Raw genomic sequence first — 115,343 nt, 5'->3', positions numbered from 1 at the left:
TGAAGGGCGTGATCGGAGATACGAAGCGTTTCGATTACGAACGTCCCCAGCTGACTTTCTACCGGGCCGAGCGGATCAATGCCGATAACATAAAAGACAGAATGGAGATCGCCGTCCGCGCCCGTGAATCCGTGCCGGATGCCCGTTTCCTGCAAGATTTCAAGAATGCGATGAGCCGGGAACTGCGTATCGGCAATTTCTACTTGAAAGGGGTGAAATCTTATAACCGGATCAATAAAGATACGGAGTTCAGTTTCGGAATGACGAGCAGTGTCCGCATCCGAACCGCCATGACGCTCTTTTTCCTGATAAATATCATGCTTTGCGTGATGGGGACGTTCTGGTATCGTATCCGGGTGAGGCGCGAAGAGATCGGCCTGCGCATGGCGATGGGGTCGACGCGTGCCGATATACGCAAGATGCTGTTGTGGGAAGGTATCTGCCTCCTGACGGTGATGATGATCCCGGCTGTGCTGGTCGAGATGCAGTTCGTGTATCTCGGGCTGATCGATACGTTAGGAGGCGGCAATAGTTCGTCGGTGACCTATCTTCCGGACCGGACAGTCCTGCGTTTTATCCTGACCAACTGTTTAACCTGGGTTGTGCTGGCTGTGGCCATTGTGGCTGCAATCTGGCTTCCGGCCGATAAGGCTGCGAAGATGGCGCCGGCAGAAGCCCTGCACTATGAATAGCTTTTTAATAAACACTATTTGTTTTTGTTTAAAAGCCCGGCGCTGCAGTGATTGCAGGACCGGGCTTGTTTCTTTTAGAAAGTCATGGAAGCATATATTCCGAAATGTTTATCGCTTGCTATCGGGCTGATAGATAAATTGTGCTTTTCAGCAAACGGGCGGGTGAAGATATAGGCGCTTCCTGCTCCGAGAGCGGCTCCTGCTACCACATCCCACCAATCATGCTTTTTAGCATACGTCCTGCTCCAGCCTACATACGAAGCGACCGCATAAGCGGGAATACCCCATTTCCAGCCATAACGCCGCTGGATAAACGCTGCCCCCGTAAACGATACCGAAGTGTGCATCGAAGGAAACGAATGGTTGTCGCTGCCGTCCGGGCGCTCTTTCTTGATCAGATATTTCAGGGCATACGTCATACCTATAGTAGAAACTCCTGCCAAAGCGCCTTGCTTCAATCCTTGCCAATCCTGCAACACCAATACGGTGGCCAAGCTTGCCGCCGGCGTTACGAATGCCAGCACATCACCGGATGTACGGACAGCCTTGCGACTTCCGCTTATTTCAACCTCTTGCGCTCTCCCCGATAAACAAACGAATAACACGAAAACCAGGGTGATAATTCGTCTCATTTATAGATATGTTCTTGTTCTTTTTTATTTGCTTTTTTCAAGAATGATGCGGCTGATACGAGCCTGTACCTGCATCAATGTTACAACGTCAACATTTTCAAAGTCGATATCGATGAGTTTGATTTTGTCTTTTCTCATCATTCTCGAGCGTGAGGAATGTCCCATTTCATTTACTAAATCATCGATCATTTCTTTGATTTTTTCTGCCCTTTTCGGATAATTTACTGTGCGTGCCATAATCTCCTGTTTTAATATTTTGTTAATAATGGCACAAATATAAACAAAGAGAATTGTAAAACAATGAAATAACGGATTATTATTTTAAATAGCCGGTAAAATACCGAGTTTAGGGAGAAAAATAATAAATCCGACTATTGCGGCAGCTATCGCTATAATTAAAACAGCTCCGGCTGCGAGGTCTTTGGTGTTTTTTATGGCCTCGTTGTATTCGGGCGAGACCAAATCGGCAAGCGATTCTATGGCGGAATTGGCTGCTTCTGCCGACAATACGGCTCCAATAACGATGATAACAGCTATCCATTCAGCTTCGGATAAACCGAAGAAAAAGCCTGCTATAACTACACAAATAGCAGCAAAACAGTGTATCCATGCGTTCTGTTCTTTTTGTATCAATAAACGGATACCATTAAAAGCGTACCGGAAACTGGCCAGTCGTTTACGAAAAGTGAAGCCGCTGTTTTTCATCTTATTTATTGTTTTTGAGAGATTGTTGCAAAGATATGAATAATACTTCAAAAACGGACACAGTGTTCATTTTCGGACACTGATATTTATTATACAATACAGATAATCAGTTGTATATCTTTTTGGCATAGCTTTTGCCAGAAGAATGGCAAAACATTTATTACGATGAAAAAGATCTATATAGCCATTCTTTATTTCCTGTTGCCGGGCATCGGGTTGCAGGCGCAGGAACAAGATACGATCAGGCTGACCCTGAAAGAGGCGATCAACCTGGCGCAGCTGCAGTCGGTCGATGCGGCGGTTGCCCTCAACGAACTGAAGACGGCCTATTGGGAATACCGTACGCACGTCGCCGACCAGTTGCCGGAAATTAACTTCAAGGGGACATTGCCTTCTTACAGTAAGCAATATTCCAAATACCAGCAGTCCGACGGTTCGTACACCTTTGTCCAGAACAACGCGCTCGGGCTGAACGGCGAGATTTCGATCGACCAGAATATCGCATTGACCGGCGGTAAGATATCGCTCAACTCTTCTCTCGATTTCAACCGCCAGTTAGGCCATGGTGCCTTCAATGAATATATGAGCGTGCCCGTCGGGCTGACCCTGACGCAACCGATATTCGGCGTGAACGACCAGAAATGGAAACGCCGCATCGAGCCTGTCCGCTACCAGGAGGCGAAAGCCGCCTATATCGAGAGCGTGGAGATTGTCACGCTCAACGCGATCGGCTATTTCTTCAACCTGTTGCTGGCCGATGAGAACCTGCAGATCGCCCGTCAGAACCTCGAGAACGCCGACAAGCTCTACGAGATCGCCATCGCCAAGCGTAAGATCGGGCACATCTCCGAAAGCGAGCTGATGCAATTGAAGCTGTCGGCCCTGCAAATGAAAGGGAAGCTGACGGAAGCTCAGTCCAACCTCAACGCCAATATGTTCCAGCTCCGTGCCTTCCTGGGCTTGAGTGAGCAGGAAGTGATCGAACCGATCCTTCCCGAATCGGCTCCCTCGCTCCGGATGGTCTATCAGGCAGTGTTACAGAAAGCGCAGGAAAATAATTCGTTTGCCAAAAATATACGTCGCCGCCAGTTGGAAGCCGACTATGCCGTCGCCACCGCAAAAGGAAACCGCCGCAGCATCAACCTGTTTGCCTCCATCGGATATACCGGGAAAGACCATACGTTCGATGCTGCCTACAACCGCCTGAAAGGAAACCAGGTGGTCGAAGTCGGCATGACGATCCCGATCCTCGACTGGGGCAAACGCCGGGGGAAAGTGAAGGTTGCCGAGTCCAACCGCGATGTGACTCTTTCCAAGATACGCCAGGAAGAGATCAGTTTCAACCAGGACATCTTTCTGCTGGTCGAGAATTTCAACAACCAGGCAGCCCAGTTGGAGATTGCCCAAGAAGCCGATGCGATCGCCGAGAAACGGTATAAGACCTCCATCGAAACATTCATGATCGGCAAGATTAACATTCTGGACCTGAACGACGCGCAGCAGTCCAAGGATGAAGCCAAGCAAAAGCATATCCAGGAACTCTACGACTATTGGAATTATTACTATAATATCCGTAGCGTTACCCTCTATGATTTCATCAATGACCGCAACCTCGATGCCGATTTCGAAGAGATCGTACGGCGGTAATCGATTTAATTCCGTAAATTTGCAAATATTTACCGGACGCAGACGGGCGCAGATTACGCAGAGGAACGCAGATTTATTTATTCCCTTTTAAAACAATAAATGATCTGCGTTCTTCTGCGTCGTCTGCGAAATCTGCGTCCGGTAATACAAACATAATATAAACAACAATGATCCTAATAGTAGACGATGATTCTGCCGTTCGTTCTTCACTGACCTTCCTGTTGAAACGGGCCGGGTTCGAGCCGGAAGCCGTTCCGGGTCCGGAGGAAGCCTTGGCTGTCGTGCGTCAGACAGCTCCGCAGCTTATCCTGATGGATATGAACTTTACGTTGACTACCACCGGTGAGGAAGGCATACAACTATTGAAGCAGGTGAAAATCTTCCGACCCGATGTCCCCGTGATCCTGATGACGGCATGGGGCTCCATCTCGCTTGCCGTGCAAGGGATGCAGGCCGGCGCCTTCGATTTTGTGACCAAACCTTGGAACAACCTCGTTTTACTGAAATCCATCCGGACGGCGCTCGAGCTGAGCGAGCAGAAGAAGGAGCAGGAAACGCCCCTGAACCGCCTGGATGCCGACAATAAATTCCATTTTGACAAGATAATCGGCCAGAGCGCCCCGCTGATGGAAGTGTTGGGGACTGTTTCGCGCATCGCCCCGACAACCGCCTCCGTCCTGATCACGGGAGAGAGCGGGACCGGAAAAGAGCTGATTGCCGAAGCGATCCATGCCAACAGCCCCCGTGCGAAAGAACCCTTCGTGAAAGTCAACCTCGGTGGCCTGTCGCAGAGCCTTTTCGAGAGCGAGATGTTCGGCCACAAGAAAGGTGCCTTTACGGATGCCTATATTGACCGCACCGGACGTTTCGAGATGGCCAATAAAGGAACGATCTTCCTCGATGAGATCGGCGACCTTGAATTATCTTGCCAGGTGAAGCTCCTGCGTGTCCTGCAAGACCAGACGTTTGAAGTATTGGGCGACAGCCGCCCGCGCAAAGTCGATATTCGGGTAGTCAGCGCTACGAACTGTAACCTGCGCGAGATGGTCGCCCAACGTGCTTTCCGCGAAGACCTGTTCTACCGCATCAACCTGATCACCATTCACCTGCCTGCCTTGCGCGAGCGTAAAGACGACATTCCGCTGCTGGCCCGTTATTTTGCCGACAAGCAGTCCGAGATGAATGGCCTGCCCGCCGTCCGCTTCTCGTCCGAAGCATTGACGTTCCTGCAGAAACAACCCTATCCGGGAAATATCCGCGAGCTGAAAAATCTGGTCGAGCGGACGATATTAGTGTCCGGCAAAGCCGTCCTCGAAGCCTCCGATTTCGAGAGCCAATGCCTGCACGCGCCGTCGCTGCAGGCGACACCCTCCGCGCCGTCGCTCGAAGGGCTGACGCTCGACGAGCTGGAAAAGCAGACCATCCTTCAAGCCCTCCGGACGCATGCCGGCAACCTCTCGCATGTTGCGACCGCCCTCGGCATCAGTCGTGCCGCCCTCTATCGGCGTCTCGAAAAGTATGATATACCCATTGACAAATAATCCCGAAAACGCATGAGGATAAAAGGACTGTTCTGGATCTTGACCGTGTTGCTGCTCTCGGTGCTGGCGATACTCACCTGGCATGCCTTCTATTCTGATTCGTCCAAGATGTTTTTCATTGTGGAAGGTGTTGTCGTGCTGACGATTATCTATTTGGCTGTTTTCTACAGCCGCATCATCAAACCCCTCCATATCATCGGTAACGGTATGGAGCTGCTGAAAGAGCAGGATTTCAGTTCCCGCCTGAGCCGTGTCGGGCAGACAGAGGCGGACCGCATCGTCGACATCTTCAATAAGATGATGGAACAGTTGAAAAACGAGCGCCTGCACCTCCGCGAGCAGAACCACTTCCTCGACCTGCTGATCAACGCCTCCCCGATGGGCGTGATTATGCTCAACCTGGACAAGGAACTTCTCTCCGCCAACCCGGCAGCCCGCAAGATGTTCGGTGTATCCGCGTTGTCCGATCTCGCCGGGTGCCGGTTGTCGGAAATCGACTCTCCGCTCGCGTCAGAGTTGGAGCGGATTCCGCTGTACGATTCGCAGACCGTCCGCCTGAACGATGCCAACATATATAAATGTACGCATTCATCGTTTGTAGACCGCGGCTTCCACCATTCCTTCTATCTGGTCGAGATATTGACGCAAGAAGTCTTCAAGGCCGAGAAGAAAGCCTACGAGAAGGTGATCCGGATGATCGCGCACGAGGTGAACAACACGACGGCGGGCATCACTTCGACTCTCGACACGCTCGAGTCCACCTTTAGCGAGATGCAAGACACGGAAGACATCTGCGAGGTGCTGCGTGTCTCGATCGAACGTTGCTACAGCATGAGCCATTTCATCACCAACTTTGCCGACGTTGTGCGCATCCCCGAGCCACAGACCAAGAGGCAGCCGTTGAATGCGGTTGTTTTCTCTTGCAAGCGCTTTATGGAGACGATCTGTCAGAACCGTGATATCCGTATTGTCATGGATTTGTCGCCTGTTTCACCGATTGTCGACCTGGACAATTCGCTTTTCGAGCAAGTGCTTGTCAACATCATCAAGAACGCCGCCGAATCGATTGACCACGACGGTCATATCTACATCCGTACGTCGCATAATCCCGTCTGCTTAGAAATCGCCGACACCGGCAAAGGCATCGACAAAGCGACGGAAGCGAAGTTGTTCAGCCCCTTCTTTTCGACCAAGCGAGGCGGCCAAGGCATCGGCCTTATCTTCATCCGCGAAGTCCTCCAAAAACACAACTGCACCTTCTCCCTCCGAACGTATGCGGACGGACTAACGAGGTTTAGGATTGTGTTTGAGTGATGTTTTTCTGTTTGTTGTGTGGTTTGCTTTCAATCTATTATCTTTGGCATACTGAAAACAACGGTTACGCAAAGAGGCTCCTGTACATTTTGTTGTGATTTGCTTTCAATCTATTATCTTTGACATACTGAAAACAACGAATAAATATCCTTTTCCTCCCTCTTATCAGTTGTGATTTGCTTTCAATCTATTATCTTTGACATACTGAAAACAACGGCGGATGGTGTCTACTCATTCGATGTGTCGTTGTGATTTGCTTTCAATCTATTATCTTTGACATACTGAAAACAACTCAGTTTGCGGGTAGGTTCAATATTGTTTTGTTGTGATTTGCTTTCAATCTATTATCTTTGACATACTGAAAACAACGTAGTAGCAGGATTCGAACCTGCAAAGATTGTTGTGATTTGCTTTCAATCTATTATCTTTGACATACTGAAAACAACAAGGAGAGCGTTATACATTGTGGTATCCTGTTGTGATTTGCTTTCAATCTATTATCTTTGACATACTGAAAACAACGATACGCTCAACAAGTTGGCTGCCGCCATCGTTGTGATTTGCTTTCAATCTATTATCTTTGACATACTGAAAACAACCTGGGAACAAATTTGAAAGTGTTGCTGTCTGTTGTGATTTGCTTTCAATCTATTATCTTTGACATACTGAAAACAACGATACGATCAACAAGTTGGCTGCCGCCATCGTTGTGATTTGCTTTCAATCTATTATCTTTGACATACTGAAAACAACAAGGAGAGCGTTATACATTGTGGTATCCTGTTGTGATTTGCTTTCAATCTATTATCTTTGACATACTGAAAACAACCGGATTGCTCAGATGAAAAATTGTAGCCGGTTGTGATTTGCTTTCAATCTATTATCTTTGACATACTGAAAACAACCAGAAAGCATCGGATTATATTGGAAAGACAGTTGTGATTTGCTTTCAATCTATTATCTTTGACATACTGAAAACAACTGACGGCTTGTGGGCTAAACGCAAATGGTAGTTGTGATTTGCTTTCAATCTATTATCTTTGACATACTGAAAACAACCTGGTCCTGGAACAGCCTGAGCGGCTTCACTGTTGTGATTTGCTTTCAATCTATTATCTTTGACATACTGAAAACAACATTAGTAGACAGATAAACTATCTGTTTATAGTTGTGATTTGCTTTCAATCTATTATCTTTGACATACTGAAAACAACTAGGGTGCGATCATCCAGCCCCGGCCATTTGTTGTGATTTGCTTTCAATCTATTATCTTTGACATACTGAAAACAACAACAAAGAATATACAAAATTCTCCCTTAGAGTTGTGATTTGCTTTCAATCTATTATCTTTGACATACTGAAAACAACTGCTACGATTAAAGAGGCTATTGATTCATCGTTGTGATTTGCTTTCAATCTATTATCTTTGACATACTGAAAACAACCTTCTGTTATAAAATATCGTTTAGTATCACGTTGTGATTTGCTTTCAATCTATTATCTTTGACATACTGAAAACAACACTCTGAAATTCAAAAATCAACGATATATGTTGTGATTTGCTTTCAATCTATTATCTTTGACATACTGAAAACAACTTGTCAAGATATTCATATCCTGGCAGTTCTGTTGTGATTTGCTTTCAATCTATTATCTTTGACATACTGAAAACAACACGCAAATCAAGATGCCTATGATAAACAAAGTTGTGATTTGCTTTCAATCTATTATCTTTGACATACTGAAAACAACAAAAAATACAAAATGCACTTCAGGCTTTTGGTTGTGATTTGCTTTCAATCTATTATCTTTGACATACTGAAAACAACAATTGGCTTAAAAGGAATTACGGTACTACTGTTGTGATTTGCTTTCAATCTATTATCTTTGACATACTGAAAACAACCACAGCTGGGCATGAGGACAGATCCGGCTAGTTGTGATTTGCTTTCAATCTATTATCTTTGACATACTGAAAACAACTGATATGGTTCTACTCTACTAATGTGCTGGTTGTGATTTGCTTTCAATCTATTATCTTTGACATACTGAAAACAACACAAAAATATTAGAACATGGACAACAAACCGGTTGTGATTTGCTTTCAATCTATTATCTTTGACATACTGAAAACAACTTTCGTTTTCTTTAGTAACTTTGTATAAAAGTTGTGATTTGCTTTCAATCTATTATCTTTGACATACTGAAAACAACACCATATTCTTTAACATATTTCATGATCTGTTGTGATTTGCTTTCAATCTATTATCTTTGACATACTGAAAACAACCAGCATTTTCAACTGTTTCTTTAATCTGACGTTGTGATTTGCTTTCAATCTATTATCTTTGACATACTGAAAACAACAAACATAATGAAAAGTATAGAGAGTATACTGTTGTGATTTGCTTTCAATCTATTATCTTTGACATACTGAAAACAACGATGAAGACGAAATACTTGACCTTCTACATGTTGTGATTTGCTTTCAATCTATTATCTTTGACATACTGAAAACAACAATTATGTTCTGGAGCTTCTACCGATATAGTTGTGATTTGCTTTCAATCTATTATCTTTGACATACTGAAAACAACTGTATAATTTCTGTATGGAAGATCCTTGTAGTTGTGATTTGCTTTCAATCTATTATCTTTGACATACTGAAAACAACGGATATCAAATAAGTATTTATTTTGCTCTGTTGTGATTTGCTTTCAATCTATTATCTTTGACATACTGAAAACAACTTGTTGGCAGAGTTAAGCCGCGCAACATTTGTTGTGATTTGCTTTCAATCTATTATCTTTGACATACTGAAAACAACTCATGAGACAGCTTTACTTGACGGGGGGTGTTGTGATTTGCTTTCAATCTATTATCTTTGACATACTGAAAACAACTAAATAATCCGTTTAAACGTTCTGTTGCCGTTGTGATTTGCTTTCAATCTATTATCTTTGACATACTGAAAACAACATCATGAGACAGCTTTACTTGACGGGGGGTGTTGTGATTTGCTTTCAATCTATTATCTTTGACATACTGAAAACAACTCTCACCTGCCTGATCTTCTTCATAAACTAGTTGTGATTTGCTTTCAATCTATTATCTTTGACATACTGAAAACAACGGAAAATTCTAATGGATGTGTATAGTATTAGTTGTGATTTGCTTTCAATCTATTATCTTTGACATACTGAAAACAACGGAGAAGGCGAAGAAAAATGGGATAATCTAGTTGTGATTTGCTTTCAATCTATTATCTTTGACATACTGAAAACAACATTGACCGACTATACCATTGCTTCTGTTACGTTGTGATTTGCTTTCAATCTATTATCTTTGACATACTGAAAACAACCACAGGCAGGACGGCTATTTACTATTAACAGTTGTGATTTGCTTTCAATCTATTATCTTTGACATACTGAAAACAACGAGGCCATCAAGTGGGGAATCAACTTCTATGTTGTGATTTGCTTTCAATCTATTATCTTTGACATACTGAAAACAACTACACGTTGTCTCATCCCGATTATTTAGATGTTGTGATTTGCTTTCAATCTATTATCTTTGACATACTGAAAACAACTTTCTGTAGATTATAAAGATAGTGTGCCTTGTTGTGATTTGCTTTCAATCTATTATCTTTGACATACTGAAAACAACACAAGTTCGATACAGTGTCCCGTTTGGCTGTTGTGATTTGCTTTCAATCTATTATCTTTGACATACTGAAAACAACGTTAGAGACAGCATCCCTTATCCAGTCTAGTTGTGATTTGCTTTCAATCTATTATCTTTGACATACTGAAAACAACAAGATAGTATACTTACAGAAGAAGCGACTGTTGTGATTTGCTTTCAATCTATTATCTTTGACATACTGAAAACAACATTATTTCTTGAATGGTCAGCTTGTCAATGGTTGTGATTTGCTTTCAATCTATTATCTTTGACATACTGAAAACAACGTTTGTCCGATATCTACTTTATCGGCAGTTGTTGTGATTTGCTTTCAATCTATTATCTTTGACATACTGAAAACAACCCATTCCGGGACATCATCTGCGATTATCACGTTGTGATTTGCTTTCAATCTATTATCTTTGACATACTGAAAACAACCAATCGTGCATTACGATAATCTCCCGCATGTTGTGATTTGCTTTCAATCTATTATCTTTGACATACTGAAAACAACAAGACAACGTTACGGACTATATAGGCACTTGTTGTGATTTGCTTTCAATCTATTATCTTTGACATACTGAAAACAACGAAAACCTGTAAATTAACATACGATAATATGTTGTGATTTGCTTTCAATCTATTATCTTTGACATACTGAAAACAACTCAGCAGTTCCGGTGGAATTGCTGCCTATAGTTGTGATTTGCTTTCAATCTATTATCTTTGACATACTGAAAACAACATGCAACCGTTTTTCTGCTGGATATGAGCCGTTGTGATTTGCTTTCAATCTATTATCTTTGACATACTGAAAACAACAACCCTCTATCATACTCCTGATACATTCCCGTTGTGATTTGCTTTCAATCTATTATCTTTGACATACTGAAAACAACATGAACGACAAATTGTTATGCATAGGTATTGTTGTGATTTGCTTTCAATCTATTATCTTTGACATACTGAAAACAACTAAAATAGGAACATATGCTACCGAGTCTGCGTTGTGATTTGCTTTCAATCTATTATCTTTGACATACTGAAAACAACTTGGTAAGAAATATTTGTTTGTTCCTTCTGTTGTGATTTGCTTTCAATCTATTATCTTTGACATACTGAAAACAACTGGCAAGGTCTCTATAATACGATGCCACAGTTGTGATTTGCTTTCAATCTATTATCTTTGACATACTGAAAACAACAGTTGGCGGCATCATCGCTTACTACGAACAGTTGTGATTTGCTTTCAATCTATTATCTTTGACATACTGAAAACAACACTCCTTTGCATGTTCTTTACATGATGTCTGTTGTGATTTGCTTTCAATCTATTATCTTTGACATACTGAAAACAACCGTAACTCTACTATCCCCTTTCGTTTCTGTGTTGTGATTTGCTTTCAATCTATTATCTTTGACATACTGAAAACAACGGTTGTGTTGCATTGTCGGTAAGGTTATGGTTGTGATTTGCTTTCAATCTATTATCTTTGACATACTGAAAACAACCACGAGTTTTTTAGTGTATGCACGCATTTGTTGTGATTTGCTTTCAATCTATTATCTTTGACATACTGAAAACAACCACGAGTTTTTTAGTGTATGCACGCATTTGTTGTGATTTGCTTTCAATCTATTATCTTTGACATACTGAAAACAACTCATTAGGTAGGTTAATGATGGCATTCCCGTTGTGATTTGCTTTCAATCTATTATCTTTGACATACTGAAAACAACTAGAAATCATCTACACCAAATAGTTCCATGGTTGTGATTTGCTTTCAATCTATTATCTTTGACATACTGAAAACAACACACGCACAAGTTTATACGTGTTGCCAACTGTTGTGATTTGCTTTCAATCTATTATCTTTGACATACTGAAAACAACTCCAATCTACAGAATATACGTTGATATGTGTTGTGATTTGCTTTCAATCTATTATCTTTGACATACTGAAAACAACTTCTGCTTCAGTGAAACTTAACGCATCTAGTTGTGATTTGCTTTCAATCTATTATCTTTGACATACTGAAAACAACAAACACCGAAGTATAACAAAGCAAGAATCAGTTGTGATTTGCTTTCAATCTATTATCTTTGACATACTGAAAACAACATGCGCCGAGTGGGGGAGAAGCTCAAACTTGTTGTGATTTGCTTTCAATCTATTATCTTTGACATACTGAAAACAACCTAATTATAATTTAATGCTATTTGATTCTGTTGTGATTTGCTTTCAATCTATTATCTTTGACATACTGAAAACAACAATACCTTTTGGGAGTAAGGTTAGTATAGAGTTGTGATTTGCTTTCAATCTATTATCTTTGACATACTGAAAACAACTGAGAGAGTATTTACATGGACTATAATCTTGTTGTGATTTGCTTTCAATCTATTATCTTTGACATACTGAAAACAACTCCCTGGTTGTATGACCTTGGCTTGTTCCGTTGTGATTTGCTTTCAATCTATTATCTTTGACATACTGAAAACAACTTTGATAAGTGCAAAAAATAAGGAGAACAGTTGTGATTTGCTTTCAATCTATTATCTTTGACATACTGAAAACAACTGATTGTGTGCAATTGATTGTGGTTCAGTACTTAATGTTTGCAATTAGAAAATAAAAAAGTAGTTGTTGTTCAGTAAGAAATCCTGCTTGCAAGGCAGGATTTCTTATTTTAAAAAAGTTCAAGTTGCTGGCCTGGAGTATTTATTGGTTGCTCTTTTTTACCGAAGAATAGTTCTATGTTGCCAAATTGTTTATCTGTTATGCATAGAATACCGACTTGACCATTGGGGGGAAGAAAGGATTTAACTCTTTTTATGTGTACATCTGCATTTTCTGCGCTTGCACAATGACGAACGTAGATGGAGAATTGGAACATAGTAAAACCGTCCTTCTGCAAATTCTTTCGGAAATCAGCATAGGCTTTCTTTTCTTTTTTTGTGTCTGTCGGAAGATCAAAAAATACAAGAACCCACATAATACGATATTCACTAAATCTATTCATATTACATTTGCGGATATGCTATGTGGCGAAGTTCACCACTAAAACATTTGTATAATGAAGCTGTCGTTTGACTTACAGCAACCATGAGAGGACTACGTTTCCCGTTTACAGAAACTTCCAAAGTCGGGATCGTTAATAACTTTGCTTTTATTTCTTTTGATAGATCTGCAATGTCACAATTACTGTTTATAATGCTGACTATTAATTCATCAACATACGGACGATAAGGCTCCATTATATCATCTGCCAGACAATAGGCATTGTAGCGATTATGATGATGGATGCCTAATGTTGGAAGTAAACCGCTTGAAACAAGTCCTCTGGCAACCACTGCACGCAAAATGGCATATCCATAATTTAATAAATTATTGGGAGGAATACCTTCTCTATCTCTGGTAAAACCCTCAATCTTAGGAAAAAGATTTTTCCAGTAATAGGCTGCGGCACGTGCTTCTAAATTATCCGGGTCGCCACTTCGGACGTCATTAGCCCATACACGCATGTTTTTAATTTCACAATTTCGACTTTTAGATAAGACTGTTGCTTGATTCTCAATCTTCATCTTAATCGTTTGTTGCCAAAGTTGTTTTTTTAACGGTAAAGATGCATCCAATTGATCTCGAAAACGTTCATTTTGGGTCGTATTTCCACATAATGGCAGCATAAGTCCAACCGGCATACTTTTGCAGTCGCATGTAATAACGGCACAGTTGTTTTCAAGAAGAGCCTCCAATACCCCGGAAGTTATTGTAATCTGCTTATGGTCTAAAACAACAACTCCGATATCTTCTATAGGCTTACTTCTGACCGTGTCTCTCTTGAAACTATCCGGTAAAGTTTCATTTTTCTCTACTTCCGGAAGTTTTATTATCAATTGATTGTTTCTCAATGATAGATATGCTGGATTTCCGAAGTATAATGTGCTTTTTATCATGAGCTCTTTATTTCTTTAATATTTCCTAATCTATCTACTATTAGCTTTATGCACACATCTTTTATCATTTCACCTGTGATGGCACGTTCCATTTTGTTTAACGGTGAAAATTCCATTTTATTAATAATGGGCGTGGAGATATCTTGGCGAACGAACATGCATTGATTCCCTGTTGAAGAAACCATCTTATAAATTCTTTTAGGCTTTATATTTATATCATTTAAATTAATACCACTTTTAATATCCTCTTCTGTTGGTACATATACCAAGTCATTAGGTGATAGATGGAATAATAATTTGTACCCTTTCTCATTTATATTGGGGACTGCATTTAAACCTTGTTTCATTCGTTCTATAACAATATTCAATGGCACAGTTTCATATGAACGATTGCCGCTTTCGTCTGTATAAATTGCAAAAAACAAGTTTGTCCCTTTGGCTGCTTCAACATACTTATCTTTTTTATTACCTTTTTTGCCAACTGCAAATTTTTTGCCAATAGTTTCATAAACTCGTACTTTTATAATTGGTTGGTGAAACTTGCCATTATTGAATTGTATAATATTTTTATTCATTTCTTCAATTCCTTCAGGCGAAAAGGCTAAATCGGGATTATTTCCTTTTGTCGATAAGTAATTGAGTAAAATTTTCTGTATGGCTGTGTCTGTAACTGATTCTTTGATTTTCTTTTCATTGAAAGAAGTGTTAAGTGATTCCCTTACAGCTGAGTAGCCATTATCGAAGTAATAAACTTCAACTTTTGAGACATCAACATCTTGAAATTTATATTTTCTGTCTTTGAAGTATTTATTAATTATATCAGTATTATAATTGTCTTCATATAAACTGATTAGATGCTTTATTTCTTCTTTTAATCTTTTATCTACAATACTTCTCCAATTCTTAATTGCTTCGCTAAATCGTACTGTTTTAATTTTCCGTAAAGAAACTTGTGCATAAACCGTTTCTTTGTGCAGCGGTTTGCGAATAGCCCAATTTAAACCTTCTTGTTTGACCTTTATTTTTTTTCCGTTTTTGTATTTACTGTATTTATTTGTGGCTTTATTGATTATCCTTAAGTTCTGCTTGAAACTAACGATAATTTTAGACAATTCATTTTTGGCCTCAACAGTGAATTTATCCCAAGGTTTCTTGAATTCTGAGAATTTGTATCTTTCTTTGCCATCCTTGTCAATCCATTTTTCTGTGTAACGTAATTTGCGCTGTAAATCATGACGCGAATTCTCGGATTTTGCAGATTGATTATTCAGCAGATTTATATGGTCGCGTGTGACACAGGCAATTACTAAGGCATCCATTGCGTGATGACGATGGTCAATTCGCTTTTTTTGAAATCCTTTTGATAATTCTAATGGCACAGTTGGCAGAAATTTTTGGTATTGCTCATTCCAAGCGGTGAATTTACTTGTTTCGGTCAGTTGATTCATTCTTTCGAAACGCGGTAAAATTAAATCGTTCCAAATATCATTCAATCCCCAATCCTGCTTTAAGATCGTTGTTATTTTCCCATTTACAGGCAGTACATTTTTGGAATTAATGCCGTCATCATTGCTGTCTGCACGAACGATGTTGGATAGAAGAGCTGAAATAAACTTGCTGATGTAACGGGTGTCGTTCATTTGCCGTTCAATCATTTTATCTGGGATTTCTTCCAATAGTAGTTTCGTCTTTTTGGAACGGTTTTTAGAATAATGCCGGTTTACAAATTCCATATATTCTGCCTCTTCTAATATTTTCACAGATTGTCCAAGCCCTGTTTCAATAATTTCTCCGTGGTGATTTTTGATAAATTCTAAGCCAAGTTCTCTGTCTTTCTTTTTATTAACAGCTGCTTCGCAAATCACTTTATTACTAAGACTGTTATCAAAATAACGACTTTGTGGAATTATATGTTCAATCTCGTAGGCAGATGTAAATAGTTTTCCAAGCGGAATTATTTGTCCTGTGTAAGGCGAGCGATAACGCTGTTCGAGCCATAATTTATAACGTTGTAAATCTGCACTGGACGGTTGTGCAGTTTTGCTGATTTTGATAATAAAATCTTTATCGCTATCGCTGTCTGTAATATTTGAAATGGCATATTCTTCGTAAATTTTTAAGATTTCCTGTTGTATTGGTGAATATGGGCGAACATTCTCAACATTGCTGTCATTTTGTAATTCTGCGAGCAATGCCTTAATACGGAGATTGGTGTTTTCGTTTTCTATTACCGTATTAGCTATTTTCTTACGTTCTTCGGATGTGTTTTTCATTTCACGTCCAAGCTCAATATGAATTTCGTCGAAGAAATTTTCGTGACTGTGGCCATACTGTTTCCATATATCACGTACTACTCGCAAAGTCTCAGTAATAACCTGTTCCACAATAGGGTTACGTAATGAATGTTGCTTAAATTCATTCAGATATTCTTCCAAATCGGTAACATTTTTCCATTTTCCTGCAATTTCAGCTTCAGAATGTCTGTCATAAACAATGTATTGGGAGAGCCAAAGATGTAGGCCTTGAAAATGATACTCTTCTGTTAGTTTTATTGCTTTTTCTCGGACTCTTTCTTTTATTTTCTCATCATATTCACCTGTTATGATTTTGGAAATCCGAACTTTTGTGTTTTCATCTATGGCTGCATATTTCCAGTATTTTCCAATCCGCATCAATGGCAATAGTTTTTTGATTGCTTTTTCTGAGTATGAACCGTATTCGCTTTTGAATGGTGGAAACTTTTTAAAATTTTCTACGAAGGATTCAGTTTCTAAATTGTACTTTATCGCAAAATTTCTCAAAGCTTGTTCATATTCTTTTTTATCAGTGACAGAATAGATTATATGCCAAAGTTGATATTCGCGCGTTCCTAAATTTGCGCTTCCATGTTCTTCTGTCTTTCTGTCAATAAATTCTTTTGTGTCAATTATTTCCAAAAAATTATCAGGCACATTTTCTACTTTTGCCAAGCGTGTTGATAACATGGTATGGGTTTCGTTGCACGGATATTTCTTGTCTTCTACATAGTTCCAACGGTATTTATCTGTTTCGTTTTTCCCCTTTATATCTTTTTGTTTCAATAAATATTTAATAAGTATATTTTGTTCGATGTCTTTACGATTGTTCAAGAAGTCAAATAAATTTTCCAAATCTTCGATGTTGGTTATAAACGTTGTTGTAACCTCTGTTTCGTTATCTTTATTATAAATTTTCAAATTATACAACCATTGCCATAATCGAAATTCCTGATAATAAGGATTTGATTTGGGAATGCCTTTTAGATATTCCTTAATAGTATTGTTATTTTTGTCCTTATATATTCTAAATTCCAGTGAGCAGTTTCCTATTGACGACTTTTGACTTCGTAGCGGACGTTGATAGAAAATGATGTCATTCACAAACAGATGTATGAAATCCAGATTGCTTAAAAAGGACTGCTGTTCGGTGTTGTTTCGGTACAATTCCCTCACACAATCGTAATATTTTTCTTCGGTAAACAGTTCTGGCTGTAATTCAATTTGCTTTTTAAGAATAGCCAGAAGCTCCTCTTTATAAAACTTACGTTCGATAGTACGTACTAATTTACCACGAATTTTTTGTGTTGGATTTTGTAAAAGAGCTTCGTAAATGAATGCTCCGACTGTTTTTTGTGAATGCTCAATATCTGCTTCGGTTTTCTTTTTGAGCAATGTCCAATCATTCTCATTTGGTGCTCTAAATGAGCGTTTTTCATTACCGTCTTTATCGGTTTTTGTCGTACCGTCATCATTTAAATCGGTTGTAACAATAAAATCTCGTACTTTGTCTTTCCAATCGTATAAAGGGTTTTTGCTTGAACGACGATAAATCCAACCGTTTTCTAAATGTAGTGAATACCAAGTTTCGCCTTTGCTGTTTGGTTTTTCATCTGCAACAACATCAATAATTTTTAAAGAGTGAAATTCTACAGATTTGTTCGGCATTTCTTCTTCCTCTTCTCCACGCAACTGGTAATAGCCTCGTTTTGTATTGAAATTTAGAATGATCCATGCAAGTTCTTCTTTTAGAATTTTATGAGTTAAAGCTTTTTTGCGGAGATAGTAGATTGTCCAATCATAGGGAATTTTTATTTCTTGTCCGTTTGCTTTGAAATCATTAAGCATTTCATCGAAAGAACTTTGGAATAAAAATTTGAATTTTCCATCTTTGTTTCTAACCCAAGGTAGTTTTGTTTCTGTTTCAGGAATGAATTTACCAAGATTGTTGACAAAGTCAATGCTTTCTGCGTAATGCTTAGGTAGAAAGCCTAAAATATTAAGTACTCTATGTAGACGCTCGCGCCTTAAATTACAGCGTTCATATAATCTTCTCGTTCCTCTGAAATTAGTACGTTCTGCTGTTTGAGAAATGGAATTTCCAGCATCAAAATTCCCTAATATATCTTGGCTCATAGGGATAATTCGACTCCCAATTCCCAATATCTTTCCTTGTTTACTGTTGAAATCTTGTTCTATCAATGACCAGCCGACACTATTTGTTCCTAAATCCAGTCCTAATATGATCTTTTCCATGGTTTTATTTGTATGTTTTTTCAAAAATAAACAATAAAAACAAATAAGCACTTGTTTTTGACGAAAATATGAATATCTTTGCCTCTACAAAGATAAATTGAAGCAAATCACAATAAGGATTATTCCGTTGTGAAAACATTTAGGGCGGGGCAACTCGCCCTCTTTTTTTATGGAGAAATGGAGACTCACCCGATAATCATTGGGGATAAACACAAGGATGAGGTAGGTGATACAGATCAGTTTAAACCTGGCAAGTTTCGAATCTTCCGCAAACCTGAAGATTACAATAACCCCCTTTTTAGCCGTTTTTCTATTTCGTCCGAAATTCTGATCGATTTTGGATTGACTTTTTTCATGGTTTTAACCTGGTCGGATGACAATAGATAAAATGAGGTGCCGATCCCATTCCAAAAAACGTGCAATTTGATAGCCGAGAACTGGATACGGCAGCAAAGTGATAAAGCTTAACTCCCGGAGAATCGAATATTTGAAAATAAAACGGACGGCGTTCCAAATATCCCAAGGAAATTCAGGGGCCTTTTTGCCTTTATAACGGTCCTCTTTTCAATTACGACCGTCCAAATCTCCATTACGACCGTGCTAATCTTCGCGAGGTGCCGAGTGCACTACACATTAGCACGGTCGTAATGGCAAAGAGGACGGTCGTAATTGTTGAAAACGCTCAAAAAAGAGGAAAAAGTCCCTTTTTGAGGTCAAAAAAGTGGATTAACATTTGTTTTGTTTTGGATGTCTTTTAGACTTGAAAAATGCGTTTTATACAATAAGCCTCCCTGCGGCAGGCTCTCTTTTGTCAAATAATGAATTTATTTATCCCCAATGATTAGCGGGTGAGCTTAAATTTAATTCCATTGTAGTCATAACACTGTTATTTAGGTTTCTTAATAAGGAAAGGGTAAGATATATTCTTGAATTATACCTACTTTTGCATTTGAAACAAAATAGGAATATGATATTTTACTTTACAGGAACTGGTAATTCGCTTTGGGTGGCAAAAGCTTTGGGAGAGGCATTAGGAGAACCGTTGATTCTGATTGCAGATGAATTGCGTAAGGAGGACAAAGACTTGGTTTATCCGCTCCGCCGGGATGAAAAGATACTGTTTGTCTATCCTGTGCATTCCTGGGGACCAGCGGTGCCGATGGCCCGTTTTATCTCCCGGTTGGTGTTGGAAGGATATGCCGGACAGCCCGTCTATTCCGTTTCTACTTGTGGAGATGAATGCGGATATGCAGATCAGCTTTTGGAGAAAGCCTTGCGCAAACGGCGTTTACCGCTTACTGCCGCCTATTCCGTGATTATGCCGAACAACTATATCCTGCTGCTCGGTTTCGATGTGGACAGTAAAGAGGTGGAAGAACAGAAGTTGCAGGAAGCGCCTGCACGGGTCGGGGAAATCATTGAAGCGATCTGTAGTGGGCAAGATTCCAGTTTATATACGCAAGGAAGCATGCCTTTCCTGAAAAGCCGGCTTGTCTATCCTCTTTTTGCCCATTTGGCAATCGGGAGAAACTCATTCCGGGCGACAGATGCCTGTATTTCCTGCGGATTGTGCGAACGCATTTGTCCTACCGGAACGATTACCTTGCAGGAAGGGAAGCCGGTCTGGTCGAATACCTGTGTGCAGTGTGTCGCCTGCATCCACCGTTGTCCCGTCCGAGCAATCGAGTATGGCAAGGAGACGCTGAAAAAAGGAAGATATCATCATCCTCAAGTTAAATAATAAATAAACAGATAAAATGAAACGATTAGCAGTAACAGCCCTGGTGGCCCTGACGTTGGCAAGTTGCCAGGAAACGCCGAAAGGTTATGTGATAAACGGTGAGGTAGCCGGTATGCCGGAAGGTAAAATCTACCTCAAGTCATTCCGGAATAAAATGTTTTTTGATGTCGACACAGCTGAGGTGAAAGACGGGAAGTTCACGTTTAAAGGAGAAGTAGACCAGCCTTTATTGTTTGGTCTGGCAACCGAGAATATGGATTATCCGGTTCAGCTCTTTGTCGAGAATACGACTATGGATGTAAAGATCGGTGATGACGGAGAGACGATTACGGTTCAGAACTCACCGGTAAACACCGTCTTTCAGGAGAATGCCGACAAGGTTTTTGAGGACGGCTACGACATTGATAGCCTGATTGCCAAATATCCGGATTCGCCTGCCGCCGCCTTCTACCTCTATCGCTATTTTACCTATCAACTGCCGCTGGACGACTTAAAGGCAACCCGCGCCCGGATTTCGCTGGCATTGGGCGATTGCCCGTATGTGAAAGATTTGGACGGCATCATCAAGCAGCTTGAAAACGTGCAGATTGGTAAGACTGCGCCGGAGTTTTCTTTACCTGATACGGCAGGCGTTTCGGTATCGCTTTCCGATTTCCGGGGCAAATATGTCTTGTTGGATTTCTGGGCATCCTGGTGTCCGCCCTGCCGTCGCGAGAATCCGAATGTCGTCAAGGCATTCAACGAATATAAGGATAAGAACTTCACCATTATCGGGATTTCCTTAGATAAGGATAAAAGCAAATGGCTGAAAGCGATTGCCGATGATAACCTGACTTGGACACATCTTTCCGACCTGAAATACTGGGATTCCGAAATACCGGCGCTCTACGGTGTGCGTGGCATTCCGGCCAATGTATTGTTGGACCCGGACGGTGTGATTATCGCCAAGAATATAACCGGTGAGGATTTGCATCAGAAACTGAAGGAAGTAATCAAGTAGAACGATGCGTACGTATAGCGTTATGACTTTATTCCTGCTTCTCTGCTTCTCTCTTTCGGCGGCGGAGAAGCCGGATTTTGATACGGCGGTGCGTGCCGCCGTATCCCGTCAGATGCAGACTTATCCGAAATCGACATTGAAAGACCTGTATAAGAATTTCTTTCAGGATAAGTTCGGCCCCGGGCATATCATCGGCGATACGGCGGCTGCCGGTAATTATCTGCGCCGTGAACTTGCTTCCTACACGGAATGTTCCGGCGATATTGCCGAGCCGACCGGCTGGGAAGGTAACTTCCTACGGGTGAACCTCTCGGTTATCAAAACCGGACAGATTCCCTATAATACCTTTTTCGATGCCTTTGTCCGTAGTGTAAACGGAATTCAGCCTGTAACGGTTGCCGAATGGAAAAAGGAGTGGCTTCAGATCGAGGCGATTATCCGTTCCATAGAACTGGCTTTACCTGGTTACGAAGCCGACCGGAAAGAGATTGAAGAACGGTTGGACAGGGGAGAGTATGTCGGACATCACAGCAAAGTCTTTGAAGAAACCTACTCGCCTCATTACCGTATTGTCAGCAAGGATATATTTGAGAAGGAATTGAAACCATTGTTGTAATTTATTCATCCTCGTCCGGATCTCCGAAATCAAAGTCGAAGTCGAAACCGTCACCGGCCATTCCCGGATCAGTGAACTGTTCCAGTTCGCGGCGGTCCTTTTTGGTCGGACGGCCTAAGCCGCGTGCGCGGTCGACAAAACCGGAGATGCGGTTCATTTCCAGAATTTCATACTGGTCGGGTGTCGTTACGTTTTCTAAAAAGCCCGGCACCAGTTTGGCTCCCATGCGGTGTTCCGTTAAGTCGAGCACTTTGAATGAGTAGGTGATAGGCGGTTTGCGTACCTGTATCACTTCCCCGACTTTGATCATGCGGGAAGGTTTTATTGTGACGCCGTTTATCATGATCCGGCCTTTCTTGCAGGCCTCGGCGGCTATCGTACGTGTTTTGAATATGCGGGTAGCCCACATCCATTTGTCTATACGGACTTCGTTCATAATAAATTCTCAACTATTTATTGTTGTATAGGTTCATCGTATTCTGTATTCCGGCCAGGCAGAAACTCTTGATGATTTCTACGGCCCGTTTCATTTTCTCCGGCATAAGCTGGAGTTCTTCCGGCGGAAATTTGCCCAGCACATAGTTGATCTGTCCGCCACGCGGGAAGTCGCTGCCGATACCGAAGCGGAGGCGGCTGTATTCTTGTGTGCCTAACAATTGCTGGATGTTCTTCAAGCCGTTATGCCCGGCATCACTGCCTTTGGGTTTGAGGCGGAGCGTCCCGAACGGAAGTGCGAGGTCGTCTACCACAACCAGCAGGTTTTCTACCGGGATATTTTCTTTCTGCAACCAGTAGCGGACGGCATTGCCGCTCAGGTTCATGAATGTGTTCGGTTTCAGTAGAATCAGCTCACAGTTCTTGACACGCATCCGGGCGATTGCGCCATAACGTTCTTCTGTAAAAGGAACGCCGGCATCTTCCGCCAGTGCGTTTACCACACGGAATCCGACATTGTGGCGGGTTCCTAAGTATTCGGAGCCGATATTACCAAGTCCTGTTATCAGATATTTCATTGTCTGTTTATTTTGGGATGTACATCAGGTATCTTATATATAGCAAAGGGAAGAATACTCCGTTAGAATATCCTCCCCTTCGATTATTTGATACAATACTGATTATTGTGCTTTTGCCTGAGCACCACGAGCGGCACGAGTCAACTGAACGGCGCAGACAACTGCGTTCTTAGCGTTTATCAGTTCAAGACCTTCGAAGTGCAATGAACCAACCTGCATAGTCTTTCCTAAGCCCAGGTGGTCAACATTGATAAATAATTTTTCGGGGATAGCAGTGTAGATCGCTTTTACTTTCAGCTTTCTCATCTGCAGGCTCAACTTACCACCGGCTTTAACACCTTCAGCGTGACCTTCCAGAACAACCGGAACTTCCATTACAACCGGTTTCTTATCAGATACTTCCATGAAGTCCATGTGCATGATAGCATCTGTTACAGGCTGGAACTGGATGTCTTTTACGATAGCCATCGTCTTTTTGCCGTCGATAGTCAATTCTACGACAAAGATTTCAGGAGTGTAAACCAGGTTACGAACACTGTCTTTTGTGATGATGAAGTGAGTTACTTTTTCACCGCCGTACAGTACAGCAGGGATTTCGTTGTTCTTACGCATAGCTTTCAAAGCTCTCTTCTGGTCTGCAGAAGTAGCTGCTACTTCTCTTGACTTTCCTTCTAATTGAAATGTCTTCATTCTTTTTTAATTTTTGTGTTACTCAAAATTAGATGTTTATGCTTTCTAATTTCCCATCACACGTACGGGGGTTAAAAGCGGTGCAAAGGTACGATTTATATTTATATCTGCAAAATCTTGTCTGCATGAAATTTTAGTTCCATGGGCATGAAACTAAAATTCCATAGGCATGGAACGGAAGTTTCATGCCTATGGAACTAAAAAGGCATGCCGGTTCAAAAATGGAATCCCTTTTGTCGGAGTAAAATTTCCGTGTCGTCCCAAAGTTGTTTTTGCTGAACATGGTGCAGGATGCGTTCCGGAACTTTTGTCTCTTTGCAATTGGCATAACAACGACCGCTTTTCTCTTTCGGTTCATCCGATAGGGCGAGATGGATGGCTGTAGCGGCTCCTTGTGCCGGCGTTTTGATAAACGGGCGGAAGAAGATGTCAGTCAGCGGGTCGAACCAGGCTTTCATCGTGATCATATTGGTGCTGACGATTCCCGGATCCGAAGCGTTTACCGTAATTCCTTTTTCCCGGATCCGTCCGGCAAGTTCTTGTGTGAACAGCAATAAAGCCAACTTGGTATTTCCGTAGACCGGGATGCGGGAGAAACGTCCGCTCTTTCCTTTCTCAAAGAAGTCGGGACCGATCTTACCGATGGCATACGTACAAGATACCGTGTTGACGATACGGCAACCGGGTTGCATCAGCGGTAATATTTGCCGGGTGAGCATGTAAGGCGCCACGTAGTTGACGCTTACGATTGTTTCCAGCCCATCCTCGGTTCTGCGTACCGGAGTGGTCAGGATTCCGGCATTGTTTATCAAACGGCTGACAGGGCGGCCTTCTTTCAACAATTGGGCGGTGAAGGTGTTAACGGCCGACAGGGATGCGAGGTTGGCAGGACGTACTTCTATCTGCGTGTTTCCGGTCTCGTTTTTGATCCGTTCGCAAACAAGGGTTGCTTTCTGCGGGTTGAGGCAGGCCATGATCACCGGATAGCCCTCTTTTGCGAGCGCTGTCGTGATGACTTGTCCCATGCCTCCGTCGGCACCGGTTATGATGGCTAATCCTTTTTCCATTACTTATATTCCAGTTTTTCTATTTCTTTGATGATACTTTTGGGTAAGTTCTGAATATGTTTGTGGCAAGCCATTTCGATGGAATACATGCGGGCGATGCAATAGTTGCTATGTCCGCAGTCGCAACGGGCATGCTCGTCTTCCTTCATCTTATTGACGAATGAAGGGTCGTTCAGCAAGGCGCGTGCCATACTGACAAACTCGAAACCGTCGCCCAGGACTTCGTCTATCTTCTCGCGTGAGATCAGTCCGCCTACATACACAAGCGGCATTTTCAATGCAGCCCTGAACTTCAGCGCGTCTTCGAGGAAGTAAGCCTCTTTGAACGGCTCGGACGGGATCATGAGGCGTCCGGCCATTTTAACGCCGATCGGCAGCCAACCGAAAGGCATATAATGCGTCATCGTATGGATCGGCATCGCACCGCGCATCACATACATCGGGGCACGGCTGACGAAACCGCCGCTCAGCACCAACGCCTGCGCTCCGCATTCGTCCTGCAGGGTGCGGGCTACTTCGATCGTTTCGTCGAGTTCCATTCCGCCTTTGAATCCGTCGCGCATATTCACCTTGACCAGTACGGCCATATCCGAACCGGCTGCTTTCATCACTTCGTCCATGCACATTTTCATGAAACGCATCCGGTTTTGCAGGCTGCCGCCATATTCGTCTTTCCGGTGATTGGTGTAAGGAGAGAGAAACTGGCTGATCAGGTAGCCGTGTCCGGCATGTATCTCGACTGCATCCATGCCGGCTTCGCGTGCCAGATGTACGGCCTGCCCGAATGCTTTGGAGATCGCTACGATTTCGGAGGGTTTCATGCCCCGGACAAGCGTAGGGGAGTAGATATTGAAACCGCTGGATGCTGATATAGGCGTACATCCGCAGATATTTTTATGGGACATGTTCCCGCAATGTCCGAGTTGTACGGAAGCGGCTGCACCTTCTTTATGGATCGCATCGGTGATACGTCTTAATCCCGGAATGATCTCCGGCCGCATCCACAATTGCCTTTCAAAGGAAAGTCCGCTTTGGGTGACGGCCGCATAAGCTAATGTCGTCATTCCGATTCCGCCGGCTGCCACTGATGTGTGGTAGTCGTATAACATATCGGAAGGCGCATTTCCCGGACACATGCTTTCGAATGCTGCCGCCCGTATTGTCCGGTTCCGCAAGGTCAACGGCCCGATCTTCGCAGGTGTGAATAGAACAGATTCTTTTTCCATAACTGTATGTGTTTATCTTTCAATATATAAAAGGGATCACCCGTTTCCGGTTTCCCAGTTCGTTTCCAAACATAGCTTTATATTTATGATAGATGGTGTTGGCGCGAGGCACCAGATTGGCAAAGGTCCACCAGGCGAACACGGCTCCGCTTGCGCTCCAGGTCAGGATGGCAAAACCGCACCATTCCACTATTTCGCCGAAATAATTAGCCGAAGTTACATAGTTGAACATTCCTCCTTTGGGCAGGTAATGCTTTGTGTCGCCCGGTTTGCGCAGATGGCGGACGATATGGTCCGAATGAATATTGATCCCCATGCCGGTGAAGAAAAGGATTGTCCCGATGATGAATTGCGGACTGTATAACCAGCTTTCGGTGTACATATCTTGCGGGGCCAGGTGGAAAATCCATTCTCCTTGCATATATCCGTTCAATATGTTGAAAGTAATCCCCATCAGCATAATTCCCGCCGGCATCTTGCTATTGCCTTTTATCAGTAGAGGGAAGATAAAAGCCCGCTGGAAATAATGCAGTTCGAAGAACAGGAATATCAGCAACGGCACCGTTTCAAACTGCCTTTCCGAGCCGCTCCATAATAGGAACATCACGATGAAAACAGGTGCTTCCATACAAATCCAGGCAATCCGGTTCGGTATCGGAAAGCCCCATTTCTTGTCGAACAGCATTCCGTAGCCGGCTTCTACAAAGTAGAGCGTGATGAAAACAATGGCGGCAATGGCTGCCATTACAATTAGAAATAAGGTGAAATGTTCAGTCGTCATCATCATAGTATGTTGATAATTTGTATCCTTTTCCGTGAATGTTCACGATCCGGATTGTCGGATCGTCTTGCAACAGTTTGCGCAACTTGGTGATATAGACATCCATACTGCGGGCATTGAAATAGTTGTCGCTTTTCCAAATGACTTGTAGGGCCTGCATCCTGTCTATCGTCTGGTTGGCATGCTGGCACAAGAATGTGAGCAAGTCTGCTTCTTTGGTTGTCAACTTGGTCGTTTTGTCTTCGATAGACAAGAGCTGCTTTTGTATGTTGAATCTGAACTTGCCGAAGATGTAGATTTTTGTCTCTTTTCTCTCTTCCGGATGATAGCGCTTTTGTATCGCTTTCATACGTGCCAGCAGGATTTCAAAGTCCAGCGGCTTACGTATCACGTCATCGGCATGGAAAGAAAATAATAAACTGATATCTTCTCTGGTTGGGTGATCACATAAGAAAATAACAGGGATTATTTTCTCCGAACTCTTCATCATAGCGACAAATGTTCGCGTTTCTTTTACGGCCAGATTATTATCTAAAATACAAAAATTGAAATGACCGGAGAGGAAACTCTCGTACGCGGTTGTTTCCTGGTCAAATACCTGTGAGTCGTATCCGGCGGCTTTCAAATTGTCTTGAATAATAGCTCCCTGGTCATTGTCTTTACTAAAAATAAGAATGTTTGAGTGATCGTCCATTATCTCCTTTTATATTGTTTTTTCGATGTTCCAGACGAAAGCCCGTAACCCTTGGGCTTCTGTCTTTTGATCCATCTGGCGAAGTATTTCCAGGAAATTGTCGACCTTTTCATCGTCCACCATTGCCAGGATTGCCGAGTTTAATGTCGGCCAGGCATGGCTTCCGTAATGAGGTTCACCTGTTTTACTGCCACGTCCCTGCACTTCGTCCCAGTATGTGAAGCCCCGGATATTATTTCGGTCCATCACACTAAGGATCATTTCGTAATATGCTTGATTAAATGATACAAATATAGCTTTCATATATGTTATTTCTATTATAATTTACTCTTTTTTTTAAATGTATATTCATCTATATGCTTAGATAGCATACTGCTTATCTCTGTAGATGACATATTATTCATCCTCTTAGATAGGGTATTATCTATGTTGTAAGATAATACCTTATCTAAAAGAATAGAGCTTTATTTATCTGCTTTTTGCCAGCTTCCGCCGTCTGCGGCGAACTCCGTTTCCGGCAAATACACTGTACACGACCGGTACGATCACCAACGTGATCAAAGTGGATACCGAAAGTCCCCATGCCACCGTCATACCCATCGAGCGCCACATTTCCGAACCTTCGCCTGTCCCGATGGCCATCGGGATCATACCTAATACGGTTGTCAGCGTAGTCATCAATACCGGGCGGAGACGGGATTTACCGGCTGCCACGACTGCCGTCAGGATTCCCATGCCGCGTTCACGGCAAAGGATCGTGTAGTCGATCAACACAATACCATTCTTTACTACGATACCCATCAACATAATCAGACCGATCAGTGCCATAACACCCAATGGAGTCTGTGTTATTGACAGTCCCAGGATGATACCCGTAAAGGCAAACGGTATGGAGAACATGATCACAAACGGGTCTGTCAACGATTCGAACTGGGCGGCCATTACGATAAATACCAGGATAATGATCAGAATCATCAGGATGGTCAGGTCGAAGAACGTATCCATCTGGTCTTCATACGTACCGCCTAACTGCCAGCTTACATCCGAAGGAATATCCATTTGCTTCAGCTGGGCGCGGGCGGCAGTTACGATATCACTCATCGCCGCACCTTTTCCGACTACGGCCGAAACGGTGATGATACGCTCGCGGTCTTTACGTTCGATAGTCGGCGGAGTCATGCGTTCGACGACTTTTCCCAAGTCGCGGATGCGGATTCCCTGGCCGGAAGCATTGTAGACCATGATGTTCTCGATGTCTTCGACCGACTGGCGGAATTCGGGCGCATAGCGGACTTTGATGTCATACTCGTCGCCGTCTTCACGATATTTAGATGCGGTAGAACCGTTGATGCGGTTACGAAGCGCCAGCGCGGCTGTCGTAATGTTCAGGCCGTTTATCGCCAACTTCTCACGATCGAAGTCTACCTGATATTCGGGAATATAGTCCTCACGGCTGATATTGACCTGCGAGCAGCCTTTTACTTTACGCATCCGTTCGGCCAGTTCAGCTGCCACTGCATCGGTACGGCCGAAGTCGAAACCGTAGATCTCGATACTGACGGCATTCTGTCCGCCCATACCTTCTTCCTGTCCGCCTTCGATCACTTTGAATGTCTTGATCTCCGGATATTTGGCCAGATCTTTACGCATCTCCTCGCATATCTCGACCATACCGCGTTCACGATCGCCGACGCTCAACATATTGATATAGAAGTCGACGATATGTGTTCCGTTATTGCTTAACTGCGCCCAGGTGTTGTCGGAATCGGCCTGTCCTTCGGTGAAGTTACTGGTCTTTATTTCCGGATATTTCTGGCGGAACAGTTCGTCTATCTCCAAAGCTAACTTACGGGTGATATCCTGGCGCGTGCCGACCGGCAGTTCAAGATGGACGCTGATCTGGGCATTATCCTGAGTCGGGAAGAACTCCGTCTTGATCGTCGGAACCAGCATCATACTGCCGGCAAAGATCAAAGTTGCCCCTGCTATCACGGTTTTTCTGTGACGTACCGCCCAATAAAGGAAGCGGGAATAACCATGATCGAGTGCATCCAGCGCCTTTTCGATCGGAGTGAAGAACAGGACATACAGACGCCCTTTGTTCGGATTCAGCCTGAGCAGTTGCGAACTCAACATCGGTGTCAGCGTCAAGGCTCCGACCGTAGATACAATCATGATGATACTGACGATCCAACCCAATTGCTTGAACAAGATACCCGCCATACCCGTCACCATTGTCAACGGTAGGAACACCGCCAACATCGTCAGGGTGGAAGCGACAACAGAGATTGCCACCTCATTGGTCGCATGGACGGCCGCCTGTTTCGGTGCGCTACCCCTCTCGATATGGGTCGTAATGTTTTCCAATACCACGATCGCATCGTCCACAACCATACCGATCGCAATGGAAAGGGAGCTCAGCGAGATAATATTCAGTGTGTTGCCCGATGCCAGCAAATAGGCGAACGAGGCAATCAACGAGATCGGAATGGTCAGGATGATGATAAACGTCGCCCTCCAACGTCCGAGGAAGATGAATACCACTAACATAACGATGATGAAGGTGATGAAGATCGTCTCTTTCAAACTGTCGATTGTATTCAGAATGTTAGTCGAAGTATCCATGATAACTCCTAACTTAACATCCGACGGAAGGCTTTCCTGGATTTCCGGTAACCGCTGGTGTACCTTTTTGGCAATGTTCACCGAGTTGGCTCCCGATTGCTTCTGGATCACGATCATACCGCCCTTCTTTCCGTTGTTGAAAGTTTCCTGTGCACGTTCTTCGATACTGTCCTCGATACGCGCAACGTCGCGGAGGTAAATCGTTTTATTGTCCTTGTGCCCGATGACCAGGTTGTCCATCTGGTGGGCGTCCGTAAACTCACCTTGCACGCGGAGTGCATAAGCATTGGAACCTATATCCACGCTTCCACCCGGCGTATTCCGGTTTTCCTGTGCGATGATGGAGGAGATGCCTTCGATCGAAATGCCGTAGGCTTCCAGCTTGTAAGGATCGCAATAGACTTGTATCTCGCGTGTCGGCGTACCGGAAATAGACACAGCGCCTACGCCGCTGATACGGGCCAACGGGTTTGAAACCTTATCATCCAGTATCTTGTACAGGGCATTTGTGCTTTCTTCCGCCGTAACCGACAGGATAATAATGGGAATGTCGTTCGTACCGAATTTGAAGATAATGGGATTGTCCACATCATCCGGCAGCATCGGTTCGGCCACGTCCAGTTTATCGCGCACATCATTTGTCGCCACGTCGATATCCGTACCATAGTCGAACTCGAGTGTGATGATCGATATGTTTTCACGTGACTGTGACGTGATGTGTTTCAGGTCGCTGACACTGTTCAGCACATTCTCCAACGGTTTGGAGACGTTCATCTCGATATCCGCAGCACTGGCACCGGCGTATGAGGTCATGACCATGATGGTGTTTGTCTCGATCTCCGGCAGCAAGTCCACAGATAATCGGGTTAATGAAAAAAGACCGAAGATAACGATTGCCACAAAGACAAGGGCGGTCGTAACTGGCTTTTTTACCGCTGTTGCATATAAGCTCATAGTATTTTTCTCTTACTTTTCGATTTCTACTTCCATTCCGTTGTTCAGGCGGCTTTGGCCGGATACGACTACCTGGTCGCCGCTGTTGACACCTGAAATGACTTCATATTTGTTACCCATACGACGTCCGAGTTGTACCTTTTCATAGGAAACTTTGCCATCTTTATATACATATATATAACGGTCGCCTGCACCTGACTGTTTTACGATGGACAAATCCGGAGCGACTACATGGTTTTGCGTACCGAAGCCCATTGTGACACGGGCGAACATACCCGGACGGACACGTTCGTCGCTGTTGTCTATCTTGATTTCGACCGGGAACGTACGCGTGTTCGAGTCGATGGTCGGGTAGACCAGGTTGACTTTCCCTTTGAAGACCTCGTCGCCGTACACATCCAGCCGGATATCGACCTCTTTTCCCTTCTTGACTTTTGTGAAGAGGCTCTCGGATACGTTGACCATCAGTTTGACCGGACGGATCTGTTCTACAGTGAAAATAGGCGAACCTCCGTTGTACATGTCGCCGCTGTCATAATTGCGGGCGGTCACGATACCTGTCACCGGGCTTAGCAACTGCGTGTTCTCCTCCAGGTTCTTGTAGGCTGCACGGCTAACGTCCAACTGCGTTTTCTGGGCATCCCAGGCCGATTTGGAGGCGCCGCCTACTTTGTACAGTTCGTCGATACGCTTAAATTCCAGTTCCTGGTTGTCTAATTGTATTTTAGTCTGTTTGAGGTTCGTCTCATCCATTTTGACTAATAGTTGGCCTGCTTTTACATGGTCGCCCACTTCGGCAAACAGTTTAGCGATGCGCACCGGTGTCTGCGGGGCTATATTGTTAGAGATGTTGGCTTCGACAGTTGCCGTAAACTCACTGATCTGCTCCACGTCCTGTGCCGAAACGGTTTCCACTCTTACGAGAACCTTGTCATTGGTTGTCTCTGCCTGCGCCGCCTCTTTCTTTTCTCCTGAGCAAGACAGCAGTAAAGGCAAAATGAGAAGGGATATGAAGTGTTGTTTTCTATTTGTTTTCATATTGTGATGTATTATTCTGTATGTATTTCTGTTTCTTAAAACTCTTGTTGGCCCAATACTTTTTCCAGGTCTGCTTTTGCGACCATATAATCGTAAATAGCTTGGTTGAAATTTAGTTTGGCCTGCGTCAGCGCCAGCTCCGAATCATTCATTTCAAGCAGCGTCCCGGCTCCCGTATCGTATCGCTTTTGTGAAATCATATAACCCCGTTCGGCCTGTTCCACTCCCTTTTGCGAAGCGTCGAACCGTTTGACACAAGTGTTCATGTTGTCCACATATTGCTTGATGGCCAGTTGCAGGTTCCGCTGCGTATCTTCCCGCTGGAGGTTGAGTTGTTCGATAGAGTTTCTCGTCTGTTTGATTTTGTAGAACTTGCTCCCGCCGGAAAAGATCGGAATCGAAAGGGAAACGCCGATCATCGAATAAGGATTCCACAGATAGTTTTTAAACTTGAAATCATTGTTCATCGCTGTCCACTGGTACATCCCCGTGAGCGAAAGCGTAGGCAGATAATCGAATTTTTGCATCGTCAACGTCTTATCCAACTGTTTGGCCTGCAAGTCCATTTGCCTTAAATCCGTGTTATCGGCCAATGTCGTATCTGTCGACATGAAATCGCCGAACAGGTCCGATTTGAAATCGGTCAGTTGTCCTTCGCACTTGATGTTTATGTCCAGGTCCATGCCCAGCAATGCTTTCAGTTGCCATTTGGCAAGCACCAATGCATTTTCAGCCTGCAGCATATTCGGTTCGCTGTTCTTCACGGTAACGTTTGCACGTATCAGGTCGTATTCGGCAACTGTTCCCTGGTCGAATTTCTGTTTGATGTCCAGATAATTCTCCATTGCGTTGTCGTAGCTTTCTTTGAATACGCGGTATGAGTCATTAGCAAGAAGTACGCTGTAATAGCTTTTCTTTACCTGGTTGACCATCGCTATCTTGGAAGAACGCGCCTGCTCGATAGCCATTTCCACGTCGACAGCCGAAATACTCAGGCTTTTCCACAGGGCTGCGTTTACAAGCGGTACAGAAGCGTTGAAGCCGAGACTCCAGTTGTTGTCACGCCCCACTTCGATCCCTTCGTCCATGCTCGGCATGTCTTCCATCCCCGGTATTTCCGTACTTCCCATATCGAAACCGTCCATATACATCACCTGCTTTTTCAGGGTGCGGTTGTAGTCGGCTGCGAAACTGATTTGGGGAAATAAAGAGGCATAAGAACCTTTTTGCGCATATTTTTTCTTTTGGATTTCCTTATCTGCCACTTTTACGGTGGGGTTCTCGCTCAGCGCAATCTCCAGGGCTTTCCCTATGTCAAGGACAAGTGTGTCCTGGGCTTTGACAGGGATGAAGACCAGTGCGGACAGTGATACCAGTACGATCCGCATCATCTTTTTAGTAATTAAGATTTGTTCCATTTAAAGTAAATTTGATTTTAAATAAAATCACCTGTTCAGTCTAATTGTTTGTGAATATGTTTTTGTAAATAACGGTCTAAAATAGCAATTCCTTTTTCCGTGGATATTCCTCGCAGAAAGGCAAACAGAATCGTGTTGTACACTTCAGCAACGGAATGATTCGAGAGGGCGTCGGACGGGCGGATCATTTTAGCCTGCTCTTTAGCCAATAACGCTACAATCTCGAAATTGACATTTGGCTCGAAAACCCCTTCTTTGGCACCTCTTGACAGTAATTTGATGCACTTTTTCAAAAACCGGGACTTTTCTTCTTCCGTCTTTTGCATCGCTTTAGGATAACGTTTCAAGTCGTCATAAAACTTCTTGTTAAACCAGCGGGGACGCTTCATCAGTTCTTCATAAAAGAGCATAACGACATCCAATGCTGTTATCGGTTCGGATTCAAGTTGCTTCATGTAGACTCTCATCTTATTGTAGCTCATGCTGAGACATTGCATCAGTAGTGTTTCCTTATCTTCAAAGAGTTCATAAAGAGTCCGCTTGGACATACTTGTGCTACGCGCAATGTCGTCCATGCTGACATTCTTTATCCCATGCTCGGAAAATAAGTCGAATGCCGTTAACATTATTTGTTCTTTCAGAATCATTGATTTGAATGATTATTTTGAATGCGATCAGATGCTGCAAAGGTCTGTCTAATTTAGAAAACTAAAAAGGTTTATTCTGTTACGGAATTAGTCGAAAACGAAAAGATACGGGGAAATGTATTCTTAAAAAACCGTTATTCATTGGTAAAAAATGAAACTTTACTGTGCTTAATGAAAAAATGTTTATCTTTGCAAATGTATGATTAGTAAATATGTAGAGATGGAAAAGCTTCCTTTGATAGAGTTGGCGGAACTAAATAAGAGCATCATATTCCGTGATAGTTTTCAGGATATATTTTCGGTAGCGGATCTGGACGGCAGCATTGAATTTGGGGATGTCGACGCCCCGGAACGTTATGCCCCGATGAGGCTGGATGCACTTTTGATGGTCCTGACCTTTGAGGGTACGCTCGAGATCAGCCTGGATTATGTGCCTTATACGATTAATCCGAATACTTTTATCACGATCATGCCGACGCATGCACTTCAACTTAATAAAATCAGTCCGGATTTTAAAGGCCGCCTGCTGATTGCTTCCAAAGAATTTCTGGATGACTGCAATACCAGCTATGGCAACCGGAACCATTCGATTGCGAACTATATGGAAGTCCGCAAAAATCCTTGTACCGAGCTTGAACCCGAAGAAACTCAGAAATTGGAGGAAAGCATAGGTGTTATACAGGAGAAGATGAAGGAACGGACGCATTTTTATCAGAAAGAACTGGTACAGAACGCCTTTATCGGCTTCCTGCTGGAGCTGGCGAATATCCTGTTAGGCAAAAAGGATCGTCTGATCCGGCCGACTCTTTCCCGCAAGGAGGAATTGTTCGAACAGTTCCTGCAATTGTTGTTCGAGCATTGCAAAGAACAGCATGTGGTCACTTTTTATGCGGAAAAGCTGTTTATCACACCGCAATACCTCTCACTTATCCTGAAAGAATTGACCGGCAAATCTGCTAATAAATGGATTGACGACGCCCTGATCGTCGAGGCTAAAATTCTGTTGAAAGCCCCGCAGGCCACTGTTCAGCAGGTTGCGGATGTCCTTCATTTCTCCGACCAGTCCACTTTTGGAAAGTTCTTTAAAAAACATATGGGGATTTCCCCGATGGAATACCGTAAGTCCTGAGACATACGGTATTCTTTTTCTTTGTTATCTTTTTCTGAATTTATACCAGTTGATCAACTCGGATATTCCGTAGATCAGGCAGGCAACGCCGAAGATCACAAATGTGTTGGCCGCCGCCCCGAACGGATAGGCGAGAATCATAATACCGGTTATCAGGATCAATGCCGGTATGATATAAAAGCCGTAAGGCACGATACTCCATTTACGGGCCGAAACAAGCGAATATATCTGCTGTGCCCCTGCAATAACCAGCAAAGCTCCCAGGATATACATTAATATACTGACAAAAAACTGCGGCATGATCACTAACCATGCTCCGAACAGGATGCTGCCGGCGCCGTCGATCGGAAACATCGGACTGGGTTCGCCCTCCACCTTCTCACGGGTGAAATAGTTTAAGAGCGAGAATATCCCGGGTATGATAAAACAGATTCCGATTGTAATAACCAGATAAGTGACAGCCGCTTCCGGCCAAAGAACCAAAACAAGCCCCATTACGATCGCAAATATGCAGCGCAGGACCGAACCATTTAAACCTTTCATATAAATTGTATTTAGAATCTATCTTTTTTATATAACAACGAAGGTACGTTATTTTCTTCTGAAAGTAAAGAGAAAATTGATTTTCCCGGTAACCCGTCCGAGTGAAATAGACAGTTCCGGTAAGTTTCAGAAAGCAGGCTTGCCGGACACATAAACAAAAATAAACGCTAATTTGAAAACCTTTTGAGAAAAAGACTGTTTCATTGCCTTTGTAAAACGAACAAATGGCTTATATTTGCAACGTGTGTACGCACACCTCATGAACCTGTGTAAAAAATAACAAATGAATTATGTCTTATTCTAATTACTATGCCGCTTCCGGGCTTTTTCATGGATCTATGTCGTCGGTAATGGGAACACAGTTTGACATTCTGATGGTCGGCAGTGATTCCGCGCTGCTTGGCACGGTTTGGGAAAAGGTCGAGTCGGAGGTCCGGCGGTTGGATAAGATGTTGAACCGCTTTGATCCGGAAAGCGAGGTGTCGTTTGTCAATCGGGAAGCCGGGCATTATCCGGTATCGGTAGGTGAAGAACTTTGGGATATATTGCAGAACTGCAAGCGTTATTATGAATTGACGGAGGGATATTTTGATATTACCTTGCAAGGATTTGATCAGTTATTGCTTACGGAAGAAGACAAGAGCATCTTTTTCTTCTCCGAGTCTTTACATATCGATCTTGGCGGGTACGGGAAAGGATATGCGCTTGTAAAAATACGGGAATTACTGGAAGAAAATAGGGTCGCTAAAGCGCTTGTGAATTTCGGAAACAGCTCGGTGCTGGCTGTCGGCACGCATCCATGCGGGGCGTATTGGCCTGTCGGGCTCGATAATCCGTTCACGAAAGAACGGGTGGCGGATCTGAAACTGTGCGACAGTTCGCTTTCGACATCGGGCAACATGCCTTCACATCCGCGCCACATCGTAAACCCGCATACCGGGGCGTTTGTGGAAGACAAGAAAATGGTGTCGGTTGTCGCGAAAGATCCGGTGGTGGCGGAAATATTGACTACCGCTTTTATGATTGCCGATGAGGAGCGTATTCCGGAAATTGCCTCGCAATTTGATATTTATGAAAAACATGTATATAAGTTATGAAAAATGATGAGAATTCAGTCAATTTAAGCCGACGGGACTTCTTCAAGGAGCTGGGAATGATCGGTGGAGGCGGTGCGCTGCTTTCCGCATTTCCTTGGTTGCAGTCCTGCAGTGCTGACGACAAAGCGCTGATCGCCAAGGAGAAAGTGCGGATCGGTTTTATCGGTACAGGTTCACGTGGGCAATACCACCTGAATAACTTGAAGACAATCCCTTATGCCGATGTGGTTGCCTTATGTGATAATTATCCTCCCCATCTGAAAGAGGCTTCCGCGCTTTATCCGAAAGCAAAGACGTATGATGATTACCGGAAGTTGCTGGAAGACAAAGATGTACAGGCTGTCATGATTGCCACGCCCTTGTTTGAACATGCGCATATCACAATCGATTCCCTGCATGCAGGCAAGCATACGTTCTGTGAAAAGTCGATGGCGATGACCTGTGCGGATTGCCTGGATATGTATAATGTATTCAAGGAATCGGGAAAAGTGATGTTTATCGGCCAGCAACGTTTGTACGATCCTAAATATGTGAAGGCGATGGAGATGATTCATGCCGGTCTGTTGGGCGAAATCGGTTCGATACGGGCTTATTGGTTCCGTAATAATGACTGGCGCCGTCCGGTTCCTTCACCCGATTTGGAGCGTAAGATTAACTGGCGTTTATATAAAGAATACTCATGCGGTCTGGTGACCGAGTTGGCGACTCATCAGTTGCAAGTCGGTAACTGGGCGTTGAAAATGCTGCCTGAGAAAGTAGCCGGTATGGGTGATATCGTCTATTGGAAAGACGGCCGCGATGTATACGACAGCATCAACTTGATCTATCATTACCCGAACGGCGTGAAGATGACTTACGAGTCGATGATCGCCAATAAGTTCTATGGCCTCGAAGAAGAAATCTTAGGCAGCAAGGGAACGATGGAACCGGAAAAAGGCAAATATTATTTTGAAGATGCCGAGCCGGCTCCCGGTATCCTGCAACTGATCAACCAGATCGAACATAAGATGTTCGACAATGTTTCGTTTGCCGGTCCGAGCTGGGTGCCTGAAACGGCGTCGGTCAATAAGGGGCATCTGATTATGGACAAGGTGACTTCAATCAGCGGACAGTCGTCTGTCGGCGCTGCAGGTGACGGTTCCGTCGAGTTAGTTACCGCTTTTTGCGAGTCGGCTATTACCGGGAAACCGGTTCCAAACCTGGTGGAAGAAGCCTATTATTCTTCTGTGCTCGGCTTGTTAGGCCTGCAGGCGATAGATGAAGGACGGGTGATTACTTTCCCGGATGAATATAAAATACCGTATCTAAATTTTGCATGATTATGAAAGACATCTTATTAACTGTAAAGAGACAAAAAACGGAAATTAAGGTTTTCTGTGTTTGTATCGTGCTTGCTTATCTGATGAACATCATTGCGATCATTGCATACGGTACAAGTTGGTCCGAACTCTGGACACAATCCTTATGGATGCTGCTTATCACTTGCGGCTTTTATGGATTGTCAATTGTGCTTCGCCTGCTGTATTATGGAATACGGCAGTTAAGGAAATAATCTTCCATGCCCATCCATCCCAAATTTCATGCCCATGTAATTCAATTTTCATGGGCATGAAATTTATTTCTTCATTCTCTCCCCCTTTTGCATGATTCGTGAATGTTTTTGATTGATTTCTTATCATGTCTTTCTGTCGGATTACTTTCCTTTGTCCTATAATTCTGATTAGACATGAAAAAGACAATTTTACTATTCTCAATTCTACTGGCGTCGTGTGCCGGAGAGCAGACGCAGGAGATACAGACGGTGGAACGTCTGTCCACAACATCTCGAAATGACTATTATGTAAGTAACCGGTCGCCTTTGCAACCACAGCAATTTATTAAGCTGCCTGCCGGAAGCATCGAACCCGAAGGCTGGATACGGGAACAGATCGAATTACAGAAAAACGGCCTCTGCGGCCATCTGGGAGAGATCAGTGCCTGGTTGCAAAAAGGCGACAATGCCTGGCTGAAGAACGGAGGCGAATGGGGCTGGGAAGAAGTGCCTTACTGGCTGCGCGGTTATGGAAATATGGCTTATGCGCTGAAAGACGAGGCGCTGCTCAAGGAAACAAAGTTTTGGATAGAAGCCATCCTGGCAAGCCAGCGGGAAGACGGCAACTTTGGCCCTGTCCACCTGAATAACGGCAAGCAGGATTTCTGGCCGAACATGATTGTCCTCTGGATCATGCAATCTTATTTTGAATACACGAATGACAACCGGGTGATCGATTTCATGGCGAATTATTGCCATTATCTGCAAACTGTTCCGGATGATGCTTTCCTTTCCAGTTATTGGGAAAACAGTCGCGGCGGCGATAATCTTTGGAGCGTGGTCTGGCTGTACAACCGTACGGGCGACGAATCCCTTCTTTCGCTGGCCGATAAAATCCACCGGAATACGGCTGACTGGACGAAGTCGACACAACTTCCGAACTGGCATAATGTGAATATCGCCCAGTGTTTCCGCGAACCGGCCACTTATTTCCTGTTTACAAAAGACTCGGCCATGCTGGATGCCACCTATAACGCGCAAAGCCTGATACGCCGCGCTTTCGGACAGGTCCCGGGTGGAATGTTCGGAGCGGACGAGAATGCCCGCATCGGTTTCTTCGATCCCCGGCAGGGAACGGAGACTTGTGGTTTTGTGGAGCAGATGGCGTCCGACGAGATTATGCTCCTGATCAGCGGCGATCCTTATTGGGCTGACAATTGCGAAGATGTGGCCTTTAACAGCTATCCTGCCGCTTTGATGCCGGATTACCGGGCGTTGCGTTATCTGACTTGTCCGAATATGGTCGTCAGCGACTCACGCAACCACCATCCGGGTTTGGACAATCGGGGACCGTTCCTGGCAATGAACCCGTTCAGCAGCCGTTGTTGCCAGCATAATCATGGCTTCGGTTGGCCTTATTATATGGAACATTTGGTATTGGCAACGCCGGATAACGGAGTGGCAGCCGTTCTCTATAACGCTTGTAAAGCGAATGTGAAGGTGGGCGACGGAACGGAAATCACGTTGCATGAACAGACAAATTATCCTTTTGAAGAAATGACACGTTTTACGGTCGGGACACCCAAAGCAATTTCTTTCCCGTTCTATCTCCGCATACCTTCCTGGTGTAAGAATGCTTCTATCCTGATTAATGGCAAGCCGCAACAGGCAACGTTGGAAGCCGGGACTTATGCCCGTATCGAACGGGAGTGGAATAATGGTGACGAGATTGTGTTGAACCTTCCGATGGATTATTCCGTCCGTCAATGGCAGGTGAACAAGAACAGTGTCAGCGTCAATTACGGCCCGCTTACGCTCTCGTTAAAGATAGATGAAGAATACAGGCAAGTTCCGAGTACCGAAACGGCTGTCTGGGATTCCAAATGGCAGGAAGGCGCCGATGCTTCCGCTTGGCCGACTTTTGAGATTCATCCGGCAAGCGCGTGGAATTATGCTTTGAAAGTAAAGTCTCCCATAACATTGCAGCGCAAGAACTGGCCGGCTGATAATAATCCGTTCACCTTGGCATCCGTCCCGATGGAGTTCAAAGCCCAGGGCCGTTTAGTACCGGGATGGAAAGTTGATGAATACGGACTGTGCGGCGTTTTGCCTTACGAAAACGCTCCTAAATCCGACCGCCTGGACGAAATAACACTGGTCCCGATGGGAGCAGCCCGTTTGCGCATATCTTCGTTCCCGGTGGCGGAGTGAGGTCTCAAATTTGTCAAATAATGAATCAATAACGGATAAAGACCGGTCCTCTATTGCATGTTACGGTTGTCTTCTTTGCATGTCACAACTGTCTTCCTTCTATGTTACAGTTGGATTTCTTTTGTTTCACGGCTGTAACATGAATAGCGGGTAGGTATGGAAGGGGTACACATTCCGCATCGTTCATTCTATCTGCCGGGTTATTCATTCCTTTACGGCACTATAACCCCATGAAGGACTGCAATACCATTTCGCAGGCGATCTTTACGAGTCAGGACCTTCACGCTTGCTTATAAGAATATTTGAACCTGTAAATGATAAACCATTCTATTTGTCACCGACTAACAGTTTAATATACTCCGTCGGACTTTTTCCATACTGCTTCTGGAAGCAGGTGGAGAAGTAGGCCGGGGAAGAGAAGCCAACCTGGAAAGCGATCTCGTTGATGCGGTTCTCACCGTTTTGCATCAGCAGGATCGCTTTCTTTAACCGGGCGATCCGGATGAAATCGTTGGGGGAGAGGCCCGACAGCCCTTTTACCTTGCGATAGAGGCTGGAGGTGCTCATGCCCATTGTGTCGGCAAGCATTTCGACGGACAGGGCCTCATTGTTGAGGTGCTCTTCCAGATAATCGTTCAGTTTGCGCAGGAAAATATCGTCTACCTGTGAGACAGCCAACGTTGCAACCGGGGCAAGCGGTTTTTCGAGATATGTCTTGTTCAGCAATTCCCGGCTTTTCAGCAGGTTGCCGACTTGGGCCGTCAGCAGTTCGATGGAGAACGGTTTCTCCATATAAGCGTCCGCCCCCGTGTTCAATCCTTTCAGACGCGATTGCAGGTTATGTTGGGCAGTCAACAGGATAAAAGGAATATGGCTGATGTTGACATCGTTTTTCACCTCATTGCAGAGTTCGAAACCATCCATCAACGGCATCATGACATCACTTATAATCAGATTGACCGTTTTCTTGCGAATCAGGTCGAGGGCTGCTTTTCCGTTTTCAGCTTCCAACACCTGGTAAGTCTCTGCCAGCTCGCGGGCGATGAAACGGCGCATATCGTCCTGGTCTTCGACGATCAGGATAACCGGTTGTCCTGTTTCGGGCAAGGTGATCATTTCCGGCTTTTCTTTTTCGTTATCGGTTTTTATCAGGAAGCTGTCTTCCTGCTGTTCCGGTAACATAAGGACAAACTGGTTCAGCCTGTCTGCCGTTTGTCGGTAGAAGAGCTTGCCCCGGTGAAACTCCGTCAGGGAGTGGGCCAACGACAGGCCGATGCCGCTTCCCTGCTGGTTTTCTGTCTCTTTCAGGCGGTAGAATGGGCTGAATATGTTTTCCGCTTCACTTTCGGGAATCAGATGGCCGTCATTGGTGACAAGGATCGTGAACATCCTTTCTTCACCTGCCGGCGGTAATAGTTCGAGCGATATGCGGCTGTCCGAATACTTCAGTGCATTGCTGAGCATATTGCTGACAATCTTGGCAAACGCTTCCCGGTCCAGACAAGCCTCGAAAGGAATCTCCGGCAGCTTGACGGTGAAGCTCTTGTTCTCTTTTTCGAAAGCCGGACGGAACGGATGCAGGATCGTTTCGAGCCAAAGTACAACATCGGTCGAGACATAGTTCAGTTTGAATCCCCGGCTTTCCGTCTTACGGAAATCTAACAGTTGGTTGCTGAGGTCCAGTAGCCGTCCGGTGTTTTTCTCGATAATCTCAAGATTTTCCCGGGTGGCGGGAGTACCGTCTCCGGAGCGAAGGATTTTCTCTAACGGCGCTTTGATCAGCGTCAGCGGTGTCCGTATCTCATGCGTGATAAAGGTGAAGAACTGTATTTTGGCATTATAGAGTTCTTTCTCCTTTTTGCTTTCGAATATTTCGCGGTTGATCCGGTGTTTCTCTTCTAACTTTGCCTTTTTGTAATTATACCAAAGCACGATCAGCAGGCACAGGATCAGGAAATAGATGAGCAGTGCCCATCCCGTAGCCCAGAATGGCGGTGTAACCGTGATCCTGAGCATAGTCTCGTTGTCCTGCCAGACGCCGCTGCTGTTGGTCGATTTGACACGGAAAATATATTTCCCGGGCGATAGATTGGCAAAGGTCACATCTTTGTTTTGGTTCATATAGATCCAGTCTTTGTCGCTGCCTTCCAGTTGATAGGCATACTGGATGGCGTCCGGTGAAGTATAGCTTAGGGCTATGTACGAAAGGGTGAAGGTCGAGCGGTTGTAAGGCAGTTCCAATTCGCCGTTTTCCATGATCCGGTTGACATTATACTTGGGAGCGCCGATGCGGTCGTCCCGTACGAAAATACGGGTGATGCAAAGGGGAGGAGAGGAGGGATCTTCCTTGAAATCGCGCGGATTGAAAGCGATCATGCCGTTGATAGTTCCCATGAACATGGTCCCGTCGGGCATTTGGTAGGAGGAGCAATAGTTGAACTGTGTTTCGGGCAAGCCTTCCGTGTAGGAGAATGTCTTCATTACATAAGTTTCCGGATTGAAACGGACCAATCCGTTGGCTGTCGCGATCCAGAAGAAGTGTTCCTCGTCTTCCATAATGCGGTGTACGATATTGCTGGGAAGCCCGTTCTCCACCGTGATGCGGTTGAATGAATCCGACTGGTCGTTATAGAGGGAAAAACCGTAGACGGTCGATACCCAGATACGTCCTTTCGAATCTTCGAAGATGGAAGTGACATTATTATCGCCGATAGTCTGGGAACGTTGCCGGCTTGCCTCGTAGCGCGTGATCTTTTTGTCTGTGCCCGAATAACGATAGGCACCGGTTGTCGTAGCGATCCAGATGTCACCTTTTGTGTTTTTATAGATTTGGCGGACCATTGACCGTATTTCTGCCCCCCACGGGATAAAACGCCCTTCTTTCTTTTGGAAGAGGACGAGCCCATCTGAAGTCCCGATCAGGATTTCATTGTCCGACAATTTGCAGAAGCAGAGCACAAAATCCGATGGCAGCCGGTTTTGAGTACCGGCACGCGTATATCGTTTGACGATTTTTCCTGTCGGGATGTCCATCAGGTCGATTCCCGTATTGAACGTGCCGATCCACAGTTGGTTTCCGTCGGCAAGCAGGCCGTGGATGTTGGTAGCCGACAGCGGATGGGTAGGATTGCTGCGTGAGAAGTTCGTGATCTCGCCGGTTGCCGGGTTATAGCGATTGATCCCATTGTCTTCGGTTCCTAACCAGAGGTTACCGTATTGGTCGGGACAGATTTCCCGCACGGCATTGCCCAGCATCTTGGGATGTGTTTTTCCCCCGATAAAATAGGTAAAGGGAAAATATTCTTTAGGCAGATAGTTGATCCCTCCGAAGAATGTCGTAGCCCACATGCCGCCCTCGCGGTCCCTTGTCACCGAGTAGACGGCGTTGTCGGAAATGGTGTATTCGTTGGTCAGCGATTTCTGCAGATGCGTAATGCTGCGATTTGCTATATTAAAGATGTGGATACCGGATTCGGAAGCGATCCAGTAGGTGTTTTTCCCGTATTGCGTAATGTCCCGCACTTGTATGTCCGGGATAATCGTTTCCACTTTCCGGCTGCGTTCGTCGTAAAACTTGAGTCCGGCCCGGTCTGTTCCCACCAATACACCCCAGTCAGGCACATGGCAGAGCGCGGAGAGGCTGATCGGGGTTTCTTTTTCTTTTTCTGTCAGGATCGGGATGCGGACGAATTTGTCGGTCTCCGGTTTGTAGAAGCACAGGTCGTAGTGTCCGGCCAGCAATGGCTCGCCCTCTTCGGTCATCGTGATGTCCACCGGATTGATATCTTCCCCTTCGGGGTAAAAATGCGGACTTTTTTCGCCCGATACTTCATAGCGGGCGATCCGGTTGTAGCTTATCAGCCAAAGATTCCCTTTCTTGTCTTCCCGGATTTGCTGGAAATATTCCGGTGCGTTGTCGCTGTCTGAAAATGTTAGCGGATGGAAAGAATCCGTTTTATAATCGTAGTAGCAGGTATAAGAGTTCGTACACACCCACAGCCTGTTTTTCGAATCTTCGAAAAGGCTGATGATGCGGTCGTTCGGCAAGCTCTCCGGGTCGTATGAGTTATAGCGGTAGATACGGAAATTATGGCCGTCGAAACGGTTCAGCCCGTCATCTGTCCCGAACCACATGAATCCCTTTTTATCCTGGAGGGTGCAATAGACAGTGTTGTGCGACAGCCCTTGCTTATTGGTATAATGCCGGAAATATAAGTCGTGAGCCTTGCCCGGTACGGGAAAGAGCGATAGAAGCGCGAGGATCGTAATAAGAAGAAATCTCATAAGATGTTGTGTTTCTCTATTAGTATAGGGCAAAAGTAAGCAAAAAATCAGTATGGAAACGGGTTTTGATTGATATTTGAAAGGTTATGATTGATGCTTGAAAGGGGGTTTGAGGGGTGAAAACTACCTTTGCGCTGTCAGTGAATATTAAATGTTGTGTTTTAATAAATATAAAGAAAGAATGAAGAGAACCGCTCTGATACTAATGATTTGCTGCCTGTGGGTGCTGAATGTGTCCTGCGGTTCAGGAGATTTATTTCAGCCGGATAAGAAGAACGCTTTACGCGCTCCTTCTTATCCGCTCATTACAATTGATCCTTACACCAGTGTGTGGTCGTTTGCGGACAAATTGAATGAAGATGCCACCCGCCATTGGACCGGAAAGGAACAATCCCTGTTAGGTGTTCTCGAAGTCGACGGAACCGCTTATCGTTTTATGGGAAAAGAAATTCCGGCGGAAAACGCTCCGGAACGTTTTGCGACAGCGGCTGTCCAGCAGTCGGTGAATGTCCTTCCTACACAAACCTATTATACCTTTGAATGCGGTCCCGTATTGTTGGATCTTGTTTTTACCGCTCCTTTATTGTTGGATGATCCGGACCGGATGTCCACACCCGTTAATTATATATCCTGGCAAGTGCGTTCGGCTGACGGAAAAGAACATAAAGTCCGGGTGGTCGTGGAAGCATCGCCCGCCTTGGCTGTTCATTCGGCAGAACAGGCAGTTGTGGTTACCGGCGAAGAAGAGAACGGCATTTCTTATCTGAAAACAGGAACAGTGGAACAAGCTGTCTTGGCGCGTAAGGGAGACGATGTCCGTATCGATTGGGGCTATTTCTATTTGGCGGCTCCGACAGAGGTACAGACCGAAATGAAAATAAGCGACCGGAACCAGCTTGTTTACAGCCATGATCCGGGCTCTGTATCGGCATCACCCGCCACCGGTTTCCTGATGGTTGGCTATGACGACCTCTATGCTATCCAGTATTTTAAGGATAACCGCATGGCTTACTGGAAACATAACGGAGAAAAAAATATCCGGCAGGCTTTTGAAGAGGCCTCCGCGCAGTATCGTTCGCTCATGAACCGTTGCCGCCGTTTTGACAACCGCCTGATGGAAGATGCGGAAAAGGCGGGAGGAAAAGAATATGCCGAACTTTGTGCCGTGGCTTACCGGCAGGCGATCGCCGCGCATAAACTGGTGGAAGATGCCGAGGGCAATCTGCTTTTTCTTTCCAAAGAAAACTTTAGTAACGGTTCGATCGGCACGGTGGATGTGACTTATCCGTCCGCCCCTCTGTTTCTGCTCTATAATCCGGAACTGCTGAAAGGCATGTTAACCCCGATTTTCTATTACAGCGAAAGCGGACAGTGGAACAAGCCTTTTGCCGCACACGATGTCGGGACTTATCCGCAGGCGAACGGACAAACCTACGGAGGCGATATGCCGGTGGAGGAAAGCGGCAATATGCTGATCCTGACTACGGCCATCGCCCTGCGCGAAGGAAATGCCGAGTATGCCCGCCGGCATTGGGATGTGCTGACCGTTTGGGCGAACTATCTGCTGAAAGAAGGCCTGGATCCCGATAACCAGTTGTGCACCGACGACTTTGCCGGTCACTTCGCCCATAATGCCAATCTGTCCATCAAAGCGATTATGGGAATCGCCGGATATGGAAAACTGGCCGGTATGCTGGGGGATCAGGAGACCGCTGAAAAATATATTTCCGCCGCCCGCAAGATGGCGAAGAAATGGACGATGATGGCGGATAATGGTGATCACTACCGCCTGACATTCGACCAGCCCGACACCTGGAGCCAGAAGTACAACCTGATCTGGGACAAACTCTTCGGAATGAATATATTCCCCGACGGAATTGCGGAAAAGGAAATGGCCTATTACCAGACTGTCCAGCAGCCGTACGGGCTTCCGCTCGACAGCCGCAAGACTTACACCAAATCGGATTGGATCGTTTGGACAGCTTGCCTGACAGACAATCCGGATGATTTCCGCCGGTTGGTTTCCCCCGTTTACAAATATGCAAACGAGACGGAGACGCGTATGCCTTTGAGCGACTGGCACGAGACGACTAACGGCCGTTCCGTCGGATTCCGCGCCCGTTCCGTTGTAGGCGGCTATTTTATGAAGATGCTGGAACAACAGATGTATAAGCCTTCTGCCCGTCCGCAACAGACGGAACAGCCAGTTGCCGAAGCAAAGCGGACATATCGCAATCCGATCATCGATTACAGCCTGCCCGATCCGACGATCATCAAGGCTGCCGACGGCTATTTCTATGTCTATGCCACCGAGAATATCCGCAACACGCCGATCCACCGTTCCCGTAACCTCGTGGACTGGGAAGAAGTCGGGACCGCTTTTACGGAAGAGACACGTCCGACCTTTGAACCGAAAGGCGGCCTTTGGGCGCCGGATATCAATTATATCAACGGACAATATGTGTTATATTATTCAATGTCCGTATGGGGAGGCGAATGGACTTGCGGCATCGGTGTCGCCACATCCGACAAACCGGAAGGGCCGTTCACGGATCATGGACCGCTGTTCCGTAGCAAGACAATTCAAGTTCAAAATTCAATAGACCAATTTTACATGGAAGATAACGGGAAAAAGTATCTCTTCTGGGGTAGTTTTCGCGGTATCTATGGGATAGAGCTGTCGGACGACGGCCTGTCTATCCGGGACGGAGCCATCAAACAGCAGGTTGCCGGAACCGCCTACGAAGGTACTTACATCCACAAAAGAGGCAATTATTATTATCTGTTCGCCTCGATAGGGAGTTGTTGTGAGGGATTGAAAAGTACCTATACCACAGTCGTAGGCCGCTCTGACAACCTGTTTGGCCCGTACACCGACAAGCAGGGTCAGCCGATGATGGAAAATCATCACGAAATATTGATTCATGGCAATGAGGCGTTTGTCGGAACCGGCCATAACTCCGAAATCGTCGCAGACGATCGGGGCAACGACTGGATCCTCTACCACGCCGTGAGCCGTGCAAACCCGACAGGCCGTGTCCTGATGATGGACCAGGTCCGTTGGAAAGACGGCTGGCCGGAAGTCGAAGGGGCAACACCTTCATTGGAGGCGGAAGCACCCACTTTTTTAGTTGAAAATTGAAAGTTGAAAGATAATTCATAAATCATAAATTCGTAAATCATGAAAAAGACGTTGTTAATATGTTGTGCTTTGGCACTGGCTTTGGGCGCACAGGCCCAATGGAAACCGGTTGGAGATAAGATTAAGACGCAGTGGGCGGAACAGGTGAATCCGGCAAATGTCCTTCCCGAATATCCCCGTCCCCAGTTGGAACGTGGCGACTGGCAGAACCTGAACGGTGAGTGGGAATATGCCATCAAACCGGTTGGTAATGCCGAACCGGCTGCTTTCGATGGCAAGATATTAGTTCCTTTTGCTGTCGAATCTTCCCTTTCCGGTGTTCAGAAAGAAGTTGGCGAAAACAATGAACTGTGGTATAAACGCACTTTCACGGTTCCTTCTGCCTGGAAAAATAAAGATATTGTTTTGAATTTCGGTGCAGTAGACTGGAAAGCCGATGTTTTTGTGAACGACATCCTGGTTGGCACTCATCAGGGAGGCTTCACTCCGTTCTCTTTCAATATCACCCCGTATCTGACCGGCAAGAGCGGCCAGAAATTAGTTGTCCGTGTATGGGACCCGAGCGATAAAGGATTTCAGCCGCGTGGAAAGCAAACATCCCGTCCGGAAAGTATCTGGTACACGCCTGTGACAGGTATCTGGCAGACTGTCTGGTTGGAACCGGTTGCTTCTGCACATGTGACTTCAGTGAAAGCAATTCCTAATATCGACACGAATACATTGAATGTAACAGTCGGCACTTCCTGCAACTGCCCTTCCGGCATCGTGACTGTAAAACTGTTGGATAAAGGCCAGGTTGTCGCTTCGGCTAAGGGTGTTCAGGGCAAGGAACTTCGCCTGAATGTCCAGAACCCGACACTTTGGAGCCCGTCCAATCCGTATCTGTACGATATGACGGTTTCATTGGCAAAAGACGGCAAAGTGCTGGACGAAGTGAAATCCTATACAGCTTTCCGTAAGATATCTTCCAAACGCGATGCAAACGGTATCATGCGTATGCAGCTGAACAATCAGGACCTCTTCCAATACGGCCCGCTGGATCAAGGCTGGTGGCCTGACGGACTTTATACGGCTCCGACTGACGAAGCTCTGTTGTACGATGTCAAGAAGACAAAAGACTGGGGTTTCAATATGATCCGTAAACACGTGAAAGTGGAACCTGCCCGTTGGTATTATCATTGCGATAAGGAAGGTATGCTCGTTTGGCAGGATATGCCGAGCGGTGACATGGGTAACAGCTGGGCGCCTCACACTTACAATGGTGGAACAGACAAAGACCGTACGGCTGAATCCGTTGCCAATTATTATCAGGAATGGAAAGAGATCATGGACTTGTGTGTCTCCAATCCTTCTGTTGTTGTCTGGGTTCCTTTCAATGAAGCATGGGGGCAGTTCGATACGGAAAAGGTGGTTGAATGGACTGCGTCTTATGATCCTTCCCGTCTGGTGAATCCGGCAAGCGGCGGTAACCATCGTTCTTGCGGCGATATCCTGGATTTGCATAACTATCCGGCTCCCGATATGTATCTGTTCGATCCGCAGCGGGTAAACGTGCTCGGTGAATATGGCGGTATCGGTCTTCCGGTGGAAAACCATTTGTGGTGGAACAAACGCAACTGGGGGTATGTACAGTTCAAGAACAGCGCAGAAGTGACAGCCGAATATGTGAAGTATGCCAATATCCTGAAAGATTATGTGAAACGTGGTTTCTCGGCTGCTGTCTATACGCAGACAACCGATGTGGAAGGCGAAGTCAACGGCTTGATGACATACGACCGTAAAGTGATCAAGATCGACGAAGCGGCCGTACGGAAAGCAAACCAGGCAGTTATTAACGAGTTGAAATAAAAGTATGAAACGGATCAGTCTTGCTTTTTTATCACTCTTTCTATGCGTGGCCTCTGTCTGGGCCATGCCCCGTCCCGAATATCCGCGCCCGCAGTTCGAGCGGGCGGATTGGGTAAATCTGAATGGCGAATGGACTTATTCATTTGACTTCGGCGGTTCCGGGATGGAACGTGAGTTCTATAAATCAAACGGATTTAATGATAAGATAACTGTCCCTTTCTGTCCGGAGAGTAAATTGTCCGGCGTAGGATATACGGATTTTATCAATCATTTCTGGTATCAGCGCCCGATCACGATTCCTCAGGAATGGAACGGAAAAAATATCTTGCTCAATTTCGGAGCGGTGTATTATAGATCGGAAGTGTATATCGACGGAGTTTTGGCTAACCGGCATTTTGGCGGAACCTCTTCATTTGCCGTCGATATTACCTCTTTGGTCAAACCGGGCCAGACACATAGCTTGGTTGTTTACGTCGAAAGCGATCTGCGCGGAGCTAAACAGGCTGGCGGTAAACAAAATTTGCAATATGCCTCTTATGGTTGTAACTATACCCGTACGACCGGTATCTGGCAGACCGTTTGGATGGAAGCCGTTCATCCGGAAGGCTTGCAGTCTGTACAGGTCCTGACGGATATCGACCAGCAGCAGTTGGTGGTTCGCCCCCGTTTCTATAAAGAACAGGGAGGGAAGTTGCAGGTGACATTGAAAGACAACGGCAAGGTGGTGGCCAATCAGACGGTTTCGGCAAGCTCTTTGTCCTCTGTTGTCCTTCCGGTCAAGAAGATGAAAACCTGGAGTCCGGAAAGTCCTTTCCTGTACGATTTGGAATACAAAGTACTGGATAAGAACGGTAATATTGTTGATGAAGTAAAAGGATATGCCGGTATGCGCAAAGTCCATATCGAAGGCAATAAGATTTATTTGAACAACAAGCCTTATTACCAGCGTCTGGTGCTCGACCAGGGATTTTATCCCGACGGTATCTGGACGGCTCCGAGTGACGAGGCATTGAAACGGGATATCGAACTGTCGATGGAGGCCGGATTCAATGGCGCACGCCTGCATCAGAAGGTTTTTGAAGAACGTTTCTACTATTGGGCGGATAAGATGGGGTATCTGACTTGGGGGGAAGCTTCCAGTTGGGGAATGGATTGTAACGATACGGAAACGGCTCGTAATTTCATTACCGAATGGAGTGAGATTGTGCAGCGTGACCGTAATCATCCTTCGCTCCTGATCTGGACACCGACGAACGAGGAGTTTTGGCCGGACCGTGTACAATATCCGCGCCTGATGCATGATCTCTACAACTTGACGAAACTGATCGATCCGACTCGTCCTTTCCACGGTGCAAGTGGTGGTACGCATATAGCAACGGATATCTGGACTGTCCACAACTACGAACAGGACCCGGCCAAGTTGAAGGATAAGCTGTACAACGGCGGCAAATTGATGGAAGCTCCGAAATGGGAAATCCATCTGATGCCGATGAATATCGGTTATAACGGCCTGAAATATACGGATCAGTATGCTTTCCCGGAATACAGGAAGGATATGCCTTATCTGGTGGATGAGTTCGGCGGTATCAAATGGAATCCCGCACAACAGACGGAAAGCGCCCAGAATACATCCTGGGGATATGGCGAACCTCCCCGTTCGCTGGAAGAGTTCTACACACGCCTGGAAGGCCAGGTCGATGCTGTCCTTTCTCTTTCAAATGACATTTGGGGATATTGCTATACGCAGCTGACAGACGTAGAACAGGAGCAAAACGGTATCTATTATTACGACCGTACTCCCAAATTCGACATGAAGCGCATCCACGCTATTTTCAGCAAAACACCAGAATCAAAATAATTACGGACTAAATTATTTATGGATCCGAATGGAAAGGGACTGTCAAAAGTCCCATTTCCTTCGGATCTTCTATTTCCTTTCTGCCTGCAGGCGTGTTTCTTTATAAAAGGTTACGTTCCGAATAATACTTCTATATCTTTCCCCTTGCCATGTGGATGAAAATATGTAACTTTGCAGTTTTGAAATGCGAGTGTGCAATTAAAAGATAATTAAAATATTACTATCGTGGCAGATACAAAGTACATCTTCGTTACGGGCGGCGTGGTCTCTTCTTTAGGTAAGGGAATTATTGCTGCATCTTTGGGTAAACTACTTCAGGCAAGAGGTTACAAGGTTACCATCCAGAAATTTGACCCCTATATTAATATCGATCCGGGAACGCTGAACCCGTACGAACATGGGGAATGCTATGTTACCGTAGACGGACATGAAGCGGATTTGGACCTCGGACACTATGAACGTTTTCTGAATGTCCAGACGACCCGCGCAAACAACATCACTACAGGACGCATCTATCAGAGCGTTATCAGCAAGGAACGGAAAGGGGATTACCTGGGTAAGACTGTTCAGGTGGTGCCTCATATCACGGATGAGATCAAACGCAACGTGAAATTGTTAGGTTCCAAATATAAGTTCGATTTCGTGATTACGGAGATCGGAGGTACCGTCGGTGATATCGAATCTCTTCCTTTTATTGAAAGCGTACGCCAGTTGAAGTGGGAGTTAGGTAAGAATTGTATTTGCGTACATCTTACTTATGTGCCTTACATCGCTGCGGCTAAAGAGTACAAGACGAAGCCGACACAGCATTCCGTAAAGCAATTGCAGGAATTAGGTATCCAGCCGGATGTGCTGGTGCTGCGTACCGAGCATGAATTGAACAGTAATATATTGAGTAAGGTCGCCCTGTTCTGCAACGTAGCACAGGATGCGGTTATACAGTCTATCGACGTTCCGACAATCTACGAGGTACCATTGGTATTGCAGCGCCAGAAGATGGACGAAGTGATCCTGCGCAAAGTAGGGCTGGAAGTCGGACCGACGCCGGAAATGAAGGCTTGGCATCAGTTCCTGCAACGGAAAGTCGATGCAACCGAAACGGTGAAGATCGGGCTGGTCGGTAAATATGTGGAGTTGCAGGATGCGTATAAGTCTATTGACGAATCTTTGTTGCAGGCTGCTATTTATAATGACCGCAAGTTGGATCTGCACTTGTTCCATTCTGAAAAACTGAACGAGGGCAATGCTGCCGAATTGTTGAAAGACATGGATGGTATCCTGATTGCACCGGGCTTTGGCCAGCGTGGTATCGAAGGCAAGTTTGCCGCTTTGAAATATGCCCGTGAAAACGATGTGCCTTGCTTAGGTATCTGTCTGGGTATGCAATGCATGGTGATCGAGTTTGCCCGTGATGTCATGGGACTGGATGACGCGAACTCCACCGAAATGGAGCCGAACACGCCGCATAAGGTGATTGACCTGATGGAAGAGCAGAAAAATGTGACCAACATGGGTGGTTCCATGCGTTTGGGTGCTTATGACTGTATTTTGAAGAAAGGTTCCAAGGCTTATGAAGCATATGGAAAAGAACATATTCAGGAGCGCCACCGCCATCGTTTTGAATTTAACAGCGAATACCGTGATCAGTTTGAGGCTGCCGGTATGATGTGTGTCGGTGAAAATCCGGAATCGAATCTGGTGGAAGTGGTCGAAATCCCGTCTCTGAAATGGTTTGTGGGCGTTCAGTTCCATCCCGAATATAACAGTACAGTTGTCAATCCTAACCCTCTTTTCGTTAGCTTTGTAAAGGCTGCAGTTGAGAATAAAAAATAAATTTGTAGATGGATAAAAACACGATAATAGGTTTTCTGCTTATTGGAGTTGTCTTAATTGTATTTACCTGGTTGAACAAACCTACACCGGAGCAGATGGAAGCACAGCGCCGGATGCAGGATTCGATAGCACAGGTAGAGTATGCAAAGCAGTTGGAGCAGCAGAAAGAATTGAATAAGGAAACAAAGGCGGACGACGAACTGGCGGATGTGCCCGATTCTGTACGGGTGGCACGTCTGCAGGGTAGTTTCGGAGTTTTTGCCGATGCGATGGTAGGAGAGGACGGTTCCACTGTTTTGGAAAACGAGCTGATTGAAGTCCGTTTGGAGAATAAGGGAGGACGTGTCGGTTACGTTCGCCTGAAAGAGTATGATAATTATAAGGATGAACCTTTGGTGTTATTCGATGCGAAAGACTCGAAGTTCGATTTCACCTTGGTGACAGCCACTAACCGTGTCGTAAATACTGGTGACCTCTATTTTACTCCGGTGAAGGGATCTGATCCCAACAGTGTGACCATGCGCCTGAACACAGGCGAAGGAAGCCATCTGGACTTCATCTATACATTGAAGCCGGACGATTATATGTTGCAGTTCTCTATCAAGGGAACCGGCCTGAACGGTGTCTTGGCGCCAAGTACGACTGCTTTGGACCTGCTGTGGCAGCAGAAGATAACCCAGCAGGAGAAAGGGCGTAAGTTTGAAGATCGTTATGCAACGGTGTATTATAAATTTGTGGCGGATGATGTCGAGTACCTGAGTGAGACGAAGAATGACAGCAAACAACTGTCCAACCGTTTGAAATGGGTCGCTTATAAGGATATGTATTTCTCTTCTATCCTGATTGCCGGGAATGAAGGTTTCGAGTCGACGACGATCGATTCGAAGATGCTTCCTGCCGATGGCCCTTTCCTGAAAGAGTATAAGACAACGACCTCTGTGCCTTTTGACTTGAAAGGGAATGAAGCGACAGACCTGCGTTTCTACTTCGGTCCTAACCAGTTCTCATTGCTGAAATCGTTTGACAAAGGTGTCGAAAAGGCAGACCAGTTGGATCTGGAAAAGATCGTTCCGTTAGGATGGGGTATTTTCCGTTGGGTGAACCAGTATTTCGTTATTCCGTTGTTTAACTTCCTCGGACAGTTTATCCATAGTTACGGTTTGCTGATCTTTTTGTTGACGGTTATCGTGAAATTGATTTTGTTCCCGTTGACGTATAAGTCTTATATGTCGTCTGCCAAGATGCGCGTGTTGCGTCCGCAGGTGGAAGAGCTCAATGCGAAGTATCCGGGGCAGGATAAGGCTGTGGAACGGCAGCGGGCAACGATGGAGCTGTATAGCCGTGCCGGTGCAAGCCCGATGGCGGGATGTATCCCGATGCTGTTACAGATGCCGATTCTGGTCGCCCTGTTCATGTTCTTCCCGTCGGCAATCGAATTGCGCCACCAGAGTTTCCTTTGGGCGCACGATTTGTCTACCTATGATGCGATCGTGAGCTGGAATACCTATATTCCTATTATTACGCCGTATTTCGGTAATCATATCAGTTTGTTCTGTATGCTGATGACCATTACGAACATCATTTATACAAAGTTCAATATGGATCAGACCAATACGGGCCAGCAGCAGATGCCGGGCATGAAAGCCATGATGTATATGATGCCTGTGATGATGTTGGTGTTCTTCAACCAGTATGCATCCGGTCTGACTTACTACTACTTCATTTCGACTTTGATCACGATCCTGCAAACGGTTATCTTCCGTTATACGATTAACGAAGATAAATTGCTGGCTAAGCTGGAGGCGAACAAGAAGAAGCCGATGAAGAAGTCCGGTTTTATGAAGCGTCTGGAAGAAGCACAGAAGGCACAACAGGCCCAGTTGGATAGGCAGAAACAACAGAGAAAGAGATAATAAAACAGCATTTTAATTTGTTGCTGTAGACATCAAAAGGATGTTTCAAAAGTCTGTATTTTAGAATACTGCTTTTGAAATATCCTTTTTTTCTTGTGTGCGGAAAGGATGCATTTTCTGTTATGCTTTGAAAATAAATAGGAGTCGGGATTTGCGCCGTTATGAAATGTTTGTATATTTGTGATGTCTATCAATAAGTCAGTGAGTTGAGCTGTCTATGGATGATTAGGGCTTATATAGATCTTAGTTTTGTGGTGTATTGGGTTGTTTTATAGGGTATAAATTTATCACTGATGGCTAAAAGAGAAGTCCTTTTGCAAAGTATTGCAGTTGTTATATTTGCTGTGATATGTTTCGTCTTTTTCCGGTTTGCATGTTCTGCTGATCTTTTCCGGAAAGAACAAGTCGATGATTTGTTTACAATAAGTACCTTCCTTGCTTATCTGAACAAGCCGGCCTGGCTCGTTTGTTATGCCGGAAACGCCTTGATTTCGATTGTGGGATTGTCCGGTGCTCCTGTCCTGGTCACATTTGTTTTGCTTCTTGAATGGTGGATATTGATTTCTGTCCTGAAACGTTTTCGTGTGGGAGAGATGGCGCCTTTATATGCTTTCCTGCCGATTGTGCTGGAATGGGGAACCTATTGCCATCCCGGCTATTTGTTGCATTCCATTTTGTCTACGATAGTGGCACTTTTCATTTTTTGGAGATATACTTATATAAAGAATAAGTGGTTGAGTATGCTGGCCGGTTTATTGGCATTGCCTGTCATCTATTTTCTGGCCGGTAACAGACTTAATATTTTTGTGTTGTTGGTCCTCTTTTATGAGACATGCAAAGAGCCCAAGCGCTGGTTGTACTGGTGCCTGCTCTTGGTGGCGGGAAGCATCGTGCCCGTTTGGATGGGGCATTTTTATTCGTTGACACAAGAACAGGCTTATTTGTATCCGCATAACGGGTTACCGGCTTTCTTCCCTCCCATATTGTTTTGCTTCAGCTTACTGTTTTTGCAGATGAAACGGTTCCGGGAGATGCCGTGTCGTGTTGTGCCGGTAACGGTTATGACTTGTGTTTTGCTGGCTCTGCTGGGCTCCGTTATTTATACGTATGCTGATTTTTGAGGAATACTAACGCCTTTTCCATATCTTCCGGCGTGTCGATGCCAATCGTTTCCTGCTGGGTGATGCCGACTTTTATCTTATACCCGTTTTCCAGCCAGCGTAGTTGTTCGAGGCTTTCGGCCAGTTCCAGCGGGGATTGGGGTAGATGGGTGATCTCTTTTAATGTCGTCGCCCGGTAAGCATACAATCCGATATGTTTGTAATAGGTATGATTCGGCAGCCATTCGGTATAGTTCTTGCCTCTCATATAAGGAATGATTGAGCGGCTGAAGTACATGGCTTCGCTATTCTTATTCAAAACTACTTTCGGCGAGTTGGCATTGAATAATGTAGTCTCGAAGTCATCGTCCGGGCGAAAAGGCTTTACCAAAGTGGCGATCTGAATGCTGTCGTCCGTGAAACAAGCTTTTAAAGTCTCGATTTGTTCCGGTTGGATGAAAGGTTCGTCGCCCTGTATGTTGACAACTACGTCATAACCGTTGCCTATTTTGCAATAGGCTTCATAACAGCGGTCTGTGCCGCTTTTGTGTAGCTCTGATGTCATAACGACGTTTCCTCCGAACGATTGGACGGCTGCTTCTATACGGCTGTCGTCTGTTGCGACGCAAACGGCGTCGAGAACTCCCTGGACCTGTTCATATACCCGTTGGATCATCGGCTTCCCTGCCATGTCAGCGAGCGGCTTTCCCGGAAAGCGGGTGGAAGCGTAGCGTGCCGGTATTATTCCAATAAATTTCATGTTTACGAATTATGAATTATGTATCTATTAATTTTCAATTTTCAACTTTCCACTTTCAACTATTCTCAACCGTTTTCCCTTCACTTAGCCTAAGCACCTTGTCATGTTCCCCGACAATCCATACAATATCCCCCTCTTCGAATACTGTTGTAGGAGACGGGTTTTTGATGGATGTTTCTCCCCGTTCGATACCGATGACGAGGCAGGCTGCTTTATCCCGTATGCCGGATTCCAGGATGGTACGGCCGATCAGGCGTGATCCTTCGGCAATGGTGAATTGTTCCATATTGACTTCCTTCGTCTCTTTCTTGCTGGTCTGGGCTGTTTTATACCGTTCCACCAGATATTGGCGGAAGTGCTCCAGGTCATCGTCCGCACCGACTACAACCAGTTTGTCGAAAGGGTAGAGGCGTTCTTCTCCGCCGGGGATATTGATTCTTTTTTCTCCCCGTATGATTGTAACGATATTGACGTTACATTTCTGGCGGAAATTGAGCTCTTTCAATGTTTTTCCCATACTGGGTGAGTTCTGTCTGACTTCGAAATCGGCTAAATGGAGATCGCGCTCCAACAGGTGGTTGGCGAATCGTTGGTTGATCGGCGCTTTCCGTTCGTATTCCAGTTCCCGGGCTGTCAGGTTACTGAAGAAATGCCGCTCCATCAGGATCGATTGCCTTTTCAGCCGTTTGGACAAAATGACAATAACAATGACCGTCGCAGCAATTGCAAGTAAAATGCCGACTGCAGCATTCAACAACCGGGTAACGGGCAACATAACCAAGCCGATACATAATATGATACGCAGTATGATCAGCGAAACCAGCGGCCCCCGGTTATATTTGCTATCCAGCCATAGTTGTTGGAACTCGGCCGAATGGTTCTTTTTCATCATGATGGCGCGTAGCATCGGTGCGATTAACAGTAAGATCAGAACAAGAGAAATAATAGCTCCCCGCAGGCCGGATATTTCTTTCATGATGAAAGGCGCAGCGAATTGTAGCCAGATAAAGATCAGGACAAGGGTGACGGCCGTATAGGTGCCGACTATCCGGGTCAGCGCTTTCAACAACTTATTCCAGGCACTTTTCTGGTGTATGGTGTTGGAACCGGATGAATACCGTTCGAGGAATTTCATCCACGATTTAGGGATGATCCGGTCGGCAACCCGGCAAGCCGGTTCCGCCATGCGGATCATATAAGGAGTAAAGAAAGTGGTTATGACCGAAACTGCTACAACAATGGGATATAGAAAGTTATCGGTCACACCTAACGTTAACCCCAATGAGGCGATGATAAAGGCAAATTCGCCTATTTGTGCGAGCGAGAAACCGGAATGTATCGCTATTTTGACCGGTTGTCCGGACAGCAATACGCCAAAACTGGCAAATAATATCTGTCCGACCATGACAACTAAAGTCAGGATCAGGATCGGTATTTTGTACTCCCACAGTAATGCCGGGTCTATCAGCATTCCGACAGATACGAAAAAGATGGCACCGAAAAGGTCCTTTACAGGTTTGATAAGATGTTCGATATGTTCCGCTTCGATCGTTTCAGCCAGTATGGAGCCCATGACGAATGCGCCCAATGCGGAAGAGAATCCCGCTTTTGTCGCAATGATAACCATTCCGAGGCATAATCCTAAGCTGACGATTAGCAAAGTCTCGTCATTCAGGAATGTCCGGGCTTTCTTCAGGAAAGACGGGATCAGGTAGATGCCGATAACGAAACAGAATAGCAGGAAAACGCCTAACTTGATGACGCTGTTCAGCAGCTCCATACCTTCCACATGCTTGCTGACAGCTAACGTGGAAAGTAAAACCATCAGCAATACGGCAAACAGGTCTTCAACAACCAGGATGCCGAAAACGACTCCGGCAAACCGTTGGTTACGCAGCCCCATATCGTCGAATGCCTTGAAAATAATCGTAGTGGACGACATCGAGAGCATCCCGCCGAGGAAAAGACTGTTCATATGCCCCCAGCCTAAGGATAATCCTGTAGTATAGCCGAGTGTCATCATGCCGATTACGATGGTTATAGCCCCGATCACAGCTGTACCGCCGACTTTCATCAGTTTCTTGAAACTGAAGTCGAGCCCTAAAGCGAACAGAAGGAATATGACGCCTATATCCGCCCAGATACGGATGCTTTCGACGTTTGTGACGGTTGGTATTTGTGTAATGGCCGGACCGGCAAGAATGCCGGCTACAATATATCCGAGTACGACCGGTTGCTTCAATCTTTTGAAAAGCAAGGTCACTAATCCTGCTGAAATTAGTATGACGGCAAGATCTGATATGAGAGATGGTATTTGCGACATGCTTTCATTCTTTTTTCCGTTGGCAAAGTTATGTATTTATTTTAATTTTGCCGGTCAAATGAATTGCCAAAATGAAGAAGATACATCCGATAGAAGCGTTGATTGAACAGGGGGAGCATCAGCAACTCGATTTCAAGTTCGAGGTAAGCGACAGTAAGAAGATTGCGCGTACGTTAAGTGCTTTTGCCAATACTGACGGCGGACGGCTGCTGATCGGTGTGAAGGATAACGGAAATATATCGGGTGTCAGGAGCGAAGAAGAATATTATATGATAGAAGCCGCCTCCAAGATGTACACCCGTCCGGAAGTCCCTTTCGAGGCAACCCGCTGGGAGGTGAACGGCAAGACTGTCCTGGAAGTCTATATTGCGCCCAGTCCCGATAAACCGCATACAGCCCCGGATAAAGACGATAAGTTCAAGGCATATATACGGGTGGCGGACGAAAATATATTGGCAAACGAAGTGTTAGTGCTTGCCTGGCAGAAAAAGCATAAGCCTGACGGCACATTACTGAAGATAAGCAAACCGGTGGAACGCCTGTTTGCCTATCTGGATGAGCATTCCCATATCAATATCAGCCAATTTTGCCGGATCGGGCGGATAAACTATTACACGGCAAAGAATATAATAAGCGACCTTTTGGCCATCAATGCCCTGCAATATATCGTAATAGACAAGCACATCCTGTATCAGCGTGTTCCCGCATAAGATGCGCCCTTTGAAACAGCCGGTTTACGGGATGATATTTTCCACATAAACCTGCGCATTCTCAAAGCGGACTACTTTTACCCTGCGTCCTTTCTCGATAAAGCCGGAATCGGACACGCCATCGTAGAACTCTCCATCGATCAACACTTTTCCGGAAGGGCGCAATACGGTTGCCGCTATCCCTTCCTTTCCGATCAACGGAGATAGATCGGGTGAGGAAATTGCATCTTCCAAATCCGCATTCAATGCCACTTTCCGGAACATGCCCCGATGGCCGATCTTATTGGATAGCCAGATCATCAGGATAAATCCGGCTACAAGCCCGACCAGAACAGTCAATGTCGCTTCACCGAACTCTTTTCCGCTGACTTCTTCAAAATTAAAGTTCGTATTGTTCAGTAGTGCCATGATGAGTCCTCCGACTACCAAAACAATCCCGCTTATTCCGGCCACTCCAAATCCGGGAATGATAAATATCTCCGCCGCAATCAGTAGTACACCTATAATAAAGATCAGAATCTCCCAGTTGGCCGCTAATCCGTCAAGATATAAAGGAGCGAAATACAAAATCGCTGCCAAAAGGGCTGCCGCGGAAGGGAAGCCCAAGCCGGGTGTCTGCATCTCGAAATAGATGCCGCCTATTATAATAATGATAAGAATAGACTGGAAGATAGGATTCATAAGGAAGCCTTTCAGGTCGTCATACCAGCTTGGCGTATAGCTTTTCATTTGATAGTCTTTATAACCTAAGTATTGCGTGATCACTTCGTTCGGTGTTTCGGCTATGCCGTCGCAGTATCCCCATTTCTGGGCTTCCTGTGCGGTAAAGGTCAGGACTTTTCCCGTATCGATCAGATTGGGGATGGCAACCCGCTCGTCTACCATTGCTTCGGCAATCAACGGGTCCCGTTTCCATTTGTAGATGGTATCATTTTTTTGGATGATCGTGTCCTGTCCATGCGCTTCGGCTGTGGACCGTATCATAGACCGCATGTAAGACTGATATTTGTCCGGCATGGCGGCTCCGGTCTGATTTACCACAGTGGCGGCTCCGATATTGGCCCCTTTCCGCATGTATATTTTTTTACAGGCAATGGAGATCAGCGCTCCGGCAGAGGCTGCATTGTTGTCGATAAAGACGTAAACGGGAATCGGGCTGTATAAGATTGCCGTACGCATGGAGTCGGCTGCATCCACTTGCCCTCCGTAGGTGTTCATATGGATCAGGACGGCATCCGCCCCCAATGCGTTGGCTTCAGCCAAACCGTTGCTAAGATACAGGCGGGTGGTATTGCTGATTTCCTTTTTTATATCGATTTTGTACACCAACGGATGCGAGACATCGTCAGCCGATATAAATTGTGCAATCATTGCAAAAACGAATCCACAAAAAAGTCCTAATTTTTTCTTCATTTTATATTATTCTCCATCTCTTTTACATGTAGTTTGAAATTGTAACATACATGTTGTGAATTTTACATTTTAATCGTTAGAAAACTTGTAAATACTGCTCATATTCAAGGCCGTTTGCTATAAATATATTAAGTTACGGTTTTTAATATTAATAATTCTCAAACCGCATTGTTTTTAAAATATTATTCATACATTTGTGATGTCCTTCAATGCTGAAGGATAATACTAAACCGGTATTAAACCTTATAAAAAAGTAATAATATGAATGCGTTGCAATTTCAGAAAAAATTATTGAGCATGCAAGAAAACATGATGAATTTTGCATTAATGCTCACTGCAAATAGGGATGACGCCCAAGATTTGATGCAAGACACAACGCTGAAGGTTTTAGACAATCAGGAAAAGTTTGTAGACAATATTAATTTCAAAGGATGGGTCTTGACCGTAATGCGTAATATCTTCATAAATAACTACCATAAAATCGTACGTACACAGACCGTTGTTGACCAGGGGGTTGACTTGTATAATTTAGATGTAGTGAACGACTCGGGTTTTGATTCTCCTGATGGCGCTTATCAAATAAAAGAAATAACAAAAGCAATTAATGGCTTGAATGACGAGCTGAAAGTTCCGTTCTCCATGTTTTTGAGTGGCTATAAATATAATGAGATCGCTGAAAAGCTTTGTGTCCCTCTGGGAACGGTTAAGAGCCGCATTTTCTTTGCCCGCCAGGAATTACAGAAAATCCTGAAGGATTTCCATCAAAGTTGAGGTGAAGTTTAAAATAAATATGTGAAAAAATAAACGGGAGTATCCGATGGGTGCTCCCGTTTATTTTTATTACTTTTGGCGCAAAATGTAAAAGAAATGAGAAGTTTTGCAAGTGACAACAATTCGGGAGTGCATCCTTTGGTAATGGATGCTATTATAAAAGCGAACGATAATCATGCGGTAGGATATGGCGACGATCCCTGGACAGCAGCGGCTACTGCTAAGATAAAAGAAGTGTTTGGTGAGGCTGCATCGCCTTTTTTTGTTTTTAACGGAACCGGTGCAAATTCGGTGGCTTTGCAAGCCGTCACTCGTCCGTTCAATAGTATTTTGTGTGCAGAGACAGCCCATATCAATGTGGATGAATGTGGCGCTCCTGCCCGTATGACCGGTTGTGCAGTCGTTACGATTCCGACTCCGGACGGTAAACTTACACCGGAACTGATCAAGCCTCGCTTGCATAATTTCGGCGTTTGCCATCATTCACAGCCGAAAGCGGTTTATATTTCGCAAGTCTCCGAATTAGGTACGATCTATACGGTTGAAGAGGTAAAAGCGATTGCCGATCTGCTGCATTCTTATAATATGTATCTGCATATGGACGGGGCGCGTCTGGCAAATGCTTGTGCTTACCTGAACTGCTCGATGAAAGAGGTGACTGTCGATGCCGGAGTGGATATTCTGAGTTTCGGCGGGACTAAAAACGGTATGATGATGGGCGAGGCTGTAGTCTCTTTCCGTCCGGAAATAACTGAAAACTTGCAGTATTTCAGAAAACAATCTGCCCAGTTGGCCTCCAAGTTGCGTTATCTTTCCTGCCAGTTTATCCCTTATCTGGAAAACAACCTGTGGCTGGAAAATGCACGGAAAGCGAATAATAGCGCGTATCGTCTGGCGGAAGCCCTGAAAAAATACCCGCAGATCCGGTTTACCCAGAAGATAGAATCCAACCAGCTCTTCTTTACGATTCCGGCGGAACCGCTGAAGAAGTTGCAGGAAAAATATTTCTTCTATATGTGGAATGAAGAAACGAATGAAGCCCGCTTGGTTACTTCCTGGGATACGACAGAGGCAGATATTGATGACATAATACAGACGTTGGATATCGTATTCGCATAATCTGTCAGTAACAGTTCCCTGCCCATGAAATAGAAATTCCCTGCCCATGGAACGAAAATTTCATGGGCAGGGAATTTTTTTTAGCCCGGAGCTGTTGGAAAGCTTGCCTGCTTTTTAGTAACTGCCATTGTGAACCGACCGAAAGTTTGTACATTTGTCCGCAACTAATCACAAAATGCAGATAAAATGAGACAGGCCGTTTGGTTGGCAATGGCAATTATGTTGCTGTTGCCTGCGGGAAAAGTTTACTCGAGAAATAAAAGCGAGCGCGAGAACAATACCTTGCGTATCATGAGTTATAACATTCGTAATGGCCGGGGAATGGATGATGCCGCCAATTTTCAGCGTACGGCGGATGCAATCAATAAGGCCTGTCCGGATCTTGTTGCGGTACAGGAAATCGATAGCGTGACAGGACGAAGCGGAGGAAAAGACGTCTTGCGCGAATTGGCCGGACTGACGTTAATGCATTATGTCTATGCGCCGGCTATCGATTATGACGGCGGAAAGTATGGCATCGGTATGTTGAGCAAAGAAAAGCCGCTCAGTCATCGTTACCTGCCGCTTCCCGGAAGAGAGGAAGCCCGCGCACTGCTTGTCGTGGAATTTGAAAAATACATTTATTGCTGTACGCATTTGTCGCTGACGGAGGAAGACCGGATGCTTTCACTTCCGATTATAAAGCAGGTGGCCGCTTCCGCAAACAAACCTTTCTTCATAGCCGGTGACATGAATGCACATCCCGATTCGGAATTTATCCAGCAATTGCAAAAGGATTTTGTGATTCTGACCGATCCGAAGAAGCTGACTTTCCCTGCCGATAAACCGGATGAAACGCTTGATTATATCGCAACTTACGCAAAAGATACAACCGCTTTTACCCGTATTTCAACCCGCGTACTGGATGAACCGGCAGCTTCTGACCATCGTCCTGTCGTAACCGATATCATTTTTGTGCAGCCCGCAGCCAAGATATTCCGTACGGAACCTTATTTGCAGAATCCGGTTGGAAACGGCATTACTGTGATGTGGCAAACAACCGTTCCGACTTATAGCTGGGTGGAATACGGAACAGACAAGGAACATTTGCAGAAGGCCCGTACTATTGTCGATGGACAGGCCATTTGTAATGACCTGCAAAACAAGATCCGGTTGGATAATCTCGAGCCGGGCAAGACCTATTATTACCGTATTTGCTCCCGGGAAATTATGGTGTACCAGGCTTATAAAAAAGTATTCGGCGAGACGGCCGTATCCGATTTCTACAGCTTTACATTGCCTGCCTCCACCGATACTGATTTTACAGCTATTATCTTCAACGACCTGCATAAACATTCGGAAACTTTGCAGGCCCTTTATAAGCAGGTGAAAGGCTTGGACTACGATTTCGTTATTTTCAACGGCGACTGCATCGACGACCCTGCCGATCACGACGAAGCGACCCGCTTCCTGAGTGAATTGAACGAAACCGTCGGCGCCAGTAAAGTGCCTGTCTTCTATATCCGTGGAAACCATGAGATACGGAATGCCTATTCAATCGGATTGCGCAGCCTTTTCGATTATGTAGGCGATAAAACATACGGCGCATTCAATTGGGGAGATACCCGTATCGTGATGCTGGACTGTGGCGAAGATAAGCCGGATACGCATTGGGTTTATTACGGTTTGAACGATTTTTCGGAGCTGCGCAAAGCACAGGCGGGGTTCTTGAAGGAAGAATTGGCTTCCGGCGCATTTAAGAAAGCGTCCAAACGTGTATTGATCCATCATATTCCTGTTTATGGGAAGGGAGAAGCGTATGACAGTTATAATCCTTGCCGGGACGAATGGGGAGCTATTTTGGAAAAGGCTCCGTTTGCTGTGAGCATCAATGCACATACACACCGTTTTGCCTATCATCCCAAGGGAACTGTCGGCAATAATTATCCGGTTGTAGTCGGTGGCGGCTACCGAATGGACGGGGCGACGGTTATGGTTTTACAGAAAAAAGGGAAAGAGATGACGCTCAGTGTGCTGAATGCGAAAGGTGAAACACTCCAGAAACTGAATTTATAAAAGACAAACAAATACAAGTATGAATCTTAACTCCGATCTTATCTACGGCATAGACGACCGTCCCCCTTTTAAGGAAGCTCTGTTTGCGGCGTTGCAGCATCTGCTGGCTATTTTTGTGGCGATTATCACTCCGCCGCTTATTATTGCCGGAGCTTTAAAGTTAGATTTGGAAACGACCGGTTTCCTGGTCTCGATGGCCCTGTTTGCATCCGGGATTTCCACCTTTGTCCAATGCCGCCGGATCGGACCGGTCGGAGCAAAGTTGCTTTGTATCCAGGGGACGAGCTTTTCTTTTATCGGACCGATTATCTCTGCCGGGTTGGCAGGCGGGTTGCCTCTTATATTCGGGGCTTGCATTGCTGCTGCTCCGATCGAGATGGTGATCAGCCGTACATTTAAGTATATGCGTTCTATTATTACGCCGCTGGTGTCCGGCATCGTGGTGTTGCTGATCGGATTGAGCCTGATTAAAGTAGGAGTTGTTTCGTGCGGCGGCGGATATGGTGCGATGGATGACGGTACGTTCGGTAGTTTCCGGAATATAGGAGTGGCGGCGACTGTCCTGTTGAGCGTACTGTTCTTTAACCGTTGCAAGAACAAATATCTCCGGATGAGTTCTATCGTGCTTGGATTATGTATCGGGTATGCGTTGGCTTATTTCCTGGGCATGGTCGACATGGCGGCGGCTTCTTCGCAAAGCCTGATGGGGTTCAATATCCCGATGCCGTTCAAGTATGGGCTGGACCTGAATATCTCGGCTTTCGTGGCAATCGGCCTGGTCTATCTGATTACAGCGATTGAGGCTACGGGTGATGTTACGGCAAACTCTATGATTTCGGGGAAATCGATAGAAGGAGACAGTTATTTGAAAAGAGTGTCGGGCGGCGTATTGGCAGATGGGGTAAATTCCTTTATCGCCGGTATCTTTAATTCCTTCCCGAATTCGATATTTGCACAAAATAACGGTATTATCCAGTTGACGGGTGTTGCCAGCCGGTATGTCGGATATTATATTGCCGGTATGTTGGTGTTACTGGGGCTGTTCCCGATCGTAGGCGTTGTCTTTTCGTTGATGCCCGATCCGGTATTGGGCGGGGCTACCTTGTTGATGTTCGGTACGGTTGCGGCTGCCGGTATCCGCATTATCGCTTCCCAGGAGATCAACCGGAAAGCGACTTTGGTATTGGCTGTCAGCCTTTCCCTGGGGTTAGGCGTGGAGATGATGCCGGATATCCTGAACACGGCGCCTCAAGCCATTAAGGGCATTTTCTCTTCCGGCATTACGACCGGAGGACTTGCAGCTATTGTTGCAAATGTATTGATACGAGTAAAAGAAGATAAAACAGAATAAAATGGAATTACTTAAACAACGTATTTTGCAGGACGGCAGATGCTATCCGGGAGGTATCCTGAAGGTCGACAGTTTTATTAACCACCAGATGGACCCTATGCTGCTTTATAAGGTGGCTGAAGAATTTATTTATCGTTTCCGGGATGCTGATATCAATAAGATCGTGACAATAGAAGCAAGCGGTATTGCCCCGGCTATCATGGTCGGATACATCATGCATCTGCCTGTTGTCTTCATCAAGAAAAAGAAGCCGAAGACAATGGAAAATATGTTATCTACCGTTGTTCATTCGTTTACGAAGGACCGTGATTATACAGTCTGTATCAGTAATAACTTTTTAACCCCGGATGACCGTATCCTCTTTATCGACGACTTCCTGGCGTATGGTAACGCTGCAATGGGAGTGCTCGACCTGGTGAAACAGTCCGGCGCCAAGTTGGAAGGAATGGGCTTTATTATAGAAAAGGCGTTCCAGCATGGACGCGATGTGCTGAACGAGGCGCAAGCGCGTGTCGAAAGCCTTGCTATCATCGACAGCCTGGAAGATTGTACGATTACGATCCGTTAATAAAATATCCGTCGGAAGATTACGGCAGTGTGAAACGCATACATGCCGTATTCTTCATGATCGGCAATTCAAGCATCTGTTCGGGGGCGCGTTTTTCCAGTCGTACTACGATGGCACGATTGAAACCGCCGTGCCCGATTGCCAGAACCCGTTTTCCCGGGAACTCTTTTTTCAGGAAATCGATAAACTCTCCGGCCCTCTTATACATCGCTTCGATTGTCTCCACACTTTCAGGCAGCGTGGTGAAATCCATCTCATCCGCCACTTTTCCGGTATAGACGCCCCAGTCCATTTCCCGGAGCAGGGGAGTGGCTACCGGTTGTAATCCTTTCTTGCGTGCGACAGCCATCGCCGTGTCGTAGCTGCGTGCCAGATCGCTGCATACGATCACACCTAACTCTTCGTTATCCAGCTTTTCGGCCAATGCTTCAGCTTGCTGCTTTCCCAGTTCCGACAGGTGGCCGGGTAGTTGGCCCTGCATGATATGCTGTTTGTTTTCTTCCGTTTCGCCGTGACGGCTCAGGATTAATTCTATCTGTTTCATGATTGTTCCTTATTTGGCGGCAAAGGTAAATAAAAAAAGAGAACCAATTGCTTGATTCTCTTTTACTGGTTGCGGAGGCAAGACTCGAACTTACGACCTTTGGGTTATGAGCCCAACGAGCTACCACTGCTCCACTCCGCGATATAGTTGCGATCATTCCTGATTGCGAGTGCAAAGGTACAAAAATATTCTTACAAACCAAATTTATTTACAAATAGTTTGTAATATATTCTTGTACCCAGTCTATTGGAGCCTATGAAACAGCAATTTGACAGTTTATAAATCTGCTATCGATTCATGATTACCCGTTTCGTATAACCTCAGTTTGCTCTTCAGATGATTAATTTCCTGCTGCATGGACTTGATCCGGTCCAACAGATGATGGATGGCGTCTATTCCTTCCACATTGATGGACAGGTCGTAGTACATACGGGTGTATCGTTCAACATCGTACAGTTGGGATGCAGGCAGGTAGCTTTCTCCTTCTACGGTGTCGATCTCTATCAGTCCGCCCTTTTCCAGCATGTAAAGGAATGACGGTTCGATATGGCATATCTGGCAGTATTCACTGACTATGATTAAATCTGTTTGCATAACAATCTTGTTTTTTTAATTAAGACTCTGTATCTCGCGGAACAGCTCTTTCTGCTTGTCCGTCAGGTTAGTCGGGATATCGATAGAGTAGGTGACTATCAGGTCGCCAAACTTTCCGTCCTCTTTGTAAACGGGGAATCCTTTTCCTTTCAACCGTACTTTGCTATTGTTTTGGGTTCCCGGGTTTACTTTGAGTTTTACTTTTCCGTCCATTGTCTCTACAATCTGTTCCCCGCCGAGGATCGCCGTGTAGAGGTTTAACGGAGCGGTGATGTAAAGGTCGTCGCCCACCCGCTTGAACCGGCTGTCTTCGGGAATGTGGAACGTGATGTACAGGTCGCCTGCCGGTCCGCCGTTCACGCCCGGACCGCCCTGGCCTTTCAGTTTGATGGTCTGTCCGTTTGTAATACCGGCCGGGATTGTGATACGCAGGTTCTTGCCGTTTACCGTAATAATCTGCTTGTGTGTCTTGGCTGCCTCTGCCAGGGAAACCTGCAATTCTGTCGTATAGTCCTGTCCGCGGAAACCTTGGCTGCCTCTGCTGCTGTAGCTGCTTCTGCCGCCCATGCCTCCGAACATCTGCTCGAAGAAGTCGGAGAACTCGCTGCCGTCGCCTGATGTGCTCCAGTAAGTGCCGCCGCCCTGTCCGTTCTGGCTCTGATATTGGCGGTATTGTTGTTGCTGGGCTTCAAACTCGTCGGCATGTTTCCAGTTCTCTCCGTACTGGTCGTATTTCTTACGTTTCTCCGGGTCGCTCAACACCTCGTTGGCTTCATTTATTTCCTGAAACTTGCGGTGTGCATCCGGATCATTAGGGTTCAGATCGGGATGGTATTTCCGCGCCAGCTTCTTGTATGCCTTTTTGACATCTTCCGGCGAAGCGCTCTTGTCCACTCCTAAAATCTTGTAATAATCTATATAGGCCATATTTATATATGTTGTTAAGTCTGCTTTTTCTTTGTTTCAATACATATATAAAATAACAACAAACGTGCCAGAGAGTTCAAACCGGACTTCATGTGTATGTTTGTGTCGTAGAGGAAGGAACAACCCGGCAGATAGAATGAACGATGCGGAATGTGTGGCCCCTCCATACCTGCCTGCTATTCATGTTACAGCTGTGAAACAAAAGAAATCCAGCTGTAACATAGAAGGAAGACAGTTGTGACATGGAAAGAATACAGTTGTGACATGCAATAGAGGAGCATAGTTAGGTGGTAATAAGAAAGCCTCCGGTTCAAAAGAACCGAAGGCTTTTATTGTTGCGGAGGCAAGACTCGAACTTACGACCTTTGGGTTATGAGCCCAACGAGCTACCACTGCTCCACTCCGCGATATAGTTGCGATCATTTCCTGATTGCGAGTGCAAAGGTACGGATTATTTTTAATAAAACAAACTTTCCGGGTATTTTCTTTCGTTTTGGTCTGGAAGTAATCTCCGGGAAGGCTTTGTCTGCATAAGTTCTGTCTTATTATAAAAGGATTGGTCCATATCTCTATTATAAAGGTTTGTTTGGATAAAATGTAAACATGTTTTTGGTAGTTAATAATTTTTCCGGTACTTTTGCGCACAGTTTTAATCAAAATGTGCAATACAAATGCCGATGACAGTTTCTAAAACACGTGAGATGTTGGTGGATGTGGCCAGACAATTGTTTGCCCGCATGGGGGTGGATAATACGACAATGAACGATATTGCACAGGCATCCAAAAAAGGAAGACGTACGCTTTACACGTACTTTAAGAGTAAGAACGAGATTTATCTGGCAGTGGTCGAATCCGAGTTGGACCAGTTGTACAAGATGCTGCAGGATGTGGCTGAGAAAGACCTTCCGGCAGATGAGAAGTTAATGACGTTTCTTTATGCCAGGCTGGATGCTGTTAAAGCGCTGGTGTTCCGTAACGGGACGCTGAGAGCAACCTTTTTCCGTGATATATGGCGTGTAGAGAAAATCAGGAAGAACTTCGACATCCGTGAAACAGAGATGATACACGGTATTCTGGACGCCGGAGTGAAAGAAGGTATCTTTGATATGCCCGATACTGAAATTACGGCAATTGTTCTTCATCATGCCCTGAAAGGGTTGGAAGTGCCGTATATACGTGGAATCATGGGAGACAACATCAGCCAGCGGATTAAACGGAGAGATAATGTAATGAATTTAATATTCAATGGTATAAAGATAAAGTAACACAATACTGAGGAATGTTTATTAATGCAACAGGGTTTTATGTGCCTGAAGAACGGGTAGATAACCAACATTTTTTAGAGTTAAACGGGCTGACAAGCGAGTGGATTGAACAACGTACAGGAATTCGTTCCCGCTCCAAAGCAAAAGCGGAGGAAAATATTAATACGATGAGTATGGATGCTGTCCGCAATGCCCTTCCCAAATTACCGTATGACATCACGGAAGTAGACTTGATTATATCAGCCTCTTATTCCCCTTATGATACGGTAGCGACTGCTGCCCATCTTGTCCAGCACGAATTTAATATCGAGAACGCAAAAGCACTCTATCTTTCTTCCGCCTGTTCTTCTTTCTTGAATGCGCTGGAAGTAGTGGAGGGATATTTCGCTATGGGAAAAGCAACAAAAGCATTGATTCTTTCTGCGGACAAGAACTCTGCTTATTATAATGAAACGGACCCGAAAGCCGGTCACCTCTGGGGCGATGCGGCAGCAGCTTTCTTTATTTCAAAGGAACGTGTGTCGGATACAGACCCGGAAGTGGTGGAAGTCTTTACGCAAGGACTCGGCCATCTGGGCAAAGCACCGGATGCCGTGCATCTCCGTCCGTGCGACGGCGGTATCATGATGCCGGAAGGACGTGATGTCTTTATCCAGGCTTGTACCTATATGCCGAAGAATGTGCTCTTCCTGTTAGAGAAGAATGGTTACACACTGGACAACCTGACTTACTTCATCGGTCATCAGGCTAATATGCGTATCATGTCCAATATAGCCAAGCAACTCGAACTGCCGGAAGAAAAGTTCCTGCATAATATTGAAGAATTAGGCAATACCGGTTCTGTTAGTTCCGCATTGGTGTATGCTCAGAACGACCATAGTTTCAAGAAAGGCGACCTGGTGGCTATCACCGTGTTCGGCGGTGGTTATTCGGCAGGAGCCTGTCTGATTAAATGTTGAATCTAAAAACGAAATGAATATGAAATTATTAGAAGGAAAAGTGGCAATCATTACCGGTGCCGCACGCGGTATCGGCAAAGCTATCGCATTGAAGTTCGCAGCCGAAGGCGCAAACATTGCATTCACGGACCTGGTGATCGACGAAAACGGTCTGGCTACCCAGAAAGAGATTGAAGCATTGGGCGTAAAAGCAAAAGGTTATGCTTCCAACGCTGCCAATTTTGAAGAAACACATAACGTGGTCGCTGAAGTGGTAAAAGACTTCGGTCGTGTAGATATTCTGGTGAATAACGCCGGTATCACGAAAGACGGCCTGATGATGCGTATGAGCGAAGGCCAGTGGGATGCTGTTATCGGTGTCAATCTGAAGTCTGCTTTCAACTTTATCCACGCTTGTACTCCGGTGATGATGAAACAGCGTTCAGGCAGCATTATCAATATGGCATCTGTTGTCGGTGTACACGGTAATGCCGGCCAGAGCAACTATTCCGCCTCCAAAGCAGGTATGATCGGTCTGGCTAAGTCTGTTGCACAGGAATTAGGTTCACGTGGCATCCGTGCCAACGCAATCGCTCCGGGCTTTATCATGACAGATATGACGGCTGCCTTGTCGGAAGAGATTAAGGCCGAGTGGGCAAAGAAGATCCCTCTGCGTCGCGGCGGTACGCCTGAAGATGTGGCTAACATCGCTACATTCCTGGCTTCCGATATGTCTTCTTACGTATCCGGCCAGGTGATCCAGGTTGACGGTGGCATGAACATGTAATATATGGAAGTTATCTACGAAGACAATCATATTATTGCGGTAAACAAGACTTGCCGCGAGATTGTACAAGGAGATAAAACCGGTGATACTCCTCTTTCGGACATGCTTAAGGCGTGGCTGAAAGAGAAGTATTGTAAACCCGGTAATGTCTTTGTAGGCGTTACGCACCGGCTGGATCGCCCGGTCAGCGGTGTCGTTCTGTTTGCCAAGACAAGCAAGGCGCTTTCCCGTCTGAATGAAATGTTTCGTGTAGGTGAGGTGAAGAAGACCTATTGGGCGATCGTCAAGAACTGTCCGCCGGCTGAAGAAGGCGAACTGGTGAACTGGCTTGTCCGCAATGAGAAGCAAAACAAGAGTTATGCTTACGACACGGAACGGGCAGATGCCAAGAAAGCAATCCTGCACTATAAAGTAATTGCCCGTTCGGACAATTATTATCTATTGGCCATAGACCTGAAAACCGGCCGTCATCATCAGATCCGTTGCCAGCTTGCCAAAATGGGCTGTCCCATCAAAGGCGACTTGAAATACGGTTTTCCCCGTTCCAACCCCGACGGCGGTATCAGCCTGCATTCCCGCAGCGCCGAATTTATCCATCCTGTCTCAAAAGAACCGGTCAGCATTGTCGCACCTGTTCCGGAGGATGCGCTTTGGAAAGCGTTTACAGTTGAAAGTTGAAAACTGTAAAAACTATAAAAACTTCCCCTGCCGTATTTCCTGTTACGGGACCGTCTTGCTTAAGTCAATTATAATCTGTAACTTTGTCGGATAAACAGAATTTGTAATGAAATATAATACAGAAGAAAAGAAATTAGTGATGCCTGAGTACGGACGTAATATACAGAATATGGTAGATTATTGTGTCGCTATTCAGGACAGGGAAGAACGTAAACGCTGTGCCGATTCTATAATTAACATCATGGGAAACATGTTTCCCCATTTGCGCGATGTAAATGACTTCAAGCATATTTTGTGGGACCATCTGGCTATCATGGCTGATTTTAAACTGGATATCGATTATCCGTATGAGATCATACGCAAGGAAGACCTTTACTCGCGTCCGCCGCGTTTGCCGTATAACAACCAGCGCATCCGGTATCGTCATTATGGAAAGACGCTTGAAAAGATGATCCAGAAAGCAACGGAATTTGAGCCGGGAGCCGAGAAAGACCAACTTGTCAAATTGTTGGCTACCCAGATGAAGAAGTCGTTCCTGACTTGGAATAAGGAGTCAGTTGACGACCGGAAGATCTTTAAAGATTTGGACGAACTGTCGGAAGGACAGATTGTGTTGGATGAAGAGGTGCATAAGCTGGCGGAAAGTCGTGATATCCTCGCGCGCAACAATACAAACAGCGGCGGCAGCAAAAAGAACTATTCACGTAAAGGCCGATGAGTTCATTTGTCATAGAAGGCGGTTACCGGCTGTCCGGTGAGATTGTACCCCAGGGCGCGAAGAACGAGGCCCTGCAGGTGATCTGCGCGACACTGCTTACGCCGGAGAAAGTGACGATTCATAATGTCCCCGATATCCTGGATGTGAACAACCTGATCCAGCTCTTGCGTGAGATGCAGGTGAAGGTGGAGCGCCCGGCAGCCGATACTTATACTTTTCAGGCGGATGCCGTCGACTTGAATTATCTCGAAACGGACGAGTTTCTGCGTAAGAGCAGTTCCCTTCGCGGTTCGGTGATGATTGTCGGGCCTTTGGTCGCCCGTTTCGGAAAGGCATTGCTCCCGAAACCGGGAGGAGATAAGATCGGACGTCGCCGTCTGGATACTCATTTTGTCGGCATACAGAAATTAGGTGCCAGCTTTGGTTATGATCCGGACCGTCAGTTGTACGAAATTGAAGCCAAGAAGCTGAAAGGTGCGTATATGCTGCTCGACGAAGCTTCTGTGACCGGTACGGCTAATATCCTGATGGCTTCTGTGCTGGCGGAAGGAAAAACAACGATATATAATGCTGCCTGCGAACCATACCTGCAACAACTTTCCTCCATGCTGAACCGCATGGGAGCCCGTATTTCGGGTGTCGGCTCCAATCTGCTGACGATTGAAGGGGTTGAGGCGTTGGGCGGTACGACACATACGATCCTGCCGGATATGATCGAGGTCGGCAGTTTCATCGGAATGGCCGCTATGACCGGTTCCGACATTACGATTAAGAATACAGGCTATGAAATGTTGGGAATTATTCCCGATTCATTCCGCCGCCTCGGGATCACTGTCGAACAGATGGGAGACGATATCCATATCCCGGCACACGATTCTTATGAGATCGAGACATTTATCGACGGTTCTATCATGACAATTGCCGATGCGACCTGGCCGGGACTGACGCCGGACTTGCTGAGTGTCTTCCTTGTTGTAGCGACACAGGCGGTCGGCAGCGTGCTGATCCATCAGAAGATGTTTGAGAGCCGTCTCTTTTTTGTCGACAAACTGATCGATATGGGAGCGCAGATTATCCTTTGTGATCCGCACCGGGCAACTGTGATCGGTCTGGGAAACCGCTTCAAACTGCGTGCTTCCAATATGGTGTCTCCGGATATCCGTGCCGGTATCGCCCTGCTGATTGCCGCTATGAGCGCCGAAGGGACCAGCCGTATCCATAACATCGACCAGATAGACCGCGGATATCAGAATATTGACAAACGGTTGAATAGCATCGGGGCACGTATTACCCGACTTTAAACATTCTTGTCATGATAAAGAAAGAAGACGTTTTCAAGATAGGACAGTTTGCCAAACCTCATGGCATAAAAGGGGAGATCGCATTAGTGACGAACAGTGACGTATTCGATGATTCGGATGATCCGTATATCGTCTGCGAGATGGACGGAATCCTGGTCCCTTTTTTTATCGAAGAGTACCGTTATAAAACGGACACAGTCATTTTGCTGAAGTTGAAGAATGTGGACGATGAAAAGGCAGCCCGCGAATTTTCCAACCGCGAAGTGTTCTACCCGCTCGATGAGGTGGATGAAGATGATCTGGTCGGAGATATGACGTGGGACAGCTTTATAGGCTATACCGTCATAGACGGGGTACATGGCGAGATAGGAGAGGTGACCGATGTCGACGAATCGACGCTCAATGTACTCCTGCAGATCGACCATAATGGCGAGGAACTCCTGTTGCCGGCTGTCGAAGAGCTGATCCTGTCGGCTGATCACGAGAATAAAAAGCTGGTCGTGTCCATTCCGGACGGCTTGCTGGATTTATGAAATTGATGAATACACATGGCACGTAAGCAAAAACGAACAAACACAAAATCATTCTGGCACCGGATTCGGTTTAAATATAAGCTGTCTTTCTTCAACGAAAGTACATTGGAGGAAGTATGGTCGTTCCGTTTGTCGCAGCTTTCCGCGTTTGCCATGTTGGGCTTGTTCGCTTTCCTGCTGATTGTTTTCACATCGTTGATCATTATTAAGACGCCGATACGAAACTACCTGCCGGGTTATCTGGATGTGGAAGTCCGGAAAGAGATCATGCAAAACGCCTTGCGTGCTGATTCGTTAGAAAGGATGATACAGATTCAATCCCTTTATCTGAATAATGTCGCCGGTATCCTGTCGGGGACGATGCCGATCGATTCGATTCGCGAGATCGATTCGCTGGCGCGTGTCAATCCGGATTATGAGATTCCGCGCAGCAAGGAAGAAACGAAATTTGTAAAAGAGTTTGAGGAGGCGGAGAAATATAACCTGGCTGTGCTGGACCCGAACCCGGTTCCGACCGACGGGGTCTTCTTCTACAAGCCGGTAAACGGTGTTGTCTCTGCCCATTATGATGCCAATATCCGCCATTACGGGGTCGATCTGGTGGCCGCTCCGAAAGAGAGTGTGCTGGCAACGTTGGACGGCACGGTGATCTTTGCCGGTTTCGATCCGAACTCCGGAAATGTGATACAGGTACAGCATAAGAACGGTTTTTTATCGATCTATAAACATAATGAACTATTGCTGAAAGAGGTGGGCGACCGTGTTGTGGCGGGTGAAGCCGTCGCTCTGGTAGGCAATACGGGGAAACTGTCGACAGGCCCTCATCTCCATTTTGAGTTGTGGTATAAAGGCAGTCCGGTTAACCCCGAAGAATATATAGCATTTTAATACGCATGAAAAGAAGCTTGGCCATATTAGGCTCTACAGGTTCTATCGGGACGCAGGCACTGGAAGTTGTCAGCGAACATCCCGACCTTTTTGAAGTATATGCTCTCACTGCCAATAATCAGGTCGATCTCCTGATCAACCAGGCACGTAAATATATGCCCGAAGTGGTGGTGATCGCCAACGAGCAGAAATATCCCGAATTGAAAGAGGCGCTGGAAGACCTTCCCATCAAAGTGTGGGCGGGTTCGGATGCAATAGCCCAGGTGGTCCAGTCGGAACCGATCGATATGGTCCTGACGGCTATGGTGGGCTATGCCGGTCTGAAACCGACGATTGCCGCCATCAAAGCAGGCAAGGCGATCGCGTTGGCAAACAAGGAAACCCTGGTCGTGGCAGGCGAATTGATCACAGCGTTGGCTGTCGAACATAAGGTGCCGATCCTTCCTGTCGATTCTGAACATTCTGCTATTTTCCAGTGTTTAGCGGGGGAATGGGAGAATCAGGTCGAGAAGATATTACTGACGGCTTCCGGCGGTCCTTTCCGGACGAAGACTATGGAAGAACTGGCTGTTGTTACCAAGGCGCAAGCATTGAAACATCCGAACTGGAGTATGGGCGCCAAGATCACGATCGATTCGGCTTCCATGATGAATAAGGGCTTTGAGATGATCGAGGCGAAATGGCTGTTCGGAGTGACTCCGGAACAGATACAGGTCGTTGTACATCCGCAATCCGTGATCCATTCGATGGTTCAGTTCGAGGACGGCGCGGTGATGGCACAGTTGGGTATTCCCGATATGAAGCTGCCGATCAGCTATGCCTTCTCTTATCCTAAACGGTTGCACAGTAAAGCGCCCCGTCTGGATTTCAGCCAATATGCAACGCTTACTTTTGAAGAGCCCGACATGGAGCGTTTTCGCAACCTTGCGTTTGCTTTCGATGCCATCCGGAAAGGCGGGAATATGCCTTGTATCCTGAATGCGGCTAACGAAGTGGTGGTGGCTGCTTTCCTGCGCGACGAGATCGGTTTCTTGCAGATGAGTGAAGTGATCGAAAAAACAATGGCAAAAGCCACCTTTATCCCTGTCCCCACCTATGACGACTATGTGGCGACAGATGCGGAGGCGCGGCGCATAGCGGCGAGTTTGTTTTAAAGAATATATAAATTAAAGAATAATAGATGGAAACATTTTTGGTTAAGGCACTACAGCTCATTCTGAGCTTATCGATATTGGTCCTGGTCCACGAGTTCGGGCATTTTATCTTTGCCCGTATCTTTAAGGTCAGGGTAGAGAAGTTCTACCTCTTTTTCGACCCCTGGTTTTCGATATTCAAGTTCAAGCCTAAAAACAGTGAAACGGAATACGGCGTCGGCTGGCTTCCCTTGGGAGGTTATTGCAAGATATCCGGTATGATAGACGAGAGCATGGACAAAGAGGCAATGGCACAACCGCCCAAGCCTTACGAGTTCCGCTCCAAACCAGCCGGGCAACGGTTGATGATTATGATTGCCGGCGTATTGTTCAATTTCTTGCTGGCTCTCTTTATCTATTCGATGGTATTGTTTACCTGGGGTGATACCTACCTGCCTTTGAAGAACGTGAAAGCCGGTATGGATTACAGCGAAACTTTCCATAACGTAGGCTTTCGTGACGGCGATGTCCTTTTGCGGGCTGACGATACGGAACTGGAACGTTTCGGTGAAGATTGCTTGCGCCATGTGCTCAATGCACAGACTGTAACAGTCCTGCGCGACGGTGTGGAAACCATCATTCCCATCCCCGAAGATATGGCACAGCGCTTTATGCGTGACAAGCAAGGTTTTGCCGCTTACCGTTTCCCGATGGTCGTGCGCGAGCTTGCCGGAAATGATTCGCCTGCCGCTATTGCCGGGCTGCAACCGAAGGACAGTATCGTGTCGATCAATGGTGTTATGACGCCTACTTTTTATGAAGTCGGAGAAATATTGGCGCAGAATAAGGATAAAGATATCATGGTCGGATTTTACCGCGCTGGCGCCCCGCAGTCCTTGACATTGCGTACTGATACGGCAGGCAAGTTAGGCGTTTATTCTCTCTCTTATTTTGATATATATCAGACCGTGACTCGCAAATATAGCTTCCTTGAATCATTCCCCGCCGGCGTTATGTTGGGCGTGAATACGTTGAAAGGCTATGTGAGCGACATGAAATATGTCTTTACGAAAGAAGGCGCTTCCAGCTTAGGCGGTTTCGGAACGATCGGAAACCTGTTCCCTGCCGAATGGGATTGGCAGACATTCTGGATGAGGACGGCATTCCTTTCCATCATCCTTGCCTTTATGAACATATTGCCTATCCCGGCATTGGACGGCGGACATGTGATGTTCCTGATCTATGAAGTGATTGCCCGCCGCAAGCCGAGCGACAAGTTCCTCGAATATGCGCAGGTCACCGGCATGTTCCTCCTGTTCGCCTTGTTGATTTATGCGAACGGAAACGACATCTTCCGGTACTTCTTCAAGTAAGAATCGACGGTAGATTTGATATCTTTGTAAATTGCAATCAAATCAATGGTTGTCTTTTTGATTATATGATTATATTGAATCAAATATACAGCGTTGTTTCTGATTAAAAATCAAATAGCGATCAAATCTATGCGGATAGAGTTGATCGCTATTTGATTTTTAGTCAAAAAATATCTCGCAACGGCTTTTTTAATCCGTTTTTATTCGAATCTTATCCCCGATAACCTAAAAAAATAGACTGTCATGGATTATAAATACAAGAAAATACTTCCAGAAGATGTTTATGTGACTGCCTCTGATCGCGAAGCGACTGAAGAAGAGCTTTGGCAAGGTATTCCACGCGATTTTCACGGGAATCGGCCGAGTGGCAATGATTTTATGGATACTTTTGCCTGTCTGGTACGGGTTCTGAAACATGTGGAAATCTCCGTTTATGCTAAGGAAATGGGAGTTTCTACGTCCGATTTGGGTGGGGCTGTGCGTGCGATGAGCGGCATAACGGCTGTACAATGGCGCGACCGTTACCTGGTTCTGATTGCACGTGAATATCTGGAAAAGACGAGTATGCCGATCGGACAGATAGGGGTTTGTATAGGTTTTAACAGTCCGGAGTGTTTTTCCCGCTTTTTCAAGTTGCATACCGGGAAGCAGCCGTTTGAATACAGGAGTACTTGGGACTATACTCGCCCGCGGAAATATCATTTTTAAGGAAAAAGAGAGGGGAATATCGTAAAATTCCCCTCTCTTATCGTTGTTTTTTTAAGTCTCCGGTTTATTTATTTGATAGCATCCAGAATCTTTTTGGAATTGGCATCTGCCGGGTTCAAGGCGATTGCCTGCTCCAGGTAACCTTTTGCTTTTGCCATCTGGGCGTCTGCTTTCTTCTTTTCGGCAGCGTATTTGTCCGGATCGGATGTTGCGATAGGAGTGGCATCTGTCAGGATTTTAGCACCTGCATTGTAAAACATTACGCCGAGGCTGTAGAGGGCGTTGCCTTTATATGTCTTGTTACCGACAACCAGTACGTCTTTGAACAGTTCTTCCGCTTCGTCTGTCTTGCCGGCTTTCTGGGCTGCCTGTCCTTTTTTCATGCAATAACCGTAGAGTAATTTCTCCAAATTGGTATTTTGCGGGTTGACTTTTAAACCTGCTTCGACTGTTGTTGTGAAATCGGCTGCTTTGTCCTGGCTACGCAAAGACATTGCTTTCCCTACGTAAGCGTCGTCGACTTTATAGCCTTTCTGGATGGCCATGTCGTAGAATTTGATAGCGTTGTCAAACTGTTTTGCATTAAAGGCTGCAAAGGCGCAGTTAAAGATACGGCTTTCATCTTCATAGTTCGTCAGTTTCAGAAATTCGCTGTACTTGGTGACAACTTCAGGATAGTTTTTAGCAGTCATGGCTGCATCTCCTTCTTCACGCAATTTGTCTGCGTTTGCATCTTGAGCGAATAAATTGCCTACGCTCAGGCAAAAAGCCAGTAATAAGATAATTTTCTTCATGGTGATTAAATGTATATTTTAAAATTAATTCGACTAAGGTAGTAAGTGTGATGTAAGGGACAAAAGGTTTTTGTGTTTTTTTAGATTTATAAAGAATATGAAGGGGCAACGTTTTCGCTGCCCCTATGTTTTTTATATTGTTTGTATCATTTTATAGAACGGTGGAGCAAGGCAGTTCGAATGCTTCCGCTACTGCCGGATAGACGATGTTGCCTTCCACGATATTAAGACCGAGCGCCAGCCCTTTGTCTTCTTCGCAAGCCTTCCGCCATCCTTTGTCCGCCAACTTCAGGACGTAGGGAAGCGTGGCGTTGGTGAGGGCGAGGGTGGAAGTCTGTGGAACGGCCCCCGGAATATTGGCTACGCAATAGTGTACGATCCCTTCCACTTCGAAGATCGGATCGGCATGGGTCGTCGGGTGTGAGGTCTCGAAGCAGCCGCCCTGGTCGATGGCGACGTCTACCAGCACACTGCCTTTCTTCATCAACTTGAGCATCTCCTGGGTTATGAGATGGGGCGCTTTGGCTCCCGGAATCAGGACGGCACCGATCACGAGGTCGGTTGTCGGAAGTTCCTGTTCGATGTTATGGGTGGAAGAATATAATGTCTTGACATTGGACGGCATGATCTCGTCCAGATAGCGCAGGCGTGGCAGGGAGATATCGGCAATCGTGACATCCGCACCCATACCGGCAGCCATCAGGGCTCCGTTATGTCCGACCACGCCGCCGCCCAACACCAGCACTTTGGCGGGCTTGACACCCGGAACGCCACCCAGCAGGATGCCTTTTCCGCCTTGCGGCTTTTCAAGGAAACGGGCACCTTCCTGTACGGACATGCGGCCGGCGACTTCACTCATGGGGATCAGCAGCGGAAGCGTACCGTCCGGATTCTCGACCGTTTCGTATGCTAAGCAGATAGAGCCGCTTTCCATCATGGCTAATGTCAGTTTCTCGTCGGAAGCGAAATGGAAATAGGTGAATACTAATTGTCCTTTTCGTACGAGCGGATACTCGGCTGCGATAGGTTCTTTTACTTTGACGATCATCTCGGCAATCTTATATACATCTCCGATAGAGGGGAGGATCTGGGCGCCTGCCGCCTCATAGGCTGCATCCGGAAATCCGCTGTTTTCACCGGCTGTATGCTGTACATACACGGTGTGTCCTCGTGTTACCAACTCCTTTGCACCGGCGGGCGTAAGTGCCACGCGGTTCTCATTGTTCTTAATCTCTTTAGGAATTCCGATGATCATATTGTTAGTATTTAATGGTTTATTGGCCTCCAATATACGAATAATCTGACAAAATGATATTTCGGCAATGTTATTTTTTCGAAATTACCGGACGCAGACAGGCGCAGACGACGCAGAGGTACGCAGACTTATTTTTGCAATGATCTGCATTTGGTGAATACGAACAAAGGCGACCTTTTGGGCCGCCTTCGCTTTATTGATAGGAGAGGATTATAAACCCTGTCCGTGACAGTTCTTGTATTTCTTACCGCTTCCGCAAGGGCAAGGATCGTTGCGGCCTACGCGTTTTTCTGCGCGAACCGGTTCCTGGCGCGGCTGTTGCGGTGCACGGGCTTCCGGATCATTGTTACCGGTGATATCGGTTTTTACTGCACGATATTTGCTCATGTCCTGGTGACGTTCGGCCTCGGCTTTCTGGATGGCGATACGCTGGCGGGCTGCTTCTTCGGCTGCTGCCTGGCGGGCTGCCATAGCCTGCTTTTCTTCTTCGGTCGGTTCTTCGCGGACAGGGATCTGACCACGCATCAGGACGGCTGCTGTCTTGCGGTTCATCACATCTACCATGTTCTTGAACAGGTTGTATGATTCCAGCTTGTAGATCAACAGAGGATCTTTGTTTTCGTAGCTGGCGTTCTGTACCGAGTGGCGCAGTTCGTCCATTTCACGCAGGTGTTCTTTCCAGGCTTCGTCGATCGTATGCAGGACGATTGATTTCTGGAATGCTTTTGTGATCGCCTTGCTTTCAGTTTCGTATGCTTCTTTCAGGTTGCAGGAAACATTATACATGCGTTTGCCGTCTGTGATCGGGATCATGATGTTTTCATACATCGCTCCCTGGTGTTCGTAAACCTGTTTGATAACCGGGTTGGCAACCTGTGTCATGCGTTCCATACGGCGTTTGAACAGTTGCAGTGCTTCGTCGAACAGTCTGTCGGCCAGTTTATCCGCCTTTTCGCTCTTGAATTCCTCTTCTGTGAACGGACATTCCATAGCGAACGTCTTGAACAGTTCCAGCTTGAAGCCTTCGTAATCGCCATCCGAATGCTGGTCGACGATTGCAACGGAAGTATCATAAATCGTGTTCAACACGTCCAGTCCGATACGTTCTCCCATCAAGGCGTGACGGCGGCGGGTGTAGATCACGTTACGCTGTGAGTTCATCACGTCGTCGTATTCCAACAGGCGTTTACGGATACCGAAGTTGTTTTCTTCCACCTTCTTCTGTGCACGTTCCACAGACTTGCTCAGCATGCTGTGCTCCAACACTTCGCCTTCCTTGAATCCTAACTTGTCCATCAGTCCGGCAATCTTTTCGGAAGCGAACAGACGCATCAAGTCGTCTTCTAAAGAAACGAAGAATACAGAAGAACCCGGGTCACCCTGACGTCCGGCACGACCACGCAACTGGCGGTCTACGCGGCGGCTTTCGTGACGTTCCGTACCGATGATAGCCAAACCGCCGGCAGCTTTCACTTCCTGCGACAGCTTGATGTCGGTACCACGACCGGCCATGTTGGTAGCGATTGTCACCGTACTGGTTTGTCCGGCTGTTGCCACGATCTCGGCTTCCTTCTGGTGTAACTTCGCATTCAATACGTTATGTTTGATCTTGCGCATCGTAAGCATACGACTCAGCAATTCGGAGATTTCGACAGATGTCGTACCGACCAGTACCGGACGTCCGGCTTCGGTCAACTGCACGATCTCTTCGATTACGGCGTTATACTTCTCGCGCTTGGTCTTGTAGATGCGGTCGTTCATATCGTTACGGGCGATCGGGCGGTTTGTCGGGATTACGACAACATCCAGTTTATAGATGTCCCAGAATTCGCCTGCTTCCGTCTCAGCCGTACCGGTCATACCTGACAGCTTGTGATACATACGGAAGTAGTTCTGCAGGGTGATCGTTGCGAATGTCTGTGTGGCAGCTTCCACTTTCACACGTTCCTTGGCTTCGATAGCCTGGTGCAGACCGTCCGAGTAACGGCGTCCGTCCATGATACGACCCGTCTGTTCGTCTACGATCATGACCTTGTTGTCCATCACCACGTATTCGTCGTCCTTTTCAAACAAGGTGTAAGCCTTCAACAGCTGGTTGATCGTATGCACACGTTCGCTCTTGACAGAATAGTTGGCGAGCAGTTCGTCTTTCTTGGCCTGTCTTTCTTCCTCGTTCTGGATGTGCTCCAGTTCGGAGAGCTGTGAGGTGATATCGGGCAATACGAAGAATGTCGCGTCGTCCGAGTTACCGGTTAGCAGGTCGATACCTTTATCTGTCAGTTCGATGCTGTTGTTTTTTTCGTCGATCACGAAGTACAGTTCGTCTGTCGCTTCGTGCATATGGCGCATGTTTTCAGACATGAAGTATTCTTCCGTCTTCAACATCTGGGCCTTAACACCCTGTTCGCTCAGGAATTTGATAAGCGCCTTGTTGCGCGGGTATCCCTTGAAAGAGCGGTAGAGCTGGATGGAACCTTCTTCCACCTCTTTCTGGTCGCTGCTTGCCATTTTCTTCTTAGCTTCGATCAGGAATTTGGAGCAAAGGTCTTTCTGTGCATTAACAACCACTTCTACGTTCGGGCGGAACTGTTCGAACAACTGTTCCTCACCGCGGGGGATCGGACCGGAGATGATCAACGGCGTACGGGCATCATCGATCAATACGGAGTCGACCTCATCGACAATCGCATAGTTGTGTTTGCGCTGTACCAGGTCGTTCGGGCTGATCGCCATATTGTCGCGCAGGTAGTCGAAACCGAATTCGTTGTTCGTACCGAATGTGATATCTGCATTGTAAGCCGCACGACGGGCATCGGAGTTCGGCTGGTGTTTGTCGATACAGTCAACGGAAAGCCCGTGGAACATATAGAGCGGGCCCATCCATTCCGAGTCACGTTTGGACAGGTAGTCGTTTACGGTTACGACATGCACACCATTACGTGTCAACGCGTTCAGGAATACCGGCAGGGTTGCCACCAATGTTTTACCTTCACCGGTCGCCATTTCCGCAATCTTACCTTTATGCAGAACGACACCACCGAACAGCTGGACATCGTAGTGGATCATGTCCCAGGTTATTTCGTTACCGCCGGCAACCCAATGGTTGTGGTAGAGGGCTTTGTCGCCGTCAATTTCCACAAAGTCGAATTTGGTAGCCAGGTTGCGGTCGAAGTCGTTTGCTGTCACTTCGATCGTTTCGTTCTCTGTGAAACGGCGAGCCGTATCTTTCATGATGGAGAATACTTCCGGAAGAGATTCTTCCAGTACGACTTCCATCTTTTCTGTGATTTCTTTTTCGATCTTGTCTACTTCAGCCCAGATCGCTTCACGTTCTTCCAGTTCTTTGTCGTCGATGCCTTTGCGCAGTTCTTCCACTTTGGCGCGTTCATCGGCTACATAGTCCTGGATACGTTGTTTGATCTCGTCTGTTTTTGCACGAAGCTCGTCGTTCGAGAGCTTTTGGATTGACGGATATACGGCCTTGATCTTATCCACATACGGGGTAATTTCTTTCAGGTCACGCTGCGACTTGTTGCCGAACAGCTTCGTCATAAATTCATTAAATCCCATGATATAATTATTGAATTGAAGATTAAGAATTCTCCTAATCTTCGGACGTTATTATTCTTTTATTTAGTTTGTAAAATAGTATTGTTTGAAACCGGGGGAACTGATGATTCAATCCTTATTTTTTGATTGTCAATTCCCGGAGCGGCAAGCTGAGGGATGCATTTGGCGGTCTGATCCTCAGCACGTGGGTCACCGTAGGGGCTACCTCTGTGGCTTTTACTTCGCGGTAGATATGCTCCGGTTTGAGACCGTTGCCCATAAATACCAGCGGGGTTATCACTGCATTATTTCGTATTACTTTTACTTTCGCTTTCGGATCGTCATTGTTGATGGTCCATCCCGGTTGCAACTCGATGATCAGGTCGCCACGGTTTGACAGATGCGTGCCGTGCAGGTATTGGGATGTCTTTTCGTTCCAGTTGCCCGTGCGGAGCACATTTTCCGTTGCAACGAACTGTACGCCGCTGAACTCGCGCAGGAATTCGGCTGCCTTTTCCTGTATGGTGATCAGTTCCAGCTTGGCATCTTCTATCGCTTTGCGGTTCAGATAAATCTGGTTGTTATAGAAACCCTTTACCCAGTTTGTGTGCTGGCCGTAGAGAGCCATCAAGTACATATTGAGCAGGGCGACGCACCGTTTCGGGTGAAATTCGCCGTTAATCAGCTGCATCCCTTCCGGGTATTCTTCTTCGCTCTTGTAATAGCCGGAACCGGTGAATACGATCAGCGTATTGTTGAGCCCGACCTTCTTGTCGATCTTGTCCAGCAATTCCTCCAGGTCCTTATCCAGTTGATAGTAAGTGTCCTGTATTTCGCGGGTGTATTCCTTGTTCATGTTTCCGCGATAGTTGCCGGCATAATAAGTGATGGCAAGCATATCCGGACAAGAACGTGTACCGAAAGCTCCGTATTCGAGGAATTGAAGCGCCAAGCGGTTGACTTCCTTATTGATAAAGGGTGAGGTCTTTAAGTTGAAGAAACACTCGTTTGTGTTTTCCTTAAATGTATATTTGAAAGGAATTTCATCCAGCACATACGGGAAAGCATTGAATTTGTCCAACGGCAATGACGGTGTCCAAGCCATCTGTTCCAGGCGTGCCGACAAGGATTCCGGCCCGTTATTGTAGCGGTCGACATACCAGGGAAGCCCTTTATAGTAAGTCGTTGTCGCCCATTTCCCGTTGTAATCGTCCATCCAGAATGCACCGTTGGCCGCATGTCCGGCCGAGATGATGGCGCTCTCCGGATTGGGAGCGATGGAGTAAACGTCGCTTCTTCCTTTGGAGGCGATTTTCAGTTCGTCTCCGATGGTGGAACTGATTAGTTTGCGGGGGGAATAATGCTCTTTAGTATAGTTGCCGAGATAATCCGGATCGTTCAGGATCGAAACTTCCCTGTCTTTATCGAAATCGTATGTGTTAGTCCCGGAGATCCCGTTGAAGTTCGGGTTGCTTCCGGTAAACAGGGTGGCAAAAGCGCTGGCCTCGTCGATATCGGAAAATTCAAACCGGATATTGCTATACACCAGTCCTTCATTCATCAACCGCTTGAATCCGCGCTCGCCGAATGTATTGTAGAAGTATTCGATGTAATCGCCACGCAACTGGTCAACCGTGATGCATACAACCAATTTGGGCGTGCTCTGTTGAGCCTCCATATTGGTCGCTGCCAGAATTGCGATGAGCGATGTTAGTATTTTCCGTACCCGATGTTCCATATTTTTCTGTAAACGCCATATCCCGAACGCAGCCAAAGGCTCATTACCAAAGGGATGAATGCTGTATTTAAGTGCTGTGGAATGAAATACCAGCCAGCCAGCATTAGCGTAAGCGCCGCAAAGTTAATAAAATGATAGTAATATGCAGCCTTTCTTAACTTTTTTACTGCAAACAAAATAACAGCTATCAGATCAAATGGTTGTAACCAGACGATCGACCAGTTCGGCCAGATGCTCGGATGCGTTGAAATGAAGCAGAGGAAGAACATCACGACGCCTGCCATTCCCGCCATGAAAAACAGGACGCAGTCGACAATGCGGAAATATGTTTTCCGGCGCCATTCGATAAAAGTGACCGCTAACACAAGCAGGAAAAACGTCCAGCAGCAGACAAGCGGAGTGAAGAGATCGCTCTCCATGTCGGTATCGTCCGTGATCCCTTCCGTCAGGATTTGTTCCGAGCCGACCAGGTTCCGGACCGAACCGTCTGTCCCGGTGACGGTTGCCTTCCCGAAAGCCTCTTTCAGGTATACTGGCAGGAACATCTCTTCGCGGGGCGTCGCGACGCGGTCGGTCGGGCTTCCCAACGCCAGGTCGCATCCGAATGTCAGCCAGGGATGATTGCGGGTGCAATCGTTTATCATATCGCGGAACGTCTGTTTCCTTCCCGAGTCGGGAAAAAGCATCTTACCTTCTACGTTCGCCTCCACGATAGCTGCCGGACGGGTTGCGCAGTTATCGAAAAAGAAATTATACCGGTAGACTCTGTTTTCCGGCCGGTTATTGATGAGCAAGGCCTCCCAGATCCGGTTCTTCGTGATGGAGTCGAGGTCCAGCACCTGTTCCGTCACTTCGCTTCCCCGCATCTCATATTCGATCATAAAGTCGCGGAAGTGTTCCACGCCTAACCGGTAATCCGTTTCCCCTTTGGCAAAGCGGTAAATGAAATTAGGTTTGGCAAAAGAGAAGATCCCGTAGTTGAACACCGCATCGATCTTTTGCGCCGCGTCCTGCACCCGGAGCGCCGAATGCCCGTAAACCGTATAAACCGCATCATCCGACGGCGAAACCGTCAGCAGGCTGATCTTCGCATCGTTGCTGAGCTGTGGAGTCTGCGCCTGAAGCGGCAACAGGAAAAAAAGTAATAAAGAAAGGATCAGGTGCCTATTTATTTTATTCCCCATAATTTATAGCCTTTGTTTGCTCATTCGATAGATTTTGCGTATTCCTGTATTTCCAGACTGTCCGTCAGTAAATTTTTGTGTACTGCACGTGATTGTCTGCGCAACAAAGATACGACAGAACAGGGGAAAAAAGTGCCGGAGATGCGGATTATTTTCTCCGGCCTTCCAGTCTTCTTCCGAATACTCCTGCGATCAAGATGAAGATAGCGGCAAAGCTGGACAATGTAATCAGTGAGTCAAAGTTCGACTCCTGCTTGTAAGTCTGCTGCAGCACTTCGTCGTAGCTACGGACATCGAAAGAAGATTCGTTGTCGAACCCGGCTAACGATTCGCGTACATATTTCATCCCCGCGCGCAGGTCACTGCCCGCCTTGAACTTCACGTAGGCGACGTCGTAGAAATGACCTTCCTGTCCCCACTGGTACTTGCCCCACACGTAAAAAGCCATTGGTGCAACTTCCTGGCGGAAAGAGGCGAACTTGATGTCGGGGACGAAGCCGATAATTTCTGCCCCTTCTATCTTTTCATTCAACTTCAGGCCATATTCCGCCCGCGCCTTTTCGTTAAACAGATAGCAACCTGTCTCTTTCTGATCGTCTTCCGGGCGGAAATCCCGGCCTTCTGTCACTTCTATTCCCATAACTTTCAGGAAGGAAGATGATACGGGAATGCATTGGAAAGTAATCGGTTTACCGTTGTAATCGCGCCCGTAGCCCATGTATTGTTTCTGACTGGATAACAGGAATTGGGAATAGGTGACGTCTTTTACATCGGCGAATGCTTTCAACCGATTCGTGAATGCCTCCCGGTTTCTGTTGATCTTAACATTTAAATGAGCGACAACAGTTTCGTTTTTGTCATAACCTAACGGCGCATGCCGCATATAGTAGTTTTGCAGGTGAATGAACAAAGCTCCGACGATTAACACAAGAGAGGCCGCGAGTTGGAAACCAATCAGCATGTTCCGCATCCGGCGTCCTATCCTGCTGAAGTTTGTAAAATTAATTCCGGCAATGATAAGGATGATAAAGGCGATGGAGAATAGAACGAATATCGTCTGGCGGCTCGCTTTCGGCATCGTGTCGAAATCCACGTTAGTCAGGAAATGGAGAGCCGGCAAAGAGGTCAGATGGTAGACGATCGCGTCCTTGTCTTCTCCGAACAAGTTGCTTTCGAGGATTTCTTTCGTATTGAAGTTCTTCCTGAAATTCTCCAGGACACTTTCTTTATTGGCTGGATCGTCGAGGCGGAGGAAAAACAGATAGCCCCAGTTTTCCCAATCGTCGTAGCTTTCTTTCGGATTCATGGATGCGTACATCGAGTTCTTCAGGGAAGAGTTGCGGGGGAAATCCTTATAGACGCCTTTGACGGTCATCGGAGCCATTTGCGGAATGTAAACGTGCAGTTGTTTGTTTATCGCCGATTCGTTGCCGAAGAGTCTCCGGGCTGTACTTTCAGGGATGATAACGCTGTTGGGCTCGTCTAACGACTGTGCGTCGCCTTCCAGCATGTCGAAATGGAAGACCTGCATGATTTCGGGCGAAACGCTCCAGACATCTTCATCGTAGTTCACCTGTTTTCCGTTTTGCTCCACATAGAGCAGGAGGTTGTTCGACCATGCTGCCATGACACATCCTTCTTTTATATGTGGAGACGATTCGATAAACGCCCGTGCGAAAGGGCGGCAGACGATTGCTTTTGCGCTTCCGCCCTGTTCGATATCCAAACGGAATATCGACCCGGCATTCTTCTGGCAAGAATCGAAGCCCAGGTCATAATTCACTTGTATCATGATAAGCATAAAGGCCACAAAGGCAATGCTCAATCCCAACACATTCAATATGGTTGCCATTTTGAAACGGCGTAACACACTCAGGAAGTTTCGCGCGATTGTTTTCATATCCGATGTGATTTAAAGTGAATTAATAGTTGTTGTTATCCGGTTGTTCTCAGACCGGTGTTTCGCCGCTCTTCGCTAACGAAACCAAGCCTCCCATAGCGCCCAGGTTCATAGAATCGAGTGCCGAACTGGGAACGATGACCATAGAGCCTTTTTCTTTCAGGCCCTCAAATAACATATTCATGCCTCTCAGATGCAAGGCGACAGGATTATTGGTGTACTTCCGGCTTGCCAGCTCGAACTTTTCGGCAATCTCCGTTTCGGCCGTTCCCAAGATGACACGCGCTCTTCTTTCACGCTCGGCCTGCGCTTCTTTACTCATGGCGTCGGCCAGAGCCTGCGGGATGGCGATGTCGTTGATGCCGACGGTTTGGCAGGTGATGCCCCAGGGACTTGTGTTATGGTCTAAAACCTGTTGCAGGTCTTCGGCGATTTTATCGCGTTCCTGCAAGAGAGTCGACAGCTCATGTTTGCCGATCGTGTCCCTTAAACCGGTTTGGGCGATGTGTTCGATGGCTTTCTGGTATTCCTGCACTTCCAGGGCTGCTTTTTCGGCATCCCAAACCGTCCAGTACACGACCGCATCCACATTGACCGGCACCGTATCTTTGGTAAGCGTCTGCTCCGCCTTGAAAGAACTAACCCGCACCCGCTGGTCGATATAACCCGAGACTGTGTCGATGATCGGGATGATCATAAAAGGACCGGGGCCTTTTAACCCTTTGTATTTTCCCATACGCAACACCACAGCACGTTCCCATTGGTCGGCAATGCAGATGGCGGAAGCCAGTAATCCGGAAAAGATAACCAGAAGCACCAGCATCGGAATGTTTATGATGTGCAAAACATACAACACAACCGATACGCAAAGCAATATCAGCAACACGGAAAGGGAAATGGGATTGAATCGCCCCTTGTTAATTACACTTGTTGTCATAATCTTTATTTTTTAGAAGTTCCTATATTCTTTAGTTCTCGTATGACTTCATTTAGGCTGAAGCCGTAACTGTGTGCAACGGAAGAAAACTGTATGCAAATTTCTTTCAGTTTATCATTCCTTTCCTTTTCCGGCATCACGTTTTCCGTCTTGTTGATAAAAGTTCCGGTTCCTTGTTGAGTCTCTAAAATGTCTTTAATCTCCAGTTCTTTATATGCTTTGGATACCGTGTTGAGGTTTACTTTTAACTCTACGGCAAGCGCTCTGACCGTAGGAAGCTGTTCGCCCAACTTAAGTTGCCCGGATGCTATACCGAATATAATCTGGTCGATAATCTGACGGTAGACCGGCACTCCGCTGGAATAATCTAATACAAACTTAATCATAAATTCCTATATTATATTATACAAACATTGTACTATTGTTATATGACAAAGGTACGGAAAGATTTTAATCTTCCAAATCTTTTGTGAGATTTTTTGCACGTGATTCAAATATCTTGCAATTTTTATTGCTGTTATTAATAAGGCGCAGGATTACAGGGACAAACGTATGGCATTCCCACGATACACGGCGGAGTAGAAGAAATCCGCCCCTATGTGGATGAGTTTATCAGGAAAGGTTCCGGAAGATTCTGTTGGAGATGTAACTATTCAACAATCCATTTTTCTATATTCCGGCTTTTTGCGCTGAAGTTTACTCCGATCTTAAATAGTTTGCGTTTGTCGGTTTCAAATGGTTGTGTGTAATGTTTGTCGTTGATTTGCTGCAAAGCCTCTTCTGCTGTGCCGTTCAGTTTAAATTCCATGATGTAAATAAACTCATCGGTTTGCAAAACCAGGTCGATGCGTCCTTCACTGGTATGATATTCTGCCTTAACATAGAAACCAACCAGTTTGAATATAATGAAAAGTACGTTTTGGTAATGGAGCTCCAAATCACGGGCTAATTCGTAAGGTGTATCAGCAAAGAAACTTTTCAGGCGACGGAAGAAAGAATCATAATCTCCAGCCTCTATTTCCCGAACGAATTTTTGGATTTCAAAGTTGGTCTCTACTCTGTCGATGTTGTTTGCATAAAAAGGAAGTAGAAAACGGATGAACCCTTCTTCGACTTCACGATTCGGAAATCCAAGGCGATACGTCCCAAAACGATTGTCATATCCTTTAATAGTCAGATACCCACTTTGGTAAATGACAGGGATAGGATTGGTTGAGGCTGAATCTATGCTGTTTAATACGTCAGCTGTGGTTTCTTCATGTGCCATCTGTTCCAGGTCGTAATGATGCAGTCTCAGAAGTGTTACCAAATAGGTCGGTGTGCCGGTCTCGAACCAGTAACTACTGAATTCTTTATATTTAAATGCGTTCAACAGGCTAAACGGATTGTAGATGCCAACAGTATTATATGTAAAGTGATAGCCGTCGTAATACATTTTCAATTTGTGGCAAATCTCTTCATATGTTATATTTTGTGCATTTGCAAATTCATGAAGTTCTTGTTCTAAATTGTCATGGAGCTCCTGCTCGCTTATGCCACAAACTTCAATGTATTCTTTCCGCATCGAAATATCGTCCAAGTTATTCAAGTCGCTGAAAACACTTACTTTTCCGAATTTGGTTACTCCGGTCAGCATACCGAACTTAATATAGCCATCTTTACTTTTCAGCGCTCCATAAAAAGATTTCAACGTTTCGCGGAAGCTTTTTTGGAGTTCTTCGTTGCCAATGGCTTGCAACATCGGCTTATCATATTCGTCAACTAAAATAACAACGCGCTGCCCTTCTTTCCGGCAAGCCCGCTCGATAATTCCTTCAAAGCGCATCGCTAAAGACTTCTCGGCTGGAGATGTGCCGTAAAGGCATTCCCATTCGTATAACACGCCGTTCAATTTATCTTCCAGGCTTTCCGGTGTATCATATTTCTGAGTGTTCAGATCAATGTGTAATATCGGATATTTAATCCAGTCTTTTTCCAGCTTTTCCATAGCCAGCCCTTCAAAAAGCTCCTTTTTCCCCTGAAAATAGGCTTCAAGCGTGGAAATCAGCAGGCTTTTCCCAAAACGACGCGGACGGCTCAAAAAATAGTAGCTGCCTGTCTTTACAAGTTGGTAAATCCAGGCTGTCTTATCTACATAGAAATACCCGTCTTCACGAATCTTTTCAAAGTTCTGTATGCCGATAGGATAAATTTTGCCGTTCATAGGATATCTATTTTTGAATATTGATAGACAAAGATACTAATCTTCCAAATCATTTGTGAGATTTTTTCGGATAATTTCTGTACTCGTACATTTGTCCTTGTTTTCGGATATTTCCTACAGTGGGCATTAGGTTACATTCAAAACAATATATCTTCGTCGTTTGAGTTTTTATATATATGATAATTAAGGATATATTTGTCAACTAAATATTACAAGATGAAGACAAACAATCAGAAACGAATTACAAACAATCGGATCCAGGAACTGAATCCAGGAGAAATATTTGTGTTTGGCAGTAACCTGGAAGGCGCTCACGGTGGAGGCGCGGCGCTTTTAGCCTTCCGTAAATGGGGCGCAATCTGGGGACAAGGCACCGGATTACAGGGACAAACGTATGGCATTCCCACGATGCATGGCGGAGTAGAAGAAATCCGCCCTTATGTGGATGAGTTCATCCGTTTTGCCAAGGAACATCCTGAACTGACTTTTCTGGTAACGGAAATCGGTTGCGGTATCGCCGGTTTCCGCCCGGAAGAGATAGCGCCTTTATTCAGAGATGCTGTTCCGGTTGAGAATATTCATCTTCCGGAAAGGTTTTGGAATATATTATTGGAATAACCGTTCTATATATTAATGTATTAGTGACGAAACTTGGAAATAATTAAATTTAAGATGGGAATAAGACAATTGTATTTACTGTTGGTTGTTGCAGCCTTGAATCTCGTCAAAGGTGAAGCACAGAGCTTTTTAAATGATACGATTGGAGTTCGTATGGACAGTACTGCCATAATAGGAGAATGTATTGATTTTCCTTGCTGGATACAATCTGTAAGTGCGGATTCTACAGGGACGTTGCTCTTGGTACAAGGTCGCGATCTGAATAAAAAAGAGACATCTGTCAAGAACACTGGAGATATATGGATGATTTCTCTGCCTGATAGAAAAGTCTTGTGGCAACGTCCTATTAATTATTTTATGCAAGAGGCCAAACTTACGGATAAAGGAGTGTCATTTGTTTCAAAGGATAAATACTTTTTACTTGATTTGCGGACCGGAGCAGAGATAAGGAAAGGAAAGAAAATGGTCCCTTATTCATTGAATACACAGGGTAATCGTTTGTTGGCTTACAAGGGAAGTACAATGAATGGAGTTTCCAGACAATTGCAAGGCTATGATATGAATACCGGTGATATGTTATGGAAGCGGGAAATCAGCCATCGGTATGGTTGGAATGAAAGTTTAATGCTGGATGATTCGACGATGCTGATTGTCTCCGACGGGCTTCATGCTGTAAACTTGTCTGATGGAACAGGTAATAGTTTTCTGATGAAAACCGGAGTTGATGACTATAGAGCGACTGCTGCATTGGGGGCATTAGGCGTTTTAAGCGGTGTTTTAACAGGGATGGCTGTTGTTCCTTATGGAAATAACGTAGTGGTTGATCTCGTTTCAGATGTGTTGCTTGATGATTCTTTGCTTTATGTAGCAAACCGGGAACAACTTCTTTGCCTGGATCGGCAACTAAATATGAAATGGGGATATCCGATTCCTGAAAGTTCAGCATCCCGCTCAGTACTCTTTTTTTATGGGGATTATTTGTATATGGTTAATTATGGATATGGATATCGTGATAATATAAGGAATCATTCGGATTCTTATGCCAAGAGTCATCTGAGGGCTAAGATCGGTAAACCATTTATTGCCTGTTTTGATAGGAAATCAGGTAAGAATATCAGTTTTCACTTTTTATCGGAAAAGAAGGAAATGGTTGAGGACTTGTGGGTTGACAGAGACAACGAACGTGCTGTTTTACTGTTTGAAGACCGGATGGTGGTAGCTCCGTTTGGGTCGGATTCCATGATGGAGTATCGATGGGATACCGAAACGGATGGCAAAATAATAGGCATGGTGAAACGTCCTTTTTATTTGGAAGATAAAAACAGTTCCGGTTTTAAGAAATGCAATGAAACGTTGGGGACTCCGACTTATTTTATTTACACGGATAAAGGGCAGGTCTTTGATGTCGATCAATCTTTGAATCGTTTGCAAACATTCTCTTTTGAGGAAATCGGATTTTACAGGTTGCTGCAGGATGACTTTTCAATGGTCGATTATAAAAAGGATGTTTATTTGTTGAACCCTGGAGGAAATAGAAAAGCGACTTTACGTGTTTCCTCTGATTTATTTACTATTGGAGATAAAATCTATGCTTTCAGTCCTGATCGAAAACGGCTTGTTGAAATATCGGGAATAGAAGAATGAAATACTGGTTGAATATATTATTAAGTTTGGTATCTGTTTGTGTTGCTGCACAAACAGATACTATCTCTGTTCAACAGGAAGACTTCTTAATTACTGCTGTCTCTGCACCTCCTTATTTCGATGGGGATATAAAAGCCTTTATTCAATCAAATATATCTTATCCTATTGAAGCGCTTCATGATTCCGTAGAGGGACGGGTTTCTGTTGAATTTTGGGTTGACACTGCCGGTAATACGGTTAAACATGAGATTCTTCGTGGCGTGCGTGATGATTTGGATCGGGAGGCGTTGCGAGTTGCCCGCTTGATTAAATTTGTTACTCCGGCGAAGCAAAAAGATCGGCCAGTTGCTGTTAGATATGTTATTCCGGTTGGTTTTTTTCTCGATGAACAAATGAATCGTAGGGTATTCTTTGACAAGGATACATCTGATTGCTTTGAAGAATTTAATGAGAGGTATGGGAAATGGATGGAGAACTCTCTTGTTACATTTTGGGCTGTACCTCCAAGTTTGAAGAGGTCGTCTAAAAAATATGCAGACTTGATTTGTGAAAGGCTGTCTGAAATAAACTATGGAAATCAGTACTTGCAGACAATGATATTGATAGATGAAAATGGAAAGCCTTATTGTTGTTCGCTTTCATCCCAAGAGAGTTTGGAAGGAGAGGATAGGCGTGCTATACTGGGACTTTTGAAGTCGTTAAGGTTTAATCCGGCGAAAGATATTAAGCGGAATGTCAAAAGTTTTTACAGTTTTTCCCCCAGGAAAAATAAAAAAGACGGTCGCTGGTTCTATCCCGAATCAACAAATTGGGAAAAGGAACGTAGGCATGATAAGTCCTGACCAGAAGGAAATCAACATTCAATTACTTAGGGGGGCTTATTGTATAAAACGCATTTTTCAGACCCAAAAGACATCCGAAACAAAACAAATGTTAATCCGCTTTTTGGGCCTCGAAAAGGGACTTTTTCGCCTTTTTTGTGCGTTTTCCGCAATTATGACCGTCCTCTTTGCCACCACGACCGTGCTAATGTATAGTGCACTCGGCACCTCGCAAAGATTAGGACGGTCGTAATGGCGATTATGACCGTCCTAATTGAAAAGAGGACCGTTTTCATGGCGAAAAAGCACCTAAATTTCCTTGCGATATTTGGGACGCCGTCCGTTTTATTTTCAAATATTCGATTCTCCGGGAGTTAAGGTTTATCACATTGTCGGCGTTTCCGCTTTTTAGTAATCAAATTGTACGCTTTCCGAGACGGACTGCGCACCTCATTTTTTCTATTGTCATTCGATCTGATTAAAACCGTGAAAAGAGTCAATCCAAAATGGATCAAGATTTCGGATGAAATAGAAAAACGGCCGAAATGGGGGGTTATTGTAATCTGTTAGGTTTGCAGGAGGTTCAAAACTTGGCAGAACTGAACTATCCCGTTCCCGCGCTCCGACGCGGGATCGCAAGGAAACAGGCGTTATCCTGAACCTATAAATGAAGATTAAGGATGTGGCAGGCTATTTTGCGATCCCGCGTCGGAGCGCGGGAACAGGATAGCTCATTATTTCTTAAAACTGTTTCTGTGCCATTCAATAAAATAAAAAGCGGGTTGTCAAGGTAGTCTGTAAAGCGTTTGGCTAATTTATGAAATAGAGGACTGGGGGTATCTGTTTTTGATTATAGATAAAGATACTGATAATTCTTTCGTATCCTGTCTTAATTGCGTATATTTGTGAACATTTTGGCACGTCTAAGAATGAATACACAAATAAAATCTATTAATATCTAACATGGACAACTTGAAAAAAATCTCGTTAACCTTAGCGCTTTGCTGTGCCTCTTTTCATGGCATGGCGGATCAACAGCCGCTTGGGGGATTTAGTTATGGTCCGGTGGAAGCGCCGACCGGTAAAGAATGGGAGTCGCCTGAGAATCTGGCTCTGAACAAAGAACAGCCGCATGCTTATATTTTCCCTTTCCAGGATGTGGAGAATGCCCGTAAGGTGTTGCCTGAAAACAGTAAATTCTGGCAGTCGCTGAATGGTGACTGGAAATTCAATTGGGCGCCCGATCCCGATTCCCGTCCGAAAGATTTTTATAAAACAGAGTTCGATGCCTCCGGATGGGATAACATCCCGGTTCCTTCCAGCTGGAATATCTATGGTATTCAGAAAGACGGAAGCCAGAAATATGGTGTGCCTATCTATGTGAACCAGCCCGTTATCTTCCAACATAAAGTGGCGGTGGACGACTGGCGCGGCGGTGTGATGCGGACTCCTCCGACAAACTGGACGACTTATAAACACCGGAATGAAGTCGGCTCTTACCGTCGTAACTTCGACATCCCGCAGGATTGGGATGGCCGTGAAGTCTTTATCAGCTTCGATGGCGTCGATTCTTTCTTTTATCTGTGGATTAACGGCCAGTATGTCGGTTTTTCCAAGAATTCCCGCAACGTGGCTAATTTTAATATAACTCCTTATCTTCGTAAAGGGGCAAATGTGGTGGCGGCAGAAGTCTATCGCAGTTCCGACGGCTCTTTCCTGGAAGCGCAGGATATGTTCCGTCTGCCGGGGATTTTCCGGACGGTGGCTCTCTATTCGGTTCCGAAAGTGCATGTGCGCGACCTGGTTGTAACACCTGATTTGGATGCTGCCTATACGGATGGTTCGTTAGCAATCTCTGCCGACGTGCGCAATCTGGATAAGAAGGCGGCAAAAGGATATAAGCTGGAATATACGTTGTATGCAAACAAACTGTATTCGGATGAGAATACGAAAGTCGACAATGTGATCGCTACGGCTATGCTCGATGCCGTAAACCCAGGCCAGACACAATCAGCACAGGCTGTGTTAAACGTGAAGGCTCCCAATAAATGGTCGGCCGAATTTCCGTATCGTTATACGTTGGTGGCAGAATTGAAGAATGCCAAAGGAAAGACGGTGGAAACGGTTTCGACAATTGTCGGATTCCGCAAAGTAGAGATAAAAGATACGCCGGCAGAAAAAGATGAATTCGGCTTGGCAGGCCGTTACTATTATATAAATGGTAAGACTGTTAAGTTGAAAGGTGTCAACCGTCACGAATCGAATCCGGCGGTCGGACATGCCATTACCCGTGAGATGATGGAAAAAGAGGTGATGCTGATGAAGCGTGCCAATATCAACCATGTGCGTAACTCACACTATCCGGATGATCCGTATTGGTATTTCCTGTGTAATAAATATGGTATTTACCTGGAAGATGAGGCGAATATCGAGTCGCACGAATATTATTATGGCGCAGCTTCCCTGTCGCATCCGGTTGAATGGAAGAACGCTCATGTGGCACGCGTATTGGAAATGGTCCATGCCAATATCAACAATCCGGCTATCGTGATCTGGTCGTTAGGAAACGAGGCGGGCCCGGGTGATAACTTCGTTGCCGCTTATCAGGCATTGAAGGAGGTTGATAAATCACGTCCGGTCCAGTATGAACGTAATAATGACATTGTGGATATGGGTTCGAACCAATATCCGTCTATCGGGTGGACGCGTGGCGCAGTAAAAGGCGATTATGATATCAAATATCCGTTCCATATTTCCGAATATGCCCATTCGATGGGAAATGCTTGCGGTAACCTGGTGGATTATTGGGAAGCGATCGAGTCGACGAACTTCTTCTGTGGCGGTGCTATCTGGGATTGGGTGGATCAGTCTATGTACAACTACGATAAGAAGACCGGCAAACGTTATCTGGCTTATGGAGGTGATTTCGGTGACACGCCGAATGACGGGCAGTTTGTGATGAACGGCATCGTGTTTGGTGATCTGGAGCCGAAACCGCAGTATTACGAAGTGAAGAAAGTGTACCAGAATATAGAGGTGAAAGCCCTTGATGCACAGAAAGGCTCTTTTGAAGTCTTCAATAAGTACTATTTTAAAGACCTTTCGGATTATGACGTAAAATGGTCGCTTTATGAAAACGGCAAGGAGGTTCAAGTCGGTTTGATTGATGCCGGAACAATTGCCGCCCGTACCAGAGCGAAAATATCGATTCCTGTGCCTTTCGATAAACTCAAAAACAGTTCGGAGTATTTTGTAAAGGTACAGTTTCTGCTGAAAGAGAATATGCCTTGGGCTGAAAAAGGTTTTGTGCAGGCAGAAGAACAGATGTTGTTGCAGGAGGCGACAGCACGTCCTTCTATAGCCGAAGTGACAGCTTCTGCCGGAAAAGTTAGTTTGAATGATTCGGACGCTTCGATTAAAACGATAGCAGGCGATGGCTTTGTCGCTAAGTTCGATATGGGAACGGGTACGATTTACAGTTTGGTGTATGGCGGTAAAACGATTATAGCCGACGGCAATGGTCCGAAGCTCGATGCTTTGCGTGCTTTTACCAATAATGATAACTGGTTCTATTCGCAATGGTTTGAACAAGGTCTTCACAACCTGAAACATAAAGCAACGAACAGTACGATCCTGGAGAAAAAGGACGGTACGGTTGTCCTTGCTTTCACCGTTGAATCGCAAGCCCCGAACGGCGCAAAGATTAAAGGTGGGACAAGTTCCGGAAAGAACAGCATTGAAGAATTGACAGATTCTAAATTCGGAGAAAACGATTTTAAATTTGTAACCAATCAGATTTGGACCGTTTATCCGGATGGCTCTATCGAGTTGCAGTCCAGTATCACATCCAACCGTCCGAGTCTGGTTTTGCCGCGCTTGGGTTATGTAATGAAAATGCCGAAACAGTTTGCCGACTTTACTTATTACGGACGTGGACCGGTCGATAACTATGCCGATCGTAAGAGCGGGCAGTTTATCGAACAGCATAAAAATACGGTGGCAGGTGAGTTTGTAAACTTCCCGAAACCGCAGGATATGGGAAATCATGAAGATGTGCGCTGGTGTGCATTGACCAATCCAGCCGGAGAAGGTGCCGTGTTTGTGGCCACCGACCGTTTGTCTGCATCCGCTCTCCAGTATTCGGCTTTAGACCTGATTCTGGCACCGCATCCGTATCAGTTGCCGGCAGCCGGAGATACGTATCTGCATCTGGATGCAGCTGTGACCGGATTGGGAGGAAACAGTTGCGGACAAGGCGGGCCGTTGGAACAGGACCGTGTTTTTGCCGGCCATCATAATATGGGCTTTATCATCCGTCCTGCCGGAAAAGATCTGACGGCAACGGCTAATGTCGCACCTGCCGGTGAAGTACCGTTGACAATCATGCGTAACCGTGCCGGAGCGGTAGAGCTTTCTTCTGCGCGTAAAGGAGCCGTGATCTGCTATACGATCGATGGAAAAGGGAAAGCAAAAGAATATACGGAGCCGATTCCATTCCGTGATGGCGGCATGGTAAAAGCTTGGTTTAAGGATAATCCTGAAATCAATGCGACGGCTTCATTCAGCAAAATAGAAAGTATCCAGACTGAAGTAATTTATACGAGCAGCGAAGAGTCCGGTTATGGAGATGCCAAGAACCTGACGGATGGCGATCCGAATACGATCTGGCACACGATGTTTTCAGTAACGGTTGCCAAGTATCCGCATTGGGTGGATCTGGATGCCGGCGAAGAAAAGCTGATTAAAGGATTTGCATTCCTGCCCCGCCAGGATGGCGTTAACGGAAATATCAAGGATTACTCCATTAATGTCAGCCAGGATGGTGAAAACTGGGGCGAACCGATACAAAAAGGCACTTTTGAAAATAACCTGAAAGAAAAGAAAGTGCTGTTTGATAAACCGGTAAAAGCCCGTTATATCCGTTTTACAGCATTGAGCGAGCAGCGCGGACAGGATTTTGCTTCGGGTGCCGAGCTTGTGATTCTTGCTGATTGATTGATCTTTATATCATATATTGAAACAGGAAAGAGATTGTCCTCTTTCCTGTTTTTTTACTTTGTGCCTTCAAGATGTCTGTTATCTCATCATTTTTATGTTTCTTTGCGGAAAAATTCAGACACGTGAATCTTATTATAGAACAAGGAAACACATCATCGAAGGTGGCTGTATACAACGGGAAGCGTATGGAAGCTTCTTTTGTGTTTAAGAAGTTCGACGTGGAAGTTATCTCTGGCATATTTAAGAAATATCCGTTGACAAAAGGAATATTCTCAACAGTAATAGACAAAGATGACGAACTGCTCGCATACTTGGAAACGAATCTTCGGAATTTTGTGTTTTTGGATGAAACGGTGCCTCTTCCGATTACGGTGCAGTATAAAACTCCCAAAACATTGGGCCGGGACAGGCTGGCTGCCGCTGTCGGAGCCAATTACCTGCAACCTGGAAAGGATTTGCTGGTGATCGATGCCGGAACGGCTATTACATATGAACTGGTCGATGCTTCCGGTGCTTATCTGGGCGGGAATATTTCGCCCGGGATGACAACCCGGTTCAAGGCTCTGAACCAGTTTACAAAAAAATTGCCTTTGGTGGTCGAGCAGGAGGAGATACCCCTGGTCGGAACGGATACGGAAACAGCGATTCAAGCTGGAGTAGTAAATGGTATAGTGTGCGAGATGGATGGGTATATCGAAAAGCTTCGGCTAAAATATCCTAACCTTTTGGTTTTTTTAACAGGCGGTCATTCGTTTTATTTTGAAAGACGGCTAAAAAACTCCATCTTTGCAGACATTAATTTAGTGTTGACAGGATTAAACAGAATCTTAGAGTATAATGTTGAAGATTAATAAGGTACTAATAACAAGCGTTCTTATATTCACACTGTTGCCTTTGATGGCGCAAAACAATACTAACTCGCCCTATACCCGTTTCGGATATGGTGATTTAGGAGAACGTTCGTTCGGCGCAGGCCGAGCCATGGGCGGTGTAGGTTACGGATTACGTTCGCCAAAACAGATCAATCCGATGAACCCGGCGTCATACAGTTGCATGGACTCCCTGACATTTCTCTTTGATTTTGGTATAGCCGGCCAATTGTCATGGTTTGATGACGGGAATGCCCGCCAGCATGACATAAACGGAAATGTAGAATACATCGCGATGCAATTCCCGATCCATCGGCGTGTAGCCTTGAGTGTCGGCTTATTGCCCTATTCCTATGTCGGATATAAATTCGGGGCTTTGCGTAACGATCAGGATGTAACGTTTACGGAAACTTATAACGGATCGGGCGGTTTGAGCGATTTGTATGGAGGTATTTCCGTGGATATCTGGAAAAAACGTTTGGCTGTCGGTGCCAATTTCGGCTTTTTGTTCGGGAATATTAAGCATTCGCAGTTAATCAATATGGCTGCGGAAGGTTCAGGCGCTTATAATACTTCCCGTAGCCAAGAGTTGAGAGTGCGTGATCTCCTGATGGATTTCGGAGTGCAATATACACATCCTTTCAGTAAAACGGAGAGTGTCACATTAGGGCTTGTCTTTTCTCCGAAAAGGAATCTGAATGCAGATTCTTATAATTATACGGAAACGCTGACTTCCGGAGGATATACGGATGAGGTCATTTCTTCCGATACGATTTCTAACAAAGAATTCGGGCTTCCGAACAAGTATGGAGTTGGCCTTTCATATGTGAAACAAAATAAATTAACGTTAGCGGCTGATTTTTCCTATGAAGATTGGGGAAAAATGCTTTACTTTGGTGAGAAAGGTAATTTTAAAGACCGTTACCGTATAGCTGTTGGTGGTGAGTTCATTCCGGATTATATGCGTAAATCATATTTCAGCCGGGTTCGCTATCGTGCAGGTTTTCATTATGGCAATTCATATTTGCGTATGAACCGGACTGAGGCTAATCCTTCCGGAGATGGTTATAATGAAATCGGAGCAAGTCTCGGTTTAGGATTACCGTTGATCGATAACCGTTCATTGATAAACATATCGTTTGAATATGTAAAAAAGAAACCGGAAGTACGGATGAATATGATTGATGAACAATACTTCCGTTTTACTGTGAACTATACGTTCAACGAAGCTTGGTTTATGAAGTTTAAGGTCGATTAATTAAATAGTTAACTTTAATAGAAATAAATATGAAGATCAAAGTATTATTATTAGCTCTCGGATGCTCGATGATGTCGTTCGGAGCTTATGCACAAAAAGGTGTGGATACTGGTACTCCGTTCGGGTCTGGTGAAGACAGCGTACGTTGTATTACCAATATCAGCTTGTTTACCCCTTACGCCAAAGCAGGGAATTTCAAGGATGCTTATGAATTCTGGCACCAGGCTTATACCGAATGTCCGGGAGCTCATAAGGATATTTACCTGTATGGCGTGAAAATCATGGACTGGAAAATCAATACAGAAACGGATCCGGCTAAGAAAGCTGCTCTTATCGATGAATTGATGAAAGTTTATGATACGCGTGTGAAATATTTCGGCAATGACCGGAAATATGGTAAGGACTGGATTGTTGCTCGTAAAGCGGCCGATTATATCCGCTTGAAGGGTGATGATGCCGATCCTAAAGTATACTATGCTTGGTTAGGTGATGTTATCAATGAGTTTGGTGAAAATACCGAAGCAATGGGTGTCTCCCTGTATATGATGGCTTCCCACCGTCAGTTGCTGGCTGATCCGAACTTCAAGGAAACTTACCTGGAAGATTATCTGAAGTGTTCTAAGATCATTGCTACTCAGTTAGCTGCTGCTCAGGCTGCAAATAATGAGAAGGAAGTGAAGAACCTGACTACTTACAAATCTGCTATCGACGGCGGTTTTGCCGGTAGTGGCGCTGCTGACTGTGAGACTTTGCAGGGTATGTATGCTCCTAAGGTAGAAGCTGCCAAGGGTAATCTGGAAGCCCTGAAAGAAATCGTTTCTATGTTGAGACGTGTTCGTTGCCAGGAAATCGAAGCATTCTATACGGCTGCTGCCTATGCTTATGAATTGGAACCGAGTGCAGATGCAGCTCTGGGTATTGCAAAACAAGCTGTAAAAGCAAAAGATTACGATAAGGCAATCAAGTATTTTGAAGAAGCAGCCAACATGGAAACAGATGCTGTTTCAAAAGCTGAAGATTACTACCTGATCGGTGTACTTTTGTTCGAACAGAACAACTTGGCAAAAGCAAGACAGTATTGCCAGAAAGCTGTCGAAACAAATCCGGATTACGGAGCACCGTATATCATGATCGGTAACATGTATGCTAAATCTGCCAAGTCTATTTATCCGAATGACCCGGTATTGGCAAAAGTTGTATATTATGCAGCTATTGACAAATTTGAAAAGGCAAGACAGGTGGATCAGAACGTAGCAGAAGACGCTGCAAAATTGGCTAATACGTATCGTGCTCATCTTCCTTCTACGGAAGAAGTATTCATGCACCCGGATCTGGAAAAAGGTAAAACATTCAGAATTGGCGGCTGGATCGGTGAGACTGTAACAATCCGATAAGTATGAATTGGAACCGTTTTCTTTGTAAAACGAATAATCAAGGCATAACAACTATCTTTACGGTAGTTGTTATGCTTCTTTTATTTACTGCCTCTTGCGGGAGTGATAATAAAGAGGTCGTGGTGGTAGCCTTCGACCCGGAGACAACCTATACCTTGAAGACTACGGACTACTCAACCTTAATTTCCGATTCGGGGATTACGCGTTATCGTGTGAATGCTAAAGAAATGTTGAGCTTCGATAAGGCGAAAGAACCGTTTTTGTATTTCCCGGAAGGTTTTTATGTGGAAAAATTCGATACCTTGTTCAATACGGTAGCAAGTGTCAAAGCTGATACGGTCTATAATTATAAGAAAAAAGAACTGTGGAAACTGATCGGAAACGTGAAAATAGAAAGTGTGGAAGGAAAGAAGTTTGAGACTTCCCTGCTCTTTTTTGATCAGAAAGAAGAAAAAGTCTATTCCGATAAGTATATACGGATAGAAGAAGAGGATAAGATAATAACAGGTATCGGGTTCGAATCTAATCAGGATATGACTCGTTATAAGATATTTAATTCACAGGGTGTTTTCCCGGTAAATGAGTCGGCTGTCGCCGATTCAACGAATACTGAGGCTTCGGTAGATTCCGTTGCCGTTAATGCTATCCCGACGGTACAGCCTGTGACCTCTGATACAAACTAAATGGGAGCATTGACATACATATTAATATCACTGGCTTTTTCGGCTTTTTTCTCAGGAATGGAGATTGCTTTTATCTCTTCGAATAAGCTGCGCTTTGAACTCGACAAGAAAGAAAAAAGCCTGACGAGCAAAATTCTGGAAATCTTTTACCGGAATCCGCATCAGTTTATTTCGACGATGTTGGTCGGAAACAACATCGCATTGGTTGTTTACGGCCTGCAGATGGCTATTGTCTTGGAGCCGTTTATCGCCCGTGTGGTCAATAACGAGGCGCTGATCGTGTTGATCCAGTCTATCATTTCCACCCTTCTGATTTTGTTTACGGGTGAATTTATTCCGAAAACGATATTTAAGCTGAATCCGAATTTTTCACTTACCTTGTTTTCGGTACCTTTATTGATCATTTATATCGTATTATATCCGATTTCCAAGTTCTCGTCTTTACTTTCCTTTTTGATTCTGAAGATTGTCGGGGTAAAGAACGTGACCGATTCGACACAGCGGGCTTTGGGAAAGGTGGACCTCGATTACTTCATTCAACAGAGTATAGAGGATGCGCCGCAGAATTCGGATATGGATACGGAAGTCAAGATATTCCAGAATGCACTTGACTTCTCAAACGTGCGTCTGCGCGATTGTATTGTTCCCCGGACAGAGATTGTAGCGTGCGACAAGACGGTAACAATAGAAGAGCTACGTTCCCGTTTTATTGAAACCGGACTTTCCAAGATACTCGTATATAATGAGAATATAGACGATATTATCGGATACATCCATTCGTCGGAGATGTTTAAGAATCCGGAGGATTGGACGCAGAGCATCCGGAGTGTCTCGATCGTGCCGGAAACGATGGCTGCCAATAAGCTGATGAAAGTCCTGATGCAGGATAAGAAGAGCCTGGCTGTCGTGGTGGATGAATTCGGAGGAACCTCCGGTATTGTGACCTTGGAAGACCTGGTGGAGGAAATTTTCGGGGAAATTGAAGACGAACATGATATAAAGTCCTATGTGGCAAGGAAGGTCGGAGATGACGAATACCTGCTGTCCGGCCGTATGGAGATCGACACTTTGAACGAGAAGTTCAATTTGGAGTTGCCGGAATCGGATGATTATGTCACGATCGCCGGTTTCATTCTGCACTTCTATCAGAAGTTTCCGAAGCTGAATGAAACGGTAGTAATTGATAAGTATTCTTTTAAAATCATAAAAGTTACAGCGACGAAAATCGAGTTAGTTCGTATGAAAGTAACGAGTTAATTAAAAAAAGAGCATAAAAAGATGCAGCAATCTCTTTTTTTCGTATCTTCGTGCCCTTAAAATGTGGAATAATAAACTTTAAAAATAGATAAAGATAAATGGCTACGCTGGAAAAAATCAGAAGCAAAGCAGGACTGTTAGTACTCGTTGTGGGTTTGGCATTGTTCGCTTTTATCATCGGTGACTTTTTGAACTCCGGTTCTACTTATTTCAGACAATCTCAGGAGAAGGTTGCGGAAGTAGACGGAGAAGTTATTAAAATTCAGGATTATCAGAATCGTGTAGACGAGATGACTGAAATGTACAAGATGCAGTCAGGTTCGGCCAGTCTGCCCGAAGAATATCAGACTCAGATCCGTCAGTCTGTATTCGATGGTATGGTACAGGAGATCGTATTGGATAATGCGACTTCCAAATTAGGCTTGACTGTCAGCCCGGAAGAACTGTTCGATATGGTTCAGGGTGAAAACATTTCTCCGATGATCCAACAGATGCAGATGTTTGTGAATCCTCAGACAGGCGCATTCGATAAAACTGCATTACTGAACTTTTTGAAGACTATCGACGATGATAACATCGCCAACTATCCTGCCGACCAGCAGGCACAGTTGATGCAGGCCCGCCAGTTCTGGATGTTCTGGGAAAAGAATATCAAACGTCAGCGTCTGGAACAGAAATATACGACGCTGTTAAGCAAGGCTGTTTCTGCTAATAAGCTGGATGCAAAAGACGCTTTCGACGGTTCTGCCGTAAGTTCGGATATCGTTTATGCAATGCAGTCTTACGCTACGATTCCTGATTCTACAGTTCAGGTAAGCAAGAGCGAAATTGAAAAGCTGTACAACCAACGCAAAGAGTTGTTCAAACAAAAAGAAGGTAAAGTAATCAAATATATTGCTGTCGATATCCGTCCGAGCAAGGAAGACTATGATAAGGCAAGTGCAGAGATCGAATCATTGAAGAGTGAATTGGCCTCTACGGATCGGGTAGCTGACCTGGTTACTGAAAATTCTGAAATACCTTATCTGGATGCTTTCTTCGCAGAAAACGCATTGGATGCTGAAATGAAACAGTTTGTAAAGACTGCAAATGTCGGTGATGTATATGGCCCGGTATTTGAAAACGATAAATACAGAATGTTCAAGCTGGTTGACAAGACAGTTGCTCCCGACTCTGTAAAAGTAAGCCATATCATGTTGGCCAATACTGGTGATGAAGCTGCAATTAAGGCTAAAGCCGACAGCTTGCTGAACGTATTGAAGAAAGGCGGCGATTTTGCTGAACTGGCAAGAGAGTTCTCTGCTGACCAGGCTGCTGAAAAGGGTGGCGAATTAGGTTGGTTCACGGAAGCAACAGCTTTAAGAGGCGTAAACGAAGATTTCAAGAAAGCAGTCTTCTCTACTCCGGTTAATGATTATTCAATCGTAAAATCACTGTATGGAACACATATTGTCAAGGTTACTGAAAAGACAGCCAATGTCGATAAATATAAAGTAGCCGATATCGATATGACTGTATCTCCGAGCACAAAGACTTATGGTAATATCTATAACGAGCTGAACCAGTTCATCTCTAAAAATCACGATATGAATAAGTTGGATGACGCTGCAAAAGAAGCCGGTTATAACCTGCTCTCAAATGTAACGGTTACAGCTAACGACCAGCTTTTGGGTTCTATCAAGAACTCCCGTCCGGTTGTCCGTTGGGCTTTCCAGAACAAGAAAGGCGATATCTCTGAAATCTTCGAATGTGATGATAAGTTTGTGATTGCAGCTATTCAGGGAACATTGCCGGAAGGTTATCGTTCTGTTGAATCGGTTACTCCGATGTTGAAGTCTGAATTGGTAGCCCAGAAGAAAGGCGAAAAGATTTCTCAGGATCTGGCTGCAAAGAATCTGACTTCTGTCGATGCTTATGCACAGGCGATGAACTCTTCTGTGGATTCTGTTAAGTTTGTTAGCTTTGCAACACGCCGTATCGCCGGTATCGGTGTCGAACCGAAACTGAATGCTATGGTTTCACTGGCTCAGGAAGGCCAGTTGAGCGCTCCGGTTGCAGGCAACAACGGTGTATATGTATTCAAAGTGTACGGACAAAACAAAGACGCTAAGGATTATGACGAAGCAGCCGAAGTCAAAACATTGGATGCTTCCAATGCTTACCGTTTCGGTTTCCAGGCTATCCAGTCATTGGTTAACAAGGCAGATGTCGAAGACAACCGTATCCGTTTCTATTAATCGTAAACAATAGCGGCAGCTTGCTGCCGGACATCATAGGAAACCGCCAGTCGTATCCCGATTGGCGGTTTTTTTATATCTTTGCGCCAAAGAAACAGATGAAGGATCATGAGTGAGAAAAGACGTTTATTGGGAATGACCTTGGAAGAGTTGAAAGAGGTGGCTGCCGAAGTCGGACTTCCGGGGTATGCTGCAAAGCAAATGGCAGATTGGCTGTATAAAAAGAAAGTGGCCTCCATCGCTGCCATGACAAACATTGCGGCAGCTAAACGCGCTTTGCTGGAAGAAAACTTTGAAGTAGGGGCTGTGCCTCCTTCCGACCTGATGAAATCGGTGGACGGGACAATCAAATATCTCTATCCGGCCGGCCCGGGCAATTTTGTAGAGTCGGTCTATATTCCGACAGACGACAGGGCAACTCTGTGTGTCTCTTCACAGGTGGGCTGCAAAATGAACTGCCTTTTCTGTATGACGGGCAAGCAAGGTTTTACCAAGAATCTGACGGCTAACGAAATCCTGAACCAGATACAATCCCTTCCGGAAACGGATGAATTGACCAATATCGTTTTTATGGGGATGGGAGAGCCGCTGGACAATGTGGACGAACTGTTCAAAGTGCTGGAGATTCTGACTGCATCGTACGGGTATGCCTGGAGTCTGAAACGGATTACCGTCTCCACGATCGGAGTGGCCAAAGGACTTAAACGCTTTCTCGAAGAGAGCGAATGCCACTTGGCAGTCAGCCTTCATTCTCCATATCCGGCAGAACGCCTTTCCCTGATGCCGGTCGAAAAGGCTTTCCCGGCACGCGATATAATCGAGACGATCAAACAATACGATTTTACCCACCAACGCCGCGTGTCATTCGAATACATTGTTTTTAAAAATTTGAACGATGATCTTCAACATGCAAAGGCCCTGATTTGTTTATTAAACAAAGTCCCCTGTAGAGTCAACCTGATTCGTTTCCATGCAATCCCTGACGTTCCGTTGGAGAGCTCGGATCTGGGTAGGATGGAAGCATTCCGGGATACCTTAAATGCCGCCGGCGTAGTCTGTACGATCCGGTCGTCGCGTGGGGAAGATATATTTGCTGCATGCGGAATGCTTTCTACGGCTAAGAAACAACAAAAAGGGTAGAAAAGGCCTCTGTTGAGGGAAAAAGGAACTATATTTGTATAACAAAAAAATAAACGGGTATGAAAACACATTCTTTATTAATCAGTTTTTTAATGCTTCTTGTACTGATGGGGGCATGTAGTTCGGGCCCGATAGTAAGAAACGCTACCGGTTTCGCCTATGAAGTGGTGGTAACAATGAATAAAGCCGACTGGGACGCTCCTGCCGGGAAGGCTATCAAGGCCGAACTGACTTCCGATATACCGGGACTGCCTCAGGCAGAGCCTGCTTTTAAGATTACATATGTAACTCCGGATCAGTTTAACGGTCTGTTGACATATGTGCGTAATATCTTGATAGTCAAGATAGACAAAACCCAGTACACGAAAGTTTCGCTAAGCTACGAAAACAACCGTTGGGCAAAGGGACAGGTTGTTATGGTGTTGACAGCCCCCGATGACGAAGCGATTCTTGAATATGTCAAGGCCCATCCGCGTAATATCGTAGATTTTTTCACCAAATGTGAAAGAAACCGTACGATCGGGCAATTGGAAAAAGAACATAGTGTCGTAGTGGCAAATCATGTCAAGGACCGCTTCAACGTGATATTGAATGCCCCGGGCAATATGACTTATTTCCGTGATACGACCGACTTTTTCTGGGCGTCCAACAATGCCAATACAGGGCGTACGGATATTGTCGTATATGATTTCCCATATGAGGATGCCGACACATTCACTGCCGATTACCTGATCGCCAAACGGGATTCGGTCATGAAGGCGAATATGCCGGGAACCTTCCCCGGTTCCTATATGGCTACGGATACGGCTTGGGTGACATACACCCCGACCACGATAAACGGTAAATATTGCGGTGTGCTGCGTGGATTGTGGCATATGAAAGGCGATATGATGGGCGGTCCGTTTGTCAGCCATGCCCGCCTGGATGAAAAGAATAACCGGGTAGTGGTCGTCGAAGGATTCGTATTCGCACCTGAAACGGATAAACGAAACTTTATCCGCCGTATCGAATCGGCTTTGTACACATTGCGCCTGCCGGGCGAATTTGAAGAAACGGCGATAGAAAAACCGGATGTCCCAGAAGAGAAGTAACAAACATACATAATAAATGGAAGAACGATTGATTAAAGTGGGTATTACTCACGGAGATATAAACGGTATCGGATACGAAGTGATACTGAAAACTTTGTCCGATACCCGTATAGCCGAACTTTGTACGCCGGTCATTTACGGTTCGTCGAAGATCGCCGCTTATCACCGGAAGGCTTTGGAACTGCCCGCTGTGAATTTGAGTATCATTGCACAGGCTGAAGATGCCGGGGTAAACCGGGTGAACATTATCAACTGCGTGGATGACGAGACAAAGGTTGAATTGTGTCAGTCTACATCTGTTGCCGGAGAAGCCGCTTATATGGCTTTGGAGGCCGCTGTAACCGACTTGAAACGCGGTGTTGTGGATGTCCTGGTGACGGCTCCTATCAACAAGCACAACATACAGAATGAACAATTTCATTTCCCCGGCCATACGGAATATCTGGAACAGTGTTTCGGCGGTTTAGGAAAGAAAGCTTTGATGATTCTGATGAAAGACAGTCTCCGGGTTGCGTTGGTGACGGGGCATATTCCCCTGGCACAGGTCGCGTCGAAGATATCTGTCGAAGACATCGTTTCGAAATTGCGTATCTTTAATCAGTCGCTTAAACAGGACTTCGGGATCGTACGTCCCCGCATAGCTGTTCTTGCCCTGAATCCGCATGCCGGCGATGCCGGACTGCTCGGGAAGGAAGAGGAAGAAATCATTATTCCCGCTATCCAGGAGGCCGAAAAGAGAGGCGTGATGTCTTTTGGACCCTATGCCGCCGACGGCTTTTTCGGTTCGCAGATGTATGAGAAGTTCGACGGTGTCCTGGCTATGTACCATGACCAGGGATTGGCTCCGTTTAAGACGTTGGCAATGGACGACGGCGTTAACTATACAGCCGGCCTGTCGATCGTACGTACTTCCCCGGCTCACGGCACGGCCTACGATATTGCCGGCCGGAATATAGCTTCCGAAGAATCTTTCCGCCAGGCTTTATACGCAGCCCTGGATATTTACCGCAACCGTATGAACTACCGGGAAGCAACCGCCAACCCCTTACGCAAACAATATTTCGATAAGGGAGGCGACAACGAAAAACTCGACTTGACGAAAGAAGAAGAGGTCTAAGGTCTGAGACCTGATGTATGATGGAGGGCTGTGTCAAAAGTAAGTTCTAACGCTATAAATGGAACTTTTGACACAGCTTTTTTTGTGAGATTAGGGTAGGCTTATTGTAAAAAACGTCTTGAAATGCTTCTGTAAAGCTTCCGTGAAGAACCTTTCGAACAGTTGCCCCCGGACAAAAAATCACGGCTACTCCCCGGTTATTACCGCGAGGTGCGCAGAAAATTCCCCTAAAGTATCGGTTCATCGCTCTGAAGTTTACCTTCGTCACCCATGAAGTCAGACTTCAAAGCAACGAAGTTCCGGGTCATCGCGATGAAGTCCGACTTCATGGAAATGAGGTGCCGGCTCCTTCCGAAATCAACTTCTGCTCCTTCCCATATTTCCATATCCTCCCCTTTGTTGTTTCAAATATTCGATTCTCCGGAAGTTAAGCTTTATCGGAATGTCAGCAAGAATATATTATGGCTTGACAATTGTCCTGCCATTAAAACGAGCCGCGCAGCCCGTTTATCCGCATGTCATAAAAAGCGCTGTCCCGGTAGCTAAATGTCAAACCGGAACAACGCCTTTTTTACGGTGAAATAGAAAAAAGAGGGTTATTGTAAAAAACGTTCCATGCAAAAGGATAACTTTTAGTTCAACCTCGCCAATATATTGAAAATAAAAGCGTTCTTAGAGAGATAGTGTTGGAGATTAGGGGAAAAGGGGTTACCTTTGCATTGTGAAAATAAAATAGAAAGGAGGAAAAGCTGTATGGCAAGACCTATCAGAGAAACCCCGATATTATTCGGGGAAGATGCGCGCCGCTTTGAAGAAGAAATGCGACGTGTGGACAATTTAAGCGCGGAGGAGCGTAAAGCCAATCGCGAGAAGTTGCGTAAACAATGTGAGGAGTTCCGGCGTAAATTGATTATAAAAATTTAGAATACAATGGAGCTGATTCAATTGACTACAGACTACGAATTAAAACCATTCGATTGCGGTGATGCCGATTTGAATGGTTTTTTATTGAATGATGCCAAACTCTATGCCGAAAAGAATCTGGCTTTCACTTACCTGCTATTAGGAGAAGAAGGGGAGATAATTGCTTATTACAGTCTGTTGAATGATAAAATATCCAAACGGGATACGAATAATGCCACGTGGCGGAAATTTAAAAAAATGTTTCCGCATCAAAAGCATTTCAACAGCTATCCCGCTATTAAAATAGGGCGATTTGCAGTGTCAACGACCTATAAAGGACAAGGATTAGGCAGTGAACTAATGGCTTCTATAAAACTGGATGTTTCTGAAAAAGCATATTATTCCGCTTTTCGCTTCCTCACAGTGGATGCGTATCTTTCTGCTGTCCCTTTTTATGAAAGAAACGATTTCAAGATGGTGCTTTCTGATGATGACGACGAACATACCCGTATGATGTATTTTGATATAGTGTATTTGTAATCTGCCGTTCCTTTTGCTGTCATAGAATATCTTAGCGAATGGGAAATATTGTATAACCCCAATTTTAATTGTACCGAATTTGGTACAATTAAAATATGGAGAAATTAAGCGTTGTTTTCATTGAACAGAGTATGTCTCAGGGGATCAACTTGTCAAGCTCAACCAAATAGCCATTTCCCCTTCTTATCTGTTGTACCTTTATCATTTTTAATCAGATAGATAAAGGCTTATGCGAAAAAGTGATTTTAGTGAAAGTATGCGGTCGTTAGAAAGGCGCAAGCGGGAGGCGGGCGCTGAGAGTACGGCGGACTTGTACAGGGCGGTGCGGAACCGGTTTGGACGGTATTGCATGAAGGAGAGGTTGCTGTTGCAGGAGGTGACGGCGGCAAGGGTTGCGGGGTTCAGGGTGGCGCTGCGGAAGGAAGGGCTGCGGGTGAACACGGTGAACAGTTATATGAGTAGCCTTCGGGCGATGTATAACGCTGCCTGCCGGGAGGCGGGTGGCCGCTGGAAGGAGAATCCTTTTGCGGGGCTGCGGCTGAAACGGGAGGAGACGAAAAAACGGGCTGTGCCGGTCGAGGTGGTCGAGAGGATTGCCGGGCTGAACCTGCGGGGAAAGCCGGAGCTGGCCGGGGCGGTTGATCTGGCGCTGTTCAGCTTTATGGCCTGCGGGATGCCGTTTACGGACTTAGTGCACCTCACACGCGAGAATATCCAGGATGGAGGGCGGCTGCTCGTTTACCGGCGGCGGAAAACGGGGGTGCTGATCCAGATCGGTATCAATACGGGGATGCGTCAACTGATCGAACGGTATGCCCGTCCGGATTCGGTGTATCTTTTCCCGGTCTTGCCTGCGGATGCCCGCCACGAGACCTACAAAGCCGCTTTGGCCCTTCATAACCGCCATCTGAAAGAGATCGGCCGCCTGTTGGGACTTGCCGTGCCGCTTACCAGCTACGTGTTCCGGCATAGCTGGGCCTCGGAAGCCTATAGATGCCACGTCGAGATCAGTGTGATCAGTCAGG

The 115,343-nt window shown here is 45.5% G+C and carries 87 protein-coding genes, 2 tRNA genes and 1 CRISPR repeat array (1 of these 90 running past the window's edge); of the genes, 51 read left to right on the top strand and 38 right to left on the bottom strand.

The window, feature by feature from the left end; all coding sequences use genetic code 11:
• Positions 1-692, top strand: the 3' portion of a protein-coding gene (locus DWW90_RS07740; protein ID WP_122344561.1) for an ABC transporter permease. It extends 607 nt beyond the left edge of the window; the window shows 692 of its 1,299 coding nt (coding positions 608-1,299); its start codon lies beyond the left edge, outside the window; it ends in the stop codon at positions 690-692.
• 74 nt (positions 693-766) lie between these two features.
• On the opposite strand, the gene DWW90_RS07735 is transcribed toward DWW90_RS07740, so the two are convergent.
• From DWW90_RS07735 to DWW90_RS07725, 3 genes are all read right to left on the bottom strand, one after another.
• Entirely contained in the window at positions 767-1,324 is a 558-nt protein-coding gene (locus tag DWW90_RS07735) for a phosphatase PAP2 family protein (RefSeq protein ID WP_122344560.1), read from the bottom strand.
• Positions 1,325-1,348: 24 nt separating this feature from the next.
• A complete protein-coding gene (locus tag DWW90_RS07730) occupies positions 1,349-1,561 on the bottom strand; it encodes a hypothetical protein (RefSeq protein WP_122332952.1) in 213 nt (70 codons plus the stop codon).
• A gap of 84 nt (positions 1,562-1,645) precedes the next feature.
• Positions 1,646-2,029 (bottom strand): diacylglycerol kinase family protein, encoded by a 384-nt coding sequence (locus DWW90_RS07725; protein WP_122344559.1) that lies wholly within the window; start codon positions 2,027-2,029, stop codon positions 1,646-1,648.
• Positions 2,030-2,194: 165 nt separating this feature from the next.
• Between DWW90_RS07725 and DWW90_RS07720 the strand changes: the two genes are divergently transcribed.
• The 3 genes from DWW90_RS07720 to DWW90_RS07710 all read left to right on the top strand — a co-directional run bounded on the left by DWW90_RS07720 (position 2,195) and on the right by DWW90_RS07710 (position 6,531).
• A complete protein-coding gene (locus DWW90_RS07720) occupies positions 2,195-3,676 on the top strand; it encodes a TolC family protein (RefSeq protein WP_115498164.1) in 1,482 nt (493 codons plus the stop codon).
• Between the two features lie 167 nt (positions 3,677-3,843).
• Positions 3,844-5,217, top strand: a complete 1,374-nt coding sequence (locus DWW90_RS07715; protein ID WP_115498165.1) for a sigma-54 dependent transcriptional regulator — start codon at positions 3,844-3,846, stop codon at positions 5,215-5,217.
• A 12-nt stretch (positions 5,218-5,229) separates the two neighbouring features.
• Positions 5,230-6,531, top strand: a complete 1,302-nt coding sequence (locus tag DWW90_RS07710) for a PAS domain-containing sensor histidine kinase (RefSeq protein WP_115498166.1) — start codon at positions 5,230-5,232, stop codon at positions 6,529-6,531.
• A gap of 16 nt (positions 6,532-6,547) precedes the next feature.
• A CRISPR array of direct repeats spans positions 6,548-10,969; the repeat unit is 46 nt; unit sequence TTGTGATTTGCTTTCAATCTATTATCTTTGACATACTGAAAACAAC.
• 1,946 nt (positions 10,970-12,915) lie between these two features.
• On the opposite strand, the gene cas2 is transcribed toward DWW90_RS07710, so the two are convergent.
• Genes cas2 through cas9 form a run of 3 tightly spaced genes read right to left on the bottom strand, consistent with a single transcriptional unit; the run spans position 12,916 to position 18,732 of the window.
• Entirely contained in the window at positions 12,916-13,248 is a 333-nt protein-coding gene (cas2, locus tag DWW90_RS07705) for a CRISPR-associated endonuclease Cas2 (protein WP_122276196.1), read from the bottom strand.
• Position 13,249: 1 nt separating this feature from the next.
• Complete coding sequence (gene cas1, locus DWW90_RS07700; RefSeq protein WP_122344558.1) at positions 13,250-14,182, bottom strand: type II CRISPR-associated endonuclease Cas1; 933 nt, start codon at positions 14,180-14,182, stop codon at positions 13,250-13,252.
• Positions 14,179-18,732: a type II CRISPR RNA-guided endonuclease Cas9 gene (gene cas9 / locus DWW90_RS07695; RefSeq protein ID WP_122344557.1), complete on the bottom strand. Its 4,554-nt coding sequence runs from the start codon at positions 18,730-18,732 to the stop codon at positions 14,179-14,181. Before cas9 ends, cas1 begins: the two co-directional genes overlap by 4 nt.
• Positions 18,733-18,861: 129 nt before the next feature.
• On the opposite strand from cas9, the gene DWW90_RS07690 reads away from it, so the two are divergent.
• The 4 genes from DWW90_RS07690 (at position 18,862) to DWW90_RS07675 (ending at position 22,089) form a co-directional block, all read left to right on the top strand.
• Entirely contained in the window at positions 18,862-19,119 is a 258-nt protein-coding gene (locus DWW90_RS07690) for a hypothetical protein (RefSeq protein ID WP_122344556.1), read from the top strand.
• Between the two features lie 580 nt (positions 19,120-19,699).
• Entirely contained in the window at positions 19,700-20,473 is a 774-nt protein-coding gene (locus DWW90_RS07685; protein ID WP_122344555.1) for an EFR1 family ferrodoxin, read from the top strand.
• Between the two features lie 16 nt (positions 20,474-20,489).
• Complete coding sequence (locus tag DWW90_RS07680) at positions 20,490-21,473, top strand: TlpA disulfide reductase family protein (RefSeq protein WP_122344554.1); 984 nt, start codon at positions 20,490-20,492, stop codon at positions 21,471-21,473.
• 4 nt (positions 21,474-21,477) lie between these two features.
• Positions 21,478-22,089 carry a hypothetical protein gene (locus DWW90_RS07675; RefSeq protein ID WP_122344553.1) on the top strand — a complete coding sequence of 204 codons (612 nt, stop codon included), beginning with the start codon at positions 21,478-21,480 and terminating at the stop codon, positions 22,087-22,089.
• Between the two features lies 1 nt (position 22,090).
• Here DWW90_RS07675 and DWW90_RS07670 read toward each other — a convergent pair whose 3' ends face one another.
• From DWW90_RS07670 to DWW90_RS07615, 12 genes are all read right to left on the bottom strand, one after another.
• A complete protein-coding gene (locus DWW90_RS07670; protein ID WP_115498171.1) occupies positions 22,091-22,525 on the bottom strand; it encodes an RNA-binding S4 domain-containing protein in 435 nt (144 codons plus the stop codon).
• 13 nt (positions 22,526-22,538) lie between these two features.
• Complete coding sequence (gene pth / locus DWW90_RS07665; protein ID WP_122344552.1) at positions 22,539-23,102, bottom strand: aminoacyl-tRNA hydrolase; 564 nt, start codon at positions 23,100-23,102, stop codon at positions 22,539-22,541.
• 102 nt (positions 23,103-23,204) lie between these two features.
• A complete protein-coding gene (locus DWW90_RS07660) occupies positions 23,205-23,792 on the bottom strand; it encodes a 50S ribosomal protein L25/general stress protein Ctc (RefSeq protein ID WP_115498173.1) in 588 nt (195 codons plus the stop codon).
• Positions 23,793-24,007: 215 nt separating this feature from the next.
• Positions 24,008-24,859, bottom strand: a complete 852-nt coding sequence (locus DWW90_RS07655) for an SDR family oxidoreductase (protein WP_122344551.1) — start codon at positions 24,857-24,859, stop codon at positions 24,008-24,010.
• The gene (locus tag DWW90_RS07650; protein ID WP_115498175.1) at positions 24,859-26,085 is read right to left on the bottom strand and encodes an NADH:flavin oxidoreductase; all 1,227 of its coding nucleotides are present in this window, start codon (positions 26,083-26,085) and stop codon (positions 24,859-24,861) included. Before DWW90_RS07650 ends, DWW90_RS07655 begins: the two co-directional genes overlap by 1 nt.
• 19 nt (positions 26,086-26,104) lie before the next feature.
• Complete coding sequence (locus tag DWW90_RS07645) at positions 26,105-26,866, bottom strand: DUF1295 domain-containing protein (RefSeq protein ID WP_199662183.1); 762 nt, start codon at positions 26,864-26,866, stop codon at positions 26,105-26,107.
• On the bottom strand, positions 26,856-27,560 hold the full coding sequence (locus DWW90_RS07640; RefSeq protein ID WP_122344549.1) for a response regulator transcription factor: 705 nt from the start codon (positions 27,558-27,560) through the stop codon (positions 26,856-26,858). Before DWW90_RS07640 ends, DWW90_RS07645 begins: the two co-directional genes overlap by 11 nt.
• A 9-nt stretch (positions 27,561-27,569) precedes the next feature.
• Complete coding sequence (locus DWW90_RS07635) at positions 27,570-27,863, bottom strand: PG0541 family transporter-associated protein (RefSeq protein WP_115498178.1); 294 nt, start codon at positions 27,861-27,863, stop codon at positions 27,570-27,572.
• 165 nt (positions 27,864-28,028) lie between these two features.
• Positions 28,029-31,139, bottom strand: a complete 3,111-nt coding sequence (locus DWW90_RS07630; RefSeq protein WP_122344548.1) for an efflux RND transporter permease subunit — start codon at positions 31,137-31,139, stop codon at positions 28,029-28,031.
• A 12-nt stretch (positions 31,140-31,151) separates the two neighbouring features.
• Positions 31,152-32,177, bottom strand: a complete 1,026-nt coding sequence (locus DWW90_RS07625; protein ID WP_122344547.1) for an efflux RND transporter periplasmic adaptor subunit — start codon at positions 32,175-32,177, stop codon at positions 31,152-31,154.
• 35 nt (positions 32,178-32,212) lie between these two features.
• On the bottom strand, positions 32,213-33,595 hold the full coding sequence (locus DWW90_RS07620) for a TolC family protein (RefSeq protein ID WP_122344546.1): 1,383 nt from the start codon (positions 33,593-33,595) through the stop codon (positions 32,213-32,215).
• 35 nt (positions 33,596-33,630) lie between these two features.
• Positions 33,631-34,242: a TetR/AcrR family transcriptional regulator gene (locus tag DWW90_RS07615; protein ID WP_115498182.1), complete on the bottom strand. Its 612-nt coding sequence runs from the start codon at positions 34,240-34,242 to the stop codon at positions 33,631-33,633.
• Positions 34,243-34,462: 220 nt separating this feature from the next.
• Here DWW90_RS07615 and DWW90_RS07610 point away from each other — a divergent pair, with 220 nt between their 5' ends.
• Entirely contained in the window at positions 34,463-35,371 is a 909-nt protein-coding gene (locus tag DWW90_RS07610) for an AraC family transcriptional regulator (RefSeq protein WP_115498242.1), read from the top strand.
• Between the two features lie 24 nt (positions 35,372-35,395).
• On the opposite strand, the gene DWW90_RS07605 is transcribed toward DWW90_RS07610, so the two are convergent.
• The gene (locus DWW90_RS07605) at positions 35,396-35,914 is read right to left on the bottom strand and encodes an HdeD family acid-resistance protein (RefSeq protein ID WP_115498183.1); all 519 of its coding nucleotides are present in this window, start codon (positions 35,912-35,914) and stop codon (positions 35,396-35,398) included.
• A 290-nt stretch (positions 35,915-36,204) separates the two neighbouring features.
• On the opposite strand from DWW90_RS07605, the gene DWW90_RS07600 reads away from it, so the two are divergent.
• From DWW90_RS07600 to DWW90_RS07585, 4 genes are all read left to right on the top strand, one after another.
• Positions 36,205-37,011: an FAD:protein FMN transferase gene (locus DWW90_RS07600; protein WP_122344545.1), complete on the top strand. Its 807-nt coding sequence runs from the start codon at positions 36,205-36,207 to the stop codon at positions 37,009-37,011.
• A complete protein-coding gene (locus DWW90_RS07595; protein WP_122344544.1) occupies positions 37,008-38,330 on the top strand; it encodes a Gfo/Idh/MocA family protein in 1,323 nt (440 codons plus the stop codon). Before DWW90_RS07600 ends, DWW90_RS07595 begins: the two co-directional genes overlap by 4 nt.
• Positions 38,331-38,332: 2 nt before the next feature.
• Complete coding sequence (locus DWW90_RS07590) at positions 38,333-38,563, top strand: hypothetical protein (protein WP_115498243.1); 231 nt, start codon at positions 38,333-38,335, stop codon at positions 38,561-38,563.
• 174 nt (positions 38,564-38,737) lie between these two features.
• On the top strand, positions 38,738-40,753 hold the full coding sequence (locus DWW90_RS07585; RefSeq protein ID WP_122332289.1) for a beta-L-arabinofuranosidase domain-containing protein: 2,016 nt from the start codon (positions 38,738-38,740) through the stop codon (positions 40,751-40,753).
• Positions 40,754-41,080: 327 nt separating this feature from the next.
• Here DWW90_RS07585 and DWW90_RS07580 read toward each other — a convergent pair whose 3' ends face one another.
• Positions 41,081-45,037, bottom strand: a complete 3,957-nt coding sequence (locus tag DWW90_RS07580) for a hybrid sensor histidine kinase/response regulator transcription factor (RefSeq protein ID WP_122344543.1) — start codon at positions 45,035-45,037, stop codon at positions 41,081-41,083.
• Positions 45,038-45,218: 181 nt separating this feature from the next.
• Between DWW90_RS07580 and DWW90_RS07575 the strand changes: the two genes are divergently transcribed.
• From DWW90_RS07575 to DWW90_RS07550, 6 genes are all read left to right on the top strand, one after another.
• The gene (locus DWW90_RS07575; protein WP_122344613.1) at positions 45,219-48,179 is read left to right on the top strand and encodes a family 43 glycosylhydrolase; all 2,961 of its coding nucleotides are present in this window, start codon (positions 45,219-45,221) and stop codon (positions 48,177-48,179) included.
• Positions 48,180-48,218: 39 nt separating this feature from the next.
• Positions 48,219-50,027 carry a glycoside hydrolase family 2 protein gene (locus tag DWW90_RS07570; RefSeq protein ID WP_122344542.1) on the top strand — a complete coding sequence of 603 codons (1,809 nt, stop codon included), beginning with the start codon at positions 48,219-48,221 and terminating at the stop codon, positions 50,025-50,027.
• Between the two features lie 4 nt (positions 50,028-50,031).
• Positions 50,032-51,885 carry a glycoside hydrolase family 2 protein gene (locus tag DWW90_RS07565; protein WP_122344541.1) on the top strand — a complete coding sequence of 618 codons (1,854 nt, stop codon included), beginning with the start codon at positions 50,032-50,034 and terminating at the stop codon, positions 51,883-51,885.
• A 225-nt stretch (positions 51,886-52,110) separates the two neighbouring features.
• Positions 52,111-53,718: a CTP synthase gene (locus DWW90_RS07560; RefSeq protein WP_122332305.1), complete on the top strand. Its 1,608-nt coding sequence runs from the start codon at positions 52,111-52,113 to the stop codon at positions 53,716-53,718.
• Between the two features lie 8 nt (positions 53,719-53,726).
• Positions 53,727-55,631, top strand: coding sequence for a membrane protein insertase YidC (gene yidC / locus DWW90_RS07555; protein ID WP_122332306.1), 1,905 nt, complete (start codon positions 53,727-53,729; stop codon positions 55,629-55,631).
• 293 nt (positions 55,632-55,924) lie between these two features.
• Positions 55,925-56,752, top strand: a complete 828-nt coding sequence (locus DWW90_RS07550) for a DUF6057 family protein (RefSeq protein ID WP_122344540.1) — start codon at positions 55,925-55,927, stop codon at positions 56,750-56,752.
• Here the strand turns inward: DWW90_RS07550 and kdsB are convergent.
• Together kdsB and DWW90_RS07540 are read right to left on the bottom strand one after the other, a co-directional pair.
• Complete coding sequence (gene kdsB, locus DWW90_RS07545) at positions 56,727-57,491, bottom strand: 3-deoxy-manno-octulosonate cytidylyltransferase (RefSeq protein WP_122344539.1); 765 nt, start codon at positions 57,489-57,491, stop codon at positions 56,727-56,729. The genes DWW90_RS07550 and kdsB overlap by 26 nt on opposite strands.
• A 55-nt stretch (positions 57,492-57,546) precedes the next feature.
• The gene (locus tag DWW90_RS07540; protein ID WP_122344538.1) at positions 57,547-59,814 is read right to left on the bottom strand and encodes a cation:proton antiporter; all 2,268 of its coding nucleotides are present in this window, start codon (positions 59,812-59,814) and stop codon (positions 57,547-57,549) included.
• A 71-nt stretch (positions 59,815-59,885) separates the two neighbouring features.
• On the opposite strand from DWW90_RS07540, the gene DWW90_RS07535 reads away from it, so the two are divergent.
• Complete coding sequence (locus DWW90_RS07535; protein WP_115498196.1) at positions 59,886-60,524, top strand: helix-turn-helix domain-containing protein; 639 nt, start codon at positions 59,886-59,888, stop codon at positions 60,522-60,524.
• Between the two features lie 24 nt (positions 60,525-60,548).
• On the opposite strand, the gene DWW90_RS07530 is transcribed toward DWW90_RS07535, so the two are convergent.
• Positions 60,549-61,895, bottom strand: coding sequence for a nodulation protein NfeD (locus tag DWW90_RS07530; RefSeq protein WP_233547670.1), 1,347 nt, complete (start codon positions 61,893-61,895; stop codon positions 60,549-60,551).
• 303 nt (positions 61,896-62,198) lie between these two features.
• Between DWW90_RS07530 and DWW90_RS07525 the strand changes: the two genes are divergently transcribed.
• From DWW90_RS07525 to xpt, 5 genes are all read left to right on the top strand, one after another.
• Positions 62,199-62,708, top strand: coding sequence for an RNA polymerase sigma factor (locus tag DWW90_RS07525; protein WP_115498198.1), 510 nt, complete (start codon positions 62,199-62,201; stop codon positions 62,706-62,708).
• A 96-nt stretch (positions 62,709-62,804) separates the two neighbouring features.
• Positions 62,805-63,827, top strand: a complete 1,023-nt coding sequence (locus DWW90_RS07520) for a low specificity L-threonine aldolase (RefSeq protein ID WP_115498199.1) — start codon at positions 62,805-62,807, stop codon at positions 63,825-63,827.
• A gap of 219 nt (positions 63,828-64,046) precedes the next feature.
• A complete protein-coding gene (locus DWW90_RS07515) occupies positions 64,047-65,882 on the top strand; it encodes a metallophosphoesterase (protein ID WP_233547677.1) in 1,836 nt (611 codons plus the stop codon).
• Positions 65,883-65,901: 19 nt separating this feature from the next.
• The gene (locus tag DWW90_RS07510; protein ID WP_122344535.1) at positions 65,902-67,233 is read left to right on the top strand and encodes a nucleobase:cation symporter-2 family protein; all 1,332 of its coding nucleotides are present in this window, start codon (positions 65,902-65,904) and stop codon (positions 67,231-67,233) included.
• Between the two features lies 1 nt (position 67,234).
• Positions 67,235-67,801 carry a xanthine phosphoribosyltransferase gene (xpt, locus tag DWW90_RS07505; protein WP_115498202.1) on the top strand — a complete coding sequence of 189 codons (567 nt, stop codon included), beginning with the start codon at positions 67,235-67,237 and terminating at the stop codon, positions 67,799-67,801.
• Positions 67,802-67,820: 19 nt separating this feature from the next.
• Here the strand turns inward: xpt and DWW90_RS07500 are convergent, their stop codons facing one another.
• The 5 genes from DWW90_RS07500 to DWW90_RS07480 form a co-directional block, all read right to left on the bottom strand.
• Entirely contained in the window at positions 67,821-68,345 is a 525-nt protein-coding gene (locus tag DWW90_RS07500; protein WP_122344534.1) for a histidine phosphatase family protein, read from the bottom strand.
• Between the two features lie 66 nt (positions 68,346-68,411).
• A tRNA-Met gene (locus DWW90_RS07495) sits at positions 68,412-68,486 on the bottom strand.
• Positions 68,487-68,621: 135 nt separating this feature from the next.
• A complete protein-coding gene (locus tag DWW90_RS07490) occupies positions 68,622-68,939 on the bottom strand; it encodes a chaperone modulator CbpM (protein ID WP_115498204.1) in 318 nt (105 codons plus the stop codon).
• Between the two features lie 15 nt (positions 68,940-68,954).
• Complete coding sequence (locus tag DWW90_RS07485) at positions 68,955-69,866, bottom strand: DnaJ C-terminal domain-containing protein (protein WP_122344533.1); 912 nt, start codon at positions 69,864-69,866, stop codon at positions 68,955-68,957.
• A gap of 335 nt (positions 69,867-70,201) precedes the next feature.
• Positions 70,202-70,273 (bottom strand) — tRNA-Met (locus tag DWW90_RS07480).
• A 270-nt stretch (positions 70,274-70,543) separates the two neighbouring features.
• On the opposite strand from DWW90_RS07480, the gene DWW90_RS07475 reads away from it, so the two are divergent.
• The 11 genes from DWW90_RS07475 to DWW90_RS07425 all read left to right on the top strand — a co-directional run bounded on the left by DWW90_RS07475 (position 70,544) and on the right by DWW90_RS07425 (position 80,188).
• On the top strand, positions 70,544-71,131 hold the full coding sequence (locus tag DWW90_RS07475; protein WP_304481831.1) for a TetR/AcrR family transcriptional regulator: 588 nt from the start codon (positions 70,544-70,546) through the stop codon (positions 71,129-71,131).
• A 14-nt stretch (positions 71,132-71,145) separates the two neighbouring features.
• Positions 71,146-72,090 carry a 3-oxoacyl-ACP synthase III family protein gene (locus DWW90_RS07470; protein ID WP_115498207.1) on the top strand — a complete coding sequence of 315 codons (945 nt, stop codon included), beginning with the start codon at positions 71,146-71,148 and terminating at the stop codon, positions 72,088-72,090.
• Between the two features lie 19 nt (positions 72,091-72,109).
• Positions 72,110-72,856 carry a 3-oxoacyl-[acyl-carrier-protein] reductase gene (fabG, locus tag DWW90_RS07465; protein ID WP_115498244.1) on the top strand — a complete coding sequence of 249 codons (747 nt, stop codon included), beginning with the start codon at positions 72,110-72,112 and terminating at the stop codon, positions 72,854-72,856.
• 3 nt (positions 72,857-72,859) lie between these two features.
• Positions 72,860-73,534 carry an RluA family pseudouridine synthase gene (locus DWW90_RS07460; RefSeq protein WP_122344532.1) on the top strand — a complete coding sequence of 225 codons (675 nt, stop codon included), beginning with the start codon at positions 72,860-72,862 and terminating at the stop codon, positions 73,532-73,534.
• Positions 73,535-73,640: 106 nt separating this feature from the next.
• Entirely contained in the window at positions 73,641-74,252 is a 612-nt protein-coding gene (locus DWW90_RS07455; RefSeq protein ID WP_115498209.1) for a DUF4290 domain-containing protein, read from the top strand.
• Positions 74,249-75,553 carry a UDP-N-acetylglucosamine 1-carboxyvinyltransferase gene (gene murA / locus DWW90_RS07450; RefSeq protein ID WP_115498210.1) on the top strand — a complete coding sequence of 435 codons (1,305 nt, stop codon included), beginning with the start codon at positions 74,249-74,251 and terminating at the stop codon, positions 75,551-75,553. The genes DWW90_RS07455 and murA overlap by 4 nt, the downstream gene beginning before the upstream one ends.
• An 11-nt stretch (positions 75,554-75,564) precedes the next feature.
• Complete coding sequence (gene rimM, locus DWW90_RS07445; protein WP_122332316.1) at positions 75,565-76,086, top strand: ribosome maturation factor RimM; 522 nt, start codon at positions 75,565-75,567, stop codon at positions 76,084-76,086.
• A gap of 15 nt (positions 76,087-76,101) precedes the next feature.
• A complete protein-coding gene (locus tag DWW90_RS07440) occupies positions 76,102-76,974 on the top strand; it encodes a M23 family metallopeptidase (RefSeq protein ID WP_115498212.1) in 873 nt (290 codons plus the stop codon).
• A gap of 5 nt (positions 76,975-76,979) precedes the next feature.
• Entirely contained in the window at positions 76,980-78,128 is a 1,149-nt protein-coding gene (locus DWW90_RS07435; protein WP_122344531.1) for a 1-deoxy-D-xylulose-5-phosphate reductoisomerase, read from the top strand.
• Between the two features lie 26 nt (positions 78,129-78,154).
• The gene (rseP, locus tag DWW90_RS07430) at positions 78,155-79,480 is read left to right on the top strand and encodes an RIP metalloprotease RseP (RefSeq protein WP_122344530.1); all 1,326 of its coding nucleotides are present in this window, start codon (positions 78,155-78,157) and stop codon (positions 79,478-79,480) included.
• 243 nt (positions 79,481-79,723) lie between these two features.
• A complete protein-coding gene (locus tag DWW90_RS07425) occupies positions 79,724-80,188 on the top strand; it encodes an AraC family transcriptional regulator (RefSeq protein ID WP_122344529.1) in 465 nt (154 codons plus the stop codon).
• Positions 80,189-80,256: 68 nt separating this feature from the next.
• Here DWW90_RS07425 and DWW90_RS07420 read toward each other — a convergent pair whose 3' ends face one another.
• The 9 genes from DWW90_RS07420 to DWW90_RS07380 all read right to left on the bottom strand — a co-directional run bounded on the left by DWW90_RS07420 (position 80,257) and on the right by DWW90_RS07380 (position 93,748).
• Complete coding sequence (locus DWW90_RS07420) at positions 80,257-80,982, bottom strand: hypothetical protein (protein ID WP_115498215.1); 726 nt, start codon at positions 80,980-80,982, stop codon at positions 80,257-80,259.
• Positions 80,983-81,133: 151 nt separating this feature from the next.
• On the bottom strand, positions 81,134-82,237 hold the full coding sequence (gene ald, locus DWW90_RS07415; RefSeq protein WP_122344612.1) for an alanine dehydrogenase: 1,104 nt from the start codon (positions 82,235-82,237) through the stop codon (positions 81,134-81,136).
• A 210-nt stretch (positions 82,238-82,447) separates the two neighbouring features.
• Positions 82,448-85,807: a preprotein translocase subunit SecA gene (gene secA, locus DWW90_RS07410; protein ID WP_122344528.1), complete on the bottom strand. Its 3,360-nt coding sequence runs from the start codon at positions 85,805-85,807 to the stop codon at positions 82,448-82,450.
• Positions 85,808-85,922: 115 nt separating this feature from the next.
• A complete protein-coding gene (locus tag DWW90_RS07405) occupies positions 85,923-87,524 on the bottom strand; it encodes an alkaline phosphatase family protein (RefSeq protein WP_122344527.1) in 1,602 nt (533 codons plus the stop codon).
• On the bottom strand, positions 87,497-88,696 hold the full coding sequence (locus DWW90_RS07400; RefSeq protein ID WP_122344611.1) for a DUF4105 domain-containing protein: 1,200 nt from the start codon (positions 88,694-88,696) through the stop codon (positions 87,497-87,499). The genes DWW90_RS07405 and DWW90_RS07400 overlap by 28 nt, the downstream gene beginning before the upstream one ends.
• A 160-nt stretch (positions 88,697-88,856) precedes the next feature.
• A complete protein-coding gene (locus tag DWW90_RS07395) occupies positions 88,857-90,608 on the bottom strand; it encodes an ABC transporter permease (protein WP_122344526.1) in 1,752 nt (583 codons plus the stop codon).
• A gap of 49 nt (positions 90,609-90,657) precedes the next feature.
• A complete protein-coding gene (locus tag DWW90_RS07390; RefSeq protein ID WP_122332319.1) occupies positions 90,658-91,545 on the bottom strand; it encodes a slipin family protein in 888 nt (295 codons plus the stop codon).
• A gap of 5 nt (positions 91,546-91,550) precedes the next feature.
• Positions 91,551-91,931 (bottom strand): GntR family transcriptional regulator, encoded by a 381-nt coding sequence (locus tag DWW90_RS07385; RefSeq protein ID WP_115498221.1) that lies wholly within the window; start codon positions 91,929-91,931, stop codon positions 91,551-91,553.
• 263 nt (positions 91,932-92,194) lie between these two features.
• Positions 92,195-93,748, bottom strand: a complete 1,554-nt coding sequence (locus DWW90_RS07380; protein WP_122344525.1) for an ATP-binding protein — start codon at positions 93,746-93,748, stop codon at positions 92,195-92,197.
• Positions 93,749-93,964: 216 nt separating this feature from the next.
• Here DWW90_RS07380 and DWW90_RS07375 point away from each other — a divergent pair, with 216 nt between their 5' ends.
• The 13 genes from DWW90_RS07375 to pdxA all read left to right on the top strand — a co-directional run bounded on the left by DWW90_RS07375 (position 93,965) and on the right by pdxA (position 112,875).
• Positions 93,965-94,366: a hypothetical protein gene (locus tag DWW90_RS07375; RefSeq protein WP_122344524.1), complete on the top strand. Its 402-nt coding sequence runs from the start codon at positions 93,965-93,967 to the stop codon at positions 94,364-94,366.
• A gap of 54 nt (positions 94,367-94,420) precedes the next feature.
• Complete coding sequence (locus DWW90_RS07370; protein ID WP_147382409.1) at positions 94,421-96,010, top strand: hypothetical protein; 1,590 nt, start codon at positions 94,421-94,423, stop codon at positions 96,008-96,010.
• Positions 96,007-96,852, top strand: coding sequence for an energy transducer TonB (locus DWW90_RS07365; protein ID WP_122344522.1), 846 nt, complete (start codon positions 96,007-96,009; stop codon positions 96,850-96,852). Before DWW90_RS07370 ends, DWW90_RS07365 begins: the two co-directional genes overlap by 4 nt.
• Before the next feature lie 951 nt (positions 96,853-97,803).
• Positions 97,804-101,826 (top strand): glycoside hydrolase family 2 TIM barrel-domain containing protein, encoded by a 4,023-nt coding sequence (locus DWW90_RS07355; protein WP_122344610.1) that lies wholly within the window; start codon positions 97,804-97,806, stop codon positions 101,824-101,826.
• A gap of 74 nt (positions 101,827-101,900) precedes the next feature.
• A complete protein-coding gene (locus DWW90_RS07350) occupies positions 101,901-102,680 on the top strand; it encodes a type III pantothenate kinase (protein WP_122344520.1) in 780 nt (259 codons plus the stop codon).
• Positions 102,667-103,956: a hypothetical protein gene (locus DWW90_RS07345; RefSeq protein WP_115498226.1), complete on the top strand. Its 1,290-nt coding sequence runs from the start codon at positions 102,667-102,669 to the stop codon at positions 103,954-103,956. Before DWW90_RS07350 ends, DWW90_RS07345 begins: the two co-directional genes overlap by 14 nt.
• 29 nt (positions 103,957-103,985) lie before the next feature.
• Positions 103,986-105,350 carry a lipopolysaccharide assembly protein LapB gene (locus DWW90_RS07340; protein WP_122344519.1) on the top strand — a complete coding sequence of 455 codons (1,365 nt, stop codon included), beginning with the start codon at positions 103,986-103,988 and terminating at the stop codon, positions 105,348-105,350.
• A gap of 2 nt (positions 105,351-105,352) precedes the next feature.
• Complete coding sequence (lptC, locus tag DWW90_RS07335) at positions 105,353-106,033, top strand: LPS export ABC transporter periplasmic protein LptC (RefSeq protein WP_122333014.1); 681 nt, start codon at positions 105,353-105,355, stop codon at positions 106,031-106,033.
• Entirely contained in the window at positions 106,034-107,290 is a 1,257-nt protein-coding gene (locus DWW90_RS07330) for a hemolysin family protein (protein ID WP_122344518.1), read from the top strand.
• Between the two features lie 98 nt (positions 107,291-107,388).
• Positions 107,389-109,527 carry a SurA N-terminal domain-containing protein gene (locus DWW90_RS07325; protein WP_115498230.1) on the top strand — a complete coding sequence of 713 codons (2,139 nt, stop codon included), beginning with the start codon at positions 107,389-107,391 and terminating at the stop codon, positions 109,525-109,527.
• A 108-nt stretch (positions 109,528-109,635) separates the two neighbouring features.
• Complete coding sequence (rlmN, locus tag DWW90_RS07320; protein ID WP_122344517.1) at positions 109,636-110,667, top strand: 23S rRNA (adenine(2503)-C(2))-methyltransferase RlmN; 1,032 nt, start codon at positions 109,636-109,638, stop codon at positions 110,665-110,667.
• Between the two features lie 59 nt (positions 110,668-110,726).
• On the top strand, positions 110,727-111,758 hold the full coding sequence (locus tag DWW90_RS07315; RefSeq protein ID WP_122333011.1) for a DUF4837 family protein: 1,032 nt from the start codon (positions 110,727-110,729) through the stop codon (positions 111,756-111,758).
• Positions 111,759-111,774: 16 nt separating this feature from the next.
• On the top strand, positions 111,775-112,875 hold the full coding sequence (gene pdxA, locus DWW90_RS07310; protein ID WP_122344516.1) for a 4-hydroxythreonine-4-phosphate dehydrogenase PdxA: 1,101 nt from the start codon (positions 111,775-111,777) through the stop codon (positions 112,873-112,875).
• A gap of 227 nt (positions 112,876-113,102) precedes the next feature.
• Here the strand turns inward: pdxA and DWW90_RS20500 are convergent, their stop codons facing one another.
• Positions 113,103-113,261, bottom strand: coding sequence for a hypothetical protein (locus DWW90_RS20500; protein ID WP_158582826.1), 159 nt, complete (start codon positions 113,259-113,261; stop codon positions 113,103-113,105).
• A 544-nt stretch (positions 113,262-113,805) separates the two neighbouring features.
• Here DWW90_RS20500 and DWW90_RS07305 point away from each other — a divergent pair.
• Entirely contained in the window at positions 113,806-114,318 is a 513-nt protein-coding gene (locus DWW90_RS07305) for a GNAT family N-acetyltransferase (protein WP_122344515.1), read from the top strand.
• 229 nt (positions 114,319-114,547) lie between these two features.
• On the top strand, positions 114,548-115,343 hold a 796-nt coding region (locus DWW90_RS07295; RefSeq protein ID WP_147382408.1), incomplete at its 3' end, for a site-specific integrase.

Source organism: Parabacteroides sp. AF17-28, from assembly GCF_003479205.1.
GTDB classification, from domain to species: Bacteria; Bacteroidota; Bacteroidia; order Bacteroidales; family Tannerellaceae; genus Parabacteroides; species Parabacteroides acidifaciens.
Note: the sequence above shows the minus strand (reverse complement) of the source record. Positions and strands in the feature narration are given on the sequence as shown.

What these genes read in the sequence shown, in the direction of transcription:
- DWW90_RS07455 (WP_115498209.1), top strand. Translation starts at nt 73,641, where the DNA reads ATGAAATATAATACAGAAGAAAAGAAATTAGTGATGCCTGAGTACGGA.
- rseP (WP_122344530.1), top strand. Translation starts at nt 78,155, where the DNA reads ATGGAAACATTTTTGGTTAAGGCACTACAGCTCATTCTGAGCTTATCG.
- DWW90_RS07590 (WP_115498243.1), top strand. Translation starts at nt 38,333, where the DNA reads ATGAAAGACATCTTATTAACTGTAAAGAGACAAAAAACGGAAATTAAG.
- DWW90_RS07660 (WP_115498173.1), bottom strand. Translation starts at nt 23,792, where the DNA reads ATGAAGACATTTCAATTAGAAGGAAAGTCAAGAGAAGTAGCAGCTACT.
- fabG (WP_115498244.1), top strand. Translation starts at nt 72,110, where the DNA reads ATGAAATTATTAGAAGGAAAAGTGGCAATCATTACCGGTGCCGCACGC.
- DWW90_RS07735 (WP_122344560.1), bottom strand. Translation starts at nt 1,324, where the DNA reads ATGAGACGAATTATCACCCTGGTTTTCGTGTTATTCGTTTGTTTATCG.
- ald (WP_122344612.1), bottom strand. Translation starts at nt 82,237, where the DNA reads ATGATCATCGGAATTCCTAAAGAGATTAAGAACAATGAGAACCGCGTG.
- DWW90_RS07460 (WP_122344532.1), top strand. Translation starts at nt 72,860, where the DNA reads ATGGAAGTTATCTACGAAGACAATCATATTATTGCGGTAAACAAGACT.
- DWW90_RS07490 (WP_115498204.1), bottom strand. Translation starts at nt 68,939, where the DNA reads ATGCAAACAGATTTAATCATAGTCAGTGAATACTGCCAGATATGCCAT.
- DWW90_RS07340 (WP_122344519.1), top strand. Translation starts at nt 103,986, where the DNA reads ATGAAGATCAAAGTATTATTATTAGCTCTCGGATGCTCGATGATGTCG.
- DWW90_RS07420 (WP_115498215.1), bottom strand. Translation starts at nt 80,982, where the DNA reads ATGAAGAAAATTATCTTATTACTGGCTTTTTGCCTGAGCGTAGGCAAT.
- DWW90_RS07435 (WP_122344531.1), top strand. Translation starts at nt 76,980, where the DNA reads ATGAAAAGAAGCTTGGCCATATTAGGCTCTACAGGTTCTATCGGGACG.
- DWW90_RS07650 (WP_115498175.1), bottom strand. Translation starts at nt 26,085, where the DNA reads ATGGAAAAAGAATCTGTTCTATTCACACCTGCGAAGATCGGGCCGTTG.
- DWW90_RS07630 (WP_122344548.1), bottom strand. Translation starts at nt 31,139, where the DNA reads ATGAGCTTATATGCAACAGCGGTAAAAAAGCCAGTTACGACCGCCCTT.
- DWW90_RS07585 (WP_122332289.1), top strand. Translation starts at nt 38,738, where the DNA reads ATGAAAAAGACAATTTTACTATTCTCAATTCTACTGGCGTCGTGTGCC.
- DWW90_RS07500 (WP_122344534.1), bottom strand. Translation starts at nt 68,345, where the DNA reads ATGAAACAGATAGAATTAATCCTGAGCCGTCACGGCGAAACGGAAGAA.
- DWW90_RS07330 (WP_122344518.1), top strand. Translation starts at nt 106,034, where the DNA reads ATGGGAGCATTGACATACATATTAATATCACTGGCTTTTTCGGCTTTT.
- DWW90_RS07610 (WP_115498242.1), top strand. Translation starts at nt 34,463, where the DNA reads ATGGAAAAGCTTCCTTTGATAGAGTTGGCGGAACTAAATAAGAGCATC.
- DWW90_RS07540 (WP_122344538.1), bottom strand. Translation starts at nt 59,814, where the DNA reads ATGTCGCAAATACCATCTCTCATATCAGATCTTGCCGTCATACTAATT.
- DWW90_RS07405 (WP_122344527.1), bottom strand. Translation starts at nt 87,524, where the DNA reads ATGGAACATCGGGTACGGAAAATACTAACATCGCTCATCGCAATTCTG.
- yidC (WP_122332306.1), top strand. Translation starts at nt 53,727, where the DNA reads ATGGATAAAAACACGATAATAGGTTTTCTGCTTATTGGAGTTGTCTTA.
- DWW90_RS07615 (WP_115498182.1), bottom strand. Translation starts at nt 34,242, where the DNA reads ATGATTCTGAAAGAACAAATAATGTTAACGGCATTCGACTTATTTTCC.
- DWW90_RS07365 (WP_122344522.1), top strand. Translation starts at nt 96,007, where the DNA reads ATGAAATACTGGTTGAATATATTATTAAGTTTGGTATCTGTTTGTGTT.
- DWW90_RS07715 (WP_115498165.1), top strand. Translation starts at nt 3,844, where the DNA reads ATGATCCTAATAGTAGACGATGATTCTGCCGTTCGTTCTTCACTGACC.
- DWW90_RS07325 (WP_115498230.1), top strand. Translation starts at nt 107,389, where the DNA reads ATGGCTACGCTGGAAAAAATCAGAAGCAAAGCAGGACTGTTAGTACTC.
- DWW90_RS07600 (WP_122344545.1), top strand. Translation starts at nt 36,205, where the DNA reads ATGTCTTATTCTAATTACTATGCCGCTTCCGGGCTTTTTCATGGATCT.
- DWW90_RS07655 (WP_122344551.1), bottom strand. Translation starts at nt 24,859, where the DNA reads ATGGAAAAAGGATTAGCCATCATAACCGGTGCCGACGGAGGCATGGGA.
- rlmN (WP_122344517.1), top strand. Translation starts at nt 109,636, where the DNA reads ATGAGTGAGAAAAGACGTTTATTGGGAATGACCTTGGAAGAGTTGAAA.
- cas1 (WP_122344558.1), bottom strand. Translation starts at nt 14,182, where the DNA reads ATGATAAAAAGCACATTATACTTCGGAAATCCAGCATATCTATCATTG.
- DWW90_RS07550 (WP_122344540.1), top strand. Translation starts at nt 55,925, where the DNA reads ATGGCTAAAAGAGAAGTCCTTTTGCAAAGTATTGCAGTTGTTATATTT.
- DWW90_RS07475 (WP_304481831.1), top strand. Translation starts at nt 70,544, where the DNA reads ATGACAGTTTCTAAAACACGTGAGATGTTGGTGGATGTGGCCAGACAA.
- DWW90_RS07380 (WP_122344525.1), bottom strand. Translation starts at nt 93,748, where the DNA reads ATGAACGGCAAAATTTATCCTATCGGCATACAGAACTTTGAAAAGATT.
- DWW90_RS07305 (WP_122344515.1), top strand. Translation starts at nt 113,806, where the DNA reads ATGGAGCTGATTCAATTGACTACAGACTACGAATTAAAACCATTCGAT.
- DWW90_RS07575 (WP_122344613.1), top strand. Translation starts at nt 45,219, where the DNA reads ATGAAGAGAACCGCTCTGATACTAATGATTTGCTGCCTGTGGGTGCTG.
- DWW90_RS07510 (WP_122344535.1), top strand. Translation starts at nt 65,902, where the DNA reads ATGAATCTTAACTCCGATCTTATCTACGGCATAGACGACCGTCCCCCT.
- DWW90_RS07395 (WP_122344526.1), bottom strand. Translation starts at nt 90,608, where the DNA reads ATGAAAACAATCGCGCGAAACTTCCTGAGTGTGTTACGCCGTTTCAAA.
- DWW90_RS07710 (WP_115498166.1), top strand. Translation starts at nt 5,230, where the DNA reads ATGAGGATAAAAGGACTGTTCTGGATCTTGACCGTGTTGCTGCTCTCG.
- DWW90_RS07520 (WP_115498199.1), top strand. Translation starts at nt 62,805, where the DNA reads ATGAGAAGTTTTGCAAGTGACAACAATTCGGGAGTGCATCCTTTGGTA.
- DWW90_RS07390 (WP_122332319.1), bottom strand. Translation starts at nt 91,545, where the DNA reads ATGACAACAAGTGTAATTAACAAGGGGCGATTCAATCCCATTTCCCTT.
- rimM (WP_122332316.1), top strand. Translation starts at nt 75,565, where the DNA reads ATGATAAAGAAAGAAGACGTTTTCAAGATAGGACAGTTTGCCAAACCT.
- DWW90_RS07675 (WP_122344553.1), top strand. Translation starts at nt 21,478, where the DNA reads ATGCGTACGTATAGCGTTATGACTTTATTCCTGCTTCTCTGCTTCTCT.
- DWW90_RS07685 (WP_122344555.1), top strand. Translation starts at nt 19,700, where the DNA reads ATGATATTTTACTTTACAGGAACTGGTAATTCGCTTTGGGTGGCAAAA.
- DWW90_RS07515 (WP_233547677.1), top strand. Translation starts at nt 64,047, where the DNA reads ATGTTGCTGTTGCCTGCGGGAAAAGTTTACTCGAGAAATAAAAGCGAG.
- DWW90_RS07565 (WP_122344541.1), top strand. Translation starts at nt 50,032, where the DNA reads ATGAAACGGATCAGTCTTGCTTTTTTATCACTCTTTCTATGCGTGGCC.
- DWW90_RS07385 (WP_115498221.1), bottom strand. Translation starts at nt 91,931, where the DNA reads ATGATTAAGTTTGTATTAGATTATTCCAGCGGAGTGCCGGTCTACCGT.
- DWW90_RS07370 (WP_147382409.1), top strand. Translation starts at nt 94,421, where the DNA reads ATGGGAATAAGACAATTGTATTTACTGTTGGTTGTTGCAGCCTTGAAT.
- DWW90_RS07570 (WP_122344542.1), top strand. Translation starts at nt 48,219, where the DNA reads ATGAAAAAGACGTTGTTAATATGTTGTGCTTTGGCACTGGCTTTGGGC.
- DWW90_RS07645 (WP_199662183.1), bottom strand. Translation starts at nt 26,866, where the DNA reads ATGACGACTGAACATTTCACCTTATTTCTAATTGTAATGGCAGCCATT.
- cas2 (WP_122276196.1), bottom strand. Translation starts at nt 13,248, where the DNA reads ATGAATAGATTTAGTGAATATCGTATTATGTGGGTTCTTGTATTTTTT.
- DWW90_RS07425 (WP_122344529.1), top strand. Translation starts at nt 79,724, where the DNA reads ATGGATTATAAATACAAGAAAATACTTCCAGAAGATGTTTATGTGACT.
- DWW90_RS20500 (WP_158582826.1), bottom strand. Translation starts at nt 113,261, where the DNA reads ATGGAAATATGGGAAGGAGCAGAAGTTGATTTCGGAAGGAGCCGGCAC.
- DWW90_RS07345 (WP_115498226.1), top strand. Translation starts at nt 102,667, where the DNA reads ATGTTGAAGATTAATAAGGTACTAATAACAAGCGTTCTTATATTCACA.
- pdxA (WP_122344516.1), top strand. Translation starts at nt 111,775, where the DNA reads ATGGAAGAACGATTGATTAAAGTGGGTATTACTCACGGAGATATAAAC.
- DWW90_RS07730 (WP_122332952.1), bottom strand. Translation starts at nt 1,561, where the DNA reads ATGGCACGCACAGTAAATTATCCGAAAAGGGCAGAAAAAATCAAAGAA.
- DWW90_RS07580 (WP_122344543.1), bottom strand. Translation starts at nt 45,037, where the DNA reads ATGAGATTTCTTCTTATTACGATCCTCGCGCTTCTATCGCTCTTTCCC.
- DWW90_RS07640 (WP_122344549.1), bottom strand. Translation starts at nt 27,560, where the DNA reads ATGGACGATCACTCAAACATTCTTATTTTTAGTAAAGACAATGACCAG.
- murA (WP_115498210.1), top strand. Translation starts at nt 74,249, where the DNA reads ATGAGTTCATTTGTCATAGAAGGCGGTTACCGGCTGTCCGGTGAGATT.
- DWW90_RS07315 (WP_122333011.1), top strand. Translation starts at nt 110,727, where the DNA reads ATGAAAACACATTCTTTATTAATCAGTTTTTTAATGCTTCTTGTACTG.
- DWW90_RS07350 (WP_122344520.1), top strand. Translation starts at nt 101,901, where the DNA reads ATGTCTGTTATCTCATCATTTTTATGTTTCTTTGCGGAAAAATTCAGA.
- xpt (WP_115498202.1), top strand. Translation starts at nt 67,235, where the DNA reads ATGGAATTACTTAAACAACGTATTTTGCAGGACGGCAGATGCTATCCG.
- DWW90_RS07635 (WP_115498178.1), bottom strand. Translation starts at nt 27,863, where the DNA reads ATGAAAGCTATATTTGTATCATTTAATCAAGCATATTACGAAATGATC.
- DWW90_RS07680 (WP_122344554.1), top strand. Translation starts at nt 20,490, where the DNA reads ATGAAACGATTAGCAGTAACAGCCCTGGTGGCCCTGACGTTGGCAAGT.
- secA (WP_122344528.1), bottom strand. Translation starts at nt 85,807, where the DNA reads ATGGGATTTAATGAATTTATGACGAAGCTGTTCGGCAACAAGTCGCAG.
- DWW90_RS07440 (WP_115498212.1), top strand. Translation starts at nt 76,102, where the DNA reads ATGGCACGTAAGCAAAAACGAACAAACACAAAATCATTCTGGCACCGG.
- DWW90_RS07470 (WP_115498207.1), top strand. Translation starts at nt 71,146, where the DNA reads ATGTTTATTAATGCAACAGGGTTTTATGTGCCTGAAGAACGGGTAGAT.
- lptC (WP_122333014.1), top strand. Translation starts at nt 105,353, where the DNA reads ATGAATTGGAACCGTTTTCTTTGTAAAACGAATAATCAAGGCATAACA.
- DWW90_RS07595 (WP_122344544.1), top strand. Translation starts at nt 37,008, where the DNA reads ATGAAAAATGATGAGAATTCAGTCAATTTAAGCCGACGGGACTTCTTC.
- DWW90_RS07625 (WP_122344547.1), bottom strand. Translation starts at nt 32,177, where the DNA reads ATGAAAACAAATAGAAAACAACACTTCATATCCCTTCTCATTTTGCCT.
- kdsB (WP_122344539.1), bottom strand. Translation starts at nt 57,491, where the DNA reads ATGAAATTTATTGGAATAATACCGGCACGCTACGCTTCCACCCGCTTT.
- DWW90_RS07670 (WP_115498171.1), bottom strand. Translation starts at nt 22,525, where the DNA reads ATGAACGAAGTCCGTATAGACAAATGGATGTGGGCTACCCGCATATTC.
- DWW90_RS07605 (WP_115498183.1), bottom strand. Translation starts at nt 35,914, where the DNA reads ATGAAAGGTTTAAATGGTTCGGTCCTGCGCTGCATATTTGCGATCGTA.
- DWW90_RS07525 (WP_115498198.1), top strand. Translation starts at nt 62,199, where the DNA reads ATGAATGCGTTGCAATTTCAGAAAAAATTATTGAGCATGCAAGAAAAC.
- DWW90_RS07725 (WP_122344559.1), bottom strand. Translation starts at nt 2,029, where the DNA reads ATGAAAAACAGCGGCTTCACTTTTCGTAAACGACTGGCCAGTTTCCGG.
- DWW90_RS07530 (WP_233547670.1), bottom strand. Translation starts at nt 61,895, where the DNA reads ATGATTGCACAATTTATATCGGCTGACGATGTCTCGCATCCGTTGGTG.
- DWW90_RS07485 (WP_122344533.1), bottom strand. Translation starts at nt 69,866, where the DNA reads ATGGCCTATATAGATTATTACAAGATTTTAGGAGTGGACAAGAGCGCT.
- pth (WP_122344552.1), bottom strand. Translation starts at nt 23,102, where the DNA reads ATGAAATATCTGATAACAGGACTTGGTAATATCGGCTCCGAATACTTA.
- DWW90_RS07720 (WP_115498164.1), top strand. Translation starts at nt 2,195, where the DNA reads ATGAAAAAGATCTATATAGCCATTCTTTATTTCCTGTTGCCGGGCATC.
- DWW90_RS07620 (WP_122344546.1), bottom strand. Translation starts at nt 33,595, where the DNA reads ATGGAACAAATCTTAATTACTAAAAAGATGATGCGGATCGTACTGGTA.
- DWW90_RS07375 (WP_122344524.1), top strand. Translation starts at nt 93,965, where the DNA reads ATGAAGACAAACAATCAGAAACGAATTACAAACAATCGGATCCAGGAA.
- cas9 (WP_122344557.1), bottom strand. Translation starts at nt 18,732, where the DNA reads ATGGAAAAGATCATATTAGGACTGGATTTAGGAACAAATAGTGTCGGC.
- DWW90_RS07535 (WP_115498196.1), top strand. Translation starts at nt 59,886, where the DNA reads ATGAAGAAGATACATCCGATAGAAGCGTTGATTGAACAGGGGGAGCAT.